The following is a 115,343-nucleotide window of genomic DNA, read 5'->3' on the forward strand; positions in this document are numbered from 1 at the left end:
CACCCCCCAGGTCATGCGTTCGACAGGGGGGAACAGCCATGCCGGGCCCGGAGGCCAGCGGCCCTCTTGCAGGACCGCGAAGAACATAACGGGGGGGCGGTTCGGGCCCGGCTCAGAAGGCGAGCACGTCGTCGAGGAAGCGCGTCAGGTCCGTGAACACCTCGGCCCTGTTGGTCTCGTGGAACACCTCGTGACGGGCGCCGCTGTAGATCCGCTCGGTGTGGCGGCCTCCGCCGAGCCGTTCGACACCGGCGCGGCTGCCGTCGAGCGGGACGAGCCGGTCGTCGTCGCCGTGCAGCCACAGCAGCGGGAGCGGGCCGACGTCCCCCTTCGCGGTGACCGTTTCCAGCGCCCGTGCGAACGCCTCCAGCGTCGGCCGTTTCATCGGCCCGTGCCAGACCAGCGGATCGTCGGCGTACGCGGCGCCGACCGCGGGGTCGCGGGAGAGCGCCGACGGGCTGATCGGCGTGTTGGGGATCGTGTCGAGGGCGAGCAGGTGCCCGGGCAGCTCCCAGGCGCCGATGACCGGCCCGGACAGCACCAGAGCGGCGAGGCCGTCGCCGTGGCGCTGGGCGTAGCGGGCGGCGATCAGCCCGCCCATGGAGTGACCGATCAGGACCAGCGGCAGACCCGGGTGCGCGGACCGCGCCAGGCCCGCCAGGGTGTGCACGTCGGTGACCACGTCCTCGAAGTCCTCGACCAGCACACGGTCACCGGCGGACCGTCCGTGACCGATGTGGTCGACGGCGAAGACGGCCGCCCCGTGCCCGCCCAGCACGCCGGCGAGCTCCTCGTAGCGGCCGGCGTGCTCGCCGTAGCCGTGCACCAGGAGGGCGACGTACCGCGGCCGGGAGTGCGGCCACTCGTACGCGGTGAGCGGGCCGCGGGTGCCCGTGAGAAGGTGCTCGGTCACTGTGTCCTCCGGCTCTCCGGCTCCCCGGCTGTCGGCTGTGTCGGTGAGGATGTGTCGGTGACGGTCCCCGGGGATCTTCCCAGGGGGTCGGTCACCGGTCTATAGTCCGAAACTAGCAGTGCTAATTAAGTGGTCGGCGAAGCCCGGCCGATCACCCGAGGAACCGATCCACAGCGTCGTCGGTCAGGAGTCCTGTCGTGCGTCCCGTCCACTTCGCGGCCGCCCGCCGCACCCCCATCGGAAAGCTGCGCGGCGCCCTGTCCACCGTGCGGCCCGACGACCTCGCCGCCACCGTGATCCGTGCGCTGGTCGCCGACGTGCCCGCGCTCGACCCGGCCCGCGTCGACGACGTCTACTGGGGCGCCGCCAACCAGGCCGGCGAGGACAACCGCAACGTCGCCCGCATGGCCGCCCTGCTCGCCGGTCTCCCCGAGACCGTGCCCGGCGCCACGGTGAACCGGCTCTGCGCCTCCGGCTTGGAGGCCGTCACCGCCGCCGCCCGCACGATCGCCGCCGGCGAGGCCGACATCGTGCTCGCGGGCGGTTCCGAGTCGATGAGCCGCGCCCCCTTCGTCCTCGCCCGCCCCGACGAGGCCCTCCCGCACCGCGTCGAGACCGTCGACACCCGGCTCGGCTGGCGCCTGGTCAACCCGGCGATGAAGGACCTGCACGGCCTGCTGTCCATGGGCGAGACGGCCGAGGAGGTCGCCGAGCGGTACGGCATCTCCCGTGACCGCCAGGACGAGTTCGCGCTCCGCAGCCACCGGCGGGCCGCCCTGGCGCGCAAGGACGGCCACTTCGACGACGAACTCCTGCCGGTCCGGCGCCCGGACGGCGTGGTCGTCGACACCGACGAGTGCATCCGTGAGGACACCTCCTACGACAAGCTCGCGGGACTCAAGCCGGTCTTCCGGCCCGGCGGCACGGTCACCGCGGGCAACGCCTCGCCGATGAACGACGGTGCCGCGGCCCTCCTCCTGGTCAGCGAGGAGGCTCTGAACACACTCGGCCTCGAGTCCCTGGGCCGCTACGTCGCCGGAGCCTCCGCGGGCGTCAACCCCGACGTGATGGGCATCGGCCCGGTCCCCGCGACCCGCAAGGCGCTCACCCGCGTCGGCTGGAGCGTCGAGGACGTCCAGGAGGCGGAGTTCAACGAGGCGTTCGCCGCCCAGGCCCTGGCGTGCGTGGACCAGCTGGGCATCGACCCCGACCTGGTCAACCCCAGCGGGGGCGCCATCGCCCTGGGCCACCCCCTGGGCTGCTCGGGAGCACGCATCCTGACCACCTTGCTGCACCGCATGCGGCGCACGGGAGCGGAGCGCGGACTGGCGACGATGTGCGTGGGAGTGGGGCAGGGGACCGCGGTGCTGGTGGAGCGGCACTAGGCCGCCGCGCCCGGCCCGCCGTCGCGGCGGGCCGGGCTGTCCCCGCGGTGGACGCCCGCCGAGGCCGGGCTGTCCCCGCGGCGGACGCCTCGACGGGACGACGGCCGGTCCCGCCGTCGCCGACGCGGGCGACGGGCGCCCGTGAGCGACCCCTGACCGACGCGAGCCGTGAGCGGCCCGCCCGCGGGCCGCCAGGCGAGACGGGGCACGCGCTCGCCGATGGATGCGCATAGCATCGGTCCCCGCATGAACACGATGACCTTGTGGCACATCACCGGCTGGGAGTTCGCCGCCCTCGCCCTCGCCGCCCTGCTGGTCGGCTTCTCCAAGACGGCCGTGAGCGGCGCCAACACCGTGAGTCTGGCGATCTTCGCCGCCGTGCTGCCCGCCCGGGCCTCCACCGGTGTGCTGCTGCCGATCCTGATCGCCGGGGACGTCCTGGCCGTTCTCACCTATCGGCGGCACGCCCACTGGCCCACGCTGTGGCGGTTGTTCCCCGCGGTCGCGGCGGGTGTGGTCGTCGGCACGGTGTTCCTGATGTGGGCCGACGACGCGGTCGTACGGACGTCGATCGGCGCGATCCTGCTCTTCATGGCCGGGGTCACGGTGTGGCGGCGCCGCAGGGCCGAGGTGCCCGACGACCCCGACGCCGTGGTCACCCGGGCGGGCCGCCTCAAGGCCCGTTCCTACGGCGTCCTCGGCGGCTTCACCACGATGGTCGCCAACGCGGGCGGCCCCGTGATGTCGATGTACCTGCTGTCGGCCGGCTTCCGCAAACTCGGGTTTCTCGGCACCTCCGCCTTCTTCTTCCTGATCGTGAACGTCTCGAAGGTGCCGTTCAGCGCGGGTCTCGGCCTGATCGACGGCCGCTCGCTGCTGCTGGACGCCGCGCTCGTCGTCTTCGTCGTCCCCGGGGCGCTGCTCGGCAAGTGGGCGGTGCACCGCATCAACCAGCGGCTGTTCGAGCAGCTCGTGATCGCGGCGACCGTGGTCGGCGGGCTCCAGCTGCTCCTGCGCTAGGGCCTGTCCGATCGTTCCCGTCGTCGCCCGGAGTGCAGACGGGAAGGGTCGGACAGGCCCTACAGGGCCAGCAGGCCGGGCAGATCCGCGAACGAGTCGACGACACGGTCCGCCGTGCCGCCGGCCGCCTCGAGCGCCTCCGGCAGGAACTTGCCGGTCCTCACCAGCACCCCCGAGATCCCCGCCCGCTGGGCCGCCAGTACGTCCGACTCGACGTCGTCCCCCACCATCAGCGCCTGGTCCGCCCGCACCCCCAGGTGCCCGAGCGCCGCCGCGAAGAACGCCGGCGACGGCTTCCCGGTCACCTCCGCCTCCACCCGCGCGGCCGCCTCGAGCCCCGCGACGAACGCGCCCGAGTCGAGCCGCAGCCCGTCCTCGGTACGCCAGTACAGGTTCCGGTGCATCGCGACCAGCCGCGCGCCCCTCTGGAGGTGCCCGAAGGCCCGGTCCAGCTCGGCGTACCCGAACTCGGGTCCGGCACCGCCGACGACGACCACGTCGACGGGGCCGGCGTCCTCGCCGTCGTCGACCAGCTCCACCCCGGCCAGGTCCTCCCGGACGTCACCGCTGTTCAGCAGCGCGCAGCGCGCCCCGGGGTGGTGTTCGGCGAGGTGCGCGGCGGTCACGGCGGGTGCGGTGAGGATGTCGTCGGCGTCCACCGGGAACCCCGCCCGGGCCAGCGTCCGCGCGATGGAGGCACGTGTGCGCGAGGTCGTGTTGGTGACGAGGGCGACGCCGAGCCCGGCCGCCCGGACCGCCCGCAGCGCCTCCACCGTGCCCGGCAGCGGCTTCCAGGAAACGGTGAGGACGCCGTCGACGTCGATCAGGACGCCCCGCACCGCGTCGCTCCGCACCGCACCCATACGGGGACGATAACGCCGGGCTCACGCGGCGACGACAGGGAGCGTCGGGCCGGGCCGGAGTGCCGTATCCGGCCGCCAGGGCCTCGTTCGGATCGTGCGCAGACGAACGGCAGGCCCTGGACGAACGGCAGGCCCTAGACGTACCCGGGATTGCGGCGCAGCAGGTACGTGTCCATGATCCAGCCCTTGCGCTCCCGGGCCTCCGCGCGCAGCCGCTCGATCCGGGGTCCCGCCTCGGCGATCGGGCCCGAGACGAGGATCTCGTCCGGGGTGCCGATGTAGGCGCCCCAGTAGATGTCGATGTCCTCCTCGGCGTACCGCCGGAAGGTCTGGTGGGCGTCGAGCATCACCACCACGTCGTCCACCCCCTCCGGGAAGCCCTCCGCGAGCCGCCGTCCCGTGGTGATCTGCACCGGCCGGGCCACCCGGTTGAGCCCCGTCCGGTGCCGGGCGACGAGCGCGGAGACACTGCTGACCCCCGGCACGACGTCGTACGCGAACGCCACCGCGCCCCGCGCCAGCACCTCCTCCAGGACGCCCAGAGTGCTGTCGTAGAGCGCCGGGTCCCCCCACACCAGGAACGCGCCGCTCTCGTCCTCGCCGAGCTCCTCGGCGATCAGCCGCTCGTAGATGTCGGCGCGTGCGCTGCGCCAGTCGCCCACGGCGGGGGAGTAGGCCGCACCGCCCGCCCCGCGGTCCCGCTCGGGGTCGCGGGCCTCGACGATCCGGTACGTCCCCTCGGGTATGTGCGTCTCCAGCATGTCCCGGCGCAGCTGCGTGAGGTCGCTCTTCACCTCGCCCTTGTCCAGGACGAAGAACACGTCCGTGCTCCGCAGCGCCTTGACCGCCTGCAGGGTCAGCTGGTCGGGGTCGCCTGCGCCGATACCGATGACATGAATCCTTCGCACGACCACGAGTCTGCCGTACGCCACCGACAGTGACGGCACCGGACCCCACCGCCCGCGGCCCACCGCCCGCCGCCACGGTCCGCGTCCCGTCGCCGACGGCCACCGTCCGACCTCCGCCGGCCGCGGCCACCGTCCGACCTCCGGAGGATCGCGGCCGCCCCCGCCTCCTGCCGACGGACCCCCAAGGCGGCCGCGTCCCGCCTCCCGTGGGCCGTCCCGCGGCCGCAGCCGGCCCCGCGCCGACCGTCACCGCAGCCGGGGCGCCGCTTCCCGCGCGTCCACCGGCGCGCCCTCGCCCGTCGCCGAAGTCTCCACCGTTTCGGCCAGTTCCCGTGCCCAGCGGGCCAGCCCGGCGAGGTCGATGCCGTGCGGGCGCCGCCGTTCCGCGGCCCCGGCCCACTCCTCCAGCGCTCCGGCCCCACGCCGCAACAGGCGTGCGCCGCCCGTGACGTTCCCGCGCGCCGCGTGCGTCAGCCCCACCGCGAGCTGCGCGAGCCCGCGCCACAGGGTGCGCTCCGCCTCCGGGCCCGACTTCCAGGCGTCCTCGAACACCTCGTGCGCGTGGAACGGCTTCCCCGCGTCCAGGAGCGCCTGCGCCTCGGCCACCGTCTCCTCCGGGGTGCGCACGACCCCCTCGGGCTGACGCGCCACCCCGGCCGCGCCGTACGGCAGGGGCCGCCCCAGCCCGTCCCGGGGCCGGGCGCTGCGCGCCCGCCCCTCCTCGTCCCGGTCCCGCACGCCGGCGGACCGGCCGTCGTCCCTGCGCCCTGTGCTGCTGCCCATGGGGCGATTGTCCCGCGCCGGTGCCCCCTTCGGCACAGCGCCCGGTGTGGGGTAAAGTGCTGTTCGCGCGATCACGCGGGTCTCCGCGGGAAGCGCACCGGGACGTGGCGCAGCTTGGTAGCGCACTTGACTGGGGGTCAAGGGGTCGCAGGTTCAAATCCTGTCGTCCCGACTTGCGAAGTAGCAGGTCAGAGGCCGTATCGGAGGATCCGATACGGCCTTTCCGCGTCTGGCGCGCCGCATCGTCGACCTCTTCCGTACCGCGGCTTCGGCATCTTCCGTCCCGGTCCGCGCATGAGCCCCCGCCGCCCGGAAACTCGGGGGGTGAAGAAGGGGTGGGTGCAGTGTTCGGGCGCGAGAAGGAGGGTCCTTGTCATGGCTGACGACCTCATCACCCTGGTCACCACCGACCACCGCGAACTCGACCGGCTGTTCGACATGATGCAGACGGACAGGAGCTCCCGGCCGCTGGCTCTCCCGCTGGCCGTGGCGATGCTGGAGGCGCACAGCGAGGCCGAGGAGGACCGGGTGTACCCGGCCGTGGCCAGCGAGGCCGGCGAGAAGGAGGAGGCCGAGCACGCCGCCGAGGAGCACCACGAGGCCGAGAGCCTCGGCAAGCACCTGCTGGAGATGGACTGGGAGAGCGAGGAGTTCGACCGCGCCCTGGAGCAGTGGATCGGCGCCGTGCGGCATCACGTCGAGGAGGAGGAGAACGAGATCCTGCCGGCGCTGCGTGAGGCCGTCGACTCGGAGCGGCTGCGGGAACTGGGCCTGGAGTTCGCCACCCGGCGGTCCCGGGCACTGGCGGGCCAGCCCCTCGGCGTCGTCGGCGCCGGTACGCGCGGCGGTGGCGGCGGTCGTGCCCGTGGCGGTGGTGGCGCGGCCGGTCGTACGCGTGCCGGTGGCGCGGCCGGTCGTACCCGTGGCGGTGGCACGGCCGGTCGAACCAGTGGCGGTGCCGCTCGGGCCGGCCGTCAGCCCGCGGCCGTGACCGAGGGCATGAGCCGCGCGGAGCTGTACGAGAAGGCCCGGGAACTCGGCATCGAGGGCCGGTCCTCGATGACCAAGGACGAACTCGCCGAGCAGGTGGGCAAGGCGCAGAAGCGGAAGAAGCGCTGACGGTGACGGCGGCGGGCAGGCGTGCCGGCGGGTGTGCCTCGAAACCCCTTGCCCTCAAGCGCACTTCAAGCTGAAGACTCCTGTGCGAGCCGGCGACGGACCGCCGGCCGGACGGGAGGGTTCACCATGAAGTACCGCACCATCGGCAGCGACCCCGCCACTCGCCGCGAGGTCAGCGTGCTCGCGCTCGGCGCGATGCTGTTCGGGTCGGTGACGGACGAGCAGACGTCCTTCGCGATCCTCGACCGGTACGTCGAGGCGGGCGGCACCTTCGTCGACACGTCCGACAACTACGCGTTCTGGGTGGACGGCAGCCAAGGGGGCCAGAGCGAGGAGCTGCTGGGCCGGTGGCGGCGCAGCCGGGGCGTCGGGGACGAGGTCGTCGTCGCCACCAAGCTCGGTGCCCGGCCCCTGGCGCCGGGCACCGGTTACGTCGACAACGGCGAAGGACTGTCCGCCAAGGTGATCCGGGAGTCGGCCGAGCGCAGTCGCGAGCGGCTCGGCATGGAGAGGCTGGACCTCCTCTACGCCCACATCGACGACCACACCGTCCCGCAGCGCGAGACCGTCGAGGGGTTCGCCGCGCTCGTCGCGGAGGGCACGGTCGGTCTGCTCGGGGTGAGCAACCAGGCCGTCTGGCGGGTGGAGCGGGCCCGCGCCCTCGCCGCCGGGGCCGCCCTGCCCGGTTACGAGGTGCTCCAGTACCAGCACAGCTACCTGCGCCCGCGTCTCGACGTGCCCACCGAGCTGTTCCCCGACGGCAGCCTCGGCCACGCCGGCGGCGAGCTCCTCGGCTACCTGCGGGCGGAGCCCGGCCTGACGCTGGTCGCCTACTCGCCGCTGCTCACCGGCGCGTACACACGCACCGACAAGCCCCTGCCGCCGGACTACGACCACCCCGGCACGCCCGCCCGGCTCGCCGTGCTGCGGGAGGTGGCGCGGGAGACCGGCGCCACGCCCAACCAGGTCGTCCTGGCCTGGCAGATGGGCGGGGAGCTGCCGATCATCCCGCTCGTGGGTGCCTCCTCGGTGGCGCAACTCGAGGAGAACCTGGCCGCCGTGGACCTGGAGCTCACCACAGCGCAGCGGGCGCGCCTGAACGCGGCGCACTGAGGGCCTGCCCGGGAGTGGTGAAGGCATCCCGCACCTCCCGGGCCCGCTCCTCCGGTGGGCGCTGCAGGAACGCGCGAGGGGCCCGGGAGCCGGTGCGCCGACGACTGTCGGAGGGGCACGGTGTGGGTGGGGGCGGCGCGGATAGGCTGGGATCATGCCGTCCACCCGCCGTACCGCCCGACAGGCCGACCTGCTGGAACGACTCGTCACGCTGCTGACGGCGGAAGGGTTCTCGGACCTCACCCTCGACGACCTCGCCGAGCGGCTGCGCTGCTCGAAGACCACGCTGTACCAGCTCGCCCGCAGCAAGCAGGGGCTGGTCGTGGAGGCGGTCAAGCACTACTTCCGCGGGGCGACCGAGACCGTCGAGAAGCGGGTGGCGCAGACCGTCGACCCGTCGGACCGGGTGCGGGTGTACCTGACGGCCGTCGCCGAGCAGCTGCGCCCGCTCTCGCGCCGGTTCCTCGACGACGTGGCGGACTTCCCGCCCGCCCGTGAGGTGTACGAGGCGAACACGCGGATGGCGGCGGAGCGCGTGCGCCGGTTGATCGCGGAGGGCGTGTCGGGCGGGGCCTTCCGCGACGTGCACGCGGCGTTCGTCGGCGAGGTCGCCGCCGCGACCATGCGCCAGATCCAGCAGGGGGAGCTCAAGGCGCGCACCGGGCTGAGCGACGCGGAGGCCTACGAACAGCTCGCGTCGCTGATCGTGCACGCCGTCTCCTCCTGACCCCGCCCCGGCCCTTCCCTTCAGGGTGGGGGGGCTTCCGCTGTCCTTCTCTGTTTTCCGTCCGTGGAGGATGTCCGGTCACGCGCGCTTGCCGTACTGTGAATGATACGTTCGTACGCACTCCAGTATCACTCCCAGTACTACTCCGTGGAGGTCACCATGCCTGCCACTCGCGCCCTGCCGACCGAGGAGGCCGTCGAGCTCATCCAGCTCACGCGCACCCTCGCCGCCAAGGAACTCGCACCCCGGGTCGCCGACGCGGAGGCGGACGGGGCGTTCCCGCGCGACGTTTTCCGCACGCTGGGCCGCAGCGGGCTGCTCGGGCTGCCGTTCGCCGAGGAGCACGGTGGGGCCGGGCAGCCGTACGAGGTGTACCTGCAGGTGCTGGAGGAGGTCGCCGCGGTCTGGTCGAGCGTCGCGGTGGGCCTCTCCGTGCACGCGCTGTCCTGTTTCCCGCTCGCCCGGTTCGGCACCGAGGAGCAGCGGCGGAAGTGGCTGCCGGAGATGCTGGGCGGTGAACTCCTCGGCGCGTACTGCCTGTCCGAGCCGCACGCCGGCTCCGACCCCGCCGCCATGCGCACTCGCGCGGTGCGCGACGGGGACACCTACGTCCTCAACGGCGCCAAGGCATGGACGACGCACGGCGGCTACGCCGACTTCTACACGGTCATGGCCCGCACCTCCGACGACCGCACCCACGGCATCTCCTGCTTCCTCGTTCCGGCGGACACCCCGGGGCTCAGTGCCGATCCGCCGGAGCGGAAGATGGGCCTGACCGGATCGGCGACCGCCACCATGCGGCTCGACGACGTGCGGGTGCCGGTCGCCCGCCGGATCGGGGAGGAGGGGCAGGGCTTGAAGATCGCGCTCGCCTCCCTCGACTGCGGCCGCCTCGGCATCGCCGCCGTCGCCACCGGCCTCGCCCAGGGCGCCCTCGACCACGCGGTGCGCTACGCCCGTGAGCGGGAGACCTTCGGCAAGCCGATCATCGAGCACCAGGGGCTGGCGTTCGTCCTCGCCGACATGGGCGCCGCGATCGAGTCGGCGCGCGCCACCGCCCTGTCCGCCGCCCGGCTGAAGGACCTCGGTCTGCCCTTCACCCGGGAGGCGTCCATCGCCAAGCTCGTGGCCACCGACAACGCGATGAAGGTGACCACGGACGCCGTGCAGGTCCTCGGCGGGTACGGATACACGCGCGACTTCCCCGTCGAGCGCTACATGCGCGAGGCGAAGGTCATGCAGATCTTCGAAGGAACCAACCAGATCCAGCGCATGATCATCTCCCGTGCGCTGGACCGGAGCGAGGGCGGTGTGCTCACCGTCCTCGGCAAGGAGTGATGATGCAGCTCGAGAACACCGCCGCCCTCGTCACCGGCGGTGCGTCCGGCCTCGGTGCGGCCACCGCGAAGGCGCTCGCCGAACGGGGCGCGACGGTCTTCGCCCTCGACCTCAAGGACGGCGTCGACAACGCCCCCGAGGTCGCCGGCGTCACCTACGTCCCCGCCGACGTCACCGACCCCGAGCAGGTCCGCGCCGCCGTGGCCACCGCGGCGGGCGCGGGCGTGCCGCTGCGCACGGTCGTCAACTGCGCCGGCATCGGCCCGTCGATGCGGATCCTCGGGAAGAAGGGCGTGCACGACCTCGGCCTGTACGCCAAGGTGATCCAGATCAACCTGATCGGCACCTTCAACGTGCTCGCCCTCGCCTCGGAGGCCATCGCCGAGACCGAGGCGGACGAGAACGGGCAGCGGGGCGTCATCGTCAACACCGCGTCCATCGCCGCCTACGACGGCCAGATCGGACAGGCCGCCTACTCCTCCTCCAAGGGCGGCGTCGTCGGCCTGACCCTGCCCGCGGCCCGCGACCTCGCGCAGTACGGCATCCGCGTGTGCACGATCGCGCCGGGCATCGTGGAGACGCCGATGCTGGCCACCGTGTCGGAGGAGTTCCGCACCTCGCTCGCCGCCGGAGTGCCCTTCCCGCGCCGTCTGGCCCGGCCGGAGGAGTACGCGAAGCTCGCCCTGGCGATCGTCGACCACGACTACCTCAACGGCGAGACCATCCGCATGGACGGCGCGCTGCGGATGGCCCCCCGCTAGCGGCCCCCGCGCCGGGGCCCGTCCGCCGGTCGGGCCCTGGCTTCCTAGGGGGTGTCCGCGAAGTCGCGTCGTCCGCCCGGAGGGCGGGGCCTGCGGCGTCCGGTGCGTGCTCTCGGCGTACCGGGCGGGCGCCCGCGTACGGTCGTACTCGGGTGTTCGCCCGGTGCGGCGAGAGTGCGTGCCAGGCGTCGCGGGCCAACTTTGCGGACAATCTTTAGGGTCTGACCAGCAGTTGGAAGTCGAACGCGTACCGGGACGCACGGTAGATGTGCGTCCCGTACTCGACCGGCCGTCCGGTGTCGTCGTACGCGGTGCGCTGCATGGTCAGCAGGGCCGCCCCCTCCTTCTCCGTCAGCAGGGCGGCCTCCTCGGCGGTGGCGGAGCGGGCGCCGACGGTCTGCCGGGCGCTGTGCAGGGTGATGCCCGCCGCCCGCAGCAGCCGGTACAGGCCGGTCTCCTCCAGCCGCTCCGTGGCGAGGTCCAGCAGGGCCGGGGGCAGGTAGTTGCACAGGTACGCCACCGGCTGCCCGTGCGTCGAGCGCAGCCGCTCCACCAGCGTGACCTCGGCGCCCTCCGCGATCCCCAGGGCCGCCGCGACGTCCGCGGTCGCCGGGACGCGTTCGTTGCGTACGACCTGCGTGGCCGGGCCCTGTCCGGCCGCCTCCAGGTCGTCGTAGAGGCTGCTCAGTTCCAGCGGCCGTTTCACCTGGCTGTGCACCACCTGGGTGCCCACCCCGCGCCGGCGCACCAGCAGCCCCTTGTCGACCAGGGACTGGATCGCCTGGCGCACCGTCGGGCGGGACAGGCCGAGGCGCGTCGACAGGTCGATCTCGTTGCCCAGGAGGTCGCCCGGGGCGAGGGCGCCGTGCTCGATCGCCGCCTCCAGTTGCTGGGCGAGCTGGTAGTAGAGCGGTACGGGGCTGGCGCGGTCCAGGGCGAAGTGCAGTGTGTCCAGCGCGGAGCCGGACGCGGCACGGGGGCGGTCGCCGGTCTTCGCCATCGGGCACCTCCTAGGGTGGTGGGTGACGCCCGTGCGCACGGGGTGAAGATCGCCCCTCAGGTGTAGGGCCCGACAGCCTGCACTGTCAATGGTTTGTTCTTACATACTGACCTCTTTCTGAAATGATGTCTTAACAAAGTATTGACAGCGGGCTCCCCAGGGGATTGGATCCCGTCCCAACAGCGCAGCAGCCCGGTGCCCAGCGGCTCCGGTCACCGGATCCTAGCGGTGGACCCCCCTTCCCTCGGTCTTCCTCTGTCGCACAGTGAGGTGCAGGAAAGATGGACAGCTCTTCTCCCTCCCGCTCCCGCAGAATCGCCCCGGTCGTGGCCATGGCCGCGGCGGTGGCCCTGACCCTCGCGGGCTGCTCCAGCGGCTCCGGCGGCAAGAAGGCCGAGGAAGGGGGAAGCGACGCCTCCGCCGGCAAGGCCACCACGCCGCAGATGACCGTCGCCCTGGTGACCCACCAGTCGCCCGGCGACACCTTCTGGGACATCGTCCGCAAGGGCGCCGAGGCCGCCGCGGCTAAGGACAACGTCAAGCTGATCTACTCCTCCGACCCCAACGCCGGCAACCAGGCGAACCTGGTGCAGAACGCCATCGACCAGAAGGTCGACGGCATCGCCATCACCCTCGCCAAGCCCGACGCGCTCAAGGACGTCATCAGCAAGGCGAAGGCCGCGAACATCCCCGTGGTCGGCCTCAACTCCGGGGTGAGCGAGTGGAAGAAGCTCGGCCTGCTGGAGTTCTTCGGCCAGGACGAGACGGTCGCGGGCGAGGCCCTCGGCAACCGGCTGAACACGCTCGGCGCCAAGAAGGTCGTCTGCGTCATCCAGGAGCAGGGCAACATCGGCCTCACGCAGCGCTGCGACGGCGTGAAGAAGACGTTCTCCGGGGCCATCGAGAACCTCTTCGTCAACGGCACCGACATGCCGTCCGTGAAGTCGACGATCACCGCCAAGCTCAAGCAGGACAGCTCCATCGACCACGTCGTCACGCTCGGCGCGCCGATCGCGATGACGGCCGCGCAGTCCGTGTCCGAGACCGGAAGCAAGGCGAAGGTCGCCACCTTCGACCTGAACAAGGAGCTGACGGGCGCCATCAGCAAGGGCACCGTCGAGTTCGCCGTCGACCAGCAGCCCTACCTCCAGGGCTACCTGGCGATCGACTCCCTGTGGCTCTACAAGAACAACGGCAACTACATGGGCGGTGGCGAGCAGCCGGTGCTCACCGGCCCGGCCTTCGTCGACAAGTCCAACGTCGAGGCCGTCGCCAGTTACGCCGCGAAGGGCACCCGGTGATGAGCATGGCCCAGCACGCCGAGCCGGCGGTGACCACACCGCCGGCTTCCGGCCCGAAGGCGACCGACGGCCGGACCACCCGACGACCCCTGGCCCTGAGGCTGCTGGCCCGACCCGAGGTGGGCGTCTTCCTCGGCGCGGTCGCGGTGTGGGTGTTCTTCCTCGCCACCGCGCCGCCGGTGCGCGACGGCAGCTCGATGGCCAACATCCTCTACCAGTCCTCCACCATCGGGATCATGGCGCTGCCCGTGGCGCTGCTCATGATCGGTGGCGAGTTCGACCTCTCGGCCGGTGTCGCGGTGATCAGCTCGGCGCTCACCGCGGCCATGCTCAGCTACCAGCTGACCCTGAACGTCTGGATGGGCGTGGTCCTCGCCCTGGTGTTCTCGCTCGCCGTCGGCCTCTTCAACGGCTGGCTGCTGGTCAAGACCGGCCTGCCGAGCTTCCTGGTCACCCTGGGCACGTTTCTCATCCTGCAGGGAGTGAACCTCGCGGTGACCAAGCTGGTCACCGGCAACGTGGCCACCGACGACATCAGCGACATGGACGGCTTCAGCCAGGCCAAGGCGATCTTCGCCTCCTCCTTCGACGTCGGCGGCGTCCAGGTGAAGATCACCATCGTGTGGTGGCTGGTCTTCGCCGCCCTGGCCACGTGGGTGCTGCTGCGCACCAAGTACGGCAACTGGATCTTCGCGGTCGGCGGCAACAAGGACAGCGCGCGGGCCGTCGGCGTCCCGGTGACCTTCACCAAGATCTCCCTGTTCATGCTGGTCGGCTTCGGCGCCTGGTTCGTCGGCATGCACCAGCTGTTCTCCTTCAACACCGTGCAGTCCGGCGAGGGCGTCGGCCAGGAGCTGATCTACATCGCCGCGGCCGTCATCGGCGGCTGCCTCCTGACCGGCGGCTACGGCTCCGCCATCGGCCCGGTCTTCGGCGCCTTCATGTTCGGCATGGTGCAGCAGGGCATCGTCTACGCCGGCTGGAACCCCGACTGGTTCAAGGCCTTCCTCGGCGTGATGCTCCTCGGCGCCGTCCTCATCAATCTGTGGGTCCAGCGCACGGCGACCCGGAGGTGACCCCCATGACGAACGACAACACCGGCACGCACGGAGCCGTCCTCGCGGACGACCCGACCGCGGACGGGGACCGCCCACTGGTCGCGCTCCGCAACGCGGGCAAGTCCTACGGCAACATCCGCGCCCTGCACGGCGTCGACCTGGCCGTCCACCCCGGCAAGGTCACGTGCGTCCTCGGCGACAACGGCGCGGGCAAATCCACCCTCATCAAGATCATCTCCGGGCTGCACCAGCACACCGAGGGCGAGTTCCTCGTCGACGGCGAACCGGTCCGCTTCTCCACCCCCCGCGAGGCCCTCGACCGCGGCATCGCCACCGTCTACCAGGACCTGGCGACGGTGCCGCTGATGCCGGTCTGGCGCAACTTCTTCCTCGGCTCCGAGATGACCAAGGGCCCCTGGCCCGTCCGCCGCCTCGACATCGACAGGATGAAGAGGACCGCGGACGAGGAACTGCGCAACATGGGCATCGTCCTCGACGACCTCGAACAGCCCATCGGCACCCTCTCCGGCGGCCAGCGCCAGTGCGTCGCCATCGCCCGCGCCGTCTACTTCGGCGCCCGCGTCCTCATCCTCGACGAGCCCACCGCCGCCCTCGGCGTCAAGCAGTCCGGCGTGGTCCTGAAGTACATCGCCGCCGCCCGCGACCGCGGCCTCGGCGTCATCTTCATCACCCACAACCCCCACCACGCCTACATGGTCGGCGACCACTTCAGCGTCCTGCGCCTGGGCACCATGGAACTCTCCGCCGACCGCAGCCAGGTGAGCCTCGAAGAGCTCACCAACCACATGGCCGGCGGCGCCGAACTCGCCGCGCTCAAGCACGAACTGGCCCAGGTCGGCGGCGTCGACGTCGACGAACTCCCCGAGGAGGGCGACCTCACCGCCCCTGTGGCGGGCACCGGCGAGGGAAAGTCCTGACATGGCGCCCGCGCTGGACCGCGTCCGGATCGGCTCCGCCCCCGACTCGTGGGGCGTCCGGTTCCCCCACATCCCCCTCCGGCCCTGGGAGCGCCTCCTGGACGAGGTCGCCGAGGCGGGCTGCTCCTCGATCGAACCGGGCCCGTACGGCTACCTGCCGACCGACCCGGCCCGTCTCACCGACGAGGCGGGCCGGCGGAACCTGGAGGTGCCGGCGGGCACGGTCCTCACCGGCCCGCACCGCGGTCCCGCCGTGTGGGAGGAGACCCGGGCCCACGGCAGCCGGGTGGCCGCGCTCGCCGGCGTCGTCGAGGACGGCGTGCCGTTCGGTCCCGCGGTCCGGCGCGGGGTGATGTGCGAACCGCCCACGAGTGTGCCGGACTTGGAGCCCGTGCCGGTCGCGGTGCAGGGTCTCGGGGTGGAACTGTTCGCGATCGCCGAGCAGGACATGTACCCGTGCGAGCCGGACAGGTCCCTGCCCGTCGCGGTGCGGCCCCACGACTTCCTGCGTTCCTGCGGCGCCTGAGCGGCCGACGGCGCCCGCGGCATGGACCACACCGAGATCCACCTGGAGGCCGGCGCCACCGCGTCGGCCTCCGCCCTGCTGCTGCGCCCATGGCGCCCGCCGGACGCAACAGGTCTGGCCGAGATGTACGCGGATCCCGTCATGCGGCGCTGGTCCGCCGTGAGGATGGCGGACGAGGCGGACGCGGTGCGCTGGGTACAAGAGCAGCGCGAGGGGTGGGAGACGGGCACGCGCCTCTCCTTCGCCGTCCTGGAGACGACGCGACCCGGTTGCCGCGAGGGCCGGCTGGCCGGACACGTCGTCCTCAAGAACCCCCACGGCCCGTCCCCGGAGGTCGGCTACTGGACGGCGGCCCACGCCCGCGGCCGGGGCGTGGCCTCCCGGGCGCTGGGCGCCCTGACGGACTGGGCCTTCACCGCCTTCGACGGGCTGACCCGTCTCGCCCTGCTGCACCAGGTCGACAACCTGGCGTCCTGCCGTGTCGCCGAGAAGAGCGGCTACGCCTTCGGCGGTCTTCTGCTGGCGTCCCCGCCCGAGTTCCCGCTCGACGGGCACGTGCACGTCCGGACGCGCGGGACCTGACGGACGGCCTCCGGTGTCAGGCCGTCAGGTCCCGGGTGAACACCACCCGCGGCTGACCCGGCCCGTTGTACTCCTCCACCACGCGCACCGCGAACCCCAGACGGCGGTGGAAGGCGACGGAACCCTCGTTGCCGGGTGTGGTGATCGCCTTGAGGCGGACGGCGCCCTGGGCGCGGGCCGCCTCGGTGAACGCCTCGTACAGGGCGCGCCCCAGGCCGGTGCCGCGGGCGTCGTCGCGGGTGGCGACCAGATGGACGTAACCGGTGCGGTCCGGGGTGACGAAGCCGATGAGGTAGCCCAGGACGCCGTCCGCCGTGCGGGCCACCAGGCAGGTGGAGCCGAACTCGTGGACCAGCGGCAGGAGATGCAGGGCGCGCAGGTCGCGCCCGCCCCAGTAGCGGTGGTGGTCGGCGAGGGCCTGCCGGATGTCGGTGACGCGGGCGGGGGTGATGGGCACGGACATGACGCCGATCCTGGCAGAGGTGTGGTCGGGGCAGGTGCCCGGGCGCGTCCCCGCCGTACGCCCGCGGGGCGACTCCGCCAACAGGCGGCGGCAGGCGTGCGCTTCTATGCTGGGGCTGATGGGCCGCGTGCGGCCCGTGCCCCCTTGGTGCGGCTGTGGCCTGCGGCGTACGTCTCCTCGTGGGGAAGTGAGCCCATGACACACCCGCGTCGTCGCCTGTGCAGGGCGGCCGCCGTCGCCACCGCGGTGGCAGCGCTGCTGTTGCCGGCCGAAGGCGGGGCGGCGGTCGCGCTGCCCCACCCGGCCACCACCGGCACACCGACGCCGCCGCCGTCACCGGCCGCCGACGACGTCCGCGACCTCACCCCCGCCGTACGGCGCCAGATCGACCAGGCCGTGCGGCGTGTCATGAAGGAGGCGAGCGTCCCCGGCGTGACCGTCGGCATCTGGACGCCTGACAAGGGCCGTTACGTGAAGTCCTTCGGCGTCGCCGACAGGAGCACCGGTGAGAGGATGCGGCCGGACCTTTACATGCGGATCGGCAGCGAGACCAAGACGTTCACCGTGACGGCGGTCCTCGACCTGGTCGACGAGGGCAGGATCGGCCTCGACGACACCATCGACCAGTACGTCGACGGCGTTCCCAACGGCGACAGGATCACCCTGCGCCAGCTGGCCGGCATGCGCAGCGGGCTGTTCAACTACTCGGAGGACGACGACTTCTTCAAGGCGCTGACGTCCGACCCGCGGCGGGAGTTCACCCCGCGGCAACTGCTCGACTACGCCTTCCGGCACCCCGTGCTGTTCCCGCCGGGCGAGAAGTTCTTCTACTCCAACACCAACCTGATCCTGCTCGGGCTCGTCGTCGAGAAGATCAGCGGTCAAACGCTCGGGGACTACATCCAGGAGCACATCATCGATCCGGTCGGCCTGGGAGACACCCTCTTCCCCAAGGGCGCCGAGTTCCCCGAGCCGCACGCCCAGGGCTACACGAACCAGACCGCGACCGGCAAGATCGAGGACTCCGCCGACTGGAACCCCTCCTGGGGCTGGGCCGCCGGTGCCATGATCTCCACCCTGCAGGACCTGCGCGTGTGGGCCCGCACGGTCGCCACCGGCGAAATGCCCGACGGCGAGCGGCTGATCAGCCCCGCCACGCAGAAGCAGCGGCTGGTCACCCCGCCGACCCCTATTCCGGGCGCGGGCTACGGTCTCGGCATCTTCAACGTGCAGGGGTGGATCGGCCACAACGGCTCCCTGCCGGGCTACGAGTCCCTGACCGTCTACCTGCCGTCGGCCGAGACGACCCTCGTCGTGCTGCTGAACACCGACGTCGACCACGGGAACGAGGAACCCAGCACCCTGTTCGGCGACGCGATCTCGTCCATCATCTCCCCGGACCACGTCTTCGACCTGCCGGCGGAACCGGCGGCGAGGTGAGAACGTTCCAGGAAGTACGGGGGGTGAAGACGTGGAAGACGTGGACGACGTGGACGACGTGGGCGGGGAGGACGAGATGCCGGAGCAGGACAGGTCCGACAGCACGGAAGCCGGGCGCAGGGCCCGGTTCGGGGCACTGCCCGAGCGGGTGCGCCCGGAGGACATGGTGGAGGAGAGGCCGGCCACACCGCGCGACCCGGCCCGTGACGCCTACGACCCCGACGAATGGCTGGTCCGCTACGGCCGGTGAGCGCAGCCCCACCGGATCCGCCCGGGCCCGTGCGCGCAGCCTCACCGGGCCCCGCCCGGCGGTGAACCGGATGCGTCAGGCCGCCCCGGTGCGGGCCCCGGCAGGAGGACCCGCACCCCGGCGGTCAGGAAGCCCGCACCTCCGCGATCGTCACCGGCCGGTGCTCCCGCAGCGACAGCGTGCACGCCTCGGCGATCCAGCCCGCCTCCAGTGCGTCCTCGACCGTGCACGGGGAGGGCCGGGCGCCGGCCACCACCTCGGTGAACGCGGTGAGTTCGGCGCGGTAGGCGGCGGCGAAGCGGTCCATGAAGAAGTCGTGCGGGGTGCCGGACGGGAAGGTCGCACCCGGTTCCACCGAGCGCAGCGGCAACTTGTCCTCCAGGCCCACCGCGATGGAGTCCTGGAAGCCGTGGATCTCCATGCGGACGTCGTAACCGCGGGCGTTGTGGCGGGAGTTGGACACCACCGCGATCGTGCCGTCGTCCAGGGTGAGGATCGCGCCCGTGGTGTCGGCGTCGCCCGCGTCCTTGATGTAGTCGGCGCCCCGGTTCCCGCCGACCGCGTAGACCTCGGTCACCTCGCGGCCCGTCACCCAGCGGATGATGTCGAAGTCGTGGACCGAGCAGTCCCGGAAGATGCCCCCGGAGGCGGCGATGTACGCGGCCGGCGGCGGCGCCGGGTCCAGGGTCGTCGAGCGTACGGTGTGCAGCTTGCCGAGCTCGCCCGCCCGCACGGCGGCCCGGGCGGCGACGAAGCCGGCGTCGAAGCGGCGGTTGTAGCCGATCTGGATCGGGACGTCCCTGCCCTGGACGGCCTCGAGGACCTCGACGCCCTCGCTCATGGTCCTGGCGACCGGCTTCTCGCAGAAGACCGGCACGCCCGCCTTCACAGCGGCGAGGATCAGGCCCGGGTGGGCGTCCGTGGCCGCGGCGACCACCACGCCGTCCACCCCCGCGGCGAGCACCGCCTCGGGGGAGTCCGCGACCTCGGCGCCGAACCGCTCCGCGGCGGACTTGGCGGCCTCGGCGAACGGGTCGGCGACGACGAGCGACTCGACGGCGTCGAGTCCGGAGAGGGTCTCGGCGTGGAAGGCGCCGATGCGGCCGAGGCCGAGGATTCCGATGCGCATGGGGTGTGCTGCTCCTTGAGATGGGACGGGGCGAGGGGCTGTACCGGGGGAGGGGCGGTACCGGGGAGGGTGCGGAAGGCCAGGGCCTGTGGACAGGCCCTAGTCCAGGCCGCCGAGGACGTTCTGGTCCCAGTCGATCACCGAACCGGTGACCACGCCGGACCGCTCGGACAGCAGGAACACAACGAAGTCGGCGATCTCGTCCGGTTGGCCGAGCTTGCCCATCGGGAGCCGCGCGGCCGCCTGCTCGCGCCAGTCGTCCCCGGCGCCGTGGAAGGCCCGCTGCGTGGCGTCCTCGCCCTCGGTCGCCGTCCAGCCGATGTTCAGTCCGTTGATGCGGACCCGGTCGAAGCGGTGGGCGTGCGCCGCGTTGCGGGTGAGGCCGATCAGGCCCGCCTTGGCGGCGACGTACGGGGCCAGGAAGGGCTGCCCGCCGTGCGCCGAGGACGTGATGATGTTGACGACCGTGCCGGGCGCCCCGCGGTTCACCATGTCCGCGACGGCGGCCTGCATGGCGAAGAACGGCGCCTTGAGGTTGATCGCGACGTGCTGGTCGAACAGTTCGGGCGTGGTGTCCAGCAGGGTGCCCCGCGAGGTCAGCCCGGCGGAGTTCACCAGGCAGTCGACCCGGCCGTACGCCTCGACCGTGCGGGTGACGGAGGCCTTCGCCTGCTCGGCGTCCGCCAGGTCGGCCCGTACGAACATCGCCTTGCCGCCCGCCGCGGCCAGCTCGGCCACCAGGGCCTCACCCGGTTCCCGGCGCCGGCCGGTGACGGCCACGACCGCGCCCTCGCGGACGGCGGCCCGTGCGATGGCGGCGCCCACTCCCTGGCTGCCGCCGTTGACGAGGACGACCTTGTCGTCGAGAAGTCCCATGGTCTTCGGGGGTCCTTTCAGCTCTCGCGCCGCGCCGGCCCGCCGCCCGTCCCGCGGAGGCCGCGGTGTCCTCGCCTCGCGGCGCCCGCCGTACGGCTCTGTCATTCTTGTCAGTACAAAGCCCTCGAACAACGGGCAGCGAGCCATCAAAAACCCCTCAGAACAACCGTCGCGCCGGCGAAACCCCTCGTCACGACCTCGCCGCTCCCCTCGTCACCCCCTCACCCCGACCTCGAAGGAGCCTGCAGTGGGCCACCCCTTCCCGATCCGCGAGATCGCCCGTCAGGCAGGCCTGAGCGAGGCCACCGTGGACCGGGTCCTCAACGGCAGGGGAGGGGTGCGCGCGTCCACCGCGCAGGAGGTGCGGCGGGCCATCGCCGACCTCGACCGGCAGCGCACCCAGGTCCGCCTCGTCGGGCGCACCTTCATGGTCGACGTCGTGGCGCAGGCGCCGGAGCGGTTCACCACGGCCGTGCGCGCCGCCCTGGAGGCCGAGCTGCCCTCCCTGCACCCGGCCGTGCTGCGCTCCCGCTTCCACTTCCGCGAGACCGGCCCCGTCGAGGAGCTCGTCGCGACGCTGGACAGGATCGCCCGGCGGGGTTCGCAGGGCGTCGTCCTCAAGGCGCCGGACGTCCCCGAGGTCACGGCGGCGGTGGGCCGGCTGGCGGCGGCGGGCGTCCCGGTCGTCACCCTCGTCACCGACCTGCCCGCCAGCGCCCGTCTCGCCTACGTCGGCATCGACAACCGGGCCGCCGGCGCCACCGCCGCCTACCTCATGGGCCAGTGGCTGGGCGAGCGCCCCGGCAACGTGCTCACCAGCCTCAGCAGCGGTTTCTTCCGCAACGAGGAGGAGCGCGAGATGGGCTTCCGCGGCGCCATGCGCGCCCGCCACCCCGAGCGCACCCTGGTCGAGATCACCGAGGGCCAAGGCCTGGACGCCACCCAGTACGACCTCGTCCGCGCCGCCCTCGCCCGGGACCCGGACATCCGTGCCGTCTACTCCATCGGCGGCGGCAACATCGCGACGCTGCGGGCCTTCGAGGACGTCGGCCGCGACTGCGCGGTGTTCGTCGCGCACGACCTCGACCACGACAACACCCGTCTGCTGCGCGAGCACCGGCTGTCCGCCGTCCTCCACCACGACCTCCGTCAGGACATGCGGGAGGCCTGCCACGTCGTGATGCGCGCCCACGGGGCGCTGCCGCCCGCGGGGCCGGTCGTGCCGTCGCCGATCCAGGTGGTGACGCCGTACAACATGCCCACGGTGCCACCACGCTGACCGCCGGCGTACCGGCGAGACCGGCGTCCGCCCTGCGCCCGGGGGAGGCCCGCGTCCGCCGTCCGCGTGCCGTCCGCCCTCCGCGTGCGCCGTACGCCGTCCGTCCCGCCCGCGACGTCGGCGCGTCCGCCGTGCGCCCACCGCCCGCGACGTCGGCGCTCGCCGTACGCCGGCGGCGCCCGTGGCCGCCCGCTCTACGAGGCCCGCACGTCGGCCCACGCGCCGCTCTCGGCCGACCGCGTCATCGCGTCCAGCACGGCCGCGCTGCGCACGGCGTCCGCGAGGGTCGCGCCGTAGGGGACGCCCTCGGACACCGAGCGCAGGAAGCGGTACGCCTCGATCACCTTCAGGTCGTCGTAGCCCATGGCGTTCGCCGCGCCCGGCTGGAACGCGCCGAACTCGCCGGCGCCCGGGCCGACGTACACCGTGCTGACGGGCTGGTCCTGGTACGTCGTGCCGCGGCTGACGGCCAGCTCGTTCATGCGGCGGAAGTCCCAGAAGACGGCGCCCCGCGTGCCGTGCACCTCGAAGCCGTAGTTGTTCTGCTCGCCGACCGAGACACGGCAGGCCTCGAGGACGCCGCGGGCGCCGGAGGCGAAGCGGAGCAGACAGTTGACGTAGTCCTCGTTCTCGACGGGGCCGAGGTCGCCGCCGGTGGCCAGGGTGTGGCCCGCGGTGGCGCCGGAGGGACGGGCCCGCTCCGGGAGGAAGATCGCGGTGTCCGCGGTCAGCGAGGTGATGTCGCCGAGCAGGAAGCGGGCCAGGTCGGCGCCGTGCGAGGCCAGGTCGCCGAGCACCCCGCTGCCCCCGCGCTCCCGCTCGTAGCGCCAGGTGAGGGCGCCGTCGGGATGGGCCGCGTAGTCGCTGAACAGACGGATGCGGACATGCGTGACCCTGCCGATCTCCCCCGAGGCGATCAGCTCGCGGGCCGCCTCGACGGCGGGCGCGTTGCGGTAGTTGAAGCCGACCGTCCCCTGCACGCCCGCCTTGGCGACCGCGTCCGCGACCGCGCGGGCGTCGTCGGCCGTCAGGCCCACCGGCTTCTCGATCCAGAGGTGCTTGCCCGCCTCGGCCATCGCGACGCCGATCTCGCGGTGCAGGAAGTTCGGCGCGGTGACGCTGACCGCCCGCACGCGCGGGTCGGCGGCGATCTCGCGCCAGTCGCGGCTCGTCGAGACGAACCCGTACTGCGCGGCGGCCTGCTCCGCCCGCCCCGGCACCTCCTCGGCGACCGCGACCAGCTCCGGCCGCACGGTCAGCCCTGGGAAGTGGTGGAGCACGCGCGCGTACGCCTGTGTGTGCACCCGGCCCATCCAGCCGAACCCGACGACGGCGACACCCAGCGTCTCCACCATGACAGCCACCCCAGCCCTTCATTGGACCGATCCATCACTTGTCCAGGTCACCATGGAGGCCGCTTTGTCCCATGTCAAGGCTCGACTGCACGCTTTGACAACGGGAGCGAGTCATGGAACGGTCCAAGTCATGAGACCGCCGACCATCCGTGACGTCGCCGACCGGGCCGGAGTGTCCAAGTCGCTGGTCTCCCTCGTCCTGCGCGGCTCCGGCCAGGTGCGTGCCGAGAAGCGCGAGGCCGTCCTGCGGGCCGTGCGCGAACTGGGCTACCGGCCCAACGCGGCCGCCCGCAGCCTCAGCGAGCGGCGCGCCCCCTCCGGTTCCCCGTCGCAGTCGACCGAGGGCGCCCCCATGGTCGGCGTCCTCCTGAACGACCTGCGCAACCCCTGGTACGTCGACCTCCTCGACGGCCTCAACTCCCTGCTCCAGGCGAGCGGCCGCCACATGCTGCTCGCCGACGCGCGCCTGAACCGCCGGGTCGGCCACGACCTCGCCGGACCCTTCCTGGACCTGCGGGCCGACGGGCTGGTCGTCGTGGGCACGCTGCCCGACCCGGCGGCCCTCGACGCGGTCGCCGCCCGTATGCCGGTCGTCGTCGCGGCCGCCCGCGAACCGGTGCCGGCGGGCGTGGACGTGGTCGCCAACGACGACGAGCGCGGCGCCCGCCTGGCCACCGAGCACCTGATCGGCCTCGGGCACCGGAGGATCGCGCACCTCGCGGGCTACGGCGCCGTCGGCGACCTGCGCCGGCGCAGTTTCGAGGAGACGATGCGGGCGCACGGCCTCGCGGACCGAGCCCCGGTCGAGCCGTGCGACATGACGGAGGAGGGCGGCTACCGCGCCACCGTCCGGCTGCTGGCCCGCCCCGACCGGCCCACCGCCGTCTTCGCCGTCAACGACATGGCCTGCGTGGGCGCGCTGTCGGCGGCCGGCGAACTGGGGCTCGCCGTCCCGCGCGACCTGTCCGTGGTCGGCTACGACAACACGAGCGTCTCCCGGCTGCGCCACGTGTGGCTCACGACGGTCGACCACGCCGGCCACGAGGTCGGCCGCCGCGCCGCCCGCTGTCTCCTCGACCGCCTCGCACGGCCCGGAGGAGAGGGGCGCGTCCGGTTGGCGGCGCCGACACTCGAGGTGCGGGGGACGACGGCACCGCCCCCGCCGGAGGCATGACCGGCCGGCCCGGCCGGGCCCGGCGATCGGGATCACGCACGGACGGGACGGGGCAGGGGCCCGGTGGCGCGCAGGCGCCGCCGGGCCCCGCCGTGATTCGGGCGGCTGTGCGCCGACCATGAATCGCCAATATGGCAGACAAAATTGTTGACAATCTTGTCTGGCTAGATTTAGGTTCGACAGGCACTCACTCAGGGAGGGCAACGATGCCGAAAGAAGCCCGTCCGAGCACCGGCGAGCAGGCCAAGCAGCATGCGCTCGCGCAGCTGCGGCAGGCGATCCTGCACGGCGAGATGGCACCGGCGCAGCGGCTGGTGGAGAACGAGCTCGCCGAGCAGTTCGGTGTGACGCGGGCCAGCATCCGCGCGGCACTCATCGATCTGGAGTCCCAGGGGCTCGTCGAACGGATCCGCAACCGCGGGTCGCGGGTGCGGGTGGTGACCGTGGACGAAGCGGTCGCCATCACCGAGTGCCGCATGGTCCTGGAAGGGCTGTGCGCGGCGAAGGCGGCCGTCGCCGCCAGCGACGAGCAACTGGCCGAGCTCACCGACCTGGGCACGGCCATGACCAAGGCCGTCGCCGACGGCGAGCCGGTCACCTACTCCGACCTCAACCACGAACTGCACGTGCGCATCCGGGAGTTCTCCGGCCAGCAGACCGCACAGGAGCTGCTGGAGCGGCTCAACGCCCAACTGGTACGGCATCGCTTCCAGTTGGCTCTGAGGCCGGGGCGTCCCCAGCAATCCCTGAACGAGCACCTGACCATGATCGAAGCGATCCGGGCCAGGGACCCGCAGGCGGCCGAGACGGCCGTCCGAGCCCACCTCACCAGCGTGATCGAGGCACTGCGCGACTGATCGCGGCGGTGCGAGGCGGGCGTCCACCTGCCACCAAGGAGATTCCAGCATGACCCAGGCCAACGCGCCCGCCTCCCCACGATCGACCCTCGTCGTCACCGCGCACGCCGGGGACTTCGTGTGGCGTGCGGGCGGCGCCATCGCCCTGGCCGCCTCCCGGGGGGAGAAGGTCACCATCGCGTGCCTGACCTTCGGCGAGCGCGGTGAGTCCGCCAAGGCGTGGCGCGAGGGCAAGAAGCTCGACGAGATCAAGGCGATACGCCGGGACGAGGCCGAGCGTGCCGCCGCCACCCTCGGCGCCGAGGTCCGCTTCTTCGACGCGGGCGACTACCCGCTGGTCCCCACCGCCGAACTGACCGACCGGCTCGTCGCGGTCTACCGCGAGACCCAGCCGGACGTCGTCCTCACCCACCCCACCGAGGACCCCTACAACGGCGACCACCCCGCCGCCAACCGCATGGCCCTGGAGGCCCGCGTCCTCGCCCAGGCCATCGGCTACCCGGGTCCCGGCGGGATCATCGGCGCCCCGCCCGTCTTCTACTTCGAGCCGCACCAGCCCGAGATGAGCGGGTTCAAGCCCGAGGTGCTCCTCGACATCACCGAGGTGTGGGAGACCAAGCGCAAGGCCATGGAGTGCCTCGGCGCCCAGCAGCACCTGTGGGACTACTACACCGACCTCGCCGTCCGCCGCGGTGTCCAGCTCAAGCGCAACGCCGGCCCGAACCTGGGGCTCGCGCACAAGACCATGGCCGAGGCGTACATGCGCCCCTACCCGCAGATCGCGGAGGAGCTGGCGTGAGCGGCGTGATCGTCACCAACCCGCCGAAGGCGGACGCGAAGGACGTCGACGCGCTGGCCGGCTTCGGCGTGGCCACCGTGAGCGAGGCGATGGGCCGCACCGGCCTGCTGGGTCCGCGGATCCGGCCCGTCCAGCAGGGCGTGCGCGTCGCGGGTACGGCCGTCACCGTGCTCAGCTGGCCCGGCGACAACCTCATGATCCACGCGGCCGTCGAGCAGTGCGGCGAGGGCGACCTCCTGGTCGTCACCACCACCTCGCCCTCCACCGACGGCATGTTCGGCGAGCTGTTCGCGACCGCGCTCCGGCAGCGCGGGGTGCGCGGCCTGATCATCAACGCGGGCATCCGCGACACCCAGGAACTGCGGGAGATGAACTTCCCCGCCTGGTCGCGGGCCGTCTCCGCGCAGGGCACCGTCAAGGCCACCGGTGGCTCGGTCAACGTGCCGGTCGCGATCGACGGCCGGGTGATCCGCCCCGGTGACGTGATCCTCGCCGACGACGACGGCGTGGTGGTCGTCCCGCGCGAGCGCGCCCGCGCCACCGTCGAGGCGTCCGAGGCCCGCGAGGCCAAGGAGGCCACGTCCCGCGCCGCCTTCCTCGACGGCGAACTCGGCCTGGACCGCTACGGGTTGCGCGAGACGCTCAAGCGCCTCGGGGTCGAGTACAAGAGCTACGAGGAGTACGCCGGCGAGGGGGCGGGGTCGTGACCCGGCTGCCCGAGGAGGTGCCCTGCCTGCTGATGCGGGGCGGCACCTCCAAGGGCGCCTACTTCCTCGCCGGCGACCTGCCCCCCGAACCGGCCGCGCGCGACGACCTGTTGCTGCGCGTCATGGGCAGCCCCGACGACCGCCAGATCGACGGCCTGGGCGGCGCCCATCCGCTCACCAGCAAGGTCGCCGTGGTCTCGCCCTCGGCCCACCCGGACGCCGACGTCGACTACCTCTTCCTTCAGGTGGCCGTCGACAGGGCCGAGGTGAGCGGCCGTCAGAACTGCGGCAACATCCTGGCCGGCGTCGGCCCGTTCGCCGTCGAGCGAGGGCTCGTGGCGGCGGGGGAGGAGGAGACCTCCGTCCGCATCCGCATGGTCAACAGCGGTGACCTGGCGACGGCGACCTTCCCGACCCCGGGCGGGCGCGTGGACTACACCGGGGACGCCGAGATCTCGGGCGTACCGGGGACGGCGGCGCCCGTGGTCGTCGAGTTCCCGCCCGGCGCGAACCCGCTGCTGCCCACCGGCAACGTGCGGGACGAGATCGACGGCGTGCAGGTGACCTGCGTCGACAACGGCATGCCGACCGTCCTCGCCGCGGCCACCTCGCTCAAGGTCACCGGCTACGAGTCGCCCGCCGAACTCGAGGCCGACGAGGAACTGGCCGACCGGCTCCGCGGGATCCGCCTGCGGGCGGGCCGCCTGATGGGCCTCGGGGACGTCCCGGACGCCACCGTGCCCAAGCTCACGCTGCTCGCCCCACCCCGTGCCGGCGGCGCGATCAGCACCCGCACCTTCATTCCCGTGCGCTGCCACCCCTCGATCGGGGTGCTCGGCGCGGCCAGTGTCGCCGCCGGCCTGCGGATCGAAGGCAGCGTGGGCGCGGACCTCGCACGGCTCACGTCCGGAAGTGACCGCGTGCGCATCGAACACCCCACCGGTTTCCTGGACGTCGAAAGCAGCCTCGGCAGCACCCCCGAGGGGCTGCCCTCCGCCCGCCGCACCGCCGTGGTCCGCACGGCCCGCAAGATCTTCGACGGCACCGTGTTCCCCCGGTCCGCCGAGACGGCACCGATCCCCCCGCACCCTCAAGGAGGTCAACGATGACTCCGCCGCTCGGCGACATCGCCCACATCGGCCACGCCCAGCTCTTCACCCCGGACCTGGACGCGAGTGTCGGCTTCTTCACCGACTACCTGGGGCTGACCGTCAACGGGCAGGACGGCGACACGGTCTACCTGCGGACCTTCGACGACTACGAGCACCACAGCCTGGTCCTGACCGCCCGCGACCAGCCGGGCCTCGGCCGGCTCGCGCTGCGCACCTCCGGTGAGGAGGCCCTCCAGCGCCGGGTCGGGGCGGTCGAGGAGGCCGGTGGTACCGGCCGCTGGGTGGAGGACGAGCCGGGCCTGGGCAAGCTCTACGTCACCACCGACCCGGACGGCCACGAGCACGCGCTGTACTGGGAGAGCGAGCACTACCGGGCCCCCGACGCGCTCAGGCCCGCCTTGAAGAACCAGCCGCAGGCCAAGCCCAACCGGGGCGTGGGCGTACGGCGCCTGGACCACGTCAACTTCCTCGCCGCGGACGTCCTCGCCAACGCCGAGTTCCAGCAGAACGTCCTCGGCGCCCGGCCGACGGAACAGATCCGGCTCGACAGCGGGAAGATCGCGGCACGCTGGCTGACGTACACGAACAAGTCGTACGACGTCGTCTACACCTCGGACTGGACCGGCTCCAGCGGGCGGCTGCACCACATCGCCTTCGCGACCGACACCCGCGAGGACATCCTGCGCGCGGCCGACCTCGCCATCGACGCCCACGTGTTCATCGAGACGGGCCCGCACAAGCACGCCATCCAGCAGACGTTCTTCCTGTACGTCTACGAGCCCGGCGGCAACCGGATCGAGCTGTGCAACCCGCTCACCCGGCTGGTGCTGGCGCCCGACTGGCCGCTGATCACCTGGACCGAGGAGGAGCGGAAGAAGGGGCAGGCCTGGGGCCTGAAGACCATCGAGTCGTTCCACACGCACGGAACGCCACCGGTTGCCTAGACGGCCGGAGACGGGGGGTGGGCGCGCACGGCGGTGCGTACCCACCCCTCCCCGTCTCCATATCGTTGATGAGATTGTTGACAAAAGCGTTGACTCTTTCGGGGCGGGTCCCTAGCGTCTAGCGCACACGGGGTCAGCCGCACGAGCCGCGTCGACCCTCCCCCGAGCTCTCGACTTCGCTCGAGTTGCGGGGGCCCCTCACATGAGTCCCCCTCCAGGGAACGTCTCCTGGACGAGAGGAAAACAACGATGTCCTCCTCCCCCGCTCTGTCCGCCCGCGGCAGCAGACTGGCCCTCCTGGTCGTCGGCCTGTGCTGGCTGGCCGTCCTCTTCGACGGCCTGGACATGTTCATCTACGGCTCGGTGCTGCCGCACCTGCTGGAGACGAAGACCTTCGGGATCACCCCGGACCAGGCCGGCGACCTCGGCAGCTACGCCACCTTCGGCATGCTGGTCGGCGCGCTGACCGCGGGCACGGTCGCCGACCGGATCGGCCGCAAGAAGCTGATGGTCGCCTGCGTGACCCTCTTCTCGCTGGCCTCCGGTCTGTGCGCGATCGCGGACAGCGTCGCCGTCTTCGGCCTCGGCAGGACCGTGGCGGGCATCGGCCTGGGCGGTCTCCTGCCCACCGCGATCAGCATGGTCTCCGACTACGCCCCGCGCGGCCGCGGCGCCATCGTCATCGGCCTGCTGATGACCGCCCACCACGCGGGCGGCATCCTCTCCGCCTACGTCGCCAAGTGGCTCGTCGAGCCGGTCGGCTGGCGCGCCGCGTTCTGGGTCTGCGTGCTGCCGATCCTCTTCGCGCCGGTGCTCGCCAAGTTCCTGCCGGAGTCGCTGAGCTTCCTCGTCGCCAAGGGCCGCACCGAGGAGGCCCGTGCGCTCGCCGCCCGCTACGACGTCGAGCTGCCCGAGGCCAAGGCCGGCAAGGCGGGCGCGGCCGACCGCTGGACCAACCTGGTCAACCTCTTCCGCGGCGGCGAGTGGATCCAGACCCTGCTGTACTGGCTGGCCTCCTTCGGCGGCCTGCTCCTGGTGTACGGCGTCGCCACCTGGCTGCCCACCCTGATGCGTGCCGAGGGCTACGAGCTGGGCTCCGCGCTGTCCTTCGTGGTCGTCTTCAACCTCGGCGGCATCGTGGGCATGCTGGTCGCAGGCCGGGCCGCCGACCGCTTCGGCGCCCCGCGCATCTCGGCGATCTGGTTCGCGCTGACCGCCGCCGGCGTCTTCCTGCTCAGCGTTCACATGCCGATGACCCTGACGATGATCGTTGTCTTTTTTACCGGCGTCTTCCTCAACAGCGCTCAGACGATGATCTACGCGACGGTCTCCATCCGCTCCAACCCCGACAACCGGGCCACCGCCGTCGGCTGGACCTCCGGTATGGGCCGCTTCGGCGCCGTCTTCGGCCCGTGGCTCGGCGGCCAGCTGCTCGCCGCGAACCACGGCGACTGGGGCTTCACGGCGTTCGCGCTCGCCGGTGTCTCCTCCATGGTGTTCATCGGCATCGCCGCCCTGCGCGGCGCGAAGCCGGCCGGCGGCCAGGACAGCGCGCAGGAGAAGCAACTGGCCGCGCACTGAGCAACTGGGCAGCCGGGCGGACGAGCAGCCGGTCAGGGGTTGCCCGGTCGCCCGGGCGCAGGTCGGACGCCGGCCACCGCACGAGGGAGGTGCGGGGCCGGCGTCCGGCGTTCGCGGGCGGGCGGGTGGGACGGTCCCGACCGGATGGCGCGTCCCAGGCCCGTGCTGCTGCCGCGGTCAGGCGGGCCGGCGCGGGCTGTGGCCCACCGCTGCCGTGCCGACGTCCAGCGTGAGGTCCGGGGACGCGACGGTGAGGGGACCGGCGAACCGCTCGGCGGCGGCCGCGTGCGACAGGGACGGGTCCGTGCCCGGCCACAGGTGGGTCAGCAGCAACCGGGCGACCCCGGCCTGCGCGGCGTAGTGGCCGGCCAGGTCTGCCGTCAGCAGGTACGGGGCGTCGGCCTCGGGGACCCGGTGGACGTAGGTCGCCTCGCACAGGAAGATGTCGGCGCTGTCGGCGAGGCGGGGCACGGCGTCGCCGGGACCGGTGTCGCCGGTGTGGACCAGCACGGCGTCGGGGGTGGCGATGCGCAAGCCCGCGTTCGGCACGTGGTGCGGCAGCAGCCGGGTGGAGACCGTGAACGGGCCGACCTCGAAACGGTCGCCCGGGGTGAAGTCGTGGCGCCGGTAGGCGCCCGCGAGCATGTCCGGCCGGTCGAGGGCCAGGACGGCGTCCAGGGCGCCGTGCGGGGCGTGGAGCGGCAGCGGCGCGGGCGGAGCGTCGCTCAACGCCCGGGCACGCAGCAGGGGGTGGAGATCGGCACAGTGGTCGGGGTGCCCGTGGCTGACCAGTACGGCGTCGACCGCTTCGGCGGTGCCGTACCTGAGCAGGCGGGGAAAGACGGCGTAACCGGGATCGACGAGCAGGCGGAAACCCTCGTGCTCCACGAGGTAACCGCTGCACGCCTCAGAAGCGGTGGGCCAGGCCCCGCAGCCGCCGAGAACCGTGAGTCGCATGGCACGACACGCTAGACCGTTCCACCGGTGTCGGCGGCTGAATCTTCCGGCCGTTGAAGGCCGTTCGGGGGCCCCGCGGTCAGTCGTCCGAGCCCATCTGGTCCTCCGCCGACAGGTGTTCCACCGTCCTGCCCGTCTCGGTGCACGTCCGCGTCACACGGCCCGAGCCAGACCGGCCAGCGGTGCACCGCCACCAGCCGGGTGATCGTCGAGCAGCCGGTGTACGAGGAGTTCGCCCGGCTGCTGGTCGAGGAGGTCGAGGCGCTGACGATCGCCCCGGGCAGCGACCCGGCGACCACCCTGTGCCCCCTGTCCGGCCGGCCCCAAGCAGCGCGACGGCGTCCTCGCCCACCTGGCCGGGGCTGTGGAGCAGGGCGCCACCGTCCTCACCGGCGGCACGGCCGACACCGAGGGCGAACCGGCGCAGGGCTGCTCCGTGCGGCCACCGTGCTCGCCGGCGTGACGCCCGAGACGGCGATCTGGCCCGAGGAGGTCCTCGGACGGTCCTCGCACTGCGCGCGGTGCCCGACTTCGACGCGGCCGTCGAGGCCGTCGACGACTCCGGCTCCGGGCTGGCCGCCGCGGTCTTCACCCGCGAACTGTCCCGCGCGTACCGTTTCGCCGACGCGGCCGAGTGCGGGCAGGTCGCCGTCAACACCACCACCGGCTGGGACGTCCACCTGCCGTTCGGCGGGTTCCGGGACTCCGGCACCGCCGGGGAGCAGGGCGAGGAAGTCCCGCGCTTCTCCACGCGCGTCAAGACGGTCGCCGTCCACTTCGGGGCCTGTTCGAGCGGGAGCGGCAACACGAGAGAGGAGGATGCCGATGGCTGACGAGACGATCGGCGTCGTCGGCGCGGGCATCGTGGGGCTGGCCACGGCGCGCGAGATCGCCCTGAGCCGGCCCGGCACCCGGGTCGTGGTCCTCGAGAAGGAGCGGGAGGTCTCGCTCCACCAGACCGGCCACAACTCGGGCGTGGTGCACGCCGGCATCTACTACACGCCCGGCAGCCTCAAGGCCGACCTGTGCGTACGCGGGGTCGCGCTGCTGCGGGAGTACTGCCAGGACCGCCGGCTGCCGTACCGGGAGATCGGCAAACTCGTGGTCGCGGTCCGCGAGGACGAACTGGGCCGGATGGACGGCCTCTACGAGCGGGCCAGGAACAACCACGTGCCCGACCTCAGGAGGATCTCGAAGGAGGAGATCCGGGAGATCGAGCCCCACGCCGGCGGGGTCGCCGCCCTGCACTCGCCGCGCACCGCGATCACCGACTACCCGGCGATCGCCCGCTCCTTCGCCCAGGACGTCGTCGACTCCGGCGGGGAGGTGCGGCTCGGCTTCCCGGTCACCGGCGTCACCACCGTGCCGGGCGGCATCGAGGTCGCCTCCGGACAGCACAGGGTGCGCGTGGACCGGCTGATCCTCTGCGCGGGCCTCCAGTCCGACGCCGTCGCCCGGCTCGCCCAGGACCGGCGGGAGCCGCGGATCATCCCGTTCCGCGGCGAGTACATGCTGCTCAAACCGGACCGGACGGACCTGGTGCGCGGCCTGATCTACCCGGTGCCGGACCCGCGCTACCCCTTCCTGGGGGTGCACTTCACACCCCGGGTCGACGGCTCCGTCGAGGTCGGCCCGAACGCCGTCCTGGCCCTCGCCAGGGAGGGCTACACCCGGACCAGTATCTCCCCGCGGGACCTGCTGGGCCTCGCCGCCTACCCGGGGGCCTGGAGGATGGCGGCCCAGCACTGGCGCACCGGCGTCAAGGAGTACCGCGGGTCCTTCTCCGCGGCGGCCTTCATGCGGGACGCCGGGCTGTACGTCCCCGGCGTCGGCGTCCGCGACGTCGTCCGTGGCGGGGCGGGGGTCCGCGCGCAGGCACTGGACCGGGACGGCACGCTCGTGGACGACTTCCGCATCCACCGGGTGGGGCGGATCACCGCCGTCCGCAACGCGCCCTCGCCGGCCGCGACGGCGTCCATGGCGATCGCCGAGCACATCGCCGACGCCGTGTTCAAGAACGCCTCCGCAACCTGAAAGTGCCCTGCGTACAGCGCACTTTCACGCAACGACGAGCCGGGGCCGCCGGAGCGGCGGCTCGCCGGCCGGGTGAGGCCCTGCAGCGTCCTGGTGGCGCGGGTGGCCACCGCCGGTCCGGCCAGGAGGGACAAACGGGATCCGTTCTCGAGCCGAGCCGTCGACCATCAGGATTCCTGTTGACGGGCGGGCCGAAGCCAGCACGCGCGTGCGAACCCGTCACCGGCGGCGAGTCACGGAGGGGATACGCCGTGGCGCAGCGGGCCGGGGACCAGCGCCGTCAGGTGGGCCTGGAGGAGGACGTGGTCAAGGGGCGATGTCCGGCGGCCGGGCAACGCCGTCGGGCACGGTCCGGGGCGGGTGTGACCACCCCTCGCGCCCCGCGGAACGCTCGCCCGCACCCGCGCGGAGCGGCCGGGAGACCGGGGCTTCCGACCCCGGCCCCCCGTCTCCGGTCGGCGGGTGCGCGGGGGTCACTCGCGCCGGGCCACGATCCGGTACGCGTTGGACACGCCCAGCCGGTGCGCCAGCGGCCGCACCGCGAACCGGTCGAGCAGGGTGGCCGCGACCAGCGCGGGCACGCCCGCGATCAGCACGGCGGCCCGCAGGGCCCGCCGCGGCGCGCTCGGCGGCTCGGGCAGCCACGGCGCGTCCTCGCGCGGCGCCGCGTGGTCCAGCGCCAGCCAGACGGCGGCCAGGAGGTCCACCGGGTCGTGCGGCTCGGCGTGCTGCTCCGCCACCACCGTGAAGCCCAGCGCCGCCAGCCGCTCACACAGGTTGGCCACCGGCACGAAGTGCAGGTGCTGCGGCTGGAGCCAGGGCAGCCACCAGCGGCCCAGCAGGCGGGCGTAACGGCTCTCCGGATCCGGCACCTCGACGAGAAGGTGCCCGCCGGGCCGGACCGCCCCGTGGGCGGCGCGCAGTTCGCGCTCGGGGTCGGTGCTGTGCTCCAGGTAGTGGAACATGCTGACGACGTCGTAGCGGCCGGCCAGTTCGGGCGCCAGCTCCGGGAAGCCGCCCCGGTAGCCGCGCGCCACCCGGCCCTCCCGCTCGGCGAGTTCCACGCCGTCGGTGAAGTCGAGCCCGTCGAACGTCGTCCCCGGCAGCACCTCCCGGGCGGCCGCGCAGAAGTGGCCGTGCCCCGTGCCGACGTCCAGCCAGATCTTCGGGCGGGGGTCGTGCGGCAGCATCGACTCGGCCCGCCCGCGGTACATCTTCGTACGCCCGCCGAAGGTGTCGCCGAGCTTCTTCTCGCCGAGGCCGTCGTAGAAGTCCCGGTAGTAGAACTCCAGGCCCGCCGCGCTGAGCCGGGGGTTCTGGAAGGTGTGCCCGCAGCCCCCGCACCGGTCCAGGACGAAACGGCCCGGCTTGTGCTGGAGCAGGTCGGTGGTGCGCAGCCGTGTCGTGAGCCGGTCCGAGCCGCACCAGGGGCAGGTGGTGCGCCGGGGCTCGAAGAAGCGGTCCGGGCCGGCCGCGAGGTCGGCCCGGTAGCCGGGGCGCAGCGCGGCGATCCGCTCGGCGGGCTTGGTGTCGTCGCTCATCACAACTCCCGGGCCAGTGCGTCGAGATGGTCCGCCGCGGCGGGGGCGCCCCCCGCGGCGCGGAACGCCGTGCGGATCCGGCCGGCCGCCACCCGGTAGGCGGGTTCGTCGAGCACGGTGTCGAGGGCGGCGCCCAGCCGCCGCGCGGTGACCCGGCCGAACCGCACCCGCACCCCGGCGCCCGCGTCCGCGACCTGCCCGGCCACCACCGGCTGGTCGTCGCGGACGGGCGCCACCACGAGCGGGACCCCGTGCCACAGGGCCTCGCACACGGTGTTGTGCCCGGCGTGGCAGACCACCGCGTCCACCCCCTCCAGCAGGGCGATTTGGGGTACGGAGGGCACCACGAGCACGTCCTTGTCGTCGCCCGGGCCGCCCAGGAGTCCGCCCGGGTCGACGATCACTCCCTGCATCCGGTCCGCCCGCTCGCGCAGCGCGGCGCGGCACACGTCGAGGAAGCGGCCGCCGACGTCGGTGTTCGCGGTGCCGAGCGTCACCAGCACCGTGGCGCGGCCGGCGTCGAGCCACTCCCAGGGGAAGCCGGAGAGGGACGGGCGGGCCGCGATCGAGGGGCCCACCCAGCGGACATCACCGGCGGCGGCCCCGGCCAGCTCCCGTGCGCTGTACGCGAGGACGAGGTGCGGGGAGAACCGCGGGTCCGCGGTGCCCGCCGGATCTCCGATCGCGGCCCGCAGCTCCGCGAGCCGCCCGTCGAGCCACTCCCGGACCCTGGGCAGCCCGGCCAGCGGATCGGTGAACTCGGCCGAGGTGGTCGCCGAGGTCGCCCACACGACCCCCATCCGCTCCGCGACCAGCGCCCCCGCGAAGGCCTGCTGGTCGGCGACCACCACGTCCGGCCGGAACTCCTCGACCGCCGCCCGCACCCCCGGCGCCATCGCCTCGGCCAGGGGCAGCAGGTACCACTCCCACAGGAACCGCAACGCCTCCGGCCCGCGCAGCTCGGGCGGCCTGCCGCCCTCCACGGCCCCGGCACACGCGAACACCTCGGCGCCCTCACCCGCGAGCCGCCGGACCAGCCCGGCGTCGGCGCACACCCACGCCACCCGGTGCCCGCGTCCGGCCAGTGCGGCGGCGACGCCGACGGCCGGATTGATGTGCCCGGTCAACGGCGGCACGACGAACAGGAACCGGCTCACCGCGCCTCCGCCGCGGCCCGCTCCGTGCCCAGCACGAGCCCGAGGATGTGACCGCCCACGGTCCCCGCCGCCTCCACCAGCACCGAGTGCTCGTGCCCCGGGACGACCACGGTCCGGCAGTCCGGCAGCGACGACTCCAGCCACGGCACGAGGCCGGCGAGGTCGGAGTCGCCGCCGTACACGCCGAGCACCGGGCAGCGCACCGCGCGGATCTGGTCCTCCGTCAGCACACGGCTGGCCGGGATGTCCCGGCCGAGGGTGGTCTCCCGGGCGAGCCGGGCCGCGCCCCTGGCCAGCCGGGCCGTGTTGTGACTCCGGTGGGCGGTGATCCAGGCGATCGCGTCGCGCTCGTTGTACGCGAGCTCGGTGACCACCCGGCGCAGGATGCCGCCCAGCTTCTCCGCCCAGGCCGCGGTGGCCGGCTCGGACTCGACGAGGCTGACGCTCGCCGCCCGCTCCGGGTGCCGGGCGGCGTAGCCGAACGCGACCGTGCCGCCGTAGGAGTTGCCCACCAGGTGCACCGGGCCGGTCACCGCCAGGCGGTCGAGGAGCGCCTCCAGGTCGTCGATGCCGTCGTCCAGGGTGTAGCCGTCGGCGGGGCGTGCGCTGCGGCCGTGACCGCGCAGGTCGTACATGACGACGTCGAGACCGGCGGCCGCGAACGCGGGCGCCACGGTGAAGTAGTAGCTGGCCAGGCTGTCGGTGAGCAGGCCGTGCACCAGCACCATGGTGCCGGTGACCGGCCGGCCGGCGCGGGGGCCGATCCTCTGCACGTGCAACCGGACGGCGCCGGTGTCGACCATCGCCATGGCTCAGCTCGCCTCCGCCGCCTTCAGGCCGGTCACCACGTAGGCGACGAGCCGTCCGACGGTCAGCTCGATGATCTCGTCGAACTCCATGCCGGCCAGGAACTCGGCGAAGTTGACCCGGTCGCCGTACCGCTCGCGCAGCATTCCGGCCAGCGTGACCAGGTCGATGCTCTCCAGCTCCAGGTCGCGGTTGAAGGTGGTCCCCATGCCGATCTCGACGTCGTCGAGGCCGTACTCGTCGTCCAGGAGGCGGGCGAGCATGCCCCTGAGGTCGGCGAGGACGGTCTCCTCGTCCGCGGTGACGGGGGTGTGGGGGGTCATCGGCCGTACTCCTTCGCTGGGATGGGTCCGGTGGTCCAGGCCACGACGTACGTCCGGGCCGGCAGGCCGGGCGGATTCGCGGCGGGCGCGCAGTGCACGGTGTAGGCGCGTTCCAGGCGGCCCGACACGGTCAGCCGGCCGCCGTCCGCGGTCGCGTCGAGCACGGCGAAGTCCCGCGGCCGGCCGCGGAATCCGGTGCCCTCCGCCTTGGCGACCGCCTCCTTCGCCGTCCAGAAACGCGTGAACCAGAGCGCTTCCGCTTCGCCGCCGGCGGCCCGCAGGTCCCGCATCAGGCGCCGTTCGGCCTCGCCGAGGGCGGTCGCCACGGCCTGCGGGGTGCGCTCGGTGACCTCCTCGATGTCGATGCCGGGGCCCGGGCCGGGGGTGTGGGACCGCACGATCGCGACGGCCGCCTCCGCACGGTGGGCCAGCGACACGTCCAGGTCGGGCAGGACGCGGCCGTGCACGCCGGTGACGTACGGGCGGCCCGCCTCGTCGTTGCGCACCCGCAGCTCCGCCGGGAAGACGGGGCCCTCGCCGTGGTCCCACAGCCACCGCCGTACGGCGTCCTTCACCGCGATCCGGCCCAGCAGCCACTGCCGGCGGCCGCGCGGGCCGTGCTCGGCGTACCGTGCCCGCTCGGCGCCGCCCAGCGAGTTGCGCATGATCAGCTCGCGGGAGGCCAGGTCCGGCCAGCGCTCGTGCAGCAGCGACCAGCCGCCCGGCCGGGCCTCGGAGAGCGTGTGGCGTTCCGGGAAGCGCTCGACGGGACGGGTCGTCGGGTCGTTGTCGAAGCGGCGGTCCTGCCAGCCGTACAGCTCCGCCCACACCGTGCCGTCGACGGTCAGCTGGACGTCGGCCTCGAGGACGGTGTCGGTGAGGGACGTGATCCGCACCAGGCAGGCCACCTCGGTGCCGGGGGCGGGGTGCGGTCCGTGGAAGCGCATCTCCCGCATGCCGACCGGGAACACCACCGTCCGCTCCGTGCGGGTCGCCATGATCCAGTAGCCGAGGAGCTGGCCGACGTTGTCGAGCAGGGCGCCGGGTGCCGCCGGGGTCGTGATCACGCCCCGCACGTGCCGGTCACCGAGCGCGGTGAGCTCGGTGACGCCCCGGAACGCCGGCCCGTGGAACATCCAGCGCTCGTCGTAGAGCTGGGCGGCGGTGTGGTCGGGGACGCGCTCGCCGGTTGGATCCGCGGGCCAGGGGGCGGGCGGCGGCGGATACGCGGTGGCGAGCTCCACGGTGGCCCGGGCCCGGGGGCCGAAGGAGACCGCCAGCCGGTCCGGGCCCTCGGGGGTCGCGGTCACCGGGACGTCCACGGCGGGCGTTGCGGTGAGCCACTCCTCGAAGCGCGCCCCGTGCACGGCGACCGGCACCCGTCGGGGCGCGGCCTCCCGTGCCGTGTCGACGATGTGCTGCACGATCGTCGTCGCCGGGACGACCGGCCACCGGTCGGCCACGTCCGGCCAGCCGGGCCGCTGCGGGAAGAAGCAGTGGTCCAGGAGGTACGGCATGGTGTCCGGGGAGACGCGGACGGTGGTGCGGCGAGGAGCGGGGGCCGGGGGAGGCGGCGGGGTCCTCCGCACCCGGGCGGGGGACGGCGCCGTGCCGGAGGCCCGTGCCGTCAGGAGGGCGGCGGCCGTGTCCGCCGTGTCCTGGAGCAGGGCGCCGAGTTCGGCGGCGACGGGGGAGTGCGCGGCGAGGGCGTCGAGCGGGGCGAGGGCTCCCACGGTGGCCGCCGGCCGCAGCTCGGCGCGGAGTGCGGCCAGGCGCGCGGGCGCCAGGGACACCAGGGCGCCGTCCAGGTCGAGCCGCACCGGTGGCCGCGGCGCCGCCCGCGGGACGGCGGCCGGGGCGGTCCGGGACAGGGCGGGCGCCACCGGGGCGCCGGCCGCCCACAGCGCGGTCGCCACCCGGCGGAGCTGGGCCAGGCCCGAGCGGTGGGGAGAGTTGGCGGCGACCACCACGTGGTCGTGGCCGCCGAGGGTGTCACCGACGAGGGAGCCGAGCCGGCCGGGGCCGACCTGCACGTACACCCGGTGGCCGGCCGCGTACAGGGCCTCGGTCAGCTGCCGGAAACGGACCGGCTCCAGCAGGTGCCGGACGAACAGCGCCCGGGCCTGCGCCTCGTCGTCGGGGAAGGGCGCGGCGGTCGTGCCCGACCACACCGGGGTGTGCGGCGGGTGCAGCCGGAAGCGGTCCGCCGCCTCCTTGATCGGCCCGAGGTGGGGCTCCAGCATCGGCGTGTGGAAGCCGGACCGGAACGGCAGGACCTGGCCGAGCACACCCCGCGCGCGCCGCGCCCGCACGAAGTCCTCCACCGCCGTGTCCGGGCCGCACACCATCGACTGACCGGGCGCGTTGTCGTGGGAGAGCACCAGGCCCGCCTCGGCCCAGCCCTCCTCGCGCAGGGCCGCCAGCACCTGTTCGGCCGGGGCGCCGACCGCCGCGAAGGCCAGGCCCGGCACGGTCACCGTGTCCGGGTCGAAGGCCGCCATGAAGGCGTCGACCTCGTCCCCCGCGTACAGGCCGCCCGCCGCCATCGCCGTCCACTCGCCGACGCTGTGCCCGGCGACCGCGTCCGGCACGATCCCCGTCCGGCGCAGCGCGGCGTCGAGGAGGCGGCCGACGGCGACGACACCGAGGCCGTGCCGGCCGATGTCACCGACCCGGTCGTCGCCCACCCGGTCCTCGGAGACCACCAGCGGCGGCAGGCCGAAGTGCGCGGCGACGTCGTCGACCCGCGGGGTGAAGTCGCCCTCCAGTCCGGGGAAGAGGAACGCGAGTTTCCCCCCGCCGGCGCCGAGCAGGGGGCCCGGCCGGAACCAGACGTCGCCGCGGCCGTGCCAGGCACGCCGCTGGGCGACGGCGCGCCGCGCCAGGGCGAGCCGCTTGGCGGTCGGCTCCACGATGCCCAGCCGGGCGCCGCCCGCGTCCGGGTGCGGGTGGGTGGGGGCGAGTCCGGCGGCACGTACGGCGGTGTCGTCGGCGTCCAGGAGGGCGGCGAGGCCGTCGGGGGAGCCGGCGGCGAGGAGGAGCACGGCCTCGGGCTCCGTGACCGAGGCGACGCCCGTGGCCGCTGCGCCTCTCGTGTCCGGGACCCCCGTGGCCCGGGTGCCCTCCGGGCCCGCGTGACGCCGTGCGGGGGTACGGGCGTCCGGCGCCTCCTCCAGCACCACGTGCGCGTTGATCCCGCCGAACCCGAACGCGTTGACCGCCGCCCGCCGCACCGGCTGACCGGAGGTCGTCTCCCAGGGCGCGGCCCTCTCCAGCGTGCGGAAGCGGGTGCGGGCCAGCGCCGGGTGCGGGTCGTCGCAGTGCAGGGTCGGCAGGAGCGTGCCGTGGTGGACGGCGAGCGCGGCCTTGACCAGACCGGCCACCCCGGCGGCGGGCATCGTGTGCCCGATCATCGACTTGACCGAGCCCAGCACGGCCTCGCCGTCCCCGGGCCCGAACACCTCGGCCAGCGTCGCGAGTTCGGCACCGTCCCCGGCCGGGGTCGCGGTCCCGTGGGCCTCCAGCAGTCCGATCGAGCCGGGCGCGGCCGGGTCGAGCCCGGCGGCCCGCCAGGCCTGCCGCACGGCCCGTGCCTGGCCGGCCGGATCGGGGCTGACCAGACCGGCCGCCCGGCCGTCGCTCGCCACCCCCGTGCCCCGGACGACCGCGTAGATCCGGTCGCCGTCGCGCTGCGCGTCCGCGAGCCGCTTGAGGACGACCACCCCCGTGCCCTCACCGATCAGGATGCCGTCGGCGTCCCGGTGGAAGGGACGGATGCGCTGGCTGGGGGAGAGGGCGCGCAGCTGGGAGAAGACGGACCACAGGGTGATGTCGTGGCAGTGGTGGACGCCCCCGGCGAGCATCACGTCGCAGCGCCCGGAGACGAGTTCGCCCACCGCGTGGTCGACGGCGACCAGCGACGAGGCGCACGCGGCGTCCACGGTGTACGCCGGACCGCGCAGATCGAGCCGGTTGGCGACCCGGGAGGCGGCGAGGTTGGGCACCAGTCCGATGGCCGACTCGGGGCTGTCGGGGCCGAGCCGCTCGGTGAACGCCTCGCGGATCCGGTCGAGCTGGCGGGTGGTCAGGTCCGGCAGCAGCTCGCCCAGGGTGCGCACGAGCTGGCCCGCCGTGCGCACCCGCTGGTCGAGGCGGACCAGGCCGGGGGTGAGGTAGCCGCCCCGGCCGAGGACGACGCCGGTCCGCCCCCGGTCGGGGAGGCGGTCGGCGCCGCCCGCGTCGTCGAGGGCGGCGGCGGCCACGTGCAGGGCGATGAGCTGGTCGGGCTCGGTCCCGGCCACCGAGTTCGGCATGATCCCGAACCGGGTGACCTCCACCCGGGCCAGCCCGTCCACGAACCCGCCCCGCCGGGCGTACACCCGGTCGGCGACGGCCGGGTCGGAGGCGGTGCCGGGACGGTAGTAGCCGGCGTCCCAGCGCCCGTCCGGCACCTCGCCGATCGCGTCCACACCGTCCCGCAGGTTCCGCCAGTACGCCCCCAGGTCCCCGGCTCCTGGCAGCAGCACCGCCATCCCGACGATGGCGACCGGGTTCTGACAGCCCGTCATGCCGCCGGGGCCGGAGGGCGGGGCGGACGTCGTGGGCGCGGTCGACACGGAGGCCGTCACCAGCCCGAAGCGGTGTAGACGACCGCGGTCGCGGACTCCTCGCCCCAGGCGAGCTCCCGCAGCAGCGCCGCGGTGCCCTCCTCGGGGTCGATCAGCCGGATGCCGCGCCGGGCGTACTCGCGGGCCAGCTCCGCCCCGACCATGCCGCCGTGACCGGCGGCGGGCGCCCACGGACCCCAGTGCACGGTCAGCGCGCGGTGCCCGGTACGGGCGGCGAAGGCCGCGCCGAGCGTCTCCAGGGCGTCGTTGGCGGCCGCGTAGTCCACCTGGCCGCGGTTGCCCAGGACGGCCGAGACACTGCCGAACAGCACCGTGAACGCGGGCAGGGCGGGCAACTCCTCCAGCGCCGTGAGCAGGGCGTGGGCGCCGGTCGCCTTCGTGCCGTAGACCCGCTGGAAGGACTCGGCGGTCTTCTCGGCGATCAGCCGGTCCTCGATCACGCCGGCCGCGTGCACCACGCCGTCCAGGCGGCCGTGCTCGGCGTGGATCTCCTTCACCGCCTGGCGCACCGCGTCGGGCTCCCGGAAGTCCACGGAGCGGTAGCGGACCCGGCTGCCGAGCGCGGTGAGCTCCTCCACGGTCGCCCTGATCTCCCGCTGCGCCAGCAGGAGTCCGGCGGCGCGCTGGATCCCGGCCGGCTTCAGGCCGCCGCGAGCGGCGAGCGCCGCGCGCAGCTCCTGCGGGGTGCGCGCGGCGGCGGTGTCCGCGTCCTCGGGGCCGTCCGGTGCGGGCGTGCGGCCCAGCAGCTCCAGGCGGCAGCGCGCGGCACCGGCGAGCGCCGCGGCGAACTGCGCGGTGATGCCCCGCGCCCCGCCCGCCAGCACCACCACCGAGTCCCGGTCCAGGCCCAGCGCTGCGGCCTCCGCGGCACCGTCCCCGGCCGGCCCCGCACCCGCGCTGCCGAGCGCGCCGAGCGGCTCCTCCACCAGCGCGAACCCGTGCCGTCCGGCCGCCGTGCGCAGCACCACCGGCGTCCGGTCCGGCGCGACCGCCTCCGCGATCACCGCGTCCGCGACGGCGGACGGCGAGACGTCGGCGAGGTCCACGACCCGCGCCACCGTCTCCGGGTACTCCCGCGCCACCGTCCGGAACAGCCCGCGCAGCCCCGCCGCGCGCGGGTCCGGCGCCGCGCCCTGGGCGGGCCGCACGGCCAGCAGCCACCTCGGGGCTCGCGCCAGCGCCGCCTTGAGCACGGGGAACGCCTCCGGCAGCAGCGGGTCCTCACCGTCCGCGAGCGCGCCCAGGTACAGCACGCCGTCCACGGGCCCGTCCGCGTCGGTCGGCTCGTGGTCGCGGGCGCGTACGACGACGTCGGCGCCCGACGCCCGCAGACGGGCGGCGACTTCGGGACCGTCGCCGAGGACGGTCCAGCGGGTGCCGGAGAGGACGGAGGCGCCGGCGGGCGCGGCGGGGGCGTCGTCCTGGACCTCGAGGGGGACGGGGCGCAGGACGTGGCGGCGGGGTGGCTCACCCGCGACTTCCTCGGTGACCGGTGCCGGGGCGGGGGCTGGGCCTTTCGCCGATGCCGGTGTGGGATGCGGTGCCGGTGCCGGTGCCGGTGCCGGTGCCGGTGTTGTGGCCGGGGTCGGGGTGGGGTCCTGGGAGGGCGGCCGCCCGGTGGACCGCTCCTGCCCGGCCGGCGCTCCCAGCCGTGCCGTGAGCCAGTCGGTCACCGCCGCGGCCGTGCGCGCCTTCGCCAGCTCCTCCAACTCGGCGTCGCCCAGCGAGGTGAGGTCCGCGCCGCCCGCGGCGCCCAGCCGCCTGGCCAGTTCCCCGGCGATCTCGGCCCGCTTGATGGAGTCGATGCTGAGGTCGGCCTCCAGGTCGAGGTCGGGCTCGATCATGTCGACCGGGTAACCGGTGCGCTCGCTGATGATCTCCAGGACGACCTGCCGGACGTCGGCGGGACCCGTGGACGCCGTGGGCGCCGGGGAGGCGGGCAGTGGGGAAGCGGGCGCCGGGGAGGCGGGCGCCGCCTCCGGCTCTCCTTCCGCCGCGGCAGGTACGGAGGTCACCGGGACCGCGTGTGGCGCGGGCGCCTGCGAAGGCACGGCCTGGGCGACCGTCGCTCCGGGAGCGGCCCCGAAGTAGGTGAGCAGGACGTCCCGTTGGGCGGCGATCATCTCCCGGCTGGTGCGCAGGAACTCGGAGACGAGCGCGTCCCGGTCGGCCGCGACGCCGTGCGAGGGGTCGGTCGGGACGCCGTGCGAGGGGTCGGTCGTCACAGTGGTCTCCCGGGATTCCACGACGCGTCGGGCCGGTGCGAGCGCACCGGGAAGGAGGGCGCCGGAGGCGGTACGGACGAGCTGCCCGTCCACCGTCCAGCCGGGCCGCTTCGGCGCGGTCGTGCGCAGCGCGTCGACGGCGTCCCGTCCGCGCGTCAGCCGGCCGGTGCGCACTGGCAGCCCCGCGACGGCGAGCCGGGCCAGGGCGTCGAGCCAGCCGCGCAGACCGCTGCCGGGGCGGGGCTCGCAGGCCACCGCGGTGTGCGGGCGGTCGCCGAGGATCTGCCCGACCAGCCGGGTCAGCACGAACCCGGGGCCGGCCTCGACGAAGACGCGGGCTCCCGCCTCGTACATCGCCTCGATCTGCTCGGTGAAGGCGACCGGGGCGCCGATCTGGGCGGCGAGCTCGGCCCGTACCGCGTCGGCGTCGGGGGCGTAGGGGGCGGCCGTGCGGTTGGCCCACACCGGGAACTCCGGCGCGTACACCGGGCGGGCCGCGAGCGCCCGCGCGAACCGGTCGCCGGCGCCGGCGACCAGTGGGCTGTGGAAGGCGCAGGCCACCGGGAGGCGTTTGCAAGCGAGGCCCGCCTCGCGCAACAGCCGTACGGCGTCGGCGATCGCGTCCGACGGCCCCGAGACCACCGTCTGGCGGGGCGAGTTGCGGTTGGCGACGACGACGGAGTCCGGCGCGCCGGAGGCCGCGAGGGCCCGCACCACCTCCTCGGCGCCGGCCGAGACGGCGGCCATGCTCCCGGGTTCCTCCCCGGACCCGGCGGACGCGGCGGCCTCGAGGATCGCCGCCGCCCGCTCGGAGCTCAGCTCCAGCAGCGTCTCGGGTGCGAGGGCTCCCGCCGCGCAGAGGGCGACCAACTCGCCGTAACTGTGGCCGGCGGCCATGTCGGGCCGGACGCCGGCGGCGGTGAGCAGGGCGTACGCCGCCAGCCCGGCGACGCCGAGCGCCGGCTGCGCCACCCGCGTGTCGGTCAGCGCGTCCCGCTGCCGCTCGCGCCCCGCGCCGTCGAACGCGGCCGGCGGGTACATCACGTCCGCATACGCACGTCCGAGCTCCAGACAGGCACGCAGCTCCGGCAACGCGACGAACAGCTCACCGAGCATGCCGGTGCCCTGACTCCCCTGCCCGGGGAAGAGGAAGGCGACCTTCCCGACGGTCGGCGCGTCGGTGGCGCCGACGGAGGTGACCGGTGGGGTGACGGAGGTGGCCGGTGGGGTGCGCGCGGGCGGTGGGGTACGGAGTGCCCCGTCGGACGGGGTGCCGGACCTGGTGGCCCCGGCTGCCGTGGGCGTGCGGGTTCTGGCGTTCGTGGCGGGGGTCGGCGCGCCGGGGCCGGTGCGGGCGGCGGCGTGGCCGTCGGGATCGGCGCCGGGCGGGGTGGCCGGCCCGGCGGCTTCGGCGGGCCGGCCCGCCAGGTGGATCCCCGCGGCCGGATCATGGGCGTCGGGGTCCGTCAGGATCCGCCGGAGTTTCGCCACCAGGTCGTCGACGTCGGTCGCCACCACCGCGCACCGCGCCGGGTCCCCGCCGGCGTCCGCGCGGCGGGCCGCGCCCAGGGCCAGGTCCCGTAGCCGCCACGGCCGTCCCTCCGCCTCGGCGGCCTTCAAGAGGTCGTCCACAGCGCGGCGCGCCGCCTGGTCGTCGCGGCCCCGGAACAGGAACAGCTCGGCCGGCCAGGCGTCCAGTATCCGCACGGGCGGCACGCCGTCGGCGTGGGCGCTGAGGACGACATGGAAGTTGGTGCCGCCGAAGCCGAACGCGCTGACCCCGGCGAGGCGCTCCGCGGCGGGCGCCGCCCAGGGCCGGGCCTCGGTGTGGAAGACGAACGGGCTGTCCGCGTCCCAGGCGGCGTTGGGGGTCCGTAGGTGCAGCGTCGGCGGCCGTACGCCCGTGTACAGCGCGAGCAGCGTCTTGATCAGGCCCGCCAGGCCCGCGGCGCACTTGGTGTGCCCGATCTGCGACTTCACCGAGCCGAGCGCGCAGGCGCCGGGCCGGGCGCCGGACGCGGTGAACACCTCACCGAGGACGCGGAGTTCGGTGCGGTCGCCGACCACCGTGCCGGTGCCGTGCGCCTCGACGAGCCCGACATCGGCCGGGGAGACGCCCGCGTTGCGGTAGGCCCGCTCCAGCGCGGCCCGCTGCCCTTCGGGGCGGGGCGCGGTCAGGCCGAGGGAGCGGCCGTCGCTGGAGGAGCCGACGCCCTTGATGACGCCGTAGATCCGGTCGCCGTCGCGTTCGGCGTCCGCGAGCCGCTTGAGGACGACGCAGGCCACGCCCTCGCCGAGAGCGATGCCGTCGGCCGAGGCGTCGAAGGCGCGGGAGCGGCCGGTGGGGGACAGGGCGTGCACGGAGGAGAAGAGGACGTAGTCGTTGATGCCGTTGTGCAGGTCGGCGCCGCCGCACAGCACCACGTCGCTGGTGCCGCCGACGAGTTCCTTGCAGGCCACGTCGACGGCGGCCAGCGAGGAGGCGCAGGCGGCGTCGACGGTGTAGTTGGCGCCGCCGAGGTCGAGCCGGTTGGCGATCCGGCCCGAGATCACGTTGGCGAGCATGCCGGGGAAGGAGTCCTCGGTGAGCCGGGGGAGCTGGTCCGCGAGGCCCTCCGGGACCTTCCCGTAGTACGAGGGCAGCACCGCCCGCAGCGTCGCCGCGTTGGAGAGGTCGCTGCCCGCCTCCGCGCCGAAAACCACCGAGGTCCTGGACCGGTCGAAGTCCCGTTCCCCGTCGCCGTATCCGGCGTCCTCCAGGGCGCGCCGGGCGGCCTCCAGGGACAGCAGCTGGACCGGCTCGACGCTGCCGAGGGACGCGGGCGGGATGCCGTAGCGCAGCGGGTCGAAGGGGATCGGGGGCAGGAAGCCGCCCCATTTCGACGGCGTGGCCTCACCGTGGTGCACGGCCGGGTCCCACCGTTCGGGAGGCACCTCGGTGACCGCGTCGTGGCCGCCGACGACGTTCGCCCAGAACGTGGCCAGGTCGGGTGCCTGCGGGAACATGCAGGCCATGCCCACGACGGCGATGTCGAGCGGCGGGGGCGCCTCCGGCCGCGCGGCCTCGGTCCGCGTGCGCGGCTCCGTCGCCCGCCGGGACAGGAACGCGGCCGCACCGGCCGTCACCGACGCGTGGAGCCGGGCGACCGTCGTGGTCGCCGAGCGCAGCACGGCCACCTCCCCGGCCATGAACATCCCCTCGGCGAGCTGGCGTCGCTCGTCGACGGGCGCGAGCGCGCCGTCGGCGTCGCGGGTCACGCCCTTGCTGGCGATGCGCAGCCGGCCGACGTTCAGCCGCTCCAGCTCCTCCCAGATCCGCCGGTCGGGCACGCCCTCCGCGCGCAGCCGGGCCTCCTCCTCGCGGTACCCGGCGGCGAACGGGCTGGGCACGCAGCGCGTGGCGTGACCGGGCGCCGACTCCAGCAGCGTGGTGCGGTCGGCGGCCAGGACCTGCCGCTGGAAGAGGGGCCGGATCGCGCCGTGCGCCACCGCCTCCTCGGTGAACAGGTAGGCGGTGCCCATCAGGACGCCGACGGCCGCCCCGCGCGCGGTCAAGGGCGCGGCGAGCGCGGCCACCATCGCCGCCGACCGCTCGTCGTGCACCCCGCCCGCGAAGAAGACCTCGACACCCGTGGCGTCGGAGCCGGCCGACCAGTCCTCGAGCACCGCCAGTTGGGCCTCCCACAGCGGGAAGCCAGCGCGCGGCCCGACGTGCCCGCCGCACTCGGAGCCCTCGAACACGAACCGGCGCGCCCCCGCCTGGAGGAACTGCCGCAGCAGCCCCGGCGAGGGCACGTGCAGGAAGGTCCGGATGCCGTCCCGTTCCAGCGCCCGGGCCTGGGATGGCCGGCCGCCCGCGATGATCGCGTGCGTCGGCCGCAGTTCCCGTACGGCCTCCAGCTGGGCGGCCCGTACGTCCTCCGGCGCGAAGCCGAGCACGCCCACCCCCCAGGGGCGGCCGGCCAGCGCCTCCCGGGCCTCCGCCAGCATGGCCCGCGTCCGCCCGCCGTCCGCCAGCGCCAGCGCGAGGAACGGCAGTGCCCCGTCCGCGGCGACCGCCGCGGCGAACGCGGCCCCGTCGCTGACCCGTGTCATCGGCCCCTGCGCCACCGGCAGCCGGGTGCCGAGCGCCCGGCTCATCGGCGCGTCGGCGCCCAGCGCACGTACGGCCGCGTCCGCCCGCAGCGCCTCGCGCACCGCGTCCCGCAACGCCCGCACGGTCCGCCGTACGTCGCCCCAGCGGTCGGCGAACCGGGCGGCGAGGAAGCCGTCCTGGCCCACCGGCAGCAGCTGGGTGCGCGGATCCTGCGCGCCCAGCACCGCCGCGACCCCCTCGGGCCCGGCGCCCTCGGGGACTCGCGGGGCGTCCGGGCCGCGGCGGGCCAGGACCCGGTGTCCGGCCAGCACGACGGTCTCCGAGCCGTCCAGGGTGCGCAGCGCGGCGGCCGCCGACTCGGGCAGCGCGGACTCCGCCAGCAGGGCGAGCTGGGTGTCGAGGACGACCCCGGCCGCACCGCCGGCCACCGCGGCGGCGGCCGTGCGCGGGCCGATCCCGCCGCAGGCCCACACCGGCAGCGCCAGGTCGGGGGCGGAGAGCAACTGCTGGAGCAGGACGAAGGTGCTCAGCTCGCCGATCCGGCCGCCGCACTCGCTGCCCCGCGCGATCACCCCGTACGCACCGGCCCGGGCGGCCTCCCGCGCACCCGCCAGATCCGTCACCTCCACCAGGACCCGGTGTCCGGCGGCGACCTGGGCGACCGGCCAGGGCGCGTCCGCCGCCAGGACCACCGTGCGCGGACCGCCGCGTGCGAGGTCGGCGGGTGCGAGGTCGGCGGGGGACATCCGGCAGCGGGGGCCGATCCTGATGCCGAAGGCGCCCGGGGACGCGCGGCACAGCCGGGCCAGCGCCTCACGCGTTCCCCGGTCGCCGGCACCGAGATCGAGGACGCCCAGCGCGCCGGCCCGGCCGACCGCCAGGGCGAGCCCGGCATCGGGTTCGCCGAACGGGGTAATGCCGATGATCATGTCCTCGGAACGCACAGCGGACGTCATGATTCTCCGAATCAAGGTGAAACTGCACGGTGGGGGGTTCGGGACAGCAAAGGCGGCACACCGGATTCCAGCGGGCAGGGATCACCGCGGAACGCCGACCAGAGAGCGCTCGAGCGAACGCGTCGAAGGTAGTGGCGTTGTTACTGACTGGTCAACGTTTGAACCGTCGGTCGCCCTGCGGGGACGCACCGATTCGGTCAGCCGGGCGGGAACGGCCGCGGGTGGAGAAAAACGGATCAATTACTTCCGGCGTGACCCTGTTCGTCGCCTTCGGGCATTGTTGAAACAGGCATTACCTCGGAAAATGAGTTCCTTTGGGTTGCATGTCCGGAAAGGCGAGTGCATTCACGGCGGCGCATGGGTGGCGGGGAAATTCCGCCTGTCGGTCGTGGACTGACCGGAAGGGGCTGGGAGGCGGCCGGGATGCGGCCGGACCCGTCGCGGCGCCTTCGGGTTCTGCCGGACCGGCCGGGGCGACTGCGGGTCTTGACGTCGCGGCGCAGCCGGTCGGGCAGGGCGCCGAGACGCTCGCGCCCATCGAGCCTCCGCGCTTCCGTCGCCGTCACCGGCCCCGGCCCCGGCCCCGTCACCGGGCCCCGTCACCGCGAGCCGCCGTCGCGCCCGACACGTCATCCGGGGCCCGACACCTCACCCGGGGGTCCGACAGGTCGCCCGGGGGTGTGGTGCTCAGCCCCGTACTCGCCGAGGCCGCTCCTCACCCGGGCCCGGCTCGACCACTCACCGGCCGGCCCTGGCTCGCAGCGTGTGGCGCGCACCCCGTCCAGGGCGATGGCGAGGACGCGGTCGCGCTGCGCGTCGTCCAACGAAGGTCGTCGCGGTGATGCCCGCGACCATGCGCAGGAGGTCGCCGAAGTCCATGTCCGTCCGGGCGGCGCCGGCCGCCTGCGCCCGCTCGACAGCGGGCCGCCCGCCGCGTACATCGACACCCGGCAGGCATCGAAGATCTCCGACTGCTCCTCGAGGGCCTCGCGGACTTGTGAACGCCAACATCCGCACCAACGGCGGCTCCATCGGCGCCGCCGTCACCGGCGTCCTGGTCACCAGCCGGCTCCAGCCCTCCGGTCTGCCCTACGACTCCGGCTACACCCACGGCTTCACCCTGCTGGCGATGCTCTGCCTGGGCGCCGCCCTCGCCGCCCTGCTGGTCCCCGCCGGGCGCCGGCCGGGCCCCTCGGGACCGGTGGCCCACCCGGTCCCGGCCGCCGCACCGGCACGCGTACGGTAGTGTTTACCTGCGCGTTCCCACGGTTCACCGTCGCGGGGCGCGGCGGGACGTGGCGCAGCTTGGTAGCGCACTTGACTGGGGGTCAAGGGGTCGCAGGTTCAAATCCTGTCGTCCCGACCAGCTTCATCTGGGTCGGAGGCCGTCTTCTCGTACGGGAGGGCGGCCTTCGCCGTGCCGCACGCCTGTCCGCGGCCTTGCCGGACGCCGCCTGTCCGCGGCGCCGCCCGTCCGACGCCGGTTGGCCGCCCGTACGACGCCTGCCCGTCCGCCGCCCGTCCGCCGCCCGCGCCGTGGTGCACTGCCGGGGTGGTGCCTGAGTGCCCTGCCGGGGCGGTGCCCGAGGGCCCTTCCGCCCACGGCGCCTTCCCCGCCGCCCCCGGGACCCGGTTCCCGCCCGCCGGACGTCACCGGCACGCCGGGGGCGGGCCGCTCACTCCGGTCGGGCCGGTCGGCCCGCTCGCGCCGCGTGGGTCACGGGCGTGAGGGGGAGCGCGCCATCACCGCGGCCAGATACCCCCGCAGCATCACCTTCGCCTCGTCGAGGAGGTCCGCGTCCCCTTCCGCATCCCGCCGGAACGCCTCCTGGGCGAGGGCGTCGGCCGCCAGGACCGCGGCGTGGCACGAGCGTGCGAGAGCCTCGTCGTCGGCGGCGGCGCCGAGGGCGAGCAGCACGCGCCGGACGCCGTCCGCCATCCGGTGCTTGTGCTCGCGGTCGGCGGCCCGGGCCCGCTCGGTCAGGCCGCTGCCGAACCACAGGGCGCGGAAGCCGTGTTCCGTGCGGTAGATCCCGGCGAACGCGTCGACCAGCACGCCCACCGGGTCCTCCCACCGCTCGGTCGCCGCCGCCCGGACGAGGTCGTCCATGACGGCTTCGAGGCGGGTGAAGTAGCCCGCCGCCAGGGCGTCGATGATCGCGCCGCGGTCGGGCAGGTACTGGTACAGCGAGCCCACCGACACCTTGGCCTCGGCCGCCACCCGCGTCGTCGTGAGCGCCTGGACCCCCTCGTCGACGAGGACGCGTTCCGCGGCCCGCAGCACCAGTGCCAGCCGCGCCCTGCTGCGGGCCTGACGGGGCGTTCGGCGCAGCGGAGTGCGGCCCGGATCGGCGGTCGCGTGGGCCAAGTGCGGCCTCCAGACATGAACGTGACTTTGTTTCACCTTTACGCTACCGTCGCGCCCATGACCGACTCAAGCTCCGCGCTGGGTCAGGAGCGGGCCGCCGTGGCGGACGCCTGCCGGCGCCTGGGGGCCGAGGGCCTCCTCATCGGCACGGCGGGGAACGTCAGCCTGCGAGTGGGGGAGAGGGTCGCGATCACCGCGACCGGAGCGGTCCTCGCCGAACTGACCGCCGAGCAGGTGACCGTCGTCGACCTCGACGGGAAGGTCGTGGCCGGAACCCTCCGGCCCACCTCGGAACTGGATCTGCACCTCGGCGTCTACCGCCGTCACGGCGCGGGCGCGGTCGTCCACACCCACGCGCCGATGGCCACCGCCGTCTCCTGCGTCCTCGACGAACTCCCCTGCATTCACTACCAGTTGCTCGCTCTGGGGGGCACGGTGCGCGTCGCTCCGTACGCCACCTTCGGCACCCCGGAGCTCGCCGAGTCGGTGCTCGCCGCACTCGACGGCCGCAGCGCCGCCCTCATGGCCAACCACGGCGCGGTCACCCACGCCTCCACGCTCGGCAAGGCGGTCGAGCACGCCCTGCTGCTCGAGTGGGCCTGCGGCGTCTACCAGCGGGCCGCCGCCATGGGCCGGCCCCGGGTCCTCGACGAACAGCAGCAGCGTGCCGTGATCGAGGCGGCGCTCGCCCGCGACTACGGCACCACCCATCCCGTACCACCCGCGCTGGAGGGAAACCGATGAAGGTCGTCACGATGGGCGTGCACGTCCTGGACGTGCTGGTGCGGCCGGTGGAGGCCATACCCGAGGGCCAGGGCGCGACCCTGGTGGACGACATCCGGATGACCGCCGCCGGTACCGCCGGCGGCACCGCCCTCACCCTCGCCAAGCTGGGCGCGTCCGTCCGCAGCGCGGGCGCCATCGGCGCCGACCCCACCGGAGACCTGCTGGTCGAGCTCCTCCGACGGGCCGGGATCGGCACCGAGTCGCTCGTCCGCCGCGCGGACACGCCGACCTCCGCGAGCGTCCTGCCGATCCGCCCCAATGGCGACCGGCCGTCCCTGCACCTGCTCGGCGCGAACATCACCTACGGCCTCGACGACGTGCCCTGGGACGCCATCGCGGAGGCCACCCATCTGCACCTCGGCGGGCCCGAGTTGATCGGCGTCGACGTCGCCGCCCGCATCCTGTCGTACGCCAAGGAGCACGGCACGGTCACCTCCGTCGACCTGCTCGCCCCGGGTGAGCTCGGCAGCTTCGAGCAGATCGAGGCGGCGCTGCCCCATGTCGACCACCTTCTGCCCAACGAGGACCAGGTGCTCGGCTTCTCGGGCGAGCGCGAGCTGGCGGCGGGCGTGGAGAGGCTGCGCGGCGCCGGGGCCGGCGTCGTCGCGGTCACCCGAGGAGGGGAGGGCGCGCTCGTGGTGACCGGGGAGGGCAGTGAGACGGTTCCCGCCTTCGCGGTCGACGTCGTCGACACCACCGGGTGCGGCGACGCCTTCTCGGCCGGCTACCTGCGGGGCCTCGGCCTCGGGCGGGCGCCGGGTGAGGCCGCCGTCCTGGGCTGCGCGGCCGCGGCCCTGGTGGCGCAGGGCCTCGGCAGTGACCACGGCGACTTCGACCTCGCCGCCGCGGAGGCGTTCGCGGCGAGCGCGAAGACCCGCGGGTGAGGCGGTCCGCCGGGCGGGGCTCTCCGCTCCCGTGGGTGAGGCGGTCCGCCGGGCGGGGCTCTCCGCTCCCGTGGGTGAGCCGAACCGCCGGGCGGGGCTCTCCGCTCCCGCGGGTGAGGCGGTCCGCCGGGCGGGGCTCCCCGCTCCCGCGGGTGAGGCGGTCCACCGGGCGGGGCTCCCCGCTCCTGCGGGTGAGGCGGTCCGCCGGGCGGGGCTCTCCGCTCCCGTGGGTGAGGCGGTCCGCCGGGCGGGGCTCTCCGCTCCCGTGGGTGAGGCGGTCCGCCAAGCGGGCTCCCCGCTCCCGCGAACCGCTCGCGGGCAGGCGCCGCCGGGGTCACCGACCCCGGTCGAGCTGATGCTCGGGCGTCCCCACCGACCGCCCGTACGCGACTCCGTCGGCCCGCCCGCCTCAGCCCGCCCGCCGTCGTGGCGGCGCACCCAGGCCTCGGCCGGCCCGGCCCGCCCCGTCGCCACGCGCGATGCGGAAGTGCTCCGCGAAGACCACGATCCGCTCGTCGCCCACCGCCAAGTCGGCGTACCAGCCGAGCTCGGGCCGCGACGCGGCGGCGAGCGCGTCCGCGATCCCTGCCGCGTGGTCCTCGTCCGCCTTCCACTCGACGAACGTCCACAGCCCCGGCTGCCCCTCGGCCGTGCTCCCCGGCACATCGACCTTGCGCACGCCTCGCGCACGCCCCCGGAGCCCACGCCCCCCGGAGCCACAGGCATTCCGGTGCGAACGCCGCGCCGGGGCGCAGGCTTGCGCCGATGACGTAGCCCGCCGTGGTCACGCTCCGGCGCCGCGGCCCCTTAGCACCGGTCGTCGCGCTCCGGCGCCGCGGCCCTTCCCGCCGGTGGTCGCGCTCCGGCGCCGCGGGGACGGCGCCGCACAGTGCGCAGGACCGGGAACGGCCTCTGCTCGGCTCCCCGGGCCGGCCGCACGCGGTGCGGCCGGGGACGTCACCCTCCCCCGAGCGGCGACGTCCCCGGCCTTTCCCCCGGCGCCGGACTGCGGTCTGTGTGGCCGTGTGCTCTCACCAGCACATGACGGCCGTCTCGCCCGACCCCCAGCCGGAGTACAGGCGGACACGGACGAAGTAGCGGCGGCCCCTCACCAGCCGGGCCCTGATCGTGGCGTTGTGCGGGGTGCCCCCGTCGTCCCGGCCGGCGAGGAAGCGGGGCTCCCCGTCCCGCTCCTCGAAGACGACCACGACCGCGTCGCTCGCGCCGAAGGTGCCCACGGTGTAGTCGCGGGTCTCCGTCGGCTCGACGGTGAAGTCGGCCTGCTCGCCCGGCCCCAGCCGCAGCGGCACCGAACGGAACGGCACCAGCGCGGGCGGCCGTGGCGTGTCGAGCGGCGGATACCAGCGGAGCACGAACTCCTTGTCCAGGGGCGACAGTCCGCCGGGCGGGTGCACACCCCCGCGGAACTGTTCGGGCTCCAGGATCAGCCCCGCCGCGAACGGATACTCCATCACGGACTGCGGGTCCCACACCGAGCCGTTGACCTCGGCCGGGTCCAGCTTGCGCAGGATGTTGAAGAAGGTGCGGTCCCGGCTCCAGAAGTTCGGCGGGCCCGCCAGATCGGCGTACACGGCCTCGTCGTCCCAGTGGATGCCGGCGAACGGGCTCTGGTGCTCGTGCTGCATCCCGAGCGCGTGCCCGATCTCGTGCAGGGCCGTCGCGCGCTCCCCGGGCGCGGTCAGGTCCCAGCCGAAGTTCATGGTGCGTTCGTGGAGGCCCGCCAGCAGCGCGTCCCGGCCCACCGTCGACCAGGAGCCGTCGCCCTGCTGGAAACCGATGCGCAGTTCGGCCTCGGAGCGGTCGGCGACCTCGGTGAACGTGACCCCGATGCCCAGGTCCTGCCAGGCGCGGAAGCAGTCGCGCACCACGTCCCGCTGCTCCTTGCCGCCGACCCAGGACACCCGTCGGGTTCCCCCGGCGCCCGGTACCGGGACGACCGACGCGTCGGCCTCGCCGTCGAAGAAGTAGTAGTGCAGCACGGTGCCGTTGACCCACATCCGGCGTCCGCCCATGAGCGCACCGAGCCGCTCGGCGGCCAGCCCCGGGGCGAACGCGGGGGCCGGCTGCTGCGCGAGCGAGCAGTAACGGGCGGTCATGGACTCCAGGTTGCCCTGGCCGGCCACCCGGGGACCTGAGTCGGGGGCTACTCAAGTCACCCTGTATCAGGGCTGAGTAGCCGGACTCCCGTTGATGTGACGACTTCCGTACGCGACGCCGCCCCGCCCCTTCCGCCGTATCGCACGCCGCTCCGGCCGGCGCCCCCGACGGCGCCCCCGACGGCGCCCCTGCCGGCGTCCTGGCCGTTCACCGGCCGGGAGGAGGAACTGGAGCTGGTACGACGCTCATTGACGGCCGGCCGCCCCGGCATCGTCGTCACGGGCCCGGCCGGCTGCGGCCGTACCCGCCTGGCTCTGGAGGCGGTCCGCGGCACGGACTGCGCGAGGGTGGCCGGCACCCCCGAGTCGCGGGGCATCGCCTTCGCCGCGTTCGCCCACCTGCTCCCCGAGGGCGTCACCCTCCACCGTGCGGTGCGACTCCTGACCGCGACACGCCTGCTGGTGGTCGACGACGCCCAACTGCTGGACGACGCCTCCGCCGCCCTGGTCCACCAACTGGCCGTCCAGGGCCGCACCCGCCTGCTGGTGCTCGTCGCGGACGACGTACCGGCGCCGGGCGCCGTGACCCGCCTGTGGACGGGCGAACTCCTGCCCCGCCTCCCGCTGGAACCCCTGGCCCGTGAGGACACGGCGCACCTGCTGACCACGGCCGCCGGCGTCCCCCTGGAGCCCCTCACCCTGGACCGCCTGCACCGCCTGTCCCGGGGCGACCTCCGCCTCCTGCGCCACCTGCTGGACGCCCTGCGCGAGCACGGTCTGCTCACCCGGGTCCCGCACACCGGCGAGTGGCGGTGGCGCGGCCCGGTCCCCCCGGCCCCGGCCCTGCGCGACCACGTCGCCCCCGTCCTCACCCGCACCCGGGCCGACGAACGCGAGACCCTCGACCGGCTCGCCTTCGCCGAGCCGCTGCCGCTCCCGGCCGACGCCCTGGACCTGCACGTCCTCGAACGCCTGGAGGCGGACGGCCTGATCCACGCCGACGACGACGCGACCGTCCGCCTCGCCCACCCCCTGCACGGCCCGATGCTGCGCGCGGCGGCGGGCCGCCTGCGGGCCCGGCGCCTGACCGGCGGCCGGGCGCCCCGCCCACCGGCCCTCGACGCGGAGTCGGCCGCGCTGGCCGACGCCATCGACCGCCTGGACGTCCGCGCGACGCCCACACCGGTGGGGGAGTGGCTCGTGGCCGAGGGGGAACCGGTCCCGGCGGCCTACGCGGCCGTCCGCGCCCGCTTCGCGCGGCTGCGCGGCGAACTGCGCGACGCGGCCGCCTGGGCACGCGAGGGGCTGGCCTCCGCCCCGGAGGACACCGCGTGCCTGCACGAACTGACGCTGGCACAGGCCCAGTCGGGCGCCGCGACCGACGCCCCGCAGGCCGCCCACGGTTCCCGGGACCCGTCTGCCGCCTACGACGCCGTCCGCCTCGGCGCCCCGGAGCGGGCCACGGGCGCCCTGCCGCCCGGCGGCGTCCTCGCCCGCCACGCCGAGGCGCTCGCGCGGGGCGACGGACCGGCCCTCGACCAGGTCGCCCAAGAGCTCGAGGAGCGCGGCTTGCTGCTGTTCGCGGCGGAGGCCCACGCCCAGGCCGTACGAGCCCACCGCGACCCCCGTGCGGCCCGCACCGCCCGCACGCGCGCCGTCGCCCTGGCCCGCCGCTGCCAGGGCGCCCGCACCCCCGCCCTCGCCGGCCTCGTCCTGGGTGAACTCACCGCCCGCCAGCGGCAGATCGTCACCTTGGCGGCGGCCGGCCTGAGCAACCGGCAGATCGCCGAACGCCTCACCCTCTCCGTCCGCACCGTCGGCAACCACCTCTACAGCGCCTACACCCGCCTCGGGGCGAGCGACCGAGCATCCCTGCCCTGGCTGACGGAACCCCCGCAGCCCCGCTCGGCCTGACCGGAGAACGCCCCACACCACAACGGGCAGCACCCCGTAAGGGCCGCGGGGAACTCCGCGACCGGCCCCCACGTGCCCGCACATGAGCGAGAGCGCCTCCCGCGGAGCGGCTACGGGGCGACCGGTGGCTGGCCCCGGCCCGCCGCTGCGCCGGTCCGGCGGCCCCGTTCCGCGGGGGCGTGAGCGTCGACACGGACGCACGCCCGACGCACGCCCGACCGAGCGGGCAGCGCCCCGTAAGGGGCGCGGGGAACTGCGCGACCAGCCCCTACGTGCCCGCACATGAGCGAGAGCGCCTCCCGCGGAGCGGCTACGGGGCGACCGGTGGCTGGCCCCGGTCCGCGGGGGCGTGAGCGTCGACACGGACGCACGCCCGACGCACGCCCGACCGAGCGGGCAGCGCCCCGTAAGGGACGCGGGGAACTGCGCGACCGGCCCCTACGTGCCCGCAGACGAGCGAGAGCGCCTCCCGCGGAGCGGCTGCAAGGCGATCGGTGGCCGGCCCCGGCCCGCAGCTGCGCCGGTCCGGCGGCCCCGGTCCGCGGGGGCGTGAGCGTCGACACGGACGCACGCCCGACGCACGCCCGACCGAGCGGGCAGCGCCCCGTAAGGGGCGCGGGGAACTGCGCGACCGGCCCCCACGCGCCCGCAGACGAGCGAAGGCGCCTCCCATGGCGCGCGAGCGCCGGGCCGAGGCTTGCCGGAGCCGGCACACCGCTGCCCCGGCCGCCCGGCCGCCCGGCGCCGAAGGCGCCGCGCCTCCGCGTTCAGGCGGCTCCGAACGCCGTGAACGCCCACCCCGTCGCCTGGTGCAGCGCGTCCCCCGGCAGTGCCGTGCGCGCGTCGCGCAGGGCCTCCGCCAGGGTGAGGCCGCCGCTGAGGCCCTTGTGCAGGGCCAGCATCAGGGCGACCACCGCCTCGTCGTTCACGGGCGCGCTGCTCGCCACCACCCCCGCCGTGCCCAGCGGGAGCAGCGCCGTGACCAGCCCGAGGAGTTCGTCGGCGCCGACCGACGCGAGGCGGGCGGTGTCGCAGCTGGAGAGGATGATGCGGTAGGGGCTGCGGGCCAGGCGTTCGAAGTCGTGGACGATCAGCGGGCCGTCGGCCATCCGCAGGGACGAGAACATCGGGCTGTCGGCCCGGAAGGCGCCGTGCGCGGCGATGTGGGCGAGGGCGGCGCCGTCCAGCTCCTCCAGGACGCGCGGCACGCGCGCGTCCTCGTGTTCCAGCACCGTCGGCCGGCCGTACCGTCCCGCGACCTCGGGCACCTCCGCCCCGCCGGTCGCCAGACCCGGCCCCCGCACCAGGACGTGGCGTCCGCCCGGCGGCGGCTCGGTCTCCCGGGCGCGCAGCCAGCTGCTCGCGGACGGCGACACGCTCAGCACCCGCTCCCGCAGCGAGGGCAGCAGCGCCCAGGGCACGCGGTGCAGCCGGGCCGGCGGGACCACCACGACCGGCCCCGAGCCCAGGTGACCGGCCGCCTCGCCCAACAGCAGCTCCTCCAGCCGCCGCCCGGCCGCCTCCACCACCGGCAGCCGGCCGTCCGCGCCGGGGTGGGCGAGCCGCCGCAGCCCGGCCTGGACGTGCTCCGCCTCCCGTTCCGCCTCGGCGAGCAGCCCGCCCGCGAACCGCCGTACCCGACCCCCGCCGCACAGCAGGACCTGCACCCGCCCGTCCAGGACGGCCAGTTCGACCAGCCGCCCGTCACCGAGCCGCTCCAGCAGCCGGCCGACGTCGAACCGGTCGCCGTCGCCGGGCGCCTCCCCGCGGATGTGCAGGGTGCGGGAGCGGATCTCCCGCTCCAGGCGGCGCTGCTCCCGCTCCAGGGCCGGCACCGGCCGGCCGTCCATCCGCGCCATCTCCGCGCGGGCGGCGATCTCGCGGAACGCCGTCAGCCCGCTCAGCAGGGCCGGATCGGCCGGCGGCCGGGTCGGCGGCGCCGACAGGACCGTGGCCCGCCACCGCTCGCTCCACACCAGCAACTGCCGCGGCCCGCCCCGCTCCAGGCTCACCTGCTGGGCGAGCGCGGCGAGTTCGGCGCCCTGCGCGGTGGCCCGGGCACGCAGCTCCGAGGCGCCCAGCGTCGTACGGTGGTCGTCCAGCACGTCCAGGCCGCGCCGGCAGGCCTCCAGCACTCCCCGCCCGGACCCGGTCGCCCGCGCCCACAGCGCCTGCGCCGCCCAGCCCGTCATCCGCGCCAGCGGCGGACCGCTGCGCCGGCTGCGCGCGGCGACCGCCAGATACCGCTCGGCGTCGGCCGTCCAGCCCAGGTCCAGCGCGATCCGGCCCGCCAGCAGCCACGCCTCCGGCGCGGCGGGCGCCCCGAACGCGGAGAGCCGCTCCGCCACCCGGACCGCGTCCGCCACCAGCCGTCCCGAACCACGCCCGGTGGCGACCCGCGCCTCGATCAGCACCAGTTGGGCGTGCGCCTCCCACCAGGTGCGCCGCTGCCCGGCGAAGAGCCGCACGGCCAGCGCGGCCCGCGCGGTCGCCGTCCTCGGATCGCCCGCCAGCCGCGCCGCCCGCGCGGCGGCCAGCAGCAGCTCCGCCTTACGGGTGGACTGCCCGCCGATCCCGTCCAGCACCGCTGTCGCCGCGTCCGCCTCGGCCAGCGCCTCCGGCGCGAGACCGGCGGCCATCAGCACCTCGCAGCGCCGGATGTTGAGCATGAAGGTGGGGGTGCCGAGCTTGGCGTACCGCTCCTCGGCCTCGTCCAGCAGCCGCAGCGCCGCCGGGACGTCCCCCGACCGGAACGCGGCCAGGCCCCGGCTCTCCACCGCGTCGGCCTTGTCGTGCTCCTGGCCGGTGGTGTCCCACAGCGCCTCGGCCGCCGTGAAGTCCGCGTCGGCCTGCTTGATCGCCCCGAGGGCCAGGTGCACGGTGGCGCGCAGGGTGAGGGCGCGCGCCGTCCAGATGACGTCGTCGGCCTGGCGCAGCACGGGGATCACCCGGCGTACGTCCTCCAGCGCCTCCCGGTGGTGGCCGAGGACCCACCAGGCGTAGGCCCGCCGGTAGAGCACGCGCGCGCGGGTGTGCCCCGTTCCGCGTCCGACGCCCCGCTCGAACGCGGCGAGGCCCTGCCGGGTGCGTCCCGCGTGCACCAGCGCCACCCCGAGTGTGGCCAGCACGTCCGCCTCACGCTCCGCGCAGTCCGCGCGCGCCGCCAGCCGGCGGGCGCGGTGGAGGTGGTCCAGGGCGAGCCGCATGTCGCCCCAGTCCCGCTGCCAGATACCGATCACCTGGTGGGCGACGGAGGCGTGCAACGGCGTCGGCTCGGTGCCGAGCACTCCCTCCGCCCGCGCGAGCGCGTCGTTGGGGGCGGCGAACACCATCGGCAGCAGTTCGAGAACCGTGTCGTTTCCCGCTGTCACTCCACGGATGGTAGTGGCCGCGTCGCATGTCACACAGGGTCGGAGACGTATCAGGCCGTATCAATGAGACATCACGTCAACGGGATCGGTGCGCCGGGGGCGCACGCGGCGGGCGTACGCGGCGTGCGCACGCTGGGGGGCGTGCGACCGCAACCGCACCCCCCTGTCGCGTCGTCGCACCACCTGTATCAGACGACGGCCTCGCGGCTCTGACTGACGACCACGGGTCTCAGGGGAGGACACGCCATGGCACCACAGCGATTCCACGAGCAGTTCGACCACATCCAACGCGCGCTGCCCGACGTCCCCCTGGCCATGGGGCCGGACGACTCCGCCGAGTTCATCTACGAGAAGGGCGTCGTCCTCGCCCGGGACGGCGAGGAGGCACAGGTCGTCGAGGACGCCGTCCGCACCCACTTCACCGCGGCGCCCGACCTGGTCCCCGACCACGTGCGCCGGGCCGGCCCGCAGGCCAACCGCTCCGGCATCACCCGCATCCGGGTCGCCGACCCGGGCGAGGGCGCCCCCGGCACGGACCGCGCCGTCGCCGGCGCCCTCCGCGCCCTGCGGGGGGCCGAGGACCGGGCGGGCCGCCGCCTCGTCAGCCGCAACCACGTGGTGCACATCGCCGTCAACGCCTGCCCCGGCGACGAGCCGGTCCCCGCCGCCCACCATCCCAACCCCGCCGTGGCGAACGCCGACGACGACCAGGACGGCGCCGTGGGCGTCCTCGTCATCGACACCGGCCTGACGCACGACTACCGCTCCTACCCGCCGCTCGCCCGCACCGAGGGCGACGCGCAGATCCAGGAGACCGACGAGTACGGCGTCCTCCAGCAGTACGTCGGCCACGGCACGTTCATCGCCGGGCTCGTCGCCGCCGTGGCCCCCCACACCGACGTCACCGTGCGCAACACCCTCAACGACGCGGGCGCCGTCCTGGAGCACGAGTTCGGCGACAAGCTCTTCGAGGCCGTCGAACAGGGCGGCTGGCCCGACATCATCAGCCTCTCCGCCGGCACCTCCAACGGCCGCGTCGACGGCCTGCTCGGCGTGGCCGCCTTCATGGAGGAACTGCGCACCCGGCCCACCCTGTTGGTCGCGGCGGCCGGCAACAACGCCAGCGCCGCCCCGTTCTGGCCCGCGGCCTACGCCGCCCTGCCCGAGTACGCCGACGCGGTCCTGTCGGTCGGCGCGCTGCGCAGCGACGGCGAGTTCGGCGCCTGCTTCACCAACCACGGCCCCTGGGTGCGGGTCTACGCCCCCGGCGAGCGCCTCGTCAGCGCCCTCACGGGCTTCGACACACCCGTCCCGTACGTCTACCAGCACTCCACGTACGACGACTGCCGCTACGGCTTCGCCTACCCCTGCACCTGCCGGTCGCCGCACCACACCGGCGTGCTGAGCGAGCGGCGGGCGGCCACCGCGGGCAAGCCGGACCAGGTGATGTTCGAAGGGCTCGCGACCTGGAGCGGCACGTCGTTCGCGACGCCCGTCGTGGCGGGGCTCGTCGCGGCGCACATGACCCGGCACGGCGAGAGCGACCCGCGCGCGGCGGCACGTCAACTGCTGGCGGCCAACGACGAGTTCGCCGAGGTGCGCGGCTTCCACGTGCCCGCGCTGCACCCGCCCACCTGGCGTTCCGTCCCGGTCGCGCAGTTCGCCTCCCCCGCGTGAGGCCGGCATGAGGTCCGAAGCCGCACCCGCCACGGCGTACGATGACAGGCCGTACACGAGGGGTGGGACCGTGGACCGTAGTGAGGTCGGCGCGCTCGTCCAGTCCGCCGTCGACGGTGACGCGGCGGCCTGGAAGGCGCTCGTGGAGGGCCTGAGCCCACTGGTGTGGTCCGTCGTGCGCGCGCACCGGCTCTCCGAGGCCGACGGGCACGAGGTGTACCAGACCGTGTGGTTCCGCTTCGCCCAGCACCTGGGCCGGATCCGTGAACCGGAGAAGGCGGGTTCCTGGCTGGCCAGCACCGCGCGCAACGAGTGCCTGAAAGTGATCAAGAGCCTGCGCCGGCTGACCCCGACGGACGATCCTCAGCTGCTCGACCGGGTCAGCGAGGACCGTACGCCGGAGCAGTCGGTGCTGGACTCGGAGGAGGCGGCCGCGCAGAGCGAGCGCATTCGCCACCTGTGGCAGGAGTTCGAGGCGCTCGGTGAGCGCTGCCGGCAGTTGCTGCGGGTGCTGATCTCCTCGCCGCCGCCCAGTTACCAGGAGGTGTCGGCCGCGCTGGGCATCGCGGTGGGCAGCATCGGACCGATGCGCCAGCGATGTCTGCGCCGCCTGCGCGCCCGACTCGACGCACGGGGAGCACTGTGAACGACATGGACGACATGGACGGCACCGGGCACGCGGGCGGCGGCGACGGCGTCCCCGGCGGCGACGCCTTCGACGACGAGGAGTTCGACCACGGCAGCCTGGAGGAGGAGCTGCGCGAGGCCGCGGCCATCCTCGATCCGGTCCCGGCCGAGCTGAGGCAACTCGCCGTCGAGGCCTACGCGCTGCACGACCTCGACGCCAGGATCGCCGAGCTGACCTTCGACTCGCTGGTCGACGCCATCCCGGTCCGGGGTGCCGTGGACGTGCCGCGGATGCTCACCTTCCACTCCGGCGGGCTGACCGTCGACGTCGAGGTGACCGCGCACGGGCTGATGGGCCAGCTTCTGCCGCCCCAGCCCGCTTCGATCGAGGTCCTCGCCGGTCCCCGGGCCGGCGCGGCGCTCATCGCCGACGACATGGGCCGCTTCGCCAGCGACGCCGCGCCCGTCGGCCCCTTCGCGCTGCGCCTGCGCACCGGTGGCGAGGTGGTCGTCACGGAGTGGCTGCGCGCCTGAGCCGCGTTCGCGGGCGTCAGTGGGAGACGGCGTCGACGAGCCGCGCCAGTGCCGAGGCGAGCCGGTTCAGCCCCGCCCCGGCGGGGCCACCCGGCTCGGTCATGTACGTGTCCCGCCGGATCTCCACCATCAGGGCGGACACCCGCGGCTCCTTCCCGTAGTACTCCAGGGGTACGTACGTCCCGCCGAAGGGACTGTCGAGCTCCGTCTCCCCGATCCCGGCGAACGCCTCCCGCGCGGCCGCCAGCAGCTCGGGCGGGGTGTGGAAGGCGTCGGTGCCCAGGCAGACGGGCGGCCGCGGCCCGTCGCCGTGCAGCTCGTAGGGCAGCCGCTCAGTGGGGTAGGAGTGCACGTCGATGACGACGGCCCGCCCGGCGACCGCCAGCCGTTCCGCGACGGCCTCGGTCATCGCCTGCGCGTACGGGCGGAAGTAGCGCGCGAGCAGCGGCTCGGGGTCGACGTCCTCGGCCCGCAGCACCTCCCGGTGCGTGGTCCGCGTGTACACCGCCCCCATCCCGACCGCCAGCATCTCCTCGCGCTCGTCCGGGAACCGCTCCGGGTCGACGACCAGCCGCGACAGCCGGTTGACGAACCGCCACGGCGTCACCGACGCCCGCTCCGCCGCCGCTTCCGCGATCTCCGCGGTGTGCGCGTCGGTGATGTGGTCGACCTCCCGCTCCAGCGCCGCGTCGTCCAGCACGATCCCCGCGCGCACGTCCGCCGGTATCTCCCGCGCCGAGTGCGGCACGTGCAGGATCACCGGGGAACCGGCGGCTCCCGGCAGGACGGAGAAGGAGGGCGGGGCTTCGGTCATGGGGTTGCTCCCGATGGCGTGGTCGACGGCGTGCTCCATGATCACGATGCCACATGGCCTCGGCCGTGGATGGCGGGGGAGCGGACGGGACGCGTCCGGGAACCGTCGAGGCGGTGACCGCGCCGCGTGGCGGGCTGGTTCGCTGTCGCGTCGCGTGGCCGGCCGGTTCGCTGCGATGCCGCGTGGCCCAACTCCTTCGCCGCCGCGCCCCGGGCCGCTGCGAAGCGTTCGGCGCACCTGCCCCGCCCCGCGTGCCGCCCCGTGCCGCCCCGCGTGCCGCCCCGTGCCGCCCCGCGTCCCGCGCCGTGCCGCCCCGCGTCCCGCGCCGTGCCGCCCCGCGTCCCGCGCCGTGCCGCCCCGCGTCCCGCGCCGTGCCGCCCCGCGCCGCGCTGCCCCGCGCCGCGCTGCCCCGCGCCGCGCTGCCCCGCCCCGTGCTGCCCCGCGCCCGAGGCGGGCGTATGGCGGTCCGGTGTCTCCCGCCCGCCGATGCCTTCGCGCGGTGGCAGTTCGCGGCGTGATGGCGCTTGTCGGCGCCGGGGGCCCGTCGTTGGCGTCGGTTGTGGCCGGACCTCGAAGCAGGCGGGGCCGGAGTGGCGGAGTGCTTGCGTCGAGCGGTGGCTGGCGCAGGGGCGTGTGGGTGCCTGCTGGCGCCGTCGAGCGTGTGCGTGTGCCGGCCCGGTGGCGTCGAGTGGTCGAAGTTCGGGAGGTGACGGCCGTTGTCGGCGCCCGGGATCCGTCGTCGGCGTCGGCCGGCCGCTGTGGCCTGCGGGCGTGGAGCGGCACGGGTGCTTGCGTCATGCCTGGTCGGCGCGGGTGCTTGGGTCCCGTGGCTTGGGTCCCGTGCCTGGTTGGCGTGGGGACACCGCTCGTCAGGGGCGCACCAGCGGGGTCTGCCAGGTTCCGCTCGGCGCCGGGGACGTCGTGCACTGGACCCGGACGTCCAGGAGGGAGTGGCGGCAGTCGTAGGTCGGGGCGGTGTCGACCAGGAGGTGGTAGGTGATCCTCGTGCCGGAGCCGATCCGGCCCGGTCCGATGCTCAGCTGCCCGTCCCGGACCCGGGCGGGCGGCGCCTGGGCCGCGCTGGGGCAGGACTCGGCCCCCAGTAACTCGGCGTAGGGGACGTCGAGCCGGACGCGGAAGGGCTCTCCCCGGTCGAAGGCGCTGCTGGCGATGTCTCGTCTGCCCGGGTTGGTCAGCACCACGGTGACCAGGTGCGGGTCGGTCAGCGGGGTGCCGTTGTGGCGGATCTCCAGGCTGCCGTCGATGCGCTGCCGCACCAACGGTGCGTGGCTCACCGCGCAGGTGAGGCGCCGCCTGGGGTGCTGGGAGCGGAACGCGGCCCAGATGGCGGCGCAGCCCACCAGGACGGCGGCGGCGACCCCGGCCGCCGTCCAGAACGTCTCCGACGCGTAGAAGGGGCCGGCGGCGACGGGCGGGGAAGAGGGAACGTCGAACACGGGCAGCCCCTTGGCGAGTCGCTCAACGGCGGTGCAGGCGGCCGTCGTCGGCCGCCTCGAGGAACGCGCTCCATCCGCGCGGCGAGAACAGCAGAGCCGGCCTGCCGGTGTCCTTGGAGTCGCGGACCGCGACCACCCGGCCGGCGACGGCGACCTCCACGCAGGCCCCGTTGCCGGAACTGTGGCTGCTCCGGCGCCACACGGCGTCTCCCAGCCCTGCCCCCGGTCCGTCGGGATCGACCCCCGGCGGGCGCCGGTCCTCGTGCGCGTTCATGACTTCCGCATCTCCTCTGCGATCCGTTCCAGCGTCGCGGGGGCCTCCTGAGGATCGGGGGCCGCCGCGCGCAGCAGGTCGAACGTCTGGATGAAGGTGCGCACGTCGCGCTCCTTCTCCAGGTAGACGTTGCCGGCGATGGAGTCGACGTAGACCACCGTCGGCGTGTGGGGCTCGAACTCCAGCAGCGAGAACGTCCCGGCCAGGGCGGCGTGGGCGCCCTTGGCGGTCGGCATGACCTGGAGGGTGACGTTCGGCAGACGCGCCGTCTCGATCAGGTGGTGCAGCTGGGCCGCCATGACCTCCGTGCCGCCGACCGGGCGGCGCAGCGCGCTCTCCTCCATGACCACCCACAGCTCCAGCGGGTCCGGGCGCCGGGTCAGCAGCGCCTGGCGCTCCTTGCGGAAGCGCACCAACTGGTCCACCTCGTGCGGCTCGTTGGGCCGCACGGCGGCGATCACGGCACGGGCGTAGTCCTCGGTCTGCAGCAGGCCGTGCACGAACGTCGACTCGTACGAGCGCAGGACACGGGCGTCGGCCTCCAGGCCGGCGTAGGTGGCCATGCCGGAGGGCAGCACCTCCCCGTAGTGCGCCCACCAGCCCTGCTGCTGCGCGTCCCGGTGGATCTGCATGACCGTCTCGATCCGCAGTGGGTCGGTGACCCCGTACCACTCGAGCAGGTCGCGCACGTCCCGCGCCTTGATGGGGGCCTGGCCGGTCTCCACCCGGCTGATCTTGGACATCGAGCACTCCAGGTGCGTGGCGGTGTCCTCGATCCGCCGGCCCGCCTGTTCGCGCAGGCGGCGCAGCTCCGCGCCGAGCTGCCGTCGCCGTACCGTCGGACCGCCGGCCGTGGCCATCGCCTCACTCCTCGCACTCGACAGGGTGAAGGGTTGCTGCACGCAAGTGTGCCGTACCGCCAACCGCCCTGTCCTGCGGATGAGTTGAGTCGAGACATTTGGTTCACGCAATTGCGTGGAGGAAGTCCCTCCGATCGTCCGGACCCGGACCGGGGGCGGGACGGTCCAGGGAGCGAGCCGAAGGCCGCACGCGGAATTGCACAGCCGACACGAACAGCCGACACGAACAGCCGACAGGAACAGCCGACAGGAAGCGCCGGCAGGAACAGCCGGCAGGAGCGGCCGGAAACACGGCCGCCCCGGCCGGGAGGAGTCCCGGCCGGGGCGGAGCACTGCGGGCCGGCGCCCGCGGGGGCCTCAGGCGAGCGAGGCGAGGGCCTCGTTCCAGGTGGCCGACGGACGCATCACCGCCGCGGCCTTGGCCGGGTCGGGCTGGTAGTAGCCGCCGATGTCGGCCGGCTTGCCCTGGACGGCGATCAGCTCGTCGACGATCGTCTGCTCGTTGGCGGCGAGCGTCTCGGCGAGCGGGGCGAAGGCCTTCGCCAGGTCCGCGTCGTCGGTCTGCTGCGCCAGTTCCTGCGCCCAGTACAGGGACAGGTAGAAGTGGCTGCCGCGGTTGTCGATGCCGCCGACGCGACGGGTCGGGGACTTGTCCTCGTTGAGGAAGGTCGCCGTGGCGCGGTCGAGGGTGTCGGCGAGGACCTTGGCACGGGTGTTGCCCGTGGCCGCGGCGTACTGCTCCAGGGAGGGCACCAGCGCGAAGAACTCGCCGAGCGAGTCCCAGCGCAGGTAGTTCTCCTTGACGAGCTGCTGGACGTGCTTCGGCGCGGAGCCGCCGGCGCCGGTCTCGAACAGGCCGCCGCCCGCCATCAGCGGCACGACCGACAGCATCTTGGCGCTGGTGCCCAGCTCCAGGATCGGGAACAGGTCGGTCAGGTAGTCGCGGAGCACGTTGCCGGTGACGGAGATGGTGTTCTCACCGCGGCGGATGCGCTCCACCGACAGCTTGGTCGCCTCGACCGGGGAGAGGATCTTGATGTCCAGGCCCTCGGTGTCGTGCTCCGGCAGGTACTGCTGGACCTTGGCGATCAGGTTCGCGTCGTGGGCGCGGGTCTCGTCCAGCCAGAAGACGGCCGGGTCGCCGGTGGCGCGGGCGCGGGTGACGGCCAGCTTCACCCAGTCCCGGATCGGCGCGTCCTTGGTCTGGCAGGCGCGGAAGATGTCACCGGCGGACACGGTCTGCTCGATGACGGCGTTGCCGGCCTGGTCGACCAGGCGGACGGTGCCGGTCGTGGGGATCTCGAAGGTCTTGTCGTGGCTGCCGTACTCCTCGGCCTTCTGCGCCATCAGACCCACGTTGGGGACGGAGCCCATGGTGGACGGGTCGTAGGCGCCGTTGGCGCGGCAGTCGTCGATCACGGCCTGGTAGACGCCGGCGTAGCTGGAGTCGGGCAGGACCGCGAGGGTGTCGGCCTCCTGGCCGTCGGGGCCCCACATGTGGCCCGAGGTGCGGATCATGGCCGGCATGGAGGCGTCGACGATGACGTCCGAGGGGACGTGCAGGTTGGTGATGCCCTTGTCGGAGTCGACCATGGCCAGCGCCGGGCCCTCGGCCAGCTCGGCGTCGAAGGAGGCCTTGATCTCGGCGCCCTCCGGCAGGGACTCCAGGCCCTTGTAGATGCCGCCGAGGCCGTCGTTCGGGGTGAGGCCGGCCGCGGCGAGCGTCTCGCCGTACCGAGCGAAGGTCTTCGGGAAGAAGGCGCGCACCACGTGGCCGAAGATGATCGGGTCGGAGACCTTCATCATCGTGGCCTTCAGGTGCACGGAGAACAGCACGCCCTCCTGCTTGGCGCGGGCGACCTGCGCCGTGAGGAACTCGCGCAGCGCCCCGACGCGCATCACGGAGGCGTCGACGACCTCGCCCTTCTGCACGGGTACCGACTCGCGCAGGACGGTGGTGGAGCCGTCGTCGCCCTTCAGCTCGATGCGCAGCGCGCCGTCCTCGGCGATCACCACGGACTTCTCGGTGGAGCGGAAGTCGTCGACGCCCATGGTCGCCACGTTCGTCTTGGACTCGGCGGTCCAGGCGCCCATGCGGTGCGGGTGGGTCTTGGCGTAGTTCTTGACCGAGGCGGGGGCGCGGCGGTCGGAGTTGCCCTCGCGCAGGACCGGGTTCACGGCGGAGCCCTTGACCTTGTCGTAGCGGGCGCGGATCTCGCGCTCCTCGTCGGTCTTCGGCTCGTCCGGGTAGTCCGGCAGCGCGTAGCCCTGGGCCTGCAGCTCGGCGACGGCCGCCTTGAGCTGCGGGATGGACGCCGAGATGTTCGGCAGCTTGATGATGTTGGCCTCGGGCGTCTTGGCCAGCTCGCCCAGCTCGCTCAGCGCGTCCGGGATGCGCTGGTCCTCGGTCAGGTACTCCGGGAACACGGCGATGAGGCGCCCGGCCAGCGAGATGTCCCGGGTCTCCACGGCGACACCGGCCTGCGAGGCGTACGCCTGGACCACCGGCAGGAAGGAATACGTCGCCAGGGCCGGGGCCTCGTCAGTGTGCGTATAGATGATGGTCGAGTCAGTCACCGGGTGCTCCGCTCCACGTCTGCAACATTGCTCGACATCAAGATATCTCGTGATCGACCTCGACTCGACAGCGGACCGCACACACGTACAGGGCGTGTGCGGAAGAACCGGTTCGGGCAACGCGTCCGCCCGGTTCCGCCGTCATGGAGGGTGATCGCCCACTGATCCGGCGGCCGGCCCGACCACCGGCCGCCCGAACGAAAGCGGACCATGAGATATCGCAGCAGAGTGACGGCCCCGGCGGCCGCCCTGATCGGCACGGCGGCGGCGCTGACCGCGGGCTCCACGGCGCACGCGACCCCGGGGGAGAGCAGCGCCGGCACGGGGCGCCCCGAGCCGGGACCCGGCCCCGAGACCCTCGCCGACCCCGTCTTCCCGGCCCTCGGCAACGACGGCTACCGCGCCCTCGCCTACCACCTCGACCTCGCCTACGACGCCACGACCGCCCTCGTCGAGGCCACCACCACCCTCACCCTCCGCACCACCCAGGCCCTCACCCGCCTCTCCCTCGACGCCCTCGGCCTGGACGTCCACGACGTCCGCGTCGCCGGCCGCACGGCCGCCTTCGAGCAGGCGGAGGAGAAACTGCGGATCACGCCCGCCCGGCCGCTGCCGGCGAAGGCCGTCACCACCGTCCGCGTCACCTACACCGCGGACCCGCGCCGCACCCTCCCCCACACCGCCTGGGTGCCGACCCCGGACGGCTTCGCGGTGTGCCCCCAGCCGAACGCGGCCCACACCGTCTTCCCCTGCAACGACCACCCGTCGGACAAGGCCGACTTCACCTTCCGCGTCACCGTCCCGGCCGCCCTGCGCGCCGTCGCGAGCGGCACGCTCGTCTGCGCGGAGGACCTCTCGGGCGGCCGGACCGCGTACACCTACCGCTCCCGCGCGCCCATCGCGACGGAGCTGGTGCAGATCTCGGTCGGCGACTACGTGATCAGGAACCGGCGGGGCCCGCACGGGCTGTCGCTGCGCGACGTCGTCCCGGCCGCCCGCGCCGAGGCGCTGGAACCCGCCCTCGCCCTCACCCCCGGCCTCGTCGAGTGGATCGAGGCCCGCCTGGGCGCCTACCCCTTCGAGACGTACGGGCTGCTGCCCTGCAACTCCGACGACCCGAACGCCTTCGACTTCACGGGCCTGGAGACCCAGACCCTCACCCTCTACAAGCCGAACTACCTCCTCCAGCAGGAGCAGAAGATCGGCTCGCACATGATGCACGAGCTGGTCCACTCCTACTTCGGCAACAGCGTCAGCCCCGCCACCTGGGCCGACCTGTGGCTGAACGAGGGCCATGCCGACTTCTACGGGCTGCTCTACCGCTACGAACGCGGCTGGGCCGACTCCCTGGGCCTGACCAGCCTCGAGGCCCGGATGAAGGACACGTACGCGCGCGGCGACCAGTGGCGCAGAACCTCCGGACCCGTCGCCGCGCCCAACGCGGCCAACCTCTTCGACAGCCAGCGTTACCTGGGCGGCGTCCTCGTCCTGTACGCGCTGCGCCGACTCATCGGCGAGGACGCCTTCCACGCCGTCGAGCGGACCTTCCTGGCCCGCTTCCGCGACTCCTCCGCGTCCACGGAGGACTACATCGCCGTCGCCTCGCACGTCAGCGGGCAGGACCTGTCCGGCTTCCTGCGCGACTGGCTGTACGGGACGACGACCCCGCGGATGCCCGGCCATCCGGACTGGACGGTCACCCCGGTGCCGCCCTCCCTCGTCTCCCCGCGCCGCCGGGCGGACGCCCACCGGCACGAGAACTCGGCGACCCTCTGAACCGTCAGTCGTGCAGGGCGGCCTGCCCGTCCTGCACGACCTCCTCGGGGAACCGCTGCTGCGGTATCACCACCGTGCCCTGCTGCAACGCCACCGTCCGGGCCGGCGCCGGGATGCGGATGCCCTCCGCGCGGTAGCGCCGGTGCAGGCGCTTGATGAACTCGTGCTTGATCCGGTACTGGTCGCTGAACTCGCCGACGCCCAGGATCACCGTGAAGTTGATGCGGGAGTCGGCGAAGGTGTGGAAGCGCACCGCCGGCTCGTGGTCCGGAACCGCACCGGTGATCTCGGTCATCACCTCGGTGACGACCTCCGTGGTCACCCGCTCCACGTGCTCCAGGTCGCTGTCGTAGGCGACCCCCACCTGCACCAGGATCGTCAACTGCTGGTCCGGGCGCATGAAGTTGGTCATGTTCGCCTTGGCGAGCTGCCCGTTGGGGATGACGACCAGGTTGTTGGAGAGGTTGCGGACCGTCGTCTGACGCCAGTTGATGTCCTCGACGTAACCCTCCTCGCCGCTGCTCAGCTTGATGTAGTCGCCGGGCTGGACCGTCTTGGAGGCGAGGATGTGGATGCCCGCGAAGAGGTTGGCGAGGGTGTCCTGGAGGGCGAGCGCCACGGCCAGGCCGCCGACGCCGAGGGCGGTGAGCATCGGCGCTATGGAGATGCCGAGGGTCTGCAGCACCACCAGGAAGCCGATCGCCAGGACCAGCACCCGGGTGATGTTGACGAAGATGGTCGCGGATCCGGCGACCCCGGAGCGGGAGGAGGTGACCGACCGCACCAGCCCGGCGACCACCCGGGCCGCCGCCACCGTCACCACGAAGATGAACAGCACCGTCAGGCACTGGTTGACGGCGTGCTGCACGGTCCGCGTCAGCGGCAGCACCGCGGCCGCGGCCGCCCCGCCACCCGTGATCGCCGCCCACGGCACCACCGTGCGCAGCGCGTCCACGATGACGTCGTCGCCGCTCCAGCGGGTGCGCTTGGCGTGCTTGGCCAGCCAGCGCAGCATCGTCCGCGACAGGAAGGCCACCAGCAGACCCGCGGCCAGGGCGATGCCGGCGAGGACGAGGTCGTCCAGGGTCAGCGCGCGGTTCACCGGTCACCTCCGGGAAGACGTTCCGCGGCGAAGGGGGCCGCCGACGGCCGGATGTGAAGTCTCGTCACGTTGTCACCTGCTCGCATGTCCGGGAAGTGCGGTCGCGTCCGTCCGTGAACGGGCGCGATCGCTCATCCTGCCGTATCGCGCACCACAGTTCGTACCCGGCGGCGGGCTCGAACGACGCCTTCCGGCGAGGCCGTCCGGTACGCACGACGGTCCACGCACGCGGTCCACGCGCCGCGCCACCGCGGCCGGGACCTGCCCGACGGCGGGGCGACGCGGGCGACTTCCTGGTGTGCACCGTTCCCCCATGCCCCTCCCCGGACCCGAGCCGCACAGCAGACCTGCCCACTCCACCGGCCGGCCGCACGGATCCCGGCCGGAAACCGTCCCCGCGCGCGGAAGCGGCGGGACCTGGACGGCGTACGCGGGCGTGTGGCCGAAACGCCGGGGCGACGGCCGCGGGCCCGGACGGGGGGCCGGACGGTGACCACCCCCGGCTCAGCGGGGTACGCCCGTCCGGTCACCGCCTCGGCTCAGCGGGGTACGCCCGTCCGGACCGGCAGCGCGGTCGTCTCGGCGGCCGGAAGCGTGGGGTCGGCGACTACCGGAACGCTCATGCGGGGTCGTCGAGCAGTTCTGCCGAAGCCGTCGGCCAGGACGGACCGGTGCCGCACCGCGACCACCCCGACCAGCACCAGGGGCAGCAGGCACAGCACCCGGCGGAGCCGGCGGACCGGCAGCCACCGCGGGAGACGGCCCCGGGGAGGGGCTGTGGGGGGAGCGGTATCGCTGTCACACCCGGAGAGGTTCGCCGCGCCACCTCAACGACGGGTGACCGCGGCGTGGACGGCGGCGGGGGAGGAGACATCGTCGTCTTGACCTCAACAATGCTCGAGGTTCTACCGTCCTTCTCATGAGCATGGAGACCACCGCCTGGACCCAGCTGTACAGCGTCATGAACGCCCGGCACGAACGCCGGCCCTTCGACCGGGTGACCCTGCGCCGCATCGGTGCCTTCGCCCGACCGCACCGCCGCCGAATCGCCCTGTTCGTCCTGCTGGGGGTGGTGACCGCGCTGCTCGCCGTCGCCACCCCGGTCCTCGCGGGGCGGGTCGTCGACGCGATCGTGTCGCACGGCGACGCGGCGACCGTCGTCCGGCTGGCGCTGCTCATCGCACTCATCGCGGTGGTGGAGGCGGCGCTCGGCATCCTGGGCAGGAGACTCTCGGCGACGCTGGGGGAAGGCCTCATCCTCGATCTGCGCACCGCCGTTTTCGACCATGTGCAGCGGATGCCGGTCGCGTTCTTCACCCGTACCCGTACGGGAGCGCTGGTCTCCCGTCTCAACAACGACGTGATCGGCGCCCAGCGCGCCTTCAGCAACACGCTCTCGGGAGTCGTCAGCAACCTGGTGACCCTGGTGGTGGCCCTCGCCGTCATGCTCACCCTGTCCTGGCAGGTCACCCTGCTCGCCCTGGCCCTGCTGCCGGTGTTCGTGGTGCCCGCCCGCCGCATGGGCCGGCGGATGGCCGGCATGCAGCGGGAGGCGGCCGCGCTGAACGCGGCGATGGGCACCCGCATGACCGAGCGCTTCTCCGCGCCCGGCGCCACCCTGGTCAAACTCTTCGGCCGCCCCGAGCAGGAGTCGGCGGAGTTCGCCGCCCGCGCCGCCCTCGTCCGGGACATCGGCGTGCGCACCGCGACGGCCCAGTCGGTGTTCATCACCTCCCTCACCCTGGTCTCCGCCCTGGCCCTCGCCCTGGTCTACGGCCTCGGCGGCCGGCTCGCGCTGAACGGCACCCTGGACCCCGGCGCCGTCGTCGCCCTCGCCCTCCTGCTGACCCGCCTGTACGCGCCGCTCACCGCCCTCGCGGGGGCGCGCGTGGAGGTGATGAGCGCCCTGGTCAGCTTCGAGCGCGTCTTCGAGGTGCTCGACCTGAAGCCGCTCATCGAGGAGAAACCCGGCGCCCGCGAGGTGCCCGAGGGCCCGGTCTCCGTCGAGTTCGAGGACGTCCGCTTCGGCTACCCGTCCGCCGACAAGGTCTCGCTCGCCTCGCTCGAGGAGGTCGCCACCCTCGACACCCGCGGCGGCGCCGAGGTCCTGCACGGCGTCTCCTTCCGCGCCGAACCCGGCAGGACGGTCGCCCTCGTCGGCTCCTCCGGCGCCGGCAAGTCGACCGTCGCCCAACTGCTGCCGCGCCTGTACGACGTCGACGCCGGCGCCGTCCGCATCGGCGGGATCGACGTCCGCGACCTGAGCGCGCGGTCCCTGCGGCAGACGCTGGGCATGGTCACCCAGGACGGCCACCTCTTCCACGACACCGTCCGCGCCAACCTCCTCCTCGCCCTCCCCGAGGCCGGCGAGGACGAACTGTGGGACGCCCTGCGCCGCGCCCGCCTCGACGACCTGGTCCGCTCCCTCCCCGACGGGCTCGACACGGTCGTCGGCGAACGCGGCTACCGCCTCTCCGGCGGTGAGCGCCAGCGGATGACCATCGCCCGGCTGCTGCTGGCCCGCCAGCGTGTCGTCATCCTCGACGAGGCCACCGCCCACCTCGACAACACCTCCGAGGCGGCCGTCCAGGAGGCGCTCGCCGAGGCCCTGGCGGGCCGCACCGCGATCGTCATCGCCCACCGCCTGTCCACGGTGCGCTCCGCCGACCTGATCCTGGTCGTCGAGTCGGGCCGCATCGTCGAACGCGGAACCCACGAGGAACTCCTGGCGGAGGGCGGGCGGTACGCGGAGCTGTACCGGACGCAGTTCGCACAGGCGGAGGTCGTGACGGAGGCGGCGGCCTGAGCCGGGTCCGGGCCGGATCCGGGTCCGGGCCGGATCCGGGTCCGGGTCGGGGGCGGTCGGGTGAGGGGCCGGTGCGGGGTAGGACGGGCATACGGCGCGTCGAACCGCTTCGCGTGCCGGCGGTTCCCGGACGAGACCGCGCGCCTCGTGCGCCGGCAGGCCGGCGGCCCGGCAGCCTCGGCCGGCCCGACCCCACGGCGCCACGCCCGAACGCCGGTGAGAGGGCTCAACCCGCCGCGTGACACGACCGCTTGACCGTCCTGGAGGCGCGTGGCCCGCGCGACCTTCCGCGGTGTCCCGCACGCACCGGCGTCGGTTCCGTCGCCCCGTCGCCACGGCCGGCATCGCCGGTGGCCCCGCTCCGCTCCCGGCGGTACCCCTCTCGTCCGTACCGCGGGCATCCCGGTCGGTCGAGCGGCTGGGTGCGGGCCGGGCCCCCGCGCTCGGCATGGGGAGACGCGGGCGGGCTCGTGACACGCCGCCGGATGGTCCATCATCCAGGCCTGCGGATCATCCAGTCATATGGTGCGGAATATGAAGAAATGCCATATCGCGTACCTCGCGTGCACCGCAGCCGTCGTCACCGCGGGAATCGGCGCCGCCCCGCCGGTCTCCAGCCACACGACCCGCGTGGTCCACCCGGGGCAGTCGATCCAGAAGGCGGTGGACGCCTCCAAACCGGGCGACACCGTTCTCGTGGCCCCCGGCACCTACCGCGAGAGCGTCAAGGTGACCACGTCGGGACTGACCCTGCGCGGCGTCGGCCGGCAGACGGTCATCCAGCCGAGCACCCTGAAGAAGGCCGTCAACAGCTGCGCCGCGGCCGGCAACGGCATCTGCGTGGAGGGCACGAAGGACCGCCGCCTCAAGGACGTCACCGTCGCCTCCCTGACCGTCACCGGCTTCACCAAGACCGGACTGACCGCCACGTCGACCGACCGGCTGACCGTGCGCAACGTGACCGCGGTGAAGAACGGGGTCTGGGGCATCGCCCAGGAGCGCTCGGTGCGCGGTGTGTTCCGCGCGAACACCGCCCGGGACAACGGCGACGCGGGCCTCTTCCTCGCCAACACGGTGAAGGCCGAGGAAGGCGCCGTGGACACCCGCGGCACGGTCGTCGAGCGCAACCGGCTGGAGGGGAACCGGATCGGTCTCACCGTCCGGCGGCTGCGCAACCTCACCGTCGCCCACAACCACCTCACCCGCAACTGCGCGGGCGTCTTCCTCGTCGGCGACGAGAACAAGCCGAAGGCCGGTGCCCTGACCGTGCGGGACAACCGCATCGAGCGGAACAACAAGTCCTGCCCTAAGACGGCGCGGCTGGACGCCATCCAGGGCTCCGGCATCGTCCTGACCGGTGTCGAGGACACCGTGGTGACCCGGAACACCATCAGGGACCACGCCGGCACCTCCCCGATGTCGGGCGGCATCGTCCTGTTCAAGAGCGTCGTGGGCACGCCCAGCGAGCGCAACCGGATCAGCGGCAACACCCTGAGCAACAACTCCCCGGCGGACCTGGTCGACGCGGACACCGGCAAGAACAACACCTTCGTGGGCAACACCTGCGGCGCGTCCCGGCCGGCCGGCCTGTGCTGAACCCGGACGGCCGTCCGTAGTCATCCGTGAACCCAAGGAAGGAAGGCGGCACATGACGACCGCTGAGACTGCTCCACCGCCGTCGATGCGACTCAGGGAGCTGGCGTTCGGGGCGGCGTGTGCCGCCGCCCTCCGCGCGGCCGCCCGGCTGGGGGTCGCCGACGCCCTCGGCGACACCCCCATGCCCGTGGAGGACCTGGCCGCGGCGGTGAAGACCGAACCGCGGCCGCTGAGACGGCTGTTGCGGGCCCTGTCCTGCTACGGCGTCTTCACCGAGCGGCAGGACGGGACGATCGCGCACACCGACATGTCCCGGCTGCTGCGCGAGGACGACCCGCACAGCCTGCGCTACATCACCCTGTGGTGCACCGAGGCGTGGACCTGGGACGCCTGGCCGATGCTCGACGAGGCCGTGCGCACCGGCCGCAACGTCGTCGAGGAGCTGTACGGCAAGGAGTTCTTCACCTACCTCAACGAGGACGCCCCCGAGTCGGCCGAGGTCTTCAACCGGGCCATGACCACCTCCAGCAGGCAGTCCGCCGAGGACGTCGCGCACTTCCTCGACCTGTCGGGGAGCTCGTCGGTCGCCGACATCGGCGGCGGCCAGGGCCATGTGGTGGCGAGCCTCCTGGAGAAGTACCCCACGCTGCGGGGCACCCTGCTCGACCTGCCGCGCGTGGTGGAGAACGCCGACCCGCGGCTGCGGCCGGGAGGCGCGCTCGCGGACCGCGTGACGATCGTGCCCGGCGACTGCCGTGCGGCCATCCCGTTCCGGGCCGACGTGTACATCATCAAGAACATCCTGGAGTGGGACGACGAGAGCACCGCCCGGACCCTGCGCAACGTCATCGAGGCGGGCGGCCCGGGGACACGGGTCGTGGTCATCGAGAACCTGGTCGACGACACGCCCTCGATGCGGTTCAGCACCGCCATGGACCTGCTGCTGCTCCTCAACGTCGGCGGGGCCAAGCACACCACCGAGAGCATGGTCAGGAGGCTGACCGACGCCGGCCTGGTCATCGACGACACCCGCCCGGTCAACCCCTACCTGCACGCCTTCGACTGCACCGTCCCCCGCTGAGCACCCGGGAGACCCCCGGGGAAACCACCGGTCGCCGGGTCCGCACCACGCGCGGACCCGGCGACCGGTGGCCGGTTCGAGGGGTGTCCTCAGCCGGCGGAGTCCCGCTCCCAGCGGTAGAAGCAGTGCGCCATCGCGTCCTTCGGCGACCGCCAGGTCTCCGGGTCGTACGCGCTGACGTACGCCTGCAGCCGCTCGCTGATGTCCCGGAACTGGGGGTGTCCGGCCACCTTGGCGATGGCGGGTCCGGGATCCTGCTCGGACTCGATGAGGTGCAGGTAGACGTCGTTGAACTGGAAGAGACTGCGCCGTGCGACGCCCACGAGGTGCGGCAGCTCTCCCCGGTCGGACTCCTCGAACAGCTTGGCGATGTCCGGCGCCGATCCCGGAGCCATCCGGGCGACGATCAGGGCCTGGTGCATGGTCCTCTCCTCCCGCTCAGTCGGTCACGGTCGGAACGGACCCGCGCTCCGCGGCGGCCTTCTCGATGCGGTCCCGGATCAGGGCCAGCTGGACCTTGGAGTTGCGGTTGATGTTGTCGGTCATCCAGGCGTCGTCGACGGGTGCGTCCGGCTTCATCTCGAAGTCCTGCGTCCACACCATCCGGGTGCCCTGGGGGACCTCGTGGTACTGCCACCGGATGTTCATGTACGCGAAGGGCCCGGTCTCGACGCGGCGGGCCTTGACGCTGAGCGTGTCGCGGTCCGTCTCCCGTTCCGAGACCCAGCTCCACACGGTGCCGTTCTCGTCGGGGTGCATGGTCAGCCGGAACGTCGTCTTGTTCCCCTCCTGCGAAAGGATCTCCGCGGAGGCGTACTCGCTGAACAGCCGGGGCCAGTTCGCCACGTCGTTGGTCATGTCCCAGACCAGGTCCACCGGCGCGGCGATGGTGATCTCGTTCTCCGTGCGTCCGGCCATGTCAGGCTCCTGCCGGGAGGGCGCTGTTGACGAGGTCGAGGAACTGCCGGGGGGTCTTGCAGCGCTCCGCGTCGGTCGGCATGGGTGCGCCGTAACGATTCTCCAGCTCGCCCACGATGCCCAGCAGGCCCAGCGAGTCGACGCCGAGGGCGTCGAACGCGGAGTCGGACCGCTGCTGGAGTTCCTCCGGGGCGACGGTGATCCCCGCCGCCTTCTTCATCAGTTCGGACAGTTCTTCCACGGTGATGCGGTCACTCATGCGGTTGCTCTCCTTTGCTCCGTGGCCTCGTCACGAGGCGTCGGCGGCGCCGTGCCGCAGCACCAGCGCCGAGTTCGATCCCATGAGCCCCCGGCCGAGGACCAGCGCCGTGCGCGTCTCGGCGGCGCGAGCGCGGACGGTCACCAGGTCGAGGTCATGGCAGATGTCGAAAACGTTGGGGGTGGGCGGGATCAGGCCGTGCTCCATCGCCAGCACCGCCGCCGCGGTGTCCAGCACGGGCGCCGCGCAGAAGCCGCGGCCGATGCCGGTCTTCGGCGCGGTGACCGGAACCCGCCTGCCGTGCGCGCCGAGGGCGTCGGTGATCGCCAGCGCCTCGGCACGGTCCGCCTCCGGTACGCCGAGGGCGTCGGCGAAGACCACGTCGATCTCCTCCGGGGCGCAGCCCGCGTCGTCCAGCGCGCCCCGGATCGCCTGGGCGAGCCCCTCCCGGGACTCCTCCCAGCGCGAGGCGCCGGTGAACGTGGCCGCGTGCCCGGCGAGCCTGGCCCGCACCCGCGCACCCCGCTCCCTGGCCGAGGCCTCCTCCTCCACGACGAACATGGCGCCGCCCTCCGCGGGCACGAACCCGCAGGCCGCCTCGGTGAACGGGCGGTAGGCGCGCGCCGGGTCGTCCCCGGTGCTCAGCTCCTCGTAGCCGAGCTGGCACACCACCGAGTACGGGGCGAGCGGCGCCTCGGTCGCCCCGGCCACGATCACGTCGGTGCCGCGCCGCACGGCCCGCGCCGCGTGCGCGAGGGCGTCCAGACCGCCGGCCTCGTCGGCCGCGACGACCGAGCAAGGGCCCTTGAAGCCGCGGCGGATGGAGATCTGACCGGTGCTGGCGGCGTAGAACCAGGCGATCGACTGGTACGGCCCGACGAACCGGCTGCCCTTGCCCCACAGTTGCTGCAGTTCCCGCTGGCCGAACTCGCCGCCGCCGGAACCGGCCGCGGTGACCACGCCCACGGCGAACGGCTCACCGGAGGTGTCGGCCTGGCCGAGGCGGGCGTCGTCCAGCGCGAAGTCGGCCGCGGCCATCGCGAAGTGCGTGAACCGGTCGGTCTGGACGAGGTAGCGCTCCTCGATCGCCGCCGACGGCTCGAAATCCCGGATCTCGCCGGCCACCCGCAGCGGCAGGTGCTCACAGCCCTCGCGGGTGACCCGGTCGAGGACGCTGATGCCCTCCTGGGTGGACTTCCAAAAGGACTCGGTGCTGGTTCCGTTGGGCGCGACCACACCGATTCCGGTGACGGCCGCGCGCCGCGGGTGCGGTTCGCTCATCATGTCCTCCCTCTCGGCCGGGTCAGGATCACCGCGGACTGGAAGCCGCCGAACCCGCTGCCCACCGAGAGGACGGTGTTCAGCCTGCGCTCGCGGGCGACCCGCGGGACGTAGTCCAGGTCGCACTCCGGGTCCGGGGTCTCGTAGTTGGCGGTGGGCGGTATCACCTGGTGGGCCAGGGCCAGCACACAGGCGACGACCTCGATCGCCCCGATCGCGCCGAGGGAGTGACCCACCATGGACTTGATGGAGCTCATGGGCGTGTCGTAGGCGTGCTGCCCCAGGGCCCGCTTCACCGCCGCCGTCTCGTGACGGTCGTTCTGCTGGGTTCCTGAGCCATGGGCGTTGACGTAGTCGACCGCCGTGCCGTCGAGCCGGGAGTGGTCGAGGGCGACCTCGATGGCGCGGGCCATCTCCAGGCCCTCCCTGGTCAGTCCGGTCATGTGGTAGGCGTTGCCGAAGGTGGCGTAGCCGCTGAGCTCGCAGTAGACGTGGGCGCCGCGCGCCCGGGCGTGCTCGAGCTCCTCCAGGACCAGCACCGCGCCGCCCTCTCCCATGACGAACCCGTTGCGGTCGGCGTCGAAGGGACGCGAGGCGTGGGCGGGGTCGTCGTTGTTGGGGGACGTGGCCTTGATCGCGTCGAAGCAGGCCATCGTGATGGGCGATATGGGGGAGTCCGAGGCGCCGGCTATGCACACGTCGGCCCGGCCCTCCTCGATCGTGTGGAAGGCGTACCCGACCGCGTCGAGCCCCGAGGTGCAGCCGGTGGAGACGGTCTGCACCGGCCCGCGCGCCTCGAACCGCTCCGCGACCGTCGCGGCGAGCGTGCTCGGCGCGAACGCCCGGTGCAGGTGCGGCTCGGCCTCCCGGTGGTCGACGTCCCAGCGCTGCCCCCGGTGGCTGACCAGGACGTAGTCGTGCTCCAGCCGGGTGGTCCCGCCGACCGCGGTGCCCAGGGACACCCCGACCCGCCAGGGGTTCTCCCGGGCGAGGTCGAGGCCGGCGTCCCGTACCGCCTCCTCGCCGGCGACCAGCGCGAACTGGATGTACCGGTCGCTGCGCGCGACCTGTTCCGGATCCAGTCCGTGGGCCGCCGGGTCGAAGTCGCACTCGGCGGCGATCCGCGAGCGCAGGCCTGCCGGGTCGAAGAAGGTGATGCCCCGCGTCGCCGTGCGCCCCTGGGACAGCAGGTCCCAGAACGCGGGGACGCCGATGCCGCCGGGAGCGACGACGCCTATGCCGGTGACCGCCACGCGCCGGTTCATGAGCCGACCACCGGAACGGCGTCGGTCTGCTCGGTGTCGACGTGGCCGAGCGGGGGGCTCGGGGCCAGCGGACCGAGGTGGAAGACGATGCGCGCCTCCACGTTGCCGACGTTGCGGAAGCGGTGGCGCATGTTGATGGGGATCATGAGCCCCTGCTCCGGCCGCAGCGGGTGGGGCTCGCCGTCCAGGTCGACCTCCAACTGCCCGCAGACGACGTACACGAACTCCTCGGAGTACGGGTGGTAGTGCTCACCGATGCGGTCGCCGGGCTGCACGATGGCCACGCCCATGAAGCCGCTGGTCGAGCCGACCGTGGTGGGGGTGAGCATGGCGCGCAGATCGCCGCCGCGCCGGGTGTTGGGCTCGACCTCGCTGAGATCCACGATTCTTGGACGGGATGTGATCACGACGTTGCTCCGATCGTGTGCTGTGTCGACTGAGGGGCCGGATGGCCGCCGCGACCCGTGTGCCGGACGGATCAGGCGCGGGGCGAGCGGCGGTCGGTGATGAGGTCCATACGGGCGAGCTCGAGCAGGCGCGCGAGGTCGCCGTCCTGCGGTGCGGAACCGCCCGCACCGGAGGCGCCCGGGAACGTCGTCAGCTCCGCCGCCTTCGCCGGGTCGAGCAGGCCGAGGGAGAGCGCGGGGTCGCCGGCCGTGAGGCCGCCCCGGACGTCGATCAGCCGTACGACGACGTCGTCGCGCTGGAAGATCGTGCTGCACAGGACGGGGTTGCGCGGATCCTCCGCCGCGGCCTCGTCCTGCTGGGCCAGCAGCTCGGCCAACCGCATGCCCTGGCCCGGCCGGGCCGGGTAGTACAGCGCGTGCCGCTCCGCCGCCGGGTCCTCCCGCTCCGCCGAGATGTGGTGGACGGCGGGCAGCGCCGCCCGGGTGAAGAAGACGCGGGCGGACTCGGGGTCGTCGAGGTCCCGGTCCTGCTCCAGGTACGGGTTGATGGCCTCCTCCACGGCCCGCACCTCGGGCTGGCGGGCCACGTGACGCAGCGCCGCGAGCAGGTCGCCGCGCACCTCGATGGCCCGCACCACGCGGTTGCCGTGCATGAACAGGGACGTGCGGCACAGCCGGGTGGTGTCGTCGACCTTCGGGTCCGGCGGGGAGTAGTCGGCGAGGATCCCGGCGACGGCCTTCTCGCTGCCCGGCTTGACCGTGAAGGTGAGCGCGTGGCGGGTGACGCCGTCACCGAGGCGGGGCGAGGCCTGCAGGCCGCGCTCGCCGGGCTCGACCGCGGCGGCCGGGCGGCCGGTCTCGCGGACCACGTGGAAGCGCAGCGACCGGGTGTCCCGCACGCAGCTGTGCAGCGGCTCCACCATCCGTACGTGCTCCTCGCTGTTCACCCAGGTGAGGAACGGCGGGGCGCTCTCCCACTCGCTGGTGATGAGCCACTGGCTGGGGTTCTCGATCGACTGGCACAGCTGGTCGCTGACGTGCCCCGGGACGGACGCGACCTGGTTGCAGAGCTGCTCGTACGCCTCCAGGAACTGCTGCTGAGCTCCGTCGATGACGTCCACCAGCAGGACGACCCGGAGCCGGGAGCCGTCGAACACGGACTGGGAGACGCGGGGCGACACCTGTCGTGTCAACGGCCTAGATGCGGGTGCGGTGGTGGTCATGCTGAGCACATCTCCTTCATGGCAGGGCGGGGGGACGGACTTCACTTGCGGTGCTGCGATGCGCGTGTGCTTCGATCTTGAGCCGGTCCCCACCGGGGCGCGATTCGGATGGACTACGCGAGTGACTGGCCGCGGGGACACGCCGGCGAACTCACTTGAGATGGGCGAAGACCACCAGGTTGGCCGTGTAGTCCTTGGCCGCGCGGTCGTAGTCGCCCGCGCAGGTGATGAGACGTGCCTGCGCCTGGTCCGTGTCGGCGTACACCCGACGGCTGGGGAAATTGTCCTTGTCGAAGGTCTCCACGCTGTCGACCACGAAGGACGCCTTGCGTCCGTCGGCCCGTCGGACGTGGAAGACGTCCCCCTTCTTCAGCTCACTGAGTTCGGCGAAGACGGCGGGGGAGGTGGCCGTGTCGACGTGCCCGGCGATGATCGCGGTGCCCGTCTCGCCGGGGGAGGTGCCGGCGGCGTGCCAGCCGACGAGGTTGACGTCGTCGGGCGGCGGTGCTTCGAGCTGGCCCGAACGGCCGATGGCGAGGTCGGTGAAGGGAGCGTCCACCGAGATCTTCGGGATGAGCAGGCGCACCGGCTTCGAGCGCGGCAGGTGCTTGCCCGTCGCGTGCCGGACGGGGGACGCCGACGGAGCGGCGGCCTGGGGGGCGTGCGGGGCGTGGGGGGCGTGCGGTGGGCGGGAGGAGCCGGACGAGGCGTCGTTGCTGCCGGTCAGGCTCATGGTCAGGAACAGCAGAACAAGGGCGCACAGGACGGTCAGGGTGCCGCGGGACCCCTGGCCGGTCGACTCCGGCTCGGTGTCCGCGGGGGAGGAGGGAGGGACTGCCATCGGGAGGACCTCACTAGTGCACGGCAGCTGGGCGGGCGTGGCGCGGGCGGGGGGCGGGCCGGGCCGCCACGGGGGTGCGTCGTGGCGGCCGCGGCTGCTATCGCGTCCGGCACGGCTCAGACGAGGCCGTTGGCCGACTTCTTGCGGCGTACGACGTACAGGCCGGTGCCGGCGAGGGCGAGGGCGGCGAGGCCACCCGCGGTCACGTCGGGGGCTGCGAGGGCGCCGCCTCCGGTGTGCATCCCGCCGCTGGGCTTGTCGCCGTAGGAGTCCTTGTCCTCGTCGTCCTTGTCGTCCTTGTCCTCGTCGTCCTTGTCCTCGTCGTCCTTGTCTTCGTCGTCCTTGTCGTAGTCGTCCTTGTCGTGGTCGTCCTTGCCGTAGTCGTCCTTCTTCCAGTCCTTGTCGTGCTCGTCCTTCTTCCAGGACTCCTTGTCGTCCTTGTCCTCGTCCTTGTGGGAGTCCTCGTCGCCGTAGTTCACCAGGGCGAGGTGGCCGCCGCCGGTGTCCATGCCGCCGTTGGGCTTGTCCTCGTCGTCCTTGTCCTCGTCGTCCTTGTCCTCGTCGTCGTCCTTGTCGTCCTTGTCCTCGTCGTCCTTGTCGTGGTCGTCCTTGTCGTGGTCGTCCTTGTCGTAGTCGTGCTTGTCCCAGTGCTTGTCGTGCTTGTCCCCCTTGTCGTGGCCGCCGTAGGAGTCCTTGTCCTCGTCGTCCTTGTCGTCCTTGTCGTCCTTGTCCTCGTCCTTGTCGTCCTTGTCGGAGTCGTCCTTGTCCGAGTCGTCCTTCGAGGAGTCGTCCTTCGAGGAGTCGTCGTGCTGGGTGCTGTAGGAGGAGTCGTCGTGCTCCTGGTCGTCTCCGGTGGCGTAGGCGCCGGTTGCGGCCAGGGCGAGGGCGGCCGACGCCGCCGCGGAGGCCAGAAGCAGGCGAGCAGAGCGCATGAGAGAGTCCTTCCGCCAAGACCGTGCAGCTGGCGCTTCGTCAGCTGGGGAGACACGATCCCGACGTGATCCACCGTCAGTCAGCTGTCCGCCTCCCACCACTCGGGACGCTCACCCGAGTGAACGCCGCGGTCGCGCGATCACCCGGTCCGGGCGCCGAACGGACCCGTCGACCCCGCGATCGCGGTGCGTTTCGTGCCCCTCCGGACATGGCTGTCGCCCAGCAGCCGGCAGGGGCCGCTGAGCGACGGCGATCGGGTGCGGGGCGGAGAAGGGTGCTCCCGCGTGTTCCCGGGGCTCAGTCCAGCGCCAGCACCGTGGCCAGGACCTGCCGCAGCGTGGATTCGGCGTCCTGGCCCGGACCCCGCGTCCGCCAGGCGACGAAGCCGTCGGGCCGGACCAGTACGGCGCCCGAGCTGGTCGTGCCGTGGCACTCCGCCCAGTCCGTGCCGTCCTCGGGGGCGAGCTCGGCGTCGGGCTCGGTCCCGATCCGGTAGGCGACGAGGGGGATGCGCATCCGCTCGGCGAGGCTGATGGCGGCCTTGTGCCAGCCGCCGGGCTCTCCCGCGTCGCTGAGCAGGACCAGGGAGCGCTCGTAGAGGTCGAGGGTGGAGATGCGCCGGCCCTCGTGCCGCAGCCACATGTGGGGTGCGCGGCTGCCGGGCTCCCCGGTCAGCTCGAGCCGTTCGGGGACGGGCGAGGTCGTGGGATCCGCGTCGACGACGGCGCCGTGCGGGTAGCGGTAGCCGAGGGTCACGTTGAGAATGCCGCGCTGAGGGGCGCCCCCGGTGCCGGGCGCCGGGGCGAACCCGGGGTGGCTGTGCTCGACCGAACGGGCGGCCGCACGGGCGCTGGTGGCCTCGGCCACCGGACGGCGCTCCGTGTCGTAGGTGTCCAGCAGCCTGTCCCCCGCCCAGCCGCCGAGGACCGCGGCCAGCTTCCAGGCGAGGTTGTGCGCGTCCTGGATACCGGTGTTGGAGCCGAACGCTCCGGTCGGGGACATCTCGTGGGCGGAGTCGCCGGCCAGGAGGACGCGCCCGGACCGGTACGACCGTGCGACGCGCTGTGCGGCGTGCCAGGCGGCCATGCCGGTGACCCGCACGTCGAGGTCCGGCACCCCGACCGCCCGGCGGATGTGGTCGGTGCAGCGCTCCTCGGTGAAGTCCGCCATCGTCTCCCCCCGCTCGGGGTGCCAGGGGGCGTGGAAGACCCAGTTCTCGTGGTTGTCCACGGGCAGCAGCGCCCCGTCGGCGTCCGGGTTGGTGAGGTAGCAGACGATGAAGCGGCGGTCGCCCACCACGTCGGCGAGCCGACGGGAACGGAAGGTCATGCTGATGTTGTGGAACAGCTCGCCGGGGCCGCTCTGACCGATGCCGAGCCGCTCCCGCACGGGGCTGCGCGGACCGTCGGCGGCCACCAGGTAGTCCGCCCGGACGGTGAGGTGCTCACCCGTCTCCCGGCTCTTGACGACCGCCGTGACACCGGTGGGGTCGCTCTCGAATGACGTCAGTTCGGTGGAGAAGCGGAGGTCGCCGCCGAGCTTCACCGCGTGGTCGAGCAGAACCGGCTCCAGGTCGTTCTGGCTGCACAGGCACCAGGAGCTCGGGCTGAACCGGGCCAGGCCGCCACCCGGGTCGATGTTCCGGAACAGCCACTCGCCCGCGTCCCCGACCAGCGTGGGCGTCTGGAGGATGCCGTGGTTGTCGGCGAGCGTGGCCGCGGCCTCGTGGATCGCGGGTTCGACGCCGGCCACCCGGAAGAGCTCCATCGTGCGGACGTTGTTGCCACGTCCGCGGGGATGGATGGAGGTGCCGGCGTGGCGCTCCACCAGCATGTGGGGCACCCCCAGCCGCCCCAGGAACACCGAGGTCGACAGGCCCACCAAGGATCCGCCGACGATGAGGACCGGGACCTTGAGGATGTGGTCGGTCTGATCGGCTCTTTCGTTCATCACTCGCCTCCAGCGCGTCGTGTTCGCCGATTCGGCCGGAAAAGGCCGGGAATGTCATGCATTCCCCGCGAGGCACCCGCACGGCGGACGGAGACCCAGGCTTCACTCGCTTAACCCGCAGGGGGCCGGACCCGGGAACGGCCGGGCATCCGGTTCGACGGCACTCGGACACGCGCGTCACCGGGGCGGCGTATCCGTACCGGTCCTGCCCGTGGCGCGGTCGGGTGCGCCTTCGGAGACATGGGCGCGTCGGGACGGCCCGCGTGAAGGGGGTGCTCGATACTCCTGGCAGGAGTCACCACCCCACCTCGCTCCTGGCCCTTTTCTCCTTCCAGAGGGCGCACCACGACGCGGCCCGGCCCGGGCACCTCTGCACGCGGATCCGGCGGCGGATCTCCTCTCTGATCCAGCCGGTCCCCCCACGACGGGAAAGGCAACTGAATGTCACGCTTGGCGCGTTCGGCGCTGCGTCGAGTCCGTCCGGGCACGGCCGCGGCCGCCGCCGTCACCGCCGCCCTCGGGCTGTGCCTCCTGCAGCCGACGGCGACGGCCGGGCCGGGAGTCATGGACGACAGAGGCAGACCGGCGGACGTCTCCGTGCTCTCCGGCAGGTGGACGATTCCCTGGGCCATCGGCTTCCTGCCCGACGGCCGGAGGGCGCTGGTGACGGAGCGGCGCACGGCCGCGGTGTGGGTCCAGGGGAGCGACGGATTCAGGCACAAGGCGGGCACGGTGCCCGACACCGTGGTGGTCTCCCCGGCCGGCGGGTCGGGCAGCGGCGGGCTGCTGGGCGTCGCCCCCTCGCCGACGTGGAACGGCACCACGGACAGGGACGTCTTCTTCGTCCACACCGCCGCCAGGGACCTCCGGGTCGCGAAGATGCACTTCGACGGCACCTCGCTCAGCGACTACACCGTCGTACTCGGCGGCATCACCCGGCTGGGGGACCACAACGGCGGCAGGATCGCCTTCGGTCCCGATGGGTACCTGTACGTCACCGTCGGCGACGCCTACCACCCCCGCCTCGCCCAGGACAAGGACTCGCCGAACGGAAAGATCCTGCGCATCACCCGGACCGGTGACGCGGCGCCCGGCAACCCCTTCGGCACCCGCGTCTACAGCCTCGGCCACCGCAACCCGCAGGGCCTCGTCTGGGACGACCGGGGCAGGCTGTGGGAGACCGAGATCGGCGACTCCGCCGCGGACGAGCTCAACCTGATCGAGCCCGGCGGGAACTACGGCTGGCCCCTCTGCGAGGGCCCGTGCTCCAGGGCCGGACTGACGGACCCGAAGAAGGTCTGGAAACCGTCCGAAGGAGGCGTGCCCGCCCAACTCGCCGTCGTGCGCGACGTCCTGTACGTCACGACGTTGCGCGGCCAGCGGCTGTGGGCGCTGCCGATCGACGGCAGCGGCGAGGACGTCGGGACGGCGAGGGCGTACTACAGCGGCGTCTACGGCCGGCTGCGGGCGCTCGCCAAGGTACCCGGCGCCGACGAGCTCTGGCTCGGCACGACCGACGGCGGCGACGAGAGAGACCGCATCCTCAGGATCACCATCAGGTGATCCCCCCCACCGACCCCTCGCGCAGGGGTGAAACCCACCTCCCCGAAAGGAAGGCACGCACATGACCGAAACCATCGAGCAGACCGAGCACACGACCGCCGCCGGCGCGGAGCGCAACGACACGGCCCCCTGGCAGACGCCCGGGTACACGGTCGTCGACACCGCGCTGGAGGTCACCGCCTACTCCCTCGCCACCCGCTAGACCACGGCGATGCTGCTGCAGGTGCTCGGCACCGCGGCCGGGGGCGGCATCCCGCAGTGGAACTGCGCGTGCCCCGGGTGCACCGGGGCACGCGCGTGTCCGGAGCGCCGCCGCCGCCACGCCTCCCTCGCGGTCGCCACGGGCGACGGCCGCTGGTACCTCGTCAACGCCACCCCCGACATCGGCGACCAGATCGAGGCCCACCCGGCGCTCCACCCCGGACCCGGGGCCCGGCAGACGCCGGTCGCCGGAGTGGTCCTCACCGACGCCGAACTCGACCACACCCTGGGCCTCGCGCGCCTGCGCGAGGCGGCCGGCCTGGAGATCCTCGCCACGCCCCCGGTCCGCCGGGCACTGCAGGACCGCCTGCGCCTCGACGAGGTCCTGGGGTCCTACACCGCGCCGACCTGGCGCGACCTGCCCTGCCAGGGCGCCCTGCCGCTGGCCGGCGACGCACCCGGCCCGGCCGGTCCCGGGGTCCGGATCAGCGCCGTCCCCGTGTCCGGCAAACGCCCCCGGTACGCCGCCGACGCCCCCGAGGACGACTCCTGGGTCGTGGCCCTGCGTCTGTACGAGCCGGCCACCGGAAGGTCGGCCGTCTACGCACCCGCCGTGGCCGTCTGGTCCGACGCGCTGCACCGGGCCGCCGCCGAGGCCGACTGCGTCATCGTCGACGGCACCTTCTGGGACGACGAGGAGCCGCGCCGCACCGGGATCTCCTCCCGCACCGCCACCGGCATGGGCCATCTGCCCATCGACGGACCGGGCGGCACCGCGGCCGTCCTCGCCACGTTGTCCGCCCGCTGCCTCTACACACACCTCAACAACACGAACCCCCTCGTCGACCCCACCGCGGCGCAGCACAAGAGGCTGGCCCGACTGGGCATCGAGGTGGCCGACGACGAGATGGTGATCGAGCTGTGACCACGGCACTCGCCGCCCCGGACCGACCCTGGACCCCCGACGAGTTCGAGGCCCGCCTGCGCGCGGTGGCCCAGGAGCGGTACCACGACCGCCACCCCTTCAACCTCCGCATGCACGAGGGCGACCTCACCCCGGCGGAGGTGCGCCGCTGGATCGCCAACCGTTTCCACTACCAGCGGCACATCCCCGTCAAGGACGCGCTGATCACCGCGAAGCTGGACTCCCCGCGACTGCGGCGCATGTGGCTGCGGCGGATCGAGGACCACGACGGGCGCGACGAGGGCGAGGGCGGTATCGAGCGCTGGCTGCGCCTCGGCGAGGCGGCCGGCCTGGACCGCGGGAGCCTGCTGGCGGGGGACTCCGTCCTGCCGGGCGTACGGCTGGCGGTGGAGGGTTACGTCAACTTCTGCCGGCTGCGCCCGCCGCTGGAGGCCGTCGCGGCCTCGCTCACCGAGCTGACCGCTCCCGACCTGATGCGCCTGCGCATCGGGGCCTTCGAACGCCACTACCCCTGGATCGAGGCGTCCGGGCTCGACTACTTCCGAGGCCGTGTCGACCAGGGCCGGCGCGACAGCACCGAGGCGCTCGGACTCGTCCTGAAGTGGGCCCGCACGCGCGAGGAGCAGCAGCGGGCGGTGGCCGCGCTGACCTTCAAGTGCGACGTGCTGTGGGCCCTGCTGGACGCCGTGCAGCAGCCCGGGAGCAGGGGCGGGGACGGGCGCCGGGGGGTGGACAGCCGTCCGTGGCGGGAGAGTGGGGCGGAGGCGGGCAGCCGTCCACGGCGGGACGGCGCGCCGGACGCGGAGAGCCGTGCGTCGCGGAGCGGCGGGCCGGGAGTGGACAGCCGTCCGTGGCGGAACGGCGGGCGTCCGGAGGTCGAGCATCGTCCGTGGCGGGACGGCGGGCCGGGGATGTACGACCGTGCGTCGCGAGACGGCGGCGCGGACATGGACAGCCGTACGTCGAACGGCGGCGGGCCGGGAGTGGACAGCCGTCCGTGGCGGGACGGCGGGCTTCCGGAAGTCGGGGATCGGACCTGGCGGGACGGCGGGCCGGAGGCGGACTGCCGTCCGTCGCGGGAGAGCGGGACGGAGGTGGACAGCCGTCCGTCGCGGGAGAGCGGGACGGAGGTGGACAGCCGTCCGTCGCGGGAGAGTGGGACGGAGGTGGACAGCCGTCCGTGGCGGGCCGGCGGGCCGGCAGTGGAGAGCTGTGCGTCAAGTGGCGGCGGGCCGGGAGTGGACAGCCGTCCGTGGCGCGCCGGCCGGCGGGGGCAGGTGTGATGCCGGCTCCCGCCGGACCGTGGCGTCCCGCCCTCGCCCCCACCCTGGTGCTGCGGCACGACCGTGTGCGGGGCACCGACCTGCTGGTCCTGCCGGAACGCGTGGTCGTCCTCCAGGGACACGCCGGTCAGGTCGTCGGCCTGTGCGACGGGACGCGCACCGTACGCGGGATCGTCGACGAACTCGCCGCACGCCACCCGGGCGCCCCGGTGGCCACCGAGGTCCCCTCCTTCCTCGACCGCCTGCGCCAGGAGGGCTGGCTCACATGACCGTCCCCCCGCCCACAGCGCAAGCCGCGGCCCCGGCACCCCCCTGGGCCCTGCTCGCAGAACTCACCCACGCCTGCCCCCTCCAGTGCCCGTACTGCTCCAACCCCCTGGAACTGGCCCGCCGCTCGGCCGAGCTGACCACGCGGGAGTGGACGGACGTCCTGCGCCAGGCGGCCGAGATGGGCGTCGTCCACACGCACCTCTCCGGCGGCGAGCCGCTGCTGCGCCCCGACCTGGAGGAGATCGTCGCCGCCGCCGAGTCCGCCGGGATCTACACCCAGCTGGTCACCAGCGGCACCGGCCTGGACGAGGCGCGGCTGACCGCACTGCGGGCGGCGGGGCTGCGCAGCGTCCAGCTCTCCGTCCAGCACGCGGAGCCCGGGGCCAACGACCGGATCGCCGGCCGCCCGTCCTCCTTCGCGGCCAAGGAGCGGGCCGCCGCCCTCGTACGCCGGGCCGGGCTGCCCCTCGGCCTCAACGTCGTGCTGCACCGCGACAACCTCGACGCCGTCGGCGGCCTCGTCGACCTGGGCGTCGCCTGGGGTGTGGACCGCATCGAGCTGGCCAACACCCAGTTCTACGGCTGGGGTCTGCTCAACCGCGCAGCCCTGCTGCCCACCCGCGACCAACTGGCACGGGCCCGCGAGACAGTCGAACGCCTGCGGGAACGGCTGGCCGGCCAGGTCGACCTGGTCTGGGTCGTCCCCGACTACTTCGACGGCGTCGCCAAACCCTGCATGGGCGGGTGGGGAGCGGTCTCCCTCACCGTCGCGCCCGACGGCACCGCCCTGCCCTGCCCGGCGGCGGCCTCCCTGCCGGAACTCGACGCGCCCAACGTCCGGGACCGTCCCCTGGCCTGGATCTGGGAGCACTCCCCGGCCTTCAACCGCTTCCGCGGTACCGGCTGGATGACCGGGCCCTGCGGGACCTGCCCCCGCCGGGAGGAGGACTTCGGCGGCTGCCGCTGCCAGGCGTACGCACTCACCGGCGACGCCGCCCGCACCGACCCGGCGTGCGCGCTGGCCCCCGACCACCCCCTCCTGCGCACCCTCACCGACACCGCCGCCGACGGGACACCACCGCCGTACGTCTACCGCCGTCCCGGGCGCGGCCCCGCCCCGAACCCGGATGGTGACCGGAGGGAGCGGGCCGACGTCCGGTAGCCGGGTCGTGGTAATGGCCGTGGTCGCAGTCGGCGTCGGGGTCCCTGCCCGGGCGGGACCCGCTGATCGTCACTCTTCCGGACGTCCTCGGCTTCCTGCCGGGGTGGATCGGGCGCACGGTGGTGGAACCGCCACGGCGGTGAGGCACGCCGGACCGCCGCCCGCAAGCCCGGCAGCCTCCCCGCGGCAGCAACAAGGGCATCCTCTGCGGATCCCCCACGCGACGGAGGACCTTCCCATGACCACTGTCGTTTCGTCACCCCACGTCCTGCGCGTCGAGAAGGGCCGCGCCGGGCCCGAGGAACTCGCGGCGCTCACCGCGGTCCTGCTGGCCCGAGCCGCGGTACCGGCCCCGGACCGGGCCGGACGTGTGAAGGCCGGATGGCGGCGGCTGGAGCGCGAGTCGGTGTTCCGCGCGCCGCACAGCTGGCGTGGCTGACCTCGCGCCGTGACGTGACCCAACCGTCGTATTCGACAAGACCCTCCGGCGCTGAGCGTGCGTCAAATCCCGACCACCGACAGAGCCGCGAGCCGGAGCGGAGCCCCGAAGCAGGCATGACCGGACGTGTCTTCCTCACCGGGTCGGGAAACAGTCCGTCGGCAGGCCGGTGTACGCGGCCGTAGTCGCCGCGGTGGCACAGGCACCGGTGGCCCGGCCGGGCCGGAGGCCGGTGTGCTTGAGTTGGGCGCTGCGACCGCCCCCGGCCTCGCCGGCCATGCCTCACCCTTCGGAAGGGAACCGGACCTCCCGTGCACGTACTGATCCTCGGCGGTACCACCGAGGCCCGTCTCCTCGCCGCCCTCCTGGCGGACGGCGCCCTCCCCGGACTACGGGTGACGAACTCCCTGGCAGGGCGGGTGGCCGCACCCCGTATGCCGCCCGGCGAGGTGCGCGTGGGCGGCTTCGGCGGAGCCGACGGGCTGGCCGCGTGGCTGCGCGGGCACGAGGTGGACGTGCTCGTCGACGCCACGCACCCTTTCGCCGGGACGATCAGTTTCAACGCGGCGCGGGCCGCCGCCACCGCCCGTGTTCCCCTGCTCGCCCTGCGCCGTCCGGGCTGGGTCCCGGGGGAAGGGGACGTCTGGCACGAGGCCGCCTCGCTGGACCGCGCGGCGGAGCTGCTGCCCCGCCTCGGCCGGCGGGTGTTCCTCACCACCGGGCGCATGGGCCTGCCCGCCTTCGCCGACCTTGACGATCTGTGGTTCCTCGTGCGCTCCGTGGACGCGCCCGAGCCGCCGGCCCCGTCCCGCATGGAGGTGGTGCTCGACCGGGGTCCCTTCACCCTCGACGGAGAGCGCGAGCTGCTGCGCCGCCACCGGATCGACGTCGTGGTGACGAAGGACAGCGGGGGAGCGGCCACCGCCCCCAAACTGACCGCCGCCCGGGAGGCCGGGCTTCCCGTCGTGGTGGTGCGCCGGCCCCCGGTACCCGAAGGGGTGCCCGAACTGGCGGAACCGCAGCAGGCGGTCGATTGGATCAGGGAGGCGCTCGGCCGGAGCCTGCCCCCCGGCGCCGGCGGGGAGTCCGGCCCGGGCTTCGCCGCGGGCACACGCCAGGTGTGTTGACCCGCAGCGAGCGACCAGGTGTCGGTGCCGTACTCGTCGGTGGTCGTGCTGCCGGGATACCGGTACCGCGTGCCCGTCCGTCCCGGCCGGCACCGCCACGACACCGCGACGGCCCGTACGGTCGTCAGGGGCGGGTCCGAGGGGTCGCGGGGCCGAGCCCCACCTCGTTGAGCGTGCCGGTCACTCCTCCTCGCTCGCGATCGCGTTGACCGCGGCGGCGGCGATGGCGCTGCCTCCGCGACGGCCCCGGACGACCAGGTGCTCCAGACCGGAGGGGTGCGCGGCCAGGGCGTCCTTGGACTCGGCGGCCCCGACGAAGCCGACGGGCACGCCGATGACGGCGGCGGGCCTGGGTGCGCCCTCGTCGATCATCTCCAGGAGGCGGAAGAGGGCGGTGGGCGCGTTGCCGACCGCGACGACCGAGCCCTCCAGGCGGTCGCGCCACAGCTCCAGCGCGGCGGCGCTGCGGGTGGTGCCGAGCTCGGCCGCGAGGTCGGGGACGGCCGGGTCGGACAGCGTGCACAGCACCTCGTTGCCGGCCGGAAGCCGCTTGCGGGTCACGCCACTGGCCACCATCTGCACGTCGCAGAGGACGGGCGCCCCGGCGCGCAGGGCCTCGCGGGCGCGGGCCACCACGCCGGGCGTGTAGCTCAGGTCCCGTACGAGGTCGACCATCCCGCAGGCGTGGATCATCCGCACCGCGACCTGGCCGACGTCGGCGGGCAGGGCCGCGAGGTCGGCCTCCGCGCGGATGGTGGCGAAGGACTGGCGGTAGATCGCCGCCCCGTCCTTCTCGTAGTCGTAGGAGGTCACGGTGTGCTTCTCGCTGCTCTCGTCGTCGTACGGCTCATGGGGTGCTCGCCGCCGGGGCGGCGGCCGGGTGGGCGGGTTCGCCCGGGGAGGCGTTCCCGGAATGCGTCCTCCGGGCGGGCCCGTCCGGCTGTCGCGCGGGTCCGGGCCGCGTGCGCCCGTGCGCCGGGCGACCCGGCACGACCGGGTCGCCCGGCGCAGGCGCCGAGGCGGAGCCGGGCGGCGGCGGGATCGCGTCGCCGCGGTCCCGTGAGGCCGCTGTGGCCTGGGACGACGGGCGGAGGGGAGCCGTGGACACGGCGGCGAATATACCGACCGTCACACCGGACCGTATCTCCGCACCCTTTTCCTCCGAGGAGGAACGGAGCCACAACTGCCCGCGGCCGCGGCGAGGTACGCGACGGGCCCGCCGGGTGCGGGCCGCGGCCGGGCGACCAGTGCCCCGCTGCCGCCGGTCGAGCGGGCGACGCCGCTCGACCGGCGGCAGCGGTCGCGCATGTCCTGAGAACGTCCGGCGGGCTCACATCCGGGCGTACGGCTGAGGGGACAGCGTCTCGAACGGGAGCCGGACGGTGGTGGCCGTCCCGGTGTCCGCGTTGGACGTGCGCAGGGCGGTCAGTTCCTCCGCCGTCAGCGCGCGCCGCACCAGGCGGAACTCGTCCAGGGAGCCCTTGAGCCGGTCGGCGCCGTCCGGCCTGGCCCCCAGATGGAGACCGAGCACGGCGAAGCCGTCCGGGTACGTCACCGAGCCGGCCGGAGCCGTGGCCTCGCCGGGCGTCCCGCCGTCCACCGACAGACTCAGCTTCCCGCCCGAGCGCTGGAGCACCACATGGTGCCAGGCGCCGTCGCCGAAGGCGTGGGCCGCGCTGCCGTCGCCGGCGTACACGGTGGTGGTGGCCGTGTCGGTCTGCAGCACGGCGGCGAGCCGGTCCTGGCCCGGCTGGGCCCGCAGCCACAGTTGCCGTTCGGCGCCGCCGAGGCCGTACGCCCAGAAGAGGACCTGGTTGGCGCTCGTCTGGCCCGCCGTGTAACGCAGCCAGGTCGCCACGGTGAAGTCACGGGAGCCGAGGGCCTCGTCCGCGCCGTACGGAAGCTCGACGGAGTCGTCCGTGCCGTCCAGGGGGAGCCCCGCGCCGAACCTGCCGGCCCCCGCCGCGGCCGAGGGCCGGGCTCCGCCCCGTACGTAGGCGTGGTTGCAGTGCACCGACGAGTCCGGCGTCGCCGGGCCCGCCGCCGGCCTGGCCACCAGGTGGGCCTCGGTGTTGCCGTTCTCCATGGACCACGACAGGGCGGGCCGGTCGGCCGGGTAACCGCCCACGGAACCGACGGCGGACTGCGCGATCCTCGTCAGCTCGGCCGGCGTGAGCGCGCGCTTGTAGAGCCGGGCCTCGTCCAGGGAGCCGGTGAGCACGTCGAAGTCGCCCGGCTTGGAGCCGATCCTCAGCCCCTGAGGCGTGGTGGCGGAGGTGAGCGCACCGGACAGCCCGGTCGCCTCGGCGGCCGTGGCTCCGTCGACGCTCAGCCGCAGCGTGCCGGCGCTCCGGGTGACCGCCAGCAGATGCCAGGCGCCGTCCCCGAAGGCGGCCGACGGGCCGGTGTCCGTGAGCGCCACCTGCACCGCACCCGCGGGCGTCTCGGCCCAGGCGAGCAGCCGCCGCTGGGACGGCTGCGCCCGCACCCACAGCGAGGGCTCGCCGGAGACCGAGCCGTAGGCCCACAGCAGCGCGGCGTTCGCGTCGGTCTCGGTCAGGGTGTGACGGAACCACAGGGTGTAGGTGAAGTCGCCCGAGCCGACGTCGAGGGTCGGCAGATACGGCACCTCGACACCGGGCCGGGTCGCCGAGACGGAGATCGCGCCCTTGCCGACCCGGCCGGCCACCTCACCGGGCACCCCGCCGAGCAGGGTGCCGTCGGCGCAGTGCCCCGAGACGTCGTCCTCGATGGCGACCGAGGTCAGCGCGGGCACGTCGGCCGTGTCGACCACCTGGAACGGCAGCCGCACACCGAGCGAACCGTCCGCCGAAGGAGCCGCGTTGGCCGTTCGCACCTCGGCGAGCTGGGCATCCGTCAGCGCGCCGCGGTACATGCGGAACTCGTCCAGGACCCCGCCGAAGGGCTCACCGGCCGTGGTGTCGGCCTTGGCCCCGAGCCGGATCCCGTCGACACCGACGGCGCGGTCGGCGCTGACCGACCCGGCCACCCCGGTGGCCTGCGCCGAGGACGTGCCGTCCACCGAGAGCGTGATCCGTCCGCCGCTGCGCACCAGCGTCAGATGGTGCCAGGCGTCGTCGCCGAACGCGGTCGACGGGCCGGGGTCGGTCAGGGCGACGGAGGCGGTGCCGCCGGTGCCCTGCACCCAGGCGTAGAGCCGGTTCTGGCCGGGCTGGGCGCGCACCCACACCTGGGGTCTTGCCGCGCCGTACCCGTAGGCCCACATCAGCGCCCGCTGCTGGGTCTCGCCGGGCTCCGCCTTGTACTTGAAGAACAGCGAGTAGGTGAAGTCCCCGTCGCCCGGGTCGATCCCCGGCGTGTACGGCACGTCGGCGTGCTCGCCGGCGGCGTCGAGGACCAGCCCCTGGCCCCAGCGGCCGGTGCCGAGCGCCGAACCCCCGGCCAGATAGGCGTCGTTGGCGTCGAGCGTGCTGTCCGGAGTGGTGCGGCCCGGGGCCTGTGTGGCCTGCGGGTGCACCTTGCCGGTGAAGGTGCCGGGCACGCCTGCCGCCGCCGGGGTGAAGCGGTTGAAGTAGATGTTCGCCGCGGAGAAGCCGTCGCCGCCCTCGTAGACCAGGCCGATCTCGCCGTCGGTCAGCTCGGCCAGGTCCGAGTAGCCGGCCCGCTTGGCGTTGATCTGTGCGGCGTCGTGCCAGGTGGTGCCACGGTCCGTGGAGTAGCGGATCCGCATGTTCTGGCGGTCCGTCGGGTGAGAGGGCGCGGAGAGGACGAGCGTGTCGCCGGGTGTGGCCCGGTACGTCTGCTCCAGCGCCAGGACCGACGCCTGCACCTCGGGCGTGGTGAGCGAGGGCACGACCTGCTGCGCGGGCACGGTCGCGCCGGAGTCGGTGCTGACGGCGTGCGTACGGTGCCCGGACGAGGCGGCTCCGTTGTTGTTGCGGGCGTTGATGTAGACGTGCCCGTTGTCGAGTTCGGCGACGGTCGGCTCGCCGGGCATCAGCCCGGGCCCGAAGGAGTCGGCCGTGGCGCTCGCGAACCACTCGTCGCCGTCGTCGCTGTACAGCAGCCCGACGAGCTGCGGATCCTGGCCGGCCTGCGTCGGGGACTCGTACGCCCCCACCACCAGCCGGCCCGCCTTGTCGCCGCGCTTGAGCTGGATGCCGTGCGCGGGTCCCGTTCCGAACCAGCCGTCCTGCGGGTTCGCCAGCCGCGGCAGCGGCTTGGGCGCGCCGAAGGTCAGCCCGTCGTCCGTGCTGCGCTGGACCCGCGGCAGCCGTTTGCCGCCCGGCACGGCCGGTTCCGACGTGGAGAGCAGTTGGACGTCGCCGGTGCGCAGGTCGGCCACGGGGGAGGGGTTGCCGCGCGTGTAGGGCGCGTCGGGGTCGGTGTCGCTGCCGGCGAGCACCACGCGGACGGGGCCCCAGGTGCGGCCGCCGTTGGTGGAGCGGCGGACGACGGTGTCGATCGCGCCCCGGTCGGCGCAGGAGGGCGAGCGGCGGGCCTCGGCGAAGGCGAGCAGTGCGCCCGTCTTCGTACGGACGATCGTGGGGATGCGGAAGCAGCCGTATCCGGCGGTTCCGGAGCGGAAGAGGATCTGTTCGGTCCCTGTGAGGCCGTCGGCCGAGGGCTGTGTGCCGCTCGCGGCGGCGGGCGGGGCGACGGCTCCGAGGAGGACGAGGGTCAGGGTGACGAGGGCGGCGCGGAGGCCGCGTACACGTAGCCGGGACAGGGCGGTGCAGACCTTTCTGACGGGGTGCGGAACTGCGGCGGGGCCCCGCGACGAGGCCCCGCGGTGAGGCCCGCGGTGAGGATCCGGCCGTAAGCGGACGGCCGCCCGGCCCTGCCCCGTCCCGTGCCGGCGGGACGGGCGGAAGCGGGGCAGGGCGGGCGGCACCGGAGGCGGGGCGTGGCGGCCGCCGGGCCGCCACGGCCTCCTCTGCGGTGTGGTCACTTGGCCGTCGGGGCGGGCAGCCTGCTGCCCTGGAAGTCCGGCGCGTCGGCCTCGGCGCGCATCACGCTCAGCGAAGAGGTCTGCTGGACCTGGTAGATACGGGTCTGGTTGTCGGAGGTGCGGAAGGTGTAGGCCCAGGTCGGACCGGTGGGGTTGGTGTAGGTGAAGGCGGTGGGCTCGGTGGCCGAGGCTTCGAAGCTCACCTGCTGCCAGGCGCGCCAGGCACCGCTGCCCTGGCTGGTCTCGCCGGTGTTGTGGACGTAGCCGTCGGTGCCGCGGACGACGATCTCGGTGAGGCCGGTCAGCGGGGAGATGACGGCGCTGGGGGAGCCCTGCGCGGTGATCCCGGCGACGGACTGCCAGGTCCCGTACGCGCCGCCCTCGACGGACTGGGCGGTGGTGACCACGTTGCCGTTCGCGTCCGTGGCGAAGACGCGCATGCGGTAGCCGGGGTAGACGACGACGGACGGCGTGCCGGCGACGGCCTGGGCGCCCATGGCGGTCCACGCCGAGAGCGTGCCCCCCTCCTTGAAGAGGGCGGTGGAGAGGGTGCCGTCGGCCTTCCTGCCGAAGAGCTGGATGCCGTCGCGCACGGTCACGGCGGTGAGGGGGCCGGTGAAGCCGGTGCCGGACAGCGGCATCCAGCCCATGAAGTCGACGTTGGCGCGCTGCTGGATGCGGTACCAGGGCTTGCCGTTCGCGTCGAGGGCGAACTGGGTCATCAGCCCGCTGGGTGTCTCGCCGGTGACGGCGTGGTGCCGCATGGCGCCCGCCAGGTCGATCCAGTTGCCCCAGTCGGCGGCGCTCTTGGCGGTCTGGTTGCGCTGCCAGACGCTGCCGGAGGTGTTGTGGGCGGTGACGACGACGCGGCCGTCGGTGTGCTCGGCGAGCGAGGGCCGGCCGGTGAAGGCCTCCTGGCCGGAGATCACCGTCCACTGGGCGCCGTTGATGTCGGCGGGATCGGTGCGGCCGTGGACCAGGCGGCCGATGTTGTCGGTGTAGGCGAGCTCCAGCTTGCCGTCGGCCGCCTGCATCACGGAGTTGGGGGTGTACGACTCCAGCGGCACCGGCGTGGCCGCGGGCGTGTGGTTGACGTTGAGCTTGCAGATGTCGGGCCCCGCCGAGACCGAGACGAAGCCGGCCCAGCCGGACGCCTCCACCTGCTTGTTGTAGACGGGCCAGTCGCGGATGTCCTCGTCGAAGCGGTAGTACGCGACCGCGCCGCTGCCCTTGACGCGGAACAGCGTGTCCCCGCCGTACGACGGCATGAACTTGGTGTCGCTCCAGTCCGCGGCGGACTCCAGCACATGGCGCTCGATCCAGCGCTGGCTGGTGTAGTCGTAGCGCGAGCGGTAGAGCCTGCCGTCGGTCGCGTCACGGCCGTAGAGGACGCCGCGGTCGCCCGCGTAGACGGCGTCGTAGTTCCAGCCCATGTCGACGATCTTGCCACTGCCCTCGACGAACTCGTCGGCGCTCGCGTCGTAGCGGTACCAGCGCAGGTCGTTGGTGGCGCCGGAGAGCGTCCATATGTAGCCGCCGCGGTCGATGGTGATGTCGTCGATCCGGTCGGCGGCCCTGAACTGGGTGAAGTTGGAGCTGATCTTCCGGTGGTGGACGTCCCAGGTGCTGCTGGAGCTGACCCGGTGGCTGTAGTACAGCCCGTCCGACTTGATGCCGTAGAAGGTCGCCCCGGGGCCCGCGAACATGTGGCCGTAGCCGGTCCAGGTCGTGTCGATGGTGGTGCCGGCCGGCAGGGCGTTGCCGGCCGCGGGGTCCGGCATGTCGGTTCTGTTCAGCTTGCCGGCGGAGTCCAGGGTGTACGTGGCCCCGCCGGATCCGCAGGTCAGCGACACGGCAGCCGCTGCCGGCGCGGAGGGCAGGACGCCGGTGAGCGGAAGCGCGGTCGCCAGGGCCGTGGCCAGAGCAGTGGCGGAGAAGAGTGCGCGACGTGAAATCCGGTTCATGGCGTGGACGTTAGGCGTCCGACGGTGAACGCTGCCGTTTCAGCGGGGTGAACAAAGGTCGCTGATAGGAATCTTGAAGGTGAACGACGAAAAGAACCGGCCGCTTTCGGTGGCCAGTTGACGGAAAATCACCTGCGGGTACCGGAATGCGGGGACGCCGTACCGGTCACCCGCCCTCGCGGGGCGGACGGGAGTCGCGAGGCATTCCGGGGGCCTCGGCATTGCAGCCGCCGCCCCCCTGCCACGGCGGTCGATCGGTCGACTTCGCCAGGCGAAATGAACACCGGGTGGATTCGCCGTCTCTTTCCGCTGAACGGATTTCCCGGGGGCGGTCCGTTCCGCGGCTTCCGGCAAAAGCCTCGCCCTGCGAGTTCGCGTCGCATGTGGCGGCTGGGAAATCCGCGTCCGGGCCGAGGAGGGGTGATCACGATGGGATAACGCCCAGATGAATGGACTGGTCAATACGTCGACAAGGAGTTCGACGAACCGTCAGGCTCCCACCTGATCATCCGTTCGTCCTGTGGGGGGGCCGTGCCGGCGTACCGGAGACTCGCGCGCAACTTCCTGATGCCAAGACTCCTGCGTTCACGCTGGGGCAAGGCCATCGCACTCGCCGTGACCGCGGTCATCGCCCTCGGTTCGCTCGGCATCGCGGGCGCGGGGATCCCGCTCCTCCCGGAGAAGCCGGCCGCCGCCAAGGGCCCCGGCCAGCGCTGGGGCAGCGCCGAGGGGCTCAGCCACGTGGCCGGTGGCAAGCGCAACGACGACGCGCCGCGGTCCCTGCGCGCCAAGTACCCGCTGAAGAGCCCGTCCGCCGCCCGGCCCACGGTCCGCAAGAACGCGGTCGAGGTCACCACGCCGGCGCCCGCGCAGGTCAAGGGCTTCGACCGCAGGACCAGCAAGGAGATCGTCTCGGAGCGGGACGCCCGCAGCCGTACGTACGCGAACGAGGACGGCACCCGCACCAGCGAGGTCTCCACCGAACCGATCAACTACCGCGACGACCAGGGCGTCTGGCGGCCCATCGACAGCGACCTGGTCGAGCGGACGGACGGCTGGGCCAACACCGCCGACTCCGTCGCCCTGCGCTTCGCCGGCCGGGCCGACGCCGGAGAGCTCGCGTCCGTCACCCTGCCGTCCGGTGAGTCCTTCGGCTACGGGCTGAGCGGCGCCGCCTCCGTGGCCGGCACCGCGGACGGCGCCCGCGTCGCTTACGAGCGGGTGCTCCCCGAGACCGACCTCTGGCTCGACTCACAGGCCGGCGGCGTCAAGGAGACGCTCGTCCTGAAGTCGGCCACCGCCCCGAACAGCTTCGTCTTCCCGCTCCGCCTCGAGGGCCTCACCGCCAGGATCGACGGCGGATCGATGGTGCTCACCGACGCCCAGGGCCGCACCCGCGCCGTCGTTCCCGCCGGGTTCATGGAGGACGCCGCCCACGCCGTCTCGCACGCCGTGACGTACGAACTCGTCCAGCGGCAGGACGGCGGCCAGGCGCTGAAGGTGACCGCCGACCGGGACTGGCTCGCCGACCCGGCCCGTGCCTACCCCGTCCGCGTCGACCCCTCCGTCGACACCACGTCCGCCTCCACCTCCATGACGGTGCGCAGCGGCGGCTCCGTCGTCGGCTCCAGCGAACTGCACGTCGGCAAGGGCCCGGACGGCGCCTCCGCCGCGTACCTCGGCTTCCCCGGACTCGACGAAGAGCTCAGGTACCACCAGATCTTCGGTGTGCAGCTCCAGGTCGTGAACTTCGACTCGGCCTCCTGCAAGCCGCGCCCCGTCTCCGTGCATCCCGTGACCGAGTCCTGGACCGCCGGCACGGGCACCGCCTACCCCGGCCCCTCGGTGGGCGGCGCGCTCGCCTCGAAGTCCTTCGCGTACGGCTACATCGGCTTCGGCCAGTCGCGGTCCGCCTGCCCCGCCGCCGGTGAGCTCTTCGACCTCGGCAAGGGCGGACGTGACCTGGTGCAGCGCTGGGTGAACGGCACCCAGGCCAACAACGGCCTGTCGCTGCGGGCCTCCGCCACCGACCCGCTCGGCTTCAAGAAGTTCACCGGCCACGCCACGGCCAACCCGCCCAAGCTGTACGTCACCCACTCGCCGTACAACGCGTCCTACAGCTTCCCCAAGCCCGTCCCCGACCCGCCGGTGCTGCAGAACCAGAACGGGAAGGTCAAGGTCTCCGTCACCAACAAGGGCGCCGAGACCTGGACGCCGTCCACCTACTACCTGGCCTACCGGGCGTACGACAGCAAGGGCAAGCTGGTCACCCAGCAGCGCGCGGGCAGCCTCACCGGCAACGTGCCCCACGGCGCCAAGACGACCGTCGAGGCCACCATCAAGGCGCTCCCGCCGGGCGTCTACATGCTCGACTTCACGATGGTCCGCCAGGGCGGCAAGGTCTTCACCGACGAGCACGTGCCACCGGGCCGGCTGACCATCCAGGTCTTCGACATCGCCCCCGTGGTGAAGGAGCAGTTCCCGCCCAACGGCTACCAGGCCCAGACGCTGACCCCGCAGCTGTGGGCGGCCGGCACGGACATCGACGCGCCGCCCGGCTCCGCGCTCCAGTACAAGTTCGAGATCTGCGAGTCGGACAAGGACGGCAAGCCGACCGCCTGCACCACCTCCGCCTACCAGACGAGCTCCGCCTACCCGGTCCCGTCCGGGCGGCTGAAGTGGGGCACGACCTACCTGTGGCGCGGCTTCGTCAAGGACGCGACCAACGAGGTGCCCACCGCTCAGGTGGCGCTGGTCGCCGCCGTGCCGCAGCCCGAGATCACCTCACGGCTCTCCGAGGCGCAGGGCAAGGAGTTCGACCCGAACGTCGGCAACTTCACCTCCAGCGCGATCGACGCGTCCGTCGCCGGCGTCGGCCCCGAGCTCACCCTGATCCGCACCTACAACAGCCTCGACCCACGGCGTGACCTCGCCTTCGGCGCGGGCTGGACGACCCGCTACGACATGCGGCTCACACCCGACGACGACGGTACCGGCAACGTCGTCATCCGCTACCCCGACGGCCAGGACGTCCGCTTCGGCAGGAACGCCGACGGGACCTTCGCCCCGCCGCCCGGCCGCTTCGCCAAGCTGACCTTCGACTCGGCGACCAGCACCTACAAGCTGCAGGACAAGTCCGGCACGACGTACGACTTCAGCTCCTCCGGCCTGCTGGCCAAGATCACCGACCCGTACTCCAACGCGGTCACCTACACCTACAGCGCCGGGAAGATCGCGACCGCGACGAACAACCGGACGACCCGCTCGCTGACCTTCACCTGGACCGGCGCACACGTCACCAGGGTCCAGACGACCGCCGTCGACGGCGCCCCGCTGACCTGGACGTACACCTACACCGGCGACCTGCTGGACAAGGTCTGCGACCCACTGAACGGCTGCACCCGGTACACCTACGGCACGGGCAGCCACTACCGCACCACCGTGCTCGACTCCCGCCCCGAGTCCTACTGGCGCCTCGGCGAGGACGAGGGCACCGCCGCGAGCAGCGCCAACGAGGCCAACCTCGGCAAGGACCGCGGCACCTACCAGAACGTCACGCTCAACGCCGCGGGCGCGATCGCCGGCGACCCCGGCACCGCCGCAGGCTTCAACGGCACCACCTCACGGATCGACCTGCCCGCCGGCACGGTGAAGAAGAGCCGTGACGCCGCCGTGGAGGTCTGGTTCAAGACGATCGCCGCCGGCGTCGGCGGACCGCTGGTCGGCTACCAGGACAAGACCTGGGGCACCGCCCCGGGCACCGGTGTCCCCATGCTGTACGTCGGCACCGACGGAAAGCTGCGCGGACAGTTCTGGACCGGCGCCGTCGAGCCGATCACCGACATCACCAAGAACGTCAACGACGGCCAGTGGCACCACGCGGTGCTGTCCATGTCCGGCTCCACCCAGAGCCTCTACCTGGACGGGAGGCTCTCCGGCACCATCACCGGGAAGCAGCCCGTCCAGACGAACCTCACCCACAACCAGATCGGCGCCGCCCACGCCACCACACCCGCCTCCTGGCCCGGCTGGGGCTCCACCGCCGCCAGGTCCTTCGCGGGCACCATCGACGACGTCGCCGTCTACCACCACCCTCTGGGCTCCGCGGCCGTCACCGCCCACTACCGCGAGGCCGGCCGGACCGCCGACGTCCTGACGAGGACGACACTGCCGAGCGGCCGCATCGCCTCCGAGGTCCAGTACGACGCCTCGCGCGACCGGGTCGAGGAGTACACCGACCGCAACGGCGGCACCTGGAAGATCGGCACCCCCGCGGTCTTCGGCAACGACCGGGACCTGCGCCGCACCGTCGAGGTCCACGACCCGATGGACGCCCCGTACTTCTACGAGTACGACGGACTGTCCTCGCGACTGCTGCGCTACGGCGAGCCGATGGCCCTCGGCGCCCGCGAGCCCGTCACCGCGTCGCCGTCCCCGTCGCCCACCGACCCCGGCCAGATCTGCACCGAACCCGACCCGGGCGACCCGGCGTTCTGCACCAATCCCCCCGGGGACGGCGGCAGCGAGCCGGACTTCATCCGGCACCCCGTCGACGGCGTCGCCATCCGCTCCTTCGCCTACGACGACAACGGCTTCCAGACCGGCATCACCAGCGAGAACGGCGACAAGGTCACCCTCGGCCACGACGACCGCGGCAACGTGACCAGCCGCACCACCTGCCGGGCCGCGGGCGACTGCCAGACCTCGTACACCACCTACCCGGTGGCCACGGGCGACTTCGACCTGCGGGGCGACCAGCCGGCGGAGACCCGGGACGGCCGCTCCTCCGGCCCCACCGACAACCGCTTCCGCACCCAGTACACGTACAACACCAGCGGTGCCCTGCTCACCCAGACCGCCCCCGACGGCGGCACGGCCAGGAACACCTACACGACCGGCGCCGAACCGGCCGTCGGCGGCGGCAACACGCCCACCGGGCTGCCGCTGACCACCGCCGACCCGCGCGGGAAGACCACCCGCTACCAGTACTACAAGAACGGCGACCTGGCCTGGGTGACCGAGCCGTCCGGGCGGGTCACCAAGTACACGTACGACGCGCTGGGCCGCAAGCTCACCGAGACCGTCGTCACGGACGCCTACCCGAACGGCACCACGTCGACGTTCACCTACGACAAGCTCTCCCGGGTCGCCACCCTCACCGACCCGGCGGCCACCAACGTCGTCACCAGCGCCAAGCACCAGCAGAAGACCACCACGACCTACGACGCCGACGGCAACGTGGTGCGCACCGAGATCAGCGACCTGCTGGGCGGCGACGCCACCCGCGTGATGGCCTTCGAGCTCGACGACCACGGCCGCCCCGAGCGGGTCACCGACGCCGAGGGCAACGAGACCACCTACACCTACGACGTCTTCGGCAACAAGACCTCGATGGTGGACGCCAACGGCAACCACTTCGACTACGTCTACACGGCGCGCAACATGATGGCCGAGACCCGGCTGCGCGACTGGGACGACGACGGAGGCGACGAGGACTACACCGTCCTGCAGTCGTACGCCTACGACATGGGCGGCCGGCTGGTCCGGCACACCGACTCGATGGGCCGCTCGCTGATCTACCAGTACTACGGCGACGACCTGGTCAAGTCGATCACGCTCAAGGACTTCCGCAACCCCGACGGCACCAAGCGCGACATCGTCGTGGAGTCCAACACCTACGACGGCGCGGGCAACGTGCTGACCGAGACGTCCGCCAACGGAAAGCTCGTCACCCAGTACACGTACGACGCGGTCGGCCGGGTGAAGTCCGAGGTCACCGACCCCGGCGGGCTGGCCAGGCGCACCACCTACACCTACGACATCGCCGGCAACGTGGAGACGGCCGCCTCCAGCGGCTCCCCCTCCAACGTCCCCTGGCCGGTGAGCGTCACCGGCGACTCCGTCCGCTACCAGTACGACGACGCGGGCAACGTCACCCACGAGACCGTCGAGAACGGCACCGACCCGCGGACCACCGTCTACACCTACGACGACCGCGGACTCGCCACGTCCAAGACGGACCCGGCGGGCAACAAGGCCGAGTACGGCTACGACGAGCTCGGCCGGGCGACCTCCGTCACCGCGCCCGCGGTCCGGACCGAGTCCGGCGGCAGCGCCCCCGTCACCACCCGGCCCACCACCTACACCGGTTACGACACCTTCGGCGCGGTCACCGAGTCGGTCGACGCGCTCGGCCGCACCAACCGCACCTTCTACGACCGGCTCGGCCGCGCGGTCACCGCGACCGCGCCGGCCTACACCCCGCCCGGCTCGACGCAGACCGTCGCCCCGACGGTCACCAACAAGTACGACGCGCTCGGCAACGTCATCGAGACGACCGACCCGCTCGGCCGCGTGGCGAAGTTCCAGTACGACCGCCAGAACCGGCTCACCGTCAAGGACGTGCCCGTCGGCACCGGCGACGAGCGCGGGCAGTGGACGTACACCTACACCCGCACCGGACAGGTGCTGACGGTCACCGACCCGACCGGCGCCCGCGCCGAGACGACGTACGACGACCTCGACCGCCCGGTCACCACCACCCAGATCGAGCGCAAGCCCCTGCCCGGCGCCTTCACCACCCGCAACGAGTACGACGACGCGGGCAACGTGGTGAAGCAGACGTCCCCGAGCGGCGCGGTCAGCCAGTACACCTACGACGGACTCGGCCAGCTGACCAGGCTGCAGGAGCCGAGCGGCGTCATCACCCAGTTCGGCTACGACGCCTCCGGCCGCGAGGTGCGCCGCACCGACGGCATGGGCCGCACCTCGGCGAAGATCTACGACCAGCTCGGCCAGCTCGTCCAGGACCAGGACCTGGACCCGGCCAACGGCCAGCTCCGCAAGGTGAGCTACACCTACGACAAGGCCGGCAACCTGGTCACGTCGACCAACCCGCTGAACCGCACCACGACGTACGCGTACGACGCGATGAACCGGCTGACCAGCCAGACCGAGCCGGTCTCCGACACCAAGTCCATCACCACGTCCTTCGGTTACGACGCCCTCGGCAACCGCACCCGCTACACCGACGGCCGCGGGAACACGACGGTCTACACGGTCAACACACTCGGTCTCGCCGAGTCGGTGATCGAGCCCTCGACCGCCCGCGACCCCGCCCCGGAGGCGCGCACCTGGACGACGGCCTACGACGCCGTCGGGCAGCCCGTGAAGCTCACCGCGCCGGGCAGCGTGGTCCGCGAACGCGAGTACGACAAGGCCGGCCAGCTGGTCCGGGAGACCGGCAGCGGCGCCGAGGTGACCACCCCCGAGAAGCGGTTCCAGTACGACCCGGCGGGCCGGCTGGTCAAGGCCTCGTCCCCCAAGGGCGACAACACCTACGAGTACAACGACCGGGGCGGGCTGCTGAAGGCGACCGGACCGTCCGGCGACGCCACGTACGAGTACAACGACGACGGCCTGCTCACCGGCCGCACCGACGCGGCCGGCACCGCCCGCTTCAGCTACGTCAAGCAGCGGCTGGCCACGGCGACCGACCCGCTCACCGGGGTGCAGCAGAGTTACACCTACGACGGCGCGGGCGTGGTCAAGGAGGTCGACTACGGCTCGGGGCAGTCCCGCTCCTTCACCTACGACGACCTCGGCCGGCTCGACACCGACACGCTGAAGAACAGCGCCGGCCAGACGATGGCGTCGACCGACTACGGCTACGACACCAACGACCAGCTGACGTCGAAGACCACGGTCGGCACGGCCAAGGCCGGCAGCAGCACCTACGGCTACGACCAAGCCGGCCGCCTCACGTCCTGGACGGCCGACGGCACCACCACGGAGTACGGCTGGGACGACAGCGGCAACCGCGTGAAGAACGGCGCCAAGACCGCCACCTTCGACGAGCGCAACCGGCTGCTGTCCGACGGCGACTACACCTACGACCACACGCCGCGCGGCACGCTGGCGACCCGCACCAGCTCGGGACTGACGGAGGAGTTCACCTTCGACGCCTTCGACCGGATGGTGCAGGCGGGCGAGTCCGGAACGGAGTACACGTACGACTCGCTGGACCGCGTCGCGGCACGCAACGGCGTGGACTTCTCCTACGCCGGCTTCACACCCGACCCGGTCAAGGACCAGACCTCGACGTACGGCCGCGGCGCCGCCGACGAGCTCATGGCGGTCGCCGAGAACGGCGGCACGGCCCGGCTCACCCTGGAGGACAAGCACGGCGACATCGTCGGCAACATGTCGGCGACGAACGGCGCGGCGACGGCCCTCGACCGTTCCACGGCCTTCGACCCCTTCGGCCAGGTCCGCGGCACCGCGAGCGCCGAGGGCATGGACGGCAACGTCGGTTACCAGGGCGACTGGACCGACCCGGACACCGAACAGGTCAACATGCACGCCCGCTGGTACGACCCGGGCACCGGCGTCTTCGACTCCCGCGACTCCTACCAGTCCACCTCGGGCGCGTCGATCCTCGCCAACCGGTACACGTACGGCGCCGGCGCCCCGCTGGACTACACGGACCCGGACGGACACTTCCCCTGCTTCGGCTGGGGCTGGTGCGAGAAGAAGAAAAAGGCCGTCGTCAAGACGGTCAAGAACTCCTGGGTCTACAAGAAGGCGCGGTCCGTCTGGCACGGCGTGCAGTGGGCGGTGCGCAACCCGGGGGCCGCGCTCAGCAAGGCGCTGAGCTATGTCGGCAAGGCCGCCGACTACGTGTACCGCAAGTCGGGCCTGAAGACGGTCGTCGACGCCACCGTCAACGCCGTCAGGTGGGTCGGGCAGAAGACGGGCGTCACCCAGTGGGCCCGCGAGAAGGCGAGACAGGCCGCCCGAGCGGCCTACCAGGCCAAGGTCTACATCACCCAGAAGGCCAAGGCGGCGGTCTCCTACGCGGCGAAACACAACCCGATCCCGCAGATCGTCGCCGCGGCCAAGCCCCTGATCGCGGTCGGCAAGGCCATCGTCACCGGCGACCCCAACCTCCCGGCGATCGTCGTCGGCGCGGCCGTCCAGGTCGTCGCCGATGTCGCCAAGACCGTGGACGCCATCCGCGACGAGGTCGTCAAGCAGGTCGGCAGCGTCGTCGAGACCGTCTCGGAGGCGGTCGACTGGGGCGAGGTCTGGGAAGGCGTCAAGACGGTCGGCAACGTCGTCGGCGAGGTCACCGGCTTCAACGACATCAAGAACTGCGTCACCAAGGGCGACATGGAGGCCTGCGCCTGGGCCGCGGCCACCGTCGGCGCCGTCGTCCTCGGCGGCGCGGGCGCGGCGGCGGTGCGGGCGGCGCGGGCCGGGCGGACGGTGTCGAAGGCGGCGAAGTACGCGGACGACATCGCCAAGGCGGTGGAGAAGGCCGACGACGCGGCCGACAAGATCGAGACGGCGGTCGAGTGCACCAGCACGGCGATGGACGTGGCCTCGATGGCTTCCGCCAACAGCTTCGTGCCGGGAACCGAAGTCGTCATGGCCGACGGCAGCCGTAAACCCATCGAGGAGGTCGAGGAAGGCGACGAGGTCCTCGCCACCGACCCGACGACCGGCAAGACCTCCAAGCAGAAGGTCACCGACACGATCGAGGGCAAGGGCGAGAAGCACCTCGTCAAGCTCACGATCGACACCGACGGTGACAAGGGCGAGGCCACCGACACGATCACCGCGACCGCCGGTCACCCCTTCTGGGTCCCCGACCTGAAGAAGTGGCTCAAGGCCGGCGAACTCGAGCCCGGCCAGTGGCTCCGGACCGGCTCCGGCACCTGGGTCCAGGTCGACGCGGTCAGCGCGTGGACACAGCAGGCCGCGGTCCACAACCTGACGGTCGACACGGCGCACACGTACTACGTGGCGGCGGGCGAGACGTCGACCCTCGTTCACAACTGCGCCGCGGGCAAGGGCACCCGAGGCAACAAGGGCAAGTTCAAGCCGACGATCACGGTCCACCGGGCACAGGGCGACTGGAACATGGACGACCGCATCGCGGAAGCCACCGGCCTGCGCTACGAGGCGGCGGAAAGGGCGACGGGCAGGGCGAAGTCCCGTACCTACACGGCCGCCGTGCACAAGAAGACGGGGGACATCGCGGTGGGCTGCTCGGGCAACGGCAGCTGCGCCGAGCCGAACATCCTCGACCACACGGGCTGGGACGCGGACGACGTCGTCTTCACCAGGGCGCTCCGCCGGGAGGACTTCGAGGACGGGAACGGCAAGATCCTCAATGAGAAGGAGATCTGCATGACCTGTCAGGGCAACTATCCCGCCGACAACTTCGTGCACAGTGTCATCTACGACCCCAAGGGACCATGGATGATCGGGAAGTGATGAGGGCTTCGATCCTGGAACTGCGACGCCACGACTGGTCCGCACTGCGCTGCGGATGCGGGCAGTCGGGCGCGCATCTGACGGAGACGTTCAGGAGGTTGCTGGACGCCCGGAGCACGCAGGAGACGGTCGGGTACACGCTGGAGAACCATCTCGAGGTGCAGAGCATGCTCTTCGAGGTGGCCCCTCATGCCGTACCGGTGATGCTCGCGGCGCTGGGCGAGGATCTGCACGACTCCGTCAGGGGCCACTTCCTGGGGATGCTGGAGTACCTCGTGACGGGGGAGTCGCATCGAAGCGAGATCGAGTCCGGGCGCCCCGATCTGGAGGAGCGGTGCGTCGCCGCGGTGCGCGAGGGCATCGTGGTGCTGTACGCCGAGGCCGTGTCCGGGGATGCCGAGGCCGTGTTCGACATTCTGGAGTTCGTGGACGAGGACGAGGACCGGCTGGAGTACTACCGGTCCGTCCTGGCCGCGAACCCTGGGTGAGCGGTGGGGGAGACGGGTCAGCCGGTCTGGACAGGGGTGTCGGTGAACGTGACGGCCAGGTCCGACTCGATTCGGGCGGCGCAGGCGCGCAGCGCGGGCAGGAGGGCGTCCCTGGTGTGCTCGGGCGGCTCGGGACCGGCGTGCAGGGCGATGTTCACCGCTCCGACGGCTCGCCCGCTCCGGTCCCGCACCGGTACGGCCAGCGAGCGCAGCCCCGCCTCCAGCTCCTGCTCGACCAGGGCGTGTCCCTCGCGGGCGACCCGGTCCAGTTCGGCGGCGAGCGCGTGGCGCGACGTGAGCGTGTGCGGGGTGAGGGCCCGGGGGCTCAGCGCGTCGATCCGTTCCAGCCGTTCCGCCCCGGGCAGGTCCGCGAGGAGGACCCGGCCCATGGAGGTGGCGTACGCGGGCAGCCGCGTGCCGGGTGCGATCCGGGCGCTGGTGATCTGTTCGGCGGCGGCCCGGGCCACATAGTGGACCTCGGCGCCGTCGAGGACCGCGAGTGAGGCCGATTCCCGCACTCGTCCGGCCAGTTCGGTCAGATGGGGCTGGGCGATGTCGGCGAGGGTGAGGGTGGACAGCCGTGCGTATCCGAGCTCCAGGACCCGTGGTGAGGGCAGGTAGCGCCGGCCGGACTGTTCCGCGTAGCCCAGTTGACGGAGCGTCAGCAGGTTGCGGCGGGTGCTGGGATACGAGAGCCCGGCGGCCTCGGCGGCCTCGGCCAGGGTGAGTCCGCCGCGCTGCCGGCCGAGCGCGGTCAGGACGGCGAGGCCCCTGGCCAGCGCCTGCAGGAAGGACGGTCCCAGTTCGGGCTTGGCGTCGGTGTAGGCGGGGGCGGCGGGCGGCACCACGGCTTCCTCCGAGGTGCCGTACAACGCGTCCGCGATGCGCCCGGCCTCCTCCGTCATCGTGGCCAGTGCGTACTCGCGCAGTTCGTCGCCGCTGTGGCGGCTGGTGTGCGCGAGCACGCTGATCGCGCAGACGGGCCGGCCGTCGGGGTCGCGCACCGGGACCGCCAGTGCGACCAGGCCCGGGGCGACCAACTGGTCGTCCAGCGCCCAGCCGTGCGCGTCGGCCGCCGCGGTCCAGGCGGCGAAGTCGGTCTCCGTCCGCTCGGGAGGCACAGCGGCGCGGCGCGCGGGAACGGCCGGGAAGTTCTCGTCGAGGGGGTCGGCGGCACGGCGGGCCCGCCATGCCTCGTACGTGTCGGGCTGCCATCCGCCGGCGAGTACGGCACCGGCCGCGCAGCGCTCGGCGGGCAGCAGGTCGCCGACGCGGAAGCCCAGGGGAATCATCCGGCCGGGCGGGACGGCCGTGCCGACGATGCGTGCGTCGCAGCCGTCGAGGACGATCGCCGACACCGACTCGTCGAGGGCGCGGGCCAGCCGCTCCAGGCTCGGCCGCAGCGCGCGGGACATGCCGCTCGCGTGCAGGTAGGCGTTGCCGAATTCCATCAGGCGCGGGGCGGGGACGAGGTCGCGTCCCACGGTGCGCAGGTAGTCGAGGTGGGTCAGGGTCGCGGTGATCCGGTCGACGGTCGAACGCGCCAGGGCGGTCGCGCGGGCGAGGTCGCCCGGGCGCAGCGGATGGGTGGCCTCGGCCGCGAGTCGCAGCACGGCCAGTCCACGCTCCAGCGGGCCGGCTGCTTCCGCCGGAGAGTCGCCCGTCGCGGGACTCGCCGGCGCCGATGCCGTCGGTGCCGCCCTCGAAACGCCCGGCGCCATGGCACTTCCTCCTGTTCGTCGGCTTCCCGGCGCATGAGGCCGTACCCGTCTCGGAGAACGCTACCGGCCATTGACAGCGTCCCGGCGATCGCACAGACTCGGCGCACTCGCTGAATGAAGAGAAGTTCACTCAGCGCAAAAGACGACGGTCCGGTGTGCTGCGGGACGCATCCCGCCGGGCTGCCCCTGCCCCGAGGACTCCCATGAGCACTTCCGCCCAGAGCCGCGCGGATCTCGTCCGGCACAGCGCGTACGAGTTCGCGCTGACCACGGTGCTTCTCTTCACCGTGGTGAGCCTGATCCGATGGCTGGCCCACCCCGGGTCGCCGCTGGCCATCGGTGACCCGCGCACCCTCTTCGCCACCGCGGGACTCGCCGTCGCCGCGCTCATCGCGGGCTTGATGTACTCGCCGCCCGGCCGCGGATCCGGGGGCCACATGCATCCCGGCGTCACCGTCTTCCTGTGGTCGAGCGGCCTCTTCCCCTCCCGCGCCGTCCTCCCGTACGTCGCCGCGCAGCTCGCCGGATCCGTGGCCGGCACCGCGCTGGCCGGGCTGGTGTGGGGCGGGGCCGTGCGTCAGGTCGGACACGGAGCCGTGCACCCCGCACCCGGGACCGGTGCGGTCGAACTGTTCCTCGTCGAGGGCGCCGCGCTCGCCGCGGTGTTCGTCGCGGTGGCGCTGCTGATGACCAGGCCCTCCCTGGGGGCGCTGATCCCGGCGGCCATCGGCATCGGCGTGGGCGTGGTCGTCGCGACCCTGGGCACCGTGACCGGCGCGAGCATCAACCCGGCGCGCGCCCTCGGCCCGGCCCTGCTCTCCGGCACGTACGAGCACTTCTGGAACTACATGATCGCGCCGGTGGTCGCCCCGGCCCTCGTCGGCCTCGCCCACCGCGCCCTGCGCACCCGCCGGACCACCGCCCTCCCACCCGCGCCCGCCGAGGCCTGAGCCCTCACGTCCCCCTTCCCCACAGGAGCACTTCGTGTCCATCTCCCGAGGACTGATCATCAACGGCCAGGAGGTCCCCGCCTCCTCAGGCCGCACCGCGACCGACATCAACCCCTGGACCGGCGCCGTCTGCGCGGAGGTCGCCGCGGGCACCCCGGACGACGTACGCCGTGCCGTGGACGCCGCCGACGCCGCGTTCGAGGCGTGGGCCGCGACCAAGCCGGCCGAACGCCGCCGTGTCTTCCTGCGCGCCGCGCAACTGATGGCCGAGCGCACCGATGAGGTCGTACGGCTCATGGCCATGGAGGTCGGCGGCGTCGCCCCCTGGGCGGGCTTCAACGCCCACCTGGCCGCCGACATCCTGCTGGAGGCGGCGGCCGAGGTCAGCCGCCCGACCGGCCAGATCCTCGCCACCGACGCCGACGGCGTCCACTCCGCCCAGGTGCGGGTGCCCAAGGGGGTGATCGCCGCGATCTCGCCGTGGAACGCGCCGGTCATCCTCGGCGTCCGCGCGGTGGCGATGCCCATCGCGATGGGCAACACCGTGGTGATGAAGCCCAGCGAGGACGCGCCGATCGCCTGCGGCCTGCTGATCTCGGACGTCCTGCACGAGGCGGGACTGCCCGCGGGCGTGCTCAACGTCGTCACCAACGACCGCGCCGACGCGGCCGGGGTGGTCTCCGCGCTGATCGCCGACCCCCGGGTGCGGATGGTCAACTTCACCGGCTCCACGGAGGTCGGCCGCACCATCGGCGTCCAGGCCGCCCAGCACCTCAAGCCGGCCGTCCTCGAACTCGGCGGCAAGAACGCCCTGCTGGTGCTCGAGGACGCGGACGTCGACTACGCGGTGGACGCCGCGGTCTTCGGCTCCTTCATGAACGCGGGCCAGATCTGCATGTGCGTGGACCGGGTCGTCGTCCACCGCGCGGTCGCCGACGAGTTCACCGCCAAGTTCGCCGCCCGCGTCCGGGCGCTGCCCTGCGGTGATCCGAGCGTCCCGGGCACGGCGGTCGGCCCGGTCGTGAACGCGGCCGCCGCCCGCCGGGTCGCGTCACTCGTCGCGGACGCGGTCTCCCAGGGCGCGCGACTGGCCGCCGGCACCGGCGAGATCGAGGAACCGGGCACACTGATCCGCCCGGTCGTCCTCACCGGGGTCACCAAGAAGATGAAGATCTACTACGACGAGATCTTCGGCCCGGCGACCGTCGTCCACGTGGTCGACGACGCCGAGGAGGCCGTCGCGCTCGCCAACGACACCCCGTACGGGCTCACCGCGGGCGTGATCACCGAGAACCTGGCCAAGGGCCTGGAGG

The 115,343-nt window shown here is 73.4% G+C and carries 86 protein-coding genes, 2 tRNA genes and 5 pseudogenes (1 of these 93 running past the window's edge); 51 read left to right on the top strand and 42 right to left on the bottom strand.

The features are described from left to right. Positions 1 to 112: 112 nt before the first annotated feature. Complete coding sequence (locus ACIHAR_RS17525) at positions 113 to 913, bottom strand: lysophospholipase (RefSeq protein ID WP_400020207.1); 801 nt, start codon at positions 911 to 913, stop codon at positions 113 to 115. A gap of 197 nt (positions 914 to 1,110) precedes the next feature. Between ACIHAR_RS17525 and ACIHAR_RS17530 the strand changes: the two genes are divergently transcribed. After that, positions 1,111 to 2,298: a thiolase family protein gene (locus ACIHAR_RS17530; RefSeq protein WP_400020209.1), complete on the top strand. Its 1,188-nt coding sequence runs from the start codon at positions 1,111 to 1,113 to the stop codon at positions 2,296 to 2,298. Between the two features lie 246 nt (positions 2,299 to 2,544). Next, complete coding sequence (locus tag ACIHAR_RS17535) at positions 2,545 to 3,318, top strand: sulfite exporter TauE/SafE family protein (protein WP_400020211.1); 774 nt, start codon at positions 2,545 to 2,547, stop codon at positions 3,316 to 3,318. A gap of 59 nt (positions 3,319 to 3,377) precedes the next feature. Here the strand turns inward: ACIHAR_RS17535 and ACIHAR_RS17540 are convergent, their stop codons facing one another. From ACIHAR_RS17540 to ACIHAR_RS17550, 3 genes are all read right to left on the bottom strand, one after another. After that, the gene (locus tag ACIHAR_RS17540) at positions 3,378 to 4,181 is read right to left on the bottom strand and encodes an HAD-IIA family hydrolase (RefSeq protein WP_400020214.1); all 804 of its coding nucleotides are present in this window, start codon (positions 4,179 to 4,181) and stop codon (positions 3,378 to 3,380) included. 134 nt (positions 4,182 to 4,315) lie between these two features. Continuing rightward, entirely contained in the window at positions 4,316 to 5,089 is a 774-nt protein-coding gene (cobF, locus tag ACIHAR_RS17545; RefSeq protein WP_400020216.1) for a precorrin-6A synthase (deacetylating), read from the bottom strand. 246 nt (positions 5,090 to 5,335) lie between these two features. Beyond that, positions 5,336 to 5,872, bottom strand: coding sequence for a DUF309 domain-containing protein (locus tag ACIHAR_RS17550; RefSeq protein WP_400020218.1), 537 nt, complete (start codon positions 5,870 to 5,872; stop codon positions 5,336 to 5,338). A gap of 98 nt (positions 5,873 to 5,970) precedes the next feature. Here ACIHAR_RS17550 and ACIHAR_RS17555 point away from each other — a divergent pair. From ACIHAR_RS17555 to ACIHAR_RS17580, 6 genes are all read left to right on the top strand, one after another. Beyond that, positions 5,971 to 6,044: transfer RNA gene (locus tag ACIHAR_RS17555), tRNA-Pro, on the top strand. Between the two features lie 203 nt (positions 6,045 to 6,247). Next, positions 6,248 to 6,991 carry a hemerythrin domain-containing protein gene (locus ACIHAR_RS17560; RefSeq protein WP_400020220.1) on the top strand — a complete coding sequence of 248 codons (744 nt, stop codon included), beginning with the start codon at positions 6,248 to 6,250 and terminating at the stop codon, positions 6,989 to 6,991. A gap of 126 nt (positions 6,992 to 7,117) precedes the next feature. Next, entirely contained in the window at positions 7,118 to 8,104 is a 987-nt protein-coding gene (locus ACIHAR_RS17565) for an aldo/keto reductase (RefSeq protein WP_400020222.1), read from the top strand. Between the two features lie 154 nt (positions 8,105 to 8,258). After that, a complete protein-coding gene (locus tag ACIHAR_RS17570) occupies positions 8,259 to 8,831 on the top strand; it encodes a TetR/AcrR family transcriptional regulator (protein ID WP_400020224.1) in 573 nt (190 codons plus the stop codon). A 159-nt stretch (positions 8,832 to 8,990) separates the two neighbouring features. Continuing rightward, positions 8,991 to 10,169, top strand: coding sequence for an acyl-CoA dehydrogenase family protein (locus ACIHAR_RS17575; protein ID WP_365467835.1), 1,179 nt, complete (start codon positions 8,991 to 8,993; stop codon positions 10,167 to 10,169). 2 nt (positions 10,170 to 10,171) lie between these two features. Next, on the top strand, positions 10,172 to 10,930 hold the full coding sequence (locus tag ACIHAR_RS17580) for an SDR family NAD(P)-dependent oxidoreductase (protein ID WP_365467927.1): 759 nt from the start codon (positions 10,172 to 10,174) through the stop codon (positions 10,928 to 10,930). 214 nt (positions 10,931 to 11,144) lie between these two features. Here ACIHAR_RS17580 and ACIHAR_RS17585 read toward each other — a convergent pair whose 3' ends face one another. Further along, positions 11,145 to 11,930, bottom strand: coding sequence for a GntR family transcriptional regulator (locus ACIHAR_RS17585; protein WP_400020227.1), 786 nt, complete (start codon positions 11,928 to 11,930; stop codon positions 11,145 to 11,147). A 281-nt stretch (positions 11,931 to 12,211) separates the two neighbouring features. Here ACIHAR_RS17585 and ACIHAR_RS17590 point away from each other — a divergent pair, with 281 nt between their 5' ends. The 5 genes from ACIHAR_RS17590 to ACIHAR_RS17610 are packed head-to-tail and all read left to right on the top strand — an operon-like array spanning position 12,212 to position 16,335. Further along, entirely contained in the window at positions 12,212 to 13,231 is a 1,020-nt protein-coding gene (locus ACIHAR_RS17590) for a sugar ABC transporter substrate-binding protein (RefSeq protein ID WP_365467841.1), read from the top strand. Continuing rightward, complete coding sequence (locus tag ACIHAR_RS17595; RefSeq protein ID WP_400020229.1) at positions 13,231 to 14,307, top strand: ABC transporter permease; 1,077 nt, start codon at positions 13,231 to 13,233, stop codon at positions 14,305 to 14,307. The genes ACIHAR_RS17590 and ACIHAR_RS17595 overlap by 1 nt, the downstream gene beginning before the upstream one ends. A 5-nt stretch (positions 14,308 to 14,312) precedes the next feature. After that, entirely contained in the window at positions 14,313 to 15,227 is a 915-nt protein-coding gene (locus ACIHAR_RS17600) for an ATP-binding cassette domain-containing protein (RefSeq protein ID WP_400020232.1), read from the top strand. 1 nt (position 15,228) lies between these two features. Further along, complete coding sequence (locus ACIHAR_RS17605) at positions 15,229 to 15,753, top strand: hypothetical protein (protein WP_400020234.1); 525 nt, start codon at positions 15,229 to 15,231, stop codon at positions 15,751 to 15,753. A gap of 21 nt (positions 15,754 to 15,774) precedes the next feature. Beyond that, positions 15,775 to 16,335 carry a GNAT family N-acetyltransferase gene (locus tag ACIHAR_RS17610; protein ID WP_365467852.1) on the top strand — a complete coding sequence of 187 codons (561 nt, stop codon included), beginning with the start codon at positions 15,775 to 15,777 and terminating at the stop codon, positions 16,333 to 16,335. 16 nt (positions 16,336 to 16,351) lie between these two features. Here ACIHAR_RS17610 and ACIHAR_RS17615 read toward each other — a convergent pair whose 3' ends face one another. After that, positions 16,352 to 16,798 (bottom strand): GNAT family N-acetyltransferase, encoded by a 447-nt coding sequence (locus ACIHAR_RS17615; RefSeq protein ID WP_384651924.1) that lies wholly within the window; start codon positions 16,796 to 16,798, stop codon positions 16,352 to 16,354. A 195-nt stretch (positions 16,799 to 16,993) separates the two neighbouring features. Between ACIHAR_RS17615 and ACIHAR_RS17620 the strand changes: the two genes are divergently transcribed. After that, positions 16,994 to 18,238: a serine hydrolase domain-containing protein gene (locus ACIHAR_RS17620; RefSeq protein WP_400020237.1), complete on the top strand. Its 1,245-nt coding sequence runs from the start codon at positions 16,994 to 16,996 to the stop codon at positions 18,236 to 18,238. A 31-nt stretch (positions 18,239 to 18,269) separates the two neighbouring features. Continuing rightward, positions 18,270 to 18,488: a hypothetical protein gene (locus ACIHAR_RS17625; RefSeq protein WP_400020434.1), complete on the top strand. Its 219-nt coding sequence runs from the start codon at positions 18,270 to 18,272 to the stop codon at positions 18,486 to 18,488. 124 nt (positions 18,489 to 18,612) lie between these two features. On the opposite strand, the gene ACIHAR_RS17630 is transcribed toward ACIHAR_RS17625, so the two are convergent. Together ACIHAR_RS17630 and ACIHAR_RS17635 are read right to left on the bottom strand one after the other, a co-directional pair. After that, positions 18,613 to 19,617, bottom strand: coding sequence for a Gfo/Idh/MocA family oxidoreductase (locus tag ACIHAR_RS17630; protein ID WP_365467860.1), 1,005 nt, complete (start codon positions 19,615 to 19,617; stop codon positions 18,613 to 18,615). A gap of 99 nt (positions 19,618 to 19,716) precedes the next feature. After that, on the bottom strand, positions 19,717 to 20,493 hold the full coding sequence (locus ACIHAR_RS17635) for an SDR family oxidoreductase (protein WP_365467863.1): 777 nt from the start codon (positions 20,491 to 20,493) through the stop codon (positions 19,717 to 19,719). A gap of 247 nt (positions 20,494 to 20,740) precedes the next feature. Between ACIHAR_RS17635 and ACIHAR_RS17640 the strand changes: the two genes are divergently transcribed. Beyond that, on the top strand, positions 20,741 to 21,772 hold the full coding sequence (locus ACIHAR_RS17640) for a LacI family DNA-binding transcriptional regulator (protein ID WP_365467865.1): 1,032 nt from the start codon (positions 20,741 to 20,743) through the stop codon (positions 21,770 to 21,772). Between the two features lie 194 nt (positions 21,773 to 21,966). Here ACIHAR_RS17640 and ACIHAR_RS17645 read toward each other — a convergent pair whose 3' ends face one another. Beyond that, the gene (locus ACIHAR_RS17645) at positions 21,967 to 23,127 is read right to left on the bottom strand and encodes a Gfo/Idh/MocA family protein (RefSeq protein ID WP_400020240.1); all 1,161 of its coding nucleotides are present in this window, start codon (positions 23,125 to 23,127) and stop codon (positions 21,967 to 21,969) included. Positions 23,128 to 23,257: 130 nt separating this feature from the next. Between ACIHAR_RS17645 and ACIHAR_RS17650 the strand changes: the two genes are divergently transcribed. From ACIHAR_RS17650 to ACIHAR_RS17680, 7 genes are all read left to right on the top strand, one after another. Beyond that, positions 23,258 to 24,301 carry a LacI family DNA-binding transcriptional regulator gene (locus ACIHAR_RS17650; RefSeq protein WP_400020242.1) on the top strand — a complete coding sequence of 348 codons (1,044 nt, stop codon included), beginning with the start codon at positions 23,258 to 23,260 and terminating at the stop codon, positions 24,299 to 24,301. A 206-nt stretch (positions 24,302 to 24,507) separates the two neighbouring features. Next, the gene (locus ACIHAR_RS17655; RefSeq protein WP_365467874.1) at positions 24,508 to 25,158 is read left to right on the top strand and encodes a GntR family transcriptional regulator; all 651 of its coding nucleotides are present in this window, start codon (positions 24,508 to 24,510) and stop codon (positions 25,156 to 25,158) included. A 49-nt stretch (positions 25,159 to 25,207) separates the two neighbouring features. Then, the gene (locus ACIHAR_RS17660) at positions 25,208 to 25,957 is read left to right on the top strand and encodes a PIG-L deacetylase family protein (RefSeq protein WP_365467876.1); all 750 of its coding nucleotides are present in this window, start codon (positions 25,208 to 25,210) and stop codon (positions 25,955 to 25,957) included. After that, positions 25,954 to 26,664 (top strand): 4-carboxy-4-hydroxy-2-oxoadipate aldolase/oxaloacetate decarboxylase, encoded by a 711-nt coding sequence (locus ACIHAR_RS17665; protein ID WP_400020245.1) that lies wholly within the window; start codon positions 25,954 to 25,956, stop codon positions 26,662 to 26,664. Before ACIHAR_RS17660 ends, ACIHAR_RS17665 begins: the two co-directional genes overlap by 4 nt. Before the next feature lie 32 nt (positions 26,665 to 26,696). Beyond that, positions 26,697 to 27,773 carry a 4-oxalomesaconate tautomerase gene (locus ACIHAR_RS17670; protein ID WP_365467930.1) on the top strand — a complete coding sequence of 359 codons (1,077 nt, stop codon included), beginning with the start codon at positions 26,697 to 26,699 and terminating at the stop codon, positions 27,771 to 27,773. Beyond that, a complete protein-coding gene (locus ACIHAR_RS17675) occupies positions 27,770 to 28,720 on the top strand; it encodes a catechol 2,3-dioxygenase (RefSeq protein ID WP_365467882.1) in 951 nt (316 codons plus the stop codon). The genes ACIHAR_RS17670 and ACIHAR_RS17675 overlap by 4 nt, the downstream gene beginning before the upstream one ends. Positions 28,721 to 28,969: 249 nt before the next feature. Next, complete coding sequence (locus ACIHAR_RS17680; protein ID WP_400020247.1) at positions 28,970 to 30,301, top strand: MFS transporter; 1,332 nt, start codon at positions 28,970 to 28,972, stop codon at positions 30,299 to 30,301. 177 nt (positions 30,302 to 30,478) lie between these two features. On the opposite strand, the gene ACIHAR_RS17685 is transcribed toward ACIHAR_RS17680, so the two are convergent. Further along, positions 30,479 to 31,258, bottom strand: a complete 780-nt coding sequence (locus ACIHAR_RS17685; protein ID WP_400020249.1) for an MBL fold metallo-hydrolase — start codon at positions 31,256 to 31,258, stop codon at positions 30,479 to 30,481. A gap of 219 nt (positions 31,259 to 31,477) precedes the next feature. Here ACIHAR_RS17685 and ACIHAR_RS17690 point away from each other — a divergent pair. The 3 genes and pseudogenes from ACIHAR_RS17690 to lhgO form a co-directional block, all read left to right on the top strand. Beyond that, positions 31,478 to 31,699: pseudogene (locus tag ACIHAR_RS17690) on the top strand (hypothetical protein); the annotation flags it as partial. Between the two features lie 80 nt (positions 31,700 to 31,779). Beyond that, complete coding sequence (locus ACIHAR_RS17695) at positions 31,780 to 32,091, top strand: aldehyde dehydrogenase family protein (protein WP_400020417.1); 312 nt, start codon at positions 31,780 to 31,782, stop codon at positions 32,089 to 32,091. Next, complete coding sequence (lhgO, locus tag ACIHAR_RS17700; RefSeq protein WP_400020419.1) at positions 32,084 to 33,292, top strand: L-2-hydroxyglutarate oxidase; 1,209 nt, start codon at positions 32,084 to 32,086, stop codon at positions 33,290 to 33,292. Before ACIHAR_RS17695 ends, lhgO begins: the two co-directional genes overlap by 8 nt. A 473-nt stretch (positions 33,293 to 33,765) precedes the next feature. Here the strand turns inward: lhgO and ACIHAR_RS17705 are convergent, their stop codons facing one another. The 6 genes from ACIHAR_RS17705 to ACIHAR_RS17730 are packed head-to-tail and all read right to left on the bottom strand — an operon-like array spanning position 33,766 to position 49,025. Continuing rightward, positions 33,766 to 34,833 carry a class I SAM-dependent methyltransferase gene (locus ACIHAR_RS17705; RefSeq protein ID WP_400020251.1) on the bottom strand — a complete coding sequence of 356 codons (1,068 nt, stop codon included), beginning with the start codon at positions 34,831 to 34,833 and terminating at the stop codon, positions 33,766 to 33,768. Further along, the gene (locus ACIHAR_RS17710; protein WP_400020253.1) at positions 34,833 to 35,990 is read right to left on the bottom strand and encodes a glycosyltransferase; all 1,158 of its coding nucleotides are present in this window, start codon (positions 35,988 to 35,990) and stop codon (positions 34,833 to 34,835) included. Before ACIHAR_RS17710 ends, ACIHAR_RS17705 begins: the two co-directional genes overlap by 1 nt. Continuing rightward, entirely contained in the window at positions 35,987 to 36,799 is an 813-nt protein-coding gene (locus ACIHAR_RS17715) for an alpha/beta hydrolase (RefSeq protein ID WP_365467896.1), read from the bottom strand. The genes ACIHAR_RS17710 and ACIHAR_RS17715 overlap by 4 nt, the downstream gene beginning before the upstream one ends. Positions 36,800 to 36,802: 3 nt before the next feature. Further along, positions 36,803 to 37,120 (bottom strand): acyl carrier protein, encoded by a 318-nt coding sequence (locus tag ACIHAR_RS17720; RefSeq protein ID WP_365467898.1) that lies wholly within the window; start codon positions 37,118 to 37,120, stop codon positions 36,803 to 36,805. Beyond that, positions 37,117 to 41,688: a beta-ketoacyl synthase N-terminal-like domain-containing protein gene (locus ACIHAR_RS17725; protein ID WP_400020421.1), complete on the bottom strand. Its 4,572-nt coding sequence runs from the start codon at positions 41,686 to 41,688 to the stop codon at positions 37,117 to 37,119. Before ACIHAR_RS17725 ends, ACIHAR_RS17720 begins: the two co-directional genes overlap by 4 nt. 56 nt (positions 41,689 to 41,744) lie before the next feature. Continuing rightward, complete coding sequence (locus ACIHAR_RS17730) at positions 41,745 to 49,025, bottom strand: SDR family oxidoreductase (RefSeq protein ID WP_400020256.1); 7,281 nt, start codon at positions 49,023 to 49,025, stop codon at positions 41,745 to 41,747. Here ACIHAR_RS17730 and ACIHAR_RS17735 point away from each other — a divergent pair. Next, positions 49,024 to 49,422: a hypothetical protein gene (locus tag ACIHAR_RS17735; protein WP_400020258.1), complete on the top strand. Its 399-nt coding sequence runs from the start codon at positions 49,024 to 49,026 to the stop codon at positions 49,420 to 49,422. The two genes, ACIHAR_RS17730 and ACIHAR_RS17735, sit on opposite strands and share 2 nt — an antisense overlap. A 364-nt stretch (positions 49,423 to 49,786) precedes the next feature. Here ACIHAR_RS17735 and ACIHAR_RS17740 read toward each other — a convergent pair. Then, positions 49,787 to 50,023: pseudogene (locus tag ACIHAR_RS17740) on the bottom strand (TetR family transcriptional regulator); the annotation flags it as partial. Between ACIHAR_RS17740 and ACIHAR_RS17745 the strand changes: the two are divergent. Both ACIHAR_RS17745 and ACIHAR_RS17750 read left to right on the top strand, forming a co-directional pair. Beyond that, a pseudogene (locus ACIHAR_RS17745) lies at positions 50,023 to 50,271 on the top strand (MFS transporter); the annotation flags it as partial. The pseudogenes ACIHAR_RS17740 and ACIHAR_RS17745 overlap by 1 nt on opposite strands. Before the next feature lie 43 nt (positions 50,272 to 50,314). After that, positions 50,315 to 50,391: transfer RNA gene (locus ACIHAR_RS17750), tRNA-Pro, on the top strand. A gap of 351 nt (positions 50,392 to 50,742) precedes the next feature. Here ACIHAR_RS17750 and ACIHAR_RS17755 read toward each other — a convergent pair. Next, entirely contained in the window at positions 50,743 to 51,393 is a 651-nt protein-coding gene (locus ACIHAR_RS17755) for a TetR family transcriptional regulator (RefSeq protein ID WP_365467906.1), read from the bottom strand. A gap of 57 nt (positions 51,394 to 51,450) precedes the next feature. On the opposite strand from ACIHAR_RS17755, the gene ACIHAR_RS17760 reads away from it, so the two are divergent. After that, a complete protein-coding gene (locus ACIHAR_RS17760) occupies positions 51,451 to 52,137 on the top strand; it encodes a class II aldolase/adducin family protein (RefSeq protein ID WP_365467909.1) in 687 nt (228 codons plus the stop codon). Beyond that, positions 52,134 to 53,063 (top strand): carbohydrate kinase family protein, encoded by a 930-nt coding sequence (locus tag ACIHAR_RS17765; protein ID WP_365467912.1) that lies wholly within the window; start codon positions 52,134 to 52,136, stop codon positions 53,061 to 53,063. The genes ACIHAR_RS17760 and ACIHAR_RS17765 overlap by 4 nt, the downstream gene beginning before the upstream one ends. 409 nt (positions 53,064 to 53,472) lie before the next feature. Here the strand turns inward: ACIHAR_RS17765 and ACIHAR_RS17770 are convergent, their stop codons facing one another. Together ACIHAR_RS17770 and ACIHAR_RS17775 are read right to left on the bottom strand one after the other, a co-directional pair. Then, positions 53,473 to 53,742, bottom strand: a complete 270-nt coding sequence (locus ACIHAR_RS17770; RefSeq protein WP_400020261.1) for a hypothetical protein — start codon at positions 53,740 to 53,742, stop codon at positions 53,473 to 53,475. Between the two features lie 352 nt (positions 53,743 to 54,094). Further along, positions 54,095 to 55,180 (bottom strand): M12 family metallopeptidase, encoded by a 1,086-nt coding sequence (locus tag ACIHAR_RS17775; protein ID WP_365467918.1) that lies wholly within the window; start codon positions 55,178 to 55,180, stop codon positions 54,095 to 54,097. A 189-nt stretch (positions 55,181 to 55,369) separates the two neighbouring features. Between ACIHAR_RS17775 and ACIHAR_RS17780 the strand changes: the two genes are divergently transcribed. Then, a complete protein-coding gene (locus tag ACIHAR_RS17780; RefSeq protein ID WP_400020423.1) occupies positions 55,370 to 57,094 on the top strand; it encodes a LuxR C-terminal-related transcriptional regulator in 1,725 nt (574 codons plus the stop codon). A gap of 767 nt (positions 57,095 to 57,861) precedes the next feature. On the opposite strand, the gene ACIHAR_RS17785 is transcribed toward ACIHAR_RS17780, so the two are convergent. Continuing rightward, positions 57,862 to 60,426, bottom strand: a complete 2,565-nt coding sequence (locus tag ACIHAR_RS17785; RefSeq protein WP_400020425.1) for a CHAT domain-containing protein — start codon at positions 60,424 to 60,426, stop codon at positions 57,862 to 57,864. Between the two features lie 285 nt (positions 60,427 to 60,711). Here ACIHAR_RS17785 and ACIHAR_RS17790 point away from each other — a divergent pair, with 285 nt between their 5' ends. From ACIHAR_RS17790 to ACIHAR_RS17800, 3 genes are read left to right on the top strand one after another with little or no spacing between them, the layout of a single operon-like run. Next, positions 60,712 to 62,142, top strand: coding sequence for a S8/S53 family peptidase (locus ACIHAR_RS17790; protein WP_400020264.1), 1,431 nt, complete (start codon positions 60,712 to 60,714; stop codon positions 62,140 to 62,142). Between the two features lie 7 nt (positions 62,143 to 62,149). Further along, on the top strand, positions 62,150 to 62,788 hold the full coding sequence (locus ACIHAR_RS17795) for a sigma-70 family RNA polymerase sigma factor (RefSeq protein WP_365467924.1): 639 nt from the start codon (positions 62,150 to 62,152) through the stop codon (positions 62,786 to 62,788). 5 nt (positions 62,789 to 62,793) lie between these two features. Continuing rightward, positions 62,794 to 63,303, top strand: a complete 510-nt coding sequence (locus ACIHAR_RS17800; RefSeq protein ID WP_365467945.1) for a hypothetical protein — start codon at positions 62,794 to 62,796, stop codon at positions 63,301 to 63,303. Positions 63,304 to 63,319: 16 nt separating this feature from the next. Here the strand turns inward: ACIHAR_RS17800 and ACIHAR_RS17805 are convergent, their stop codons facing one another. From ACIHAR_RS17805 to ACIHAR_RS17825, 5 genes are all read right to left on the bottom strand, one after another. Beyond that, positions 63,320 to 64,117: an N-formylglutamate amidohydrolase gene (locus tag ACIHAR_RS17805; protein ID WP_400020427.1), complete on the bottom strand. Its 798-nt coding sequence runs from the start codon at positions 64,115 to 64,117 to the stop codon at positions 63,320 to 63,322. Between the two features lie 869 nt (positions 64,118 to 64,986). Continuing rightward, positions 64,987 to 65,574: a hypothetical protein gene (locus ACIHAR_RS17810; RefSeq protein ID WP_400020266.1), complete on the bottom strand. Its 588-nt coding sequence runs from the start codon at positions 65,572 to 65,574 to the stop codon at positions 64,987 to 64,989. Between the two features lie 22 nt (positions 65,575 to 65,596). Then, complete coding sequence (locus tag ACIHAR_RS17815; protein WP_365472191.1) at positions 65,597 to 65,848, bottom strand: DUF397 domain-containing protein; 252 nt, start codon at positions 65,846 to 65,848, stop codon at positions 65,597 to 65,599. Further along, positions 65,845 to 66,708, bottom strand: coding sequence for a helix-turn-helix domain-containing protein (locus tag ACIHAR_RS17820; RefSeq protein WP_400020269.1), 864 nt, complete (start codon positions 66,706 to 66,708; stop codon positions 65,845 to 65,847). The genes ACIHAR_RS17815 and ACIHAR_RS17820 overlap by 4 nt, the downstream gene beginning before the upstream one ends. A gap of 357 nt (positions 66,709 to 67,065) precedes the next feature. Further along, positions 67,066 to 69,285: an NADP-dependent isocitrate dehydrogenase gene (locus ACIHAR_RS17825; RefSeq protein ID WP_365472185.1), complete on the bottom strand. Its 2,220-nt coding sequence runs from the start codon at positions 69,283 to 69,285 to the stop codon at positions 67,066 to 67,068. A gap of 210 nt (positions 69,286 to 69,495) precedes the next feature. Here ACIHAR_RS17825 and ACIHAR_RS17830 point away from each other — a divergent pair, with 210 nt between their 5' ends. After that, on the top strand, positions 69,496 to 71,061 hold the full coding sequence (locus tag ACIHAR_RS17830; protein ID WP_400020272.1) for a M1 family metallopeptidase: 1,566 nt from the start codon (positions 69,496 to 69,498) through the stop codon (positions 71,059 to 71,061). Positions 71,062 to 71,065: 4 nt separating this feature from the next. Here the strand turns inward: ACIHAR_RS17830 and ACIHAR_RS17835 are convergent, their stop codons facing one another. Next, positions 71,066 to 72,163, bottom strand: coding sequence for a mechanosensitive ion channel family protein (locus tag ACIHAR_RS17835; protein WP_365472180.1), 1,098 nt, complete (start codon positions 72,161 to 72,163; stop codon positions 71,066 to 71,068). A 925-nt stretch (positions 72,164 to 73,088) separates the two neighbouring features. Between ACIHAR_RS17835 and ACIHAR_RS17840 the strand changes: the two genes are divergently transcribed. The 3 genes from ACIHAR_RS17840 (at position 73,089) to ACIHAR_RS17850 (ending at position 77,646) form a co-directional block, all read left to right on the top strand. Then, complete coding sequence (locus tag ACIHAR_RS17840) at positions 73,089 to 74,969, top strand: ABC transporter ATP-binding protein (protein WP_400020429.1); 1,881 nt, start codon at positions 73,089 to 73,091, stop codon at positions 74,967 to 74,969. A gap of 534 nt (positions 74,970 to 75,503) precedes the next feature. Further along, a complete protein-coding gene (locus ACIHAR_RS17845; RefSeq protein ID WP_400020275.1) occupies positions 75,504 to 76,565 on the top strand; it encodes a nitrous oxide reductase family maturation protein NosD in 1,062 nt (353 codons plus the stop codon). Positions 76,566 to 76,617: 52 nt separating this feature from the next. Next, positions 76,618 to 77,646, top strand: a complete 1,029-nt coding sequence (locus tag ACIHAR_RS17850) for a methyltransferase (RefSeq protein ID WP_365472174.1) — start codon at positions 76,618 to 76,620, stop codon at positions 77,644 to 77,646. 89 nt (positions 77,647 to 77,735) lie between these two features. Here the strand turns inward: ACIHAR_RS17850 and ACIHAR_RS17855 are convergent, their stop codons facing one another. The 10 genes from ACIHAR_RS17855 to ACIHAR_RS17900 form a co-directional block, all read right to left on the bottom strand. Then, the gene (locus ACIHAR_RS17855) at positions 77,736 to 78,068 is read right to left on the bottom strand and encodes a TcmI family type II polyketide cyclase (protein WP_365472171.1); all 333 of its coding nucleotides are present in this window, start codon (positions 78,066 to 78,068) and stop codon (positions 77,736 to 77,738) included. Positions 78,069 to 78,084: 16 nt separating this feature from the next. Next, positions 78,085 to 78,564 (bottom strand): SRPBCC family protein, encoded by a 480-nt coding sequence (locus tag ACIHAR_RS17860; protein WP_365472168.1) that lies wholly within the window; start codon positions 78,562 to 78,564, stop codon positions 78,085 to 78,087. Between the two features lies 1 nt (position 78,565). Then, positions 78,566 to 78,823, bottom strand: a complete 258-nt coding sequence (locus tag ACIHAR_RS17865; RefSeq protein WP_365472165.1) for an acyl carrier protein — start codon at positions 78,821 to 78,823, stop codon at positions 78,566 to 78,568. A 30-nt stretch (positions 78,824 to 78,853) separates the two neighbouring features. Continuing rightward, positions 78,854 to 80,104 carry a ketosynthase chain-length factor gene (locus tag ACIHAR_RS17870; protein WP_365472197.1) on the bottom strand — a complete coding sequence of 417 codons (1,251 nt, stop codon included), beginning with the start codon at positions 80,102 to 80,104 and terminating at the stop codon, positions 78,854 to 78,856. Beyond that, positions 80,104 to 81,369 carry a beta-ketoacyl-[acyl-carrier-protein] synthase family protein gene (locus tag ACIHAR_RS17875; RefSeq protein ID WP_365472162.1) on the bottom strand — a complete coding sequence of 422 codons (1,266 nt, stop codon included), beginning with the start codon at positions 81,367 to 81,369 and terminating at the stop codon, positions 80,104 to 80,106. Before ACIHAR_RS17875 ends, ACIHAR_RS17870 begins: the two co-directional genes overlap by 1 nt. Beyond that, complete coding sequence (locus ACIHAR_RS17880; RefSeq protein WP_365472159.1) at positions 81,366 to 81,752, bottom strand: cupin domain-containing protein; 387 nt, start codon at positions 81,750 to 81,752, stop codon at positions 81,366 to 81,368. Before ACIHAR_RS17880 ends, ACIHAR_RS17875 begins: the two co-directional genes overlap by 4 nt. Positions 81,753 to 81,847: 95 nt before the next feature. After that, a complete protein-coding gene (locus tag ACIHAR_RS17885; protein ID WP_365472156.1) occupies positions 81,848 to 82,999 on the bottom strand; it encodes a SchA/CurD-like domain-containing protein in 1,152 nt (383 codons plus the stop codon). A 151-nt stretch (positions 83,000 to 83,150) separates the two neighbouring features. After that, complete coding sequence (locus ACIHAR_RS17890; protein ID WP_365472153.1) at positions 83,151 to 83,840, bottom strand: class F sortase; 690 nt, start codon at positions 83,838 to 83,840, stop codon at positions 83,151 to 83,153. Between the two features lie 116 nt (positions 83,841 to 83,956). Further along, positions 83,957 to 84,772: a hypothetical protein gene (locus ACIHAR_RS17895; RefSeq protein WP_400020279.1), complete on the bottom strand. Its 816-nt coding sequence runs from the start codon at positions 84,770 to 84,772 to the stop codon at positions 83,957 to 83,959. A gap of 298 nt (positions 84,773 to 85,070) precedes the next feature. After that, positions 85,071 to 86,723: an FAD-dependent monooxygenase gene (locus ACIHAR_RS17900; RefSeq protein ID WP_365471990.1), complete on the bottom strand. Its 1,653-nt coding sequence runs from the start codon at positions 86,721 to 86,723 to the stop codon at positions 85,071 to 85,073. A gap of 441 nt (positions 86,724 to 87,164) precedes the next feature. Here ACIHAR_RS17900 and ACIHAR_RS17905 point away from each other — a divergent pair, with 441 nt between their 5' ends. From ACIHAR_RS17905 to ACIHAR_RS17935, 7 genes and pseudogenes are all read left to right on the top strand, one after another. Then, complete coding sequence (locus ACIHAR_RS17905; RefSeq protein ID WP_400020281.1) at positions 87,165 to 88,286, top strand: PQQ-dependent sugar dehydrogenase; 1,122 nt, start codon at positions 87,165 to 87,167, stop codon at positions 88,284 to 88,286. A 61-nt stretch (positions 88,287 to 88,347) separates the two neighbouring features. Continuing rightward, complete coding sequence (pqqA, locus tag ACIHAR_RS17910; RefSeq protein WP_365471984.1) at positions 88,348 to 88,488, top strand: pyrroloquinoline quinone precursor peptide PqqA; 141 nt, start codon at positions 88,348 to 88,350, stop codon at positions 88,486 to 88,488. 9 nt (positions 88,489 to 88,497) lie between these two features. Further along, entirely contained in the window at positions 88,498 to 89,412 is a 915-nt protein-coding gene (pqqB, locus tag ACIHAR_RS17915; protein ID WP_365471981.1) for a pyrroloquinoline quinone biosynthesis protein PqqB, read from the top strand. After that, a pseudogene (gene pqqC, locus ACIHAR_RS17920) lies at positions 89,409 to 90,131 on the top strand (pyrroloquinoline-quinone synthase PqqC); the annotation flags it as partial. The gene pqqB and the pseudogene pqqC, both read left to right, overlap by 4 nt. A gap of 563 nt (positions 90,132 to 90,694) precedes the next feature. Then, on the top strand, positions 90,695 to 90,964 hold the full coding sequence (gene pqqD / locus ACIHAR_RS17925) for a pyrroloquinoline quinone biosynthesis peptide chaperone PqqD (protein WP_400020284.1): 270 nt from the start codon (positions 90,695 to 90,697) through the stop codon (positions 90,962 to 90,964). Further along, a complete protein-coding gene (gene pqqE, locus ACIHAR_RS17930) occupies positions 90,961 to 92,127 on the top strand; it encodes a pyrroloquinoline quinone biosynthesis protein PqqE (RefSeq protein ID WP_400020286.1) in 1,167 nt (388 codons plus the stop codon). The genes pqqD and pqqE overlap by 4 nt, the downstream gene beginning before the upstream one ends. A gap of 238 nt (positions 92,128 to 92,365) precedes the next feature. After that, positions 92,366 to 92,566, top strand: a complete 201-nt coding sequence (locus ACIHAR_RS17935; RefSeq protein ID WP_400020288.1) for an acyl-CoA carboxylase epsilon subunit — start codon at positions 92,366 to 92,368, stop codon at positions 92,564 to 92,566. A gap of 126 nt (positions 92,567 to 92,692) precedes the next feature. On the opposite strand, the pseudogene ACIHAR_RS17940 reads toward ACIHAR_RS17935, so the two are convergent. Next, positions 92,693 to 92,845 (bottom strand): annotated as a pseudogene (locus ACIHAR_RS17940) (cobalt-precorrin-5B (C(1))-methyltransferase); the annotation flags it as partial. Positions 92,846 to 92,877: 32 nt separating this feature from the next. On the opposite strand from ACIHAR_RS17940, the gene ACIHAR_RS17945 reads away from it, so the two are divergent. Further along, on the top strand, positions 92,878 to 93,693 hold the full coding sequence (locus tag ACIHAR_RS17945) for a cobalt-precorrin-6A reductase (RefSeq protein WP_365471971.1): 816 nt from the start codon (positions 92,878 to 92,880) through the stop codon (positions 93,691 to 93,693). Between the two features lie 180 nt (positions 93,694 to 93,873). Here the strand turns inward: ACIHAR_RS17945 and ACIHAR_RS17950 are convergent, their stop codons facing one another. The 3 genes from ACIHAR_RS17950 to ACIHAR_RS17960 form a co-directional block, all read right to left on the bottom strand. Continuing rightward, positions 93,874 to 94,506, bottom strand: coding sequence for a precorrin-8X methylmutase (locus tag ACIHAR_RS17950; protein ID WP_365471968.1), 633 nt, complete (start codon positions 94,504 to 94,506; stop codon positions 93,874 to 93,876). A gap of 517 nt (positions 94,507 to 95,023) precedes the next feature. Further along, a complete protein-coding gene (locus tag ACIHAR_RS17955) occupies positions 95,024 to 98,626 on the bottom strand; it encodes a LamG-like jellyroll fold domain-containing protein (protein ID WP_400020291.1) in 3,603 nt (1,200 codons plus the stop codon). Next, entirely contained in the window at positions 98,623 to 100,590 is a 1,968-nt protein-coding gene (locus tag ACIHAR_RS17960; protein WP_365471962.1) for a tachylectin-related carbohydrate-binding protein, read from the bottom strand. Before ACIHAR_RS17960 ends, ACIHAR_RS17955 begins: the two co-directional genes overlap by 4 nt. A 567-nt stretch (positions 100,591 to 101,157) precedes the next feature. Here ACIHAR_RS17960 and ACIHAR_RS17965 point away from each other — a divergent pair. After that, the gene (locus tag ACIHAR_RS17965) at positions 101,158 to 110,871 is read left to right on the top strand and encodes a polymorphic toxin-type HINT domain-containing protein (RefSeq protein WP_400020293.1); all 9,714 of its coding nucleotides are present in this window, start codon (positions 101,158 to 101,160) and stop codon (positions 110,869 to 110,871) included. Then, the gene (locus ACIHAR_RS17970; RefSeq protein ID WP_365473318.1) at positions 110,871 to 111,359 is read left to right on the top strand and encodes a hypothetical protein; all 489 of its coding nucleotides are present in this window, start codon (positions 110,871 to 110,873) and stop codon (positions 111,357 to 111,359) included. Before ACIHAR_RS17965 ends, ACIHAR_RS17970 begins: the two co-directional genes overlap by 1 nt. A 17-nt stretch (positions 111,360 to 111,376) precedes the next feature. Here the strand turns inward: ACIHAR_RS17970 and ACIHAR_RS17975 are convergent, their stop codons facing one another. Beyond that, positions 111,377 to 113,080 carry an IclR family transcriptional regulator C-terminal domain-containing protein gene (locus tag ACIHAR_RS17975; protein ID WP_365462366.1) on the bottom strand — a complete coding sequence of 568 codons (1,704 nt, stop codon included), beginning with the start codon at positions 113,078 to 113,080 and terminating at the stop codon, positions 111,377 to 111,379. Positions 113,081 to 113,283: 203 nt separating this feature from the next. Here ACIHAR_RS17975 and ACIHAR_RS17980 point away from each other — a divergent pair, with 203 nt between their 5' ends. Together ACIHAR_RS17980 and ACIHAR_RS17985 are read left to right on the top strand one after the other, a co-directional pair. Further along, positions 113,284 to 114,030, top strand: coding sequence for an aquaporin (locus ACIHAR_RS17980; protein ID WP_400020296.1), 747 nt, complete (start codon positions 113,284 to 113,286; stop codon positions 114,028 to 114,030). 34 nt (positions 114,031 to 114,064) lie between these two features. Then, positions 114,065 to 115,343, top strand: the 5' portion of a protein-coding gene (locus tag ACIHAR_RS17985) for an aldehyde dehydrogenase family protein (protein ID WP_400020298.1). Its footprint extends 191 nt past the window's final position; only the first 1,279 of its 1,470 coding nucleotides appear in the window; its start codon is at positions 114,065 to 114,067; its stop codon lies beyond the right edge, outside the window.

The sequence above is a fragment of the Streptomyces sp. NPDC052016 genome, from assembly GCF_044548445.1.
GTDB lineage: Bacteria > Actinomycetota > Actinomycetes > Streptomycetales > Streptomycetaceae > Streptomyces.

Coding starts and splice junctions, on each gene's coding strand:
- ACIHAR_RS17730 (WP_400020256.1), bottom strand. CDS start 49,025: ATGACGTCCGCTGTGCGTTCCGAGGACATGATCATCGGCATTACCCCG.
- ACIHAR_RS17900 (WP_365471990.1), bottom strand. CDS start 86,723: ATGAACGAAAGAGCCGATCAGACCGACCACATCCTCAAGGTCCCGGTC.
- ACIHAR_RS17760 (WP_365467909.1), top strand. CDS start 51,451: ATGACCGACTCAAGCTCCGCGCTGGGTCAGGAGCGGGCCGCCGTGGCG.
- ACIHAR_RS17970 (WP_365473318.1), top strand. CDS start 110,871: ATGAGGGCTTCGATCCTGGAACTGCGACGCCACGACTGGTCCGCACTG.
- ACIHAR_RS17975 (WP_365462366.1), bottom strand. CDS start 113,080: ATGGCGCCGGGCGTTTCGAGGGCGGCACCGACGGCATCGGCGCCGGCG.
- pqqA (WP_365471984.1), top strand. CDS start 88,348: ATGACCGAAACCATCGAGCAGACCGAGCACACGACCGCCGCCGGCGCG.
- ACIHAR_RS17855 (WP_365472171.1), bottom strand. CDS start 78,068: ATGCACCAGGCCCTGATCGTCGCCCGGATGGCTCCGGGATCGGCGCCG.
- ACIHAR_RS17595 (WP_400020229.1), top strand. CDS start 13,231: ATGAGCATGGCCCAGCACGCCGAGCCGGCGGTGACCACACCGCCGGCT.
- ACIHAR_RS17720 (WP_365467898.1), bottom strand. CDS start 37,120: ATGACCCCCCACACCCCCGTCACCGCGGACGAGGAGACCGTCCTCGCC.
- ACIHAR_RS17980 (WP_400020296.1), top strand. CDS start 113,284: ATGAGCACTTCCGCCCAGAGCCGCGCGGATCTCGTCCGGCACAGCGCG.
- ACIHAR_RS17860 (WP_365472168.1), bottom strand. CDS start 78,564: ATGGCCGGACGCACGGAGAACGAGATCACCATCGCCGCGCCGGTGGAC.
- ACIHAR_RS17820 (WP_400020269.1), bottom strand. CDS start 66,708: ATGGCCACGGCCGGCGGTCCGACGGTACGGCGACGGCAGCTCGGCGCG.
- pqqB (WP_365471981.1), top strand. CDS start 88,498: ATGCTGCTGCAGGTGCTCGGCACCGCGGCCGGGGGCGGCATCCCGCAG.
- ACIHAR_RS17815 (WP_365472191.1), bottom strand. CDS start 65,848: ATGAACGCGCACGAGGACCGGCGCCCGCCGGGGGTCGATCCCGACGGA.
- ACIHAR_RS17800 (WP_365467945.1), top strand. CDS start 62,794: ATGGACGACATGGACGGCACCGGGCACGCGGGCGGCGGCGACGGCGTC.
- ACIHAR_RS17550 (WP_400020218.1), bottom strand. CDS start 5,872: ATGGGCAGCAGCACAGGGCGCAGGGACGACGGCCGGTCCGCCGGCGTG.
- ACIHAR_RS17905 (WP_400020281.1), top strand. CDS start 87,165: ATGTCACGCTTGGCGCGTTCGGCGCTGCGTCGAGTCCGTCCGGGCACG.
- ACIHAR_RS17890 (WP_365472153.1), bottom strand. CDS start 83,840: ATGGCAGTCCCTCCCTCCTCCCCCGCGGACACCGAGCCGGAGTCGACC.
- ACIHAR_RS17620 (WP_400020237.1), top strand. CDS start 16,994: ATGACACACCCGCGTCGTCGCCTGTGCAGGGCGGCCGCCGTCGCCACC.
- ACIHAR_RS17570 (WP_400020224.1), top strand. CDS start 8,259: ATGCCGTCCACCCGCCGTACCGCCCGACAGGCCGACCTGCTGGAACGA.
- ACIHAR_RS17600 (WP_400020232.1), top strand. CDS start 14,313: ATGACGAACGACAACACCGGCACGCACGGAGCCGTCCTCGCGGACGAC.
- ACIHAR_RS17635 (WP_365467863.1), bottom strand. CDS start 20,493: ATGGGACTTCTCGACGACAAGGTCGTCCTCGTCAACGGCGGCAGCCAG.
- ACIHAR_RS17735 (WP_400020258.1), top strand. CDS start 49,024: ATGATTCTCCGAATCAAGGTGAAACTGCACGGTGGGGGGTTCGGGACA.
- ACIHAR_RS17615 (WP_384651924.1), bottom strand. CDS start 16,798: ATGTCCGTGCCCATCACCCCCGCCCGCGTCACCGACATCCGGCAGGCC.
- ACIHAR_RS17680 (WP_400020247.1), top strand. CDS start 28,970: ATGTCCTCCTCCCCCGCTCTGTCCGCCCGCGGCAGCAGACTGGCCCTC.
- ACIHAR_RS17675 (WP_365467882.1), top strand. CDS start 27,770: ATGACTCCGCCGCTCGGCGACATCGCCCACATCGGCCACGCCCAGCTC.
- ACIHAR_RS17785 (WP_400020425.1), bottom strand. CDS start 60,426: ATGGTGTTCGCCGCCCCCAACGACGCGCTCGCGCGGGCGGAGGGAGTG.
- ACIHAR_RS17585 (WP_400020227.1), bottom strand. CDS start 11,930: ATGGCGAAGACCGGCGACCGCCCCCGTGCCGCGTCCGGCTCCGCGCTG.
- ACIHAR_RS17660 (WP_365467876.1), top strand. CDS start 25,208: ATGACCCAGGCCAACGCGCCCGCCTCCCCACGATCGACCCTCGTCGTC.
- lhgO (WP_400020419.1), top strand. CDS start 32,084: ATGGCTGACGAGACGATCGGCGTCGTCGGCGCGGGCATCGTGGGGCTG.
- ACIHAR_RS17885 (WP_365472156.1), bottom strand. CDS start 82,999: ATGACCACCACCGCACCCGCATCTAGGCCGTTGACACGACAGGTGTCG.
- ACIHAR_RS17895 (WP_400020279.1), bottom strand. CDS start 84,772: ATGCGCTCTGCTCGCCTGCTTCTGGCCTCCGCGGCGGCGTCGGCCGCC.
- ACIHAR_RS17580 (WP_365467927.1), top strand. CDS start 10,172: ATGCAGCTCGAGAACACCGCCGCCCTCGTCACCGGCGGTGCGTCCGGC.
- ACIHAR_RS17540 (WP_400020214.1), bottom strand. CDS start 4,181: ATGGGTGCGGTGCGGAGCGACGCGGTGCGGGGCGTCCTGATCGACGTC.
- ACIHAR_RS17960 (WP_365471962.1), bottom strand. CDS start 100,590: ATGAACCGGATTTCACGTCGCGCACTCTTCTCCGCCACTGCTCTGGCC.
- ACIHAR_RS17565 (WP_400020222.1), top strand. CDS start 7,118: ATGAAGTACCGCACCATCGGCAGCGACCCCGCCACTCGCCGCGAGGTC.
- ACIHAR_RS17935 (WP_400020288.1), top strand. CDS start 92,366: ATGACCACTGTCGTTTCGTCACCCCACGTCCTGCGCGTCGAGAAGGGC.
- ACIHAR_RS17590 (WP_365467841.1), top strand. CDS start 12,212: ATGGACAGCTCTTCTCCCTCCCGCTCCCGCAGAATCGCCCCGGTCGTG.
- ACIHAR_RS17765 (WP_365467912.1), top strand. CDS start 52,134: ATGAAGGTCGTCACGATGGGCGTGCACGTCCTGGACGTGCTGGTGCGG.
- ACIHAR_RS17725 (WP_400020421.1), bottom strand. CDS start 41,688: ATGACGGGCTGTCAGAACCCGGTCGCCATCGTCGGGATGGCGGTGCTG.
- ACIHAR_RS17965 (WP_400020293.1), top strand. CDS start 101,158: ATGCCAAGACTCCTGCGTTCACGCTGGGGCAAGGCCATCGCACTCGCC.
- ACIHAR_RS17830 (WP_400020272.1), top strand. CDS start 69,496: ATGAGATATCGCAGCAGAGTGACGGCCCCGGCGGCCGCCCTGATCGGC.
- ACIHAR_RS17845 (WP_400020275.1), top strand. CDS start 75,504: ATGAAGAAATGCCATATCGCGTACCTCGCGTGCACCGCAGCCGTCGTC.
- ACIHAR_RS17535 (WP_400020211.1), top strand. CDS start 2,545: ATGAACACGATGACCTTGTGGCACATCACCGGCTGGGAGTTCGCCGCC.
- ACIHAR_RS17875 (WP_365472162.1), bottom strand. CDS start 81,369: ATGAACCGGCGCGTGGCGGTCACCGGCATAGGCGTCGTCGCTCCCGGC.
- ACIHAR_RS17850 (WP_365472174.1), top strand. CDS start 76,618: ATGACGACCGCTGAGACTGCTCCACCGCCGTCGATGCGACTCAGGGAG.
- ACIHAR_RS17610 (WP_365467852.1), top strand. CDS start 15,775: ATGGACCACACCGAGATCCACCTGGAGGCCGGCGCCACCGCGTCGGCC.
- ACIHAR_RS17805 (WP_400020427.1), bottom strand. CDS start 64,117: ATGACCGAAGCCCCGCCCTCCTTCTCCGTCCTGCCGGGAGCCGCCGGT.
- ACIHAR_RS17715 (WP_365467896.1), bottom strand. CDS start 36,799: ATGGCGATGGTCGACACCGGCGCCGTCCGGTTGCACGTGCAGAGGATC.
- ACIHAR_RS17630 (WP_365467860.1), bottom strand. CDS start 19,617: ATGCGCATCGGAATCCTCGGCCTCGGCCGCATCGGCGCCTTCCACGCC.
- ACIHAR_RS17795 (WP_365467924.1), top strand. CDS start 62,150: ATGAGGTCCGAAGCCGCACCCGCCACGGCGTACGATGACAGGCCGTAC.
- ACIHAR_RS17560 (WP_400020220.1), top strand. CDS start 6,248: ATGGCTGACGACCTCATCACCCTGGTCACCACCGACCACCGCGAACTC.
- ACIHAR_RS17775 (WP_365467918.1), bottom strand. CDS start 55,180: ATGACCGCCCGTTACTGCTCGCTCGCGCAGCAGCCGGCCCCCGCGTTC.
- ACIHAR_RS17840 (WP_400020429.1), top strand. CDS start 73,089: ATGGAGACCACCGCCTGGACCCAGCTGTACAGCGTCATGAACGCCCGG.
- ACIHAR_RS17670 (WP_365467930.1), top strand. CDS start 26,697: ATGCGGGGCGGCACCTCCAAGGGCGCCTACTTCCTCGCCGGCGACCTG.
- ACIHAR_RS17605 (WP_400020234.1), top strand. CDS start 15,229: ATGGCGCCCGCGCTGGACCGCGTCCGGATCGGCTCCGCCCCCGACTCG.
- ACIHAR_RS17575 (WP_365467835.1), top strand. CDS start 8,991: ATGCCTGCCACTCGCGCCCTGCCGACCGAGGAGGCCGTCGAGCTCATC.
- ACIHAR_RS17870 (WP_365472197.1), bottom strand. CDS start 80,104: ATGAGCGAACCGCACCCGCGGCGCGCGGCCGTCACCGGAATCGGTGTG.
- ACIHAR_RS17790 (WP_400020264.1), top strand. CDS start 60,712: ATGGCACCACAGCGATTCCACGAGCAGTTCGACCACATCCAACGCGCG.
- pqqE (WP_400020286.1), top strand. CDS start 90,961: ATGACCGTCCCCCCGCCCACAGCGCAAGCCGCGGCCCCGGCACCCCCC.
- ACIHAR_RS17650 (WP_400020242.1), top strand. CDS start 23,258: ATGAGACCGCCGACCATCCGTGACGTCGCCGACCGGGCCGGAGTGTCC.
- pqqD (WP_400020284.1), top strand. CDS start 90,695: ATGCCGGCTCCCGCCGGACCGTGGCGTCCCGCCCTCGCCCCCACCCTG.
- ACIHAR_RS17655 (WP_365467874.1), top strand. CDS start 24,508: ATGCCGAAAGAAGCCCGTCCGAGCACCGGCGAGCAGGCCAAGCAGCAT.
- ACIHAR_RS17705 (WP_400020251.1), bottom strand. CDS start 34,833: ATGAGCGACGACACCAAGCCCGCCGAGCGGATCGCCGCGCTGCGCCCC.
- ACIHAR_RS17685 (WP_400020249.1), bottom strand. CDS start 31,258: ATGCGACTCACGGTTCTCGGCGGCTGCGGGGCCTGGCCCACCGCTTCT.
- ACIHAR_RS17865 (WP_365472165.1), bottom strand. CDS start 78,823: ATGAGTGACCGCATCACCGTGGAAGAACTGTCCGAACTGATGAAGAAG.
- ACIHAR_RS17645 (WP_400020240.1), bottom strand. CDS start 23,127: ATGGTGGAGACGCTGGGTGTCGCCGTCGTCGGGTTCGGCTGGATGGGC.